This is a genomic window from Arenibacter catalasegens (assembly GCF_002909235.1).
GTDB lineage: Bacteria > Bacteroidota > Bacteroidia > Flavobacteriales > Flavobacteriaceae > Arenibacter > Arenibacter catalasegens.
The window spans coordinates 115,343-230,685 of the sequence record NZ_PHQQ01000003.1 but is presented as its reverse complement, the minus strand read 5'-3'; the positions used below and the strand labels follow the sequence as shown (position 1 = coordinate 230,685).

Genomic DNA, 115,343 nt, shown 5'->3' with positions numbered 1-115,343 from the left:
GATCTTTAGTGATTATATCCCCTGCATTCAGAGTGTTGCCAGTTCCGTTGGTTTCTGTATTGTATTGGTTTCCAGAGGGAAGATCCGGGAGTCTGTAATCTTTACATACCACAATATCCCTTTGGGGGTATAAATATAGCCAACATTCTTCCTTGGTGTTAAATGAATATTTTGGACAGCCACTGGCAATTTCCATGTCATTAAATGGGGTTATGGTCACGTAAATAGCCGTATTGGTCGGAAAATCTATTTCCTCAGTATAATTGACCATATAAATAGTTTTACTTAGTATGTCATCGGAGGTTGGGGAAGTGCCCAAGGTTAAAAGGTAACCTGATGCCGCTGGGGTTTCTGTCCATGAGATATTGGTAGTGGAAGGTATGTTTACGGAACCGTTTGGCGGACTTACAAGAGTTGGACATTCCAACTGGGCATAAGAGACCAAGCCAAATAAGGCTACGGGTAGGTAAAATAACATTTTTCGCATTCCACATTGATCAATGTTAGACAATATACTGGAAATACCTCATTTTGAATACGATAAAGCTTGTTAATTTAAGGAAATACTTGCCTGTGGTCTTAATCTGGATAAATTCAAATTCTTTGTGAATGGAGGTGTCACCTCTTTAAAATATATTAAAAGATTATGGTCTTTTCTTAGAGATGTATCCATTAATTGGATGTTTTATATTCATAAATACTTTAAGTTGGGCTTTGTTACCTTACCTATTTAACAAAGAAAATTTGCAAATGGTTTGGGTCACTTGCAACTAAAGGATTTAGGTTTTGGCAAATATTTCTCTTAGGGTAAACTGTTGAAATTTGAACTGGATCAATAATTGGTTAATTTTGCTTTTAATAAAGCTCTTGGTTAGAATGATTTTAAAATTTCAAGTTATACTATGTAGTCTATTCTTTTTTTTGAGCCTTCCGCAGTTGAAGGCTCAAACACAAGCACTTGATACCATTAGCACGTGGGAAATGTTGGGCTATGACGGGGCAAGTGCCTTTGGAGGATTAAAACATGCCTACTCAAGACCGTTTCATTGGGAAAAAAACGATTTTTTCACTGCAGGGGCCATTATTTTGGGAACTGGGGCTTTGTATGCTTTTGATGAGGACAGCTCCGAGTGGTTTCGAAATCAGGAAGAGGGCGTTCCAGGGACATTTAAGGAGACCGGTTATTATCTTGGAAAACCACTTTATAACTACTCCATCAACGGAGGGGTGTATTTAATCGGGCTTTTTACGAAGAATGAAAAATGGAGAAAAACAGGGGTGCTTTTAATTTCATCGGCCACTACCGTAGGATTGATTCAATCCGTAAGTAAAACTTTCGTTGGGAGGGCTAGACCTATCGCCGATGTGGGAAAGGGAAGTTTTAAACCATTTAGTAATGAGGCCGCCTATCACAGTTTTCCCTCAGGGCACACAATATTGGCATTTACCACATTCTATGCCATAGGCAAACAGTTTAAGAATCCATGGGCCAAAGGAGGGTTTTACGCTTTGGGACTCCTTTCCCCGGTTACCAGACTTTGGAGTGGCGCCCACTGGCTTACGGATGTGGCCTTGAGTGTGGCCGTAAGTGTGGTGATTGTGGATTCCATTGATAAATATCTTAATAAGGAGCGGTATCCTGGGATTTTGTCAAAGGACAAAATTAGCTGGAGACTTCAGGTTGGGCCTGGGAGCATAGGCCTAAGAGGGACTTTTTAGTTCTTTTAAAAGGTTTTTTCGAATTAAAATATAGTGCTTGTTCGTTTTGTATATTACCAATTATTTCAGCATCAACTTAATCTGCCAAGTAAATAATATGAAGTTTATAAAACAATTTTTTTATGGTCTATCCATAGTAGGGATGTTAATTCTAAGCGTAATGTGTAAAGACGAAAAGAAAAAGGAAGTAACCCAAAAGATTAAAAAAGTGAGCCTTGAAAAAAACGAATTTGGGACTACGCCTGATGGGGGAAAGGTAGACCGCTATACCCTTAAAAATAGTTCAGGGATGACCGTGGATATAATAACCTATGGTGGAATTATTACTTCCATCAAAGTTCCAAACAAGGAAGGTGTTTTAGAAGATGTGGTTTTAGGGTATGATAACCTAGATCAATACTTAGAGAGTAGCCCGTATTTTGGTGCAATTATTGGCAGATATGGAAACAGGATAGCCAAAGGAAAATTTTCCTTAGACGGTACTAATTATAGTTTGGCCATTAACAATGGAGAAAACCATTTGCATGGAGGTATTAAAGGTTTTGATAAAGTGGTTTGGAAGGCATCCGAGGAAACAGGCGAAAATTTTGCAGCCTTAAAATTGGTTTATGTGAGCAAGGATATGGAGGAAGGCTATCCTGGGAGCTTGAATACCACGGTTACCTACACGCTTAAGGAGGACAATTCTTTGGATATGGCCTATGAGGCAACCACAGATAAAAAAACAATAGTAAACCTTACCAATCACAGTTATTTTAATCTTTCAGGGGATTTTTCCAAAACTGTTCTTGATCAGGTCCTTAGTTTGAATGCCGATAAATATCTTCCGGTAGATAATACCCTAATCCCCACTGGGGAAATTGCTGATGTGGAAAACACTCCGTTCGATTTTAGAAAACCAACATCTATAGGAAGCAGGATAGAGGCGGACGATGATCAATTAAAGAAAGGCGGCGGTTATGATCACTGCTGGATTTTAAACGGTCAAGACAAAGGACATCGATTGGTTGGAACGGCTTATGATCCAGCAAGTGGCCGGGTTTTGGAAGTGTTCACCACTGAACCGGGCGTACAGTTTTATTCTGGTAATTTTCTGGACGGTACGCTTCCCGCCAAGCTAGGAGGAACCTATAAAAAAAGAAGTGGATTTTGTCTGGAGACACAGCACTATCCGGATTCACCAAATCAATTCGATTTTCCATCGGTCATACTAAATCCTGGGGAAACGTATAGCTCAAAAACTACCTTTAAATTTTCTGCTAAATAAGGGAAGCACAATCTTTTAAAAAGTTGGTGTCTCTTTTTTTGTGTTGTCTTGGCTTTGTTTTAAGCCAGTTCAAAAACAGTAGGGAAAACCAATAATGGTCAATTAAGGGAGAAAAAGGTTAATGTATCAACATGGCAGACTAGCGTCATTTTTAGTTATTCCATTAAAAAATATAGGGATGGTTTTTTAAGCCCATCCCTAGTAATATTGATTAAACCCTTCTACTTTTAACTAATTTGTAGGTAACTAATGCTAAGGCTATTAGCAAACAAAACACAATAGAGACAAATGGGTTATTTTCTATGAGCTTTACAATGGGGGACACTATTTCCATAATTTGTAATGATTTTAGATTGTCTAAAAATTAGATCAACTATAAACGATTTTTTTACTTAGATATTTTATCGGTACAAAGGTTGCTCCAAAACTTCTTAAATAAATTGCAAAATACTCCCAAACTTTGTTAAAACTGACTATTACAGGGGTTTTGACATAGTTTGGGAGTGGTGGGAGGGGATAGGCGCTAAGTCAAGCGAAAATGCGACCATTGCTATAATAGCCCGACTATAGGATAACAGAAATAATTGGTGATTTTTGATTGGTCCGCTCAGTTCAGCAACCAATTTCTTTTGTCGTTCTTCGTGACTTTGGTAACCAATTTAAATAGGCGCGATTTTAAGTTCCCTGTTGTGAGCCGATTATCTGGTCATTTCAGAATTCAATTTCCAAATGGTTTTACCTCTTCATCTGATCTACAACATTCAGCATTATTTTCAATTGGTTTTGATTGGATCAGACCTTTGTATTCCTTTAGCAGTAATAAGATGATTTTAATTATCTAAAAATCAACAACTTAGATGTGGTGTTAAACGGTATTAACAAATTCTTACCGTTTCAAATTTCATGGAAATCGGTAAGTATTTCTAATTTTGACGTACAAATGATAATAAATCCCAATAATATGAAAATCTTAAAATTGACTACGGTACTATTTGCATTGTTAATTTCGGTTTCGTTAACCTCGCAGACTAGGAAGGATAAAAAAATAATGAATGATGCCACTAAGGCAAAAAAAACTTTGCTAAAAGCACAATCCGGATTACAAAGTTTATTTGATGACTCTGCAGGATATGTAATTTTCCCTAACGTAGGTAAGGGCGGATTTGTAGTAGGAGGGGCTTCTGGGAATGGTGCTGTGTACGAAAATGGGGAGGTCATTGGAGTAGCAGGGTTAAAAAAATTGAATATTGGTCTTCAGGCTGGTGGGCAGGCAATAATAGAGGTTATATTCTTTGAGGACGATACCGCTTTAAGCGAATTTAAACAGGGAAATTTTAGCTTTGCGGCCGAAGTATCGGCAGTGGCACTAAAGTCGGGAATTGGCCTCAATGCTAAATACAGGGATGGGGTGGCAGTTTTCGTGCTGCCCAAAGCGGGTCTTATGGCCGATGCTTCTGTGGGAGGACAAAAATTTAGTTTTCAGTCCTTTTAAAACACTTTAACCATGGTGTTTTATAATTGTATGTCATTATTTGGAATACTTAAATCAAAACAGGATGAAATACCTTTCAAGATTTAAATTTCTCCCCTTTTATGCTATTTCCTTACTTCCGATGTGGGCTCTTTATATAGTCTCGGATTTTATGTATTTTTTGGTATATCATGTAGTGGGATACCGAAAAAAGGTAGTATTCAATAATTTAAGGAATTCTTTTCCCTCTAAGAGTGATGATAAAATAAAACAAATAGGCAAAGATTTTTACAGGCATTTCTGCGATATTGCTTTGGAATCCTTTAAAAGGTTGACGATAGGAGAGAAGGCCATAAAAAAACGTTTGCTCATTAAGAACCCAGAGCTGATCCAGCAATATATTAATGACGATAGAAGTATTCTCATGTATACAGGTCATCAAGGCAATTGGGAATGGTTGGTTTTTTTGCCCTTGATGTTTCCCTATACTTCAAATACGTTTTACAAGCCTATCAAAAACAAGTATTTTGAGGAGTTGTTCAAAAATATGCGGGAAAGGTTTGGTGTAAATTGTGTGGAATCGGACAAGGGATTTAGGACCATTTTAGACAATCATCAAAGGAAGGAACTTTCCTTAAATTGTATGATCGGTGATCAAAGTCCAACAAAAAATAGTTCCAAATACTGGTATAATTTTTTAAATCAGGATACTGCCTTTTTTGTTGGTGCCGATAAGATTGCCAAAAAAACAGATCAGGTGGTGCTATTTCCTTTCTTCAAAAAATTGAAAAGAGGTTATTACGAATTGGAATTTCGGATTATAGACGACCAGCCACAATTAAGAAGCAATTTTGAAATTTTGGAGAAATACGCACAACAATTGGAACAGGCTATTGTTAGTGCTCCCGAGCTGTGGTTGTGGAGCCATAGACGGTGGAAGTTAAAGAGGGAAAATGATGGCGCTTTACTGGAATTGGAACATGTTTCTAACTAGGGGGTACTCTTGGTTTATGATGTTCTTTATCGTTTCTATTTTGGCCCTTATTAAATTAGATAATGACTGGGGCATTGGTTTAGTTAGAAACTCTGTTTTTTGGGGTCCATATGTTTTTTGTCCTTAAATATCAAGCTAAATACATAACCAAAAACAAAACAGGATACCAATCCAAAAAAGGCGTACATTAAAAAGTTTATAGTGGTGTAGTTGCTTATATAGTAGATTAAAAACCCACTTATAACAAATCCGATGAGTGTGCCTTTGGCATTGGCTTTTTTCGTCAGCATGCCCAAAAGGAACATGCCTCCTAGTCCTCCCGTAAACAGACCAAGGTATCTGTAGAATTCATCCCATAAGGATTTAATGTTAGAGCTGGCCATCCATAAGGCAAACAGCACACCTAATATACCTGTGGTTATGGTCGCCACCCTAGCAATACGCAGTAGGCGCAAATCGGCTATTTCAGGACGAAAATGCTTGTAAAAGTCGCTACAGAAAGCAGTAGAAACCGAGTTTAGGCTACTACTGATGCTTGACATGGCCGCCGAAAAAATTCCTGCAACTAGAAGACCTGACACTCCTGTTGGAAGTTCTTTAACAATATACCAAGGAAAAATGGAGTCGTTGTTGGTTATGGATGGGGATAACCGATCTGGCATCTGTGAATAAAATATAAACAACAAGGTTCCAATACCAAAAAATATTATGGTAGCCGGCAAGGTCAAAATGGCGTTGGTGTAGACTGTTTTCTGAGAATCCCTTATATTACTGCTTGTCAGATAACGCTGAACAATGGTTTGGTCTGTACCTTGAGTTACTAAGGCCGATGCCAATCCTCCAATAAAAACGACCCAGAAAGTGGAATCTGTAAAATTGAGTTTCATGTTCATAATGTTGAACTTATTGGAGTCCGAGGCATAATCTATCATTTCACCCAAGTTTGCTTCTGTATGGAGCATAATCCAAATAACAGCTAAAACACTGCCCCCCATTAGTACTACTACCTGTAAAACATCGGTCCAGATTACCGCTTCAATACCCCCGAAAGCGGTGTATATAATGCATAGTATCCCCATTATTAATATGCAGGCCTCAACCGGTATACCCGTAACTATGGATACTGCCAAGGAAGGAAGCAATAGTACAATCCCTATCCGTCCCAATTGAAACAAAATGAACGACAGACTTCCTAAAGCCCTGGCCGTATAATTAAACCGATTCTCCAAAAATTCGTAAGCTGTTGTGATTCGGAGTTTGGCAAAATATGGGATAAATATATATGCAATAACAGGGGTGATCAAAATGGCTGCCATATTGAGCATAAAATAGGACCAATCTGTAATAAAGGCTTTTGCAGGTATGGCCATAAACGTAATGGCGCTTAGCAGTGTTCCAAATACACTTAGCCCAGACGCCCACCAAGGTATGCGTCCACCGCCAGTAAAGTAATCCTCCGTAGAGCGTTGTTTTCTGGAAAAATAAAGCCCTATAAGTACAGATATACATAAATAGGCCGCCAGTATACTGTAATTTAGAACTCCAAAAGGATGTGCGGCATCCGCAATATTGAAGCTTTGTACTTTTGGAGTGCGTATTCCAGGCGATATCTCACCAGAAACGATTACAAAATCCTCCTGATTCTTGAAGGATAATGCGGTAACCGGGATTTGAGTCGCTAGACTATCATGGATAAACCACTTTTTGGTAATGGTATTGTAGGCTAGTATGTTTTTACTGAAACCAGAATGGTTATTTAGTATTTTATTTCGAGATTGAATTAAATTCTGCCGTATGGAATCATTGGTCTCTTCGGGTATTTTTAAGCCATAATTTTCCAGTTGATTGAATAATAGCTCATCAGAACCCCCATAAATCATAATGTGCATAGATCCTATGGCTTCGGCTGAAGCACCCATCAAGACCCTTGGTTTTTGATCTATAAGAATTTCCCCTTCTTCTTCCCAGCTGTTGCTTTTGATATTATAGGACAAATAGCTGCTGTGTGCTTTAGAAATCTTGCCCTTCACTTCATTCCTTCCACCAATGACATATATTTTTTTTGCTTCAGAGGCCTCCTGAACTACTGCCATATGTAGGGCTCTAGGGGCGCCTGGAAAATCAGGGAGTCGTTCCCAGGAAGTTTTGTTTTTTAAATCGAGACGATAAAAGGAGTTGGTGCTTTGGCCATTTTTGAGACCTCCAATGACATAGATATAGTCTCCGTTGGTTACGGCTGCCGTATTGGACAAAGGTTCTGGCAGATCCGGGTAATTATTAATGGATATCTCGGATGTTTTCTTATTGTAACTCAACAGAAAAACGGAAGCACTGGTTTTCTCACTGTTATTCCCGCCAATACATAGAATTCCTCGAGGAAGGCTTATGGATGCTCCGTAGGCTAAGGCAAACGGCAAAGATGTGTTGGATAGTTGCCATGCATTGTCTTTTAGAATATAGATAGAATTACTCCATTTTTTTTGTCCACCTTCCCATGGCAGTGCCTCTGGGAAGTTGGCTCCACCTGCAGCTATGATGACGCCATCATGTACTCCGCCCATCATGCCTGCATAACCTAACGCCTGTTCTTGCCCAGGTTCAGCTGGGAGATTAGATAAATTGCCGATTGAAAGTTTTAGGCTGTCTTGGCTATAAACGGTTATTGTGCTTAATAGTGCTAAAGTAAAAATAGAAATCTTACGAAATATGCCCATGAAAGGTAAAATTAACTTGATTGGCAATATACTCTAAATATTAGTATTATGTATAACATATGGTTTGGAATTTCTAATTTAACAGATTTGTACGCATGCAGTGGGGGCAAATAGATAGATACTGTTATTCGTACATATCATCAACATCTACCTCATGGAGTTCCTTTAAGAATTCCGCAATACCGTCTGTCACCGCCATAAAGAAGTTGGCCCCATTTTCGGGTGTGGCCATTTCTGGGTTTCCAACACCTGTATCCTTAGTTACCTGTGTCCATTTACGTTGAGCGGAAACCCATCCTTCCTTTAATCCTCTTATTTTGAACGTTTTGGATTTTCCCTCACCTGCCTCGTCCAAGGGTAGTACCAAGTTTGGATTTAAGTGCATTACTACTGCTGTTTCCAATTCCCCCGCGTGATCTCCGGGCTCAGTAAAAAATTGGGACCCATCTTTTACCTGCCACCAGTTTAAGGAGCAAACAAAGATGCTGGGGTGTATAATGCTTAGTTCTCTTATGATCTGTTTAAAATTGTTGCCGCCATGTCCGTTTATGATTACTAGTTTCCTGATCTTATTGGCTTCCAACACTTGAACCACGTCTTTTAAAAGTGCCAATTGTGTGCTTGGATTCATGTTTATACACAGATCAACATCCATTTGTCCCGTATTGACTCCAAATGGAATATTGGGCAAGACTATAACCTTAGCTTTTTTGGACCAGGCCTTTTTAGCTGCTGCAATGGCAGCATTTTCTGCCAATATATTATCGGTTCCGTAAGGTAAATGGTAATTGTGTGCCTCTGTGGCACCCCAGGGCAATATTGCAACCGTATACTTTTGCTCCCTTACGGTCTTCCAGTTGGTTTCTGCTAAAACGTAGGGTCTTGGACTTGTATTCATCTGTTTGTATTTATCGTTTCTAATTGCTGAGGCCAATTTAGGTAGCCAAAGACGTGTTTTTGTCACAGTACTTGCGTTGTGAAATGTACTTTATATTTTAGACAATATGTAATACATAAAACAATTTGTATGTAATTAACTTAAAATAGTCGTAATATTGTCATAAATTACATAAAATTGGGCAACCTGGGAAGTGAATTACGACAGGTTACAATATAACTCTAATGGTAGTGAAGCATGAGTACATTTAAGAAGATCGAACCTTTGGAAAACCTGTCTTTGGTAGATAAGGCCGAAATTAGAATCTTGAAATTTTTTAAGGAGAACAATTTAAAGCCTGGAGATGCCATTCCAAAGGAATTGGAATTTTCCGAAGCATTTGGAGTAAGCAGGACGGTGGTGAGGGAGGCCTTATTGCGACTAAGGACATTGGGGATGGTAGATTCCAAGAAACATAGGGGAATGATTCTTACCCAGCCCGATATTATAAACAACTTTGAACGTATTCTGGATCCCACTCTTTTAGGGGAAGACATAATTCGAAATTTATTTGAACTACGACTTATTCTGGAAATGGGTATCGCGGATTTCCTTTTTGAACATAAAACGCAAAAAGATTTGGATGAATTGGAGCAAATTGTGACTTTGGAGGAGGAAACCAGTTATGAGAAAAATCGATTTTCACTCGACCGGGAAATTGCTTTTCACGGTAAGTTATATCAAATGTCCAATAACCCTACCGTTCAAAGATTTCAAAGCTTATTATTGCCGGTTTTTGAATATGAGTACTTACAGGCATCTAGGAAGAACAATACCGAATATCAGTATTCCTCTGGACAATTTGTGACCCATAGAATGCTAATGGATAACTTAAGGGTGGGTACCCCTGAGACCTACAGAAGTGCCATGCGCCGACATCTGGAACCACATTTTGACCATGTACTAAAGAATGGTAAGAAGAAAACCGATTCGTAGGCTAGTCCAGCTTTGAATAAAGTAAGGGGAAGAACTTTCCTTCCATTTTTTTGCCTTTGGGAACACTTGGAACCCCAGCCAAAAGTTCATCGTCTGTATTGCTTATCGTACCATCGGCAAATACATTGAGGACAAATGCCCTTCTGCTTCTTTCTGATTTGTTTTCGTAAGAGCCATGTACCATTAAGGGGTGATGAAAGGTTGCATACCCTTTTTTTAATTCAATTGGAGTTGGCTTAAATTCCTTTTTTTGATCCTCGTTAAGATATGGCATAAGGCCATTCATGTCCCCAGCAAGTGACGGTGCATCCAAAAGGCCCCATTTATGGCTTTTTGGGATATAATGTAGACAACCATTTTCTGTGCTGGCATCATCTAATCCGGTCCAGCAAGTAAGGTGTTGCATGGCTATGGTTCTTGTCCAATAAGAGTAATCCTGATGCCAAGCTACTACCCCTCCATGCTGGGCTGGTTTACAAAATAATTGGTCGTGCCAAAACCTAACGGATTTGTTATCCAATAATTGATGCGCAGCCATTATAAAAGCTGGGTTCCAAAGAACATCATGTAAGCCAGGGGCAATGCGCCAATGACCTAGGGAATGGAACAAAACCGAATTTGGGTCTTGGGATTCGTTACTGTGAAATTCGTAGAACAAATGATGGCCAGGATGATTCGGATCCATTATTTCCGCCAATTCCTGATTTAACAAATCTACCTGCCATTCTTCCAAAAGCTTTATGCCCGATACATATCCATATTCCTTAAAGTGGACCAACTGTTCATCGGATAATTTGTATTGTTCCCATTCCGCTGCCGATTTTGGGAGTTGGAACATGTCCGAAACAGGATAGTCATAATCGGCTAAGTCTTTTATATTGGACATAGTACAGTTTGTTATTTTTATTTGCAACCAATAAATAGGAACAATTCTTATTTGGTGGGTAAACTGTTATAAATATATCCAATATTTTTCGATAAGTCAATTTATTAGGCCACTATGAATTGTTTATTTCTTTTTATTTTTCGGTTTTCTGTATCTGTCCTTTCCATCTGTCAGCCATTTAAGCGAGAAGCTTACAAATGGATTTTTTTGGTAATCATCCTGTTCAAAAAACAAACCTATATCTCCGTTGTCCATTATGGTCATGGATGAGTAGGCCGATTCTCCCTTATAGATTGTTTTTCCTTCGGACCAGGTTTCGCCTTCGTCATAACTTATTCTAACCGTCATGTTAACACGGCCATTTTCACTTTTGGCATTGGAGAACAATAACCTGTTTTTCTTGTAGCCATCCATAATGGAGGTGTAGCGAACAATACTGGCATTACAGCCCGGATCGATCAAGGTGGGTTCGGGTCGAGTTGCCCAACTTTTTCCCTCATCACTGGAAATATGTACGTACCTCTTTCCTTCTTTATTGGCCCTGGCATTGATCATCCAATCTCCATTGGCCAACTCTATAATTTTGGATTCGTCTGCAGGGCTCACAGGAGTGTCAGTAAAAAACCAGGATTTTCCGTGGTCCTTACTGCCAAAAACATGTAAACCGTTATTTATGTTTACCATACAGTGGAGTAGTGCGCCGGATCGAGTCTGTATACCTCGGCCAGAGGTTATAAATTTAAAATCGTTATGCCATTCTTGCTTTGCAATCTGAGGGGTAATATCTTCCGGTTGGCTCCACGTCTTTCCGTTATCAGAACTTTTTGTGACATGTAAATAGTAAACGTCCTTTTCTTTATCCAAATCCATATAGTTGTAAAAAAGAAAAATTTCATTGGTAATGGCATCTACGATCATAGAGGGATCTGAAGCAGATTTGCCTAGCGGAAAATCCACAATTTTTTCTATTGCTGACCAAGTTTTTCCATTATCGCTACTACGTCTTATTACTATGTTAATGTCCCGGCTCCCTTTTAAATCGGCACAAGAAGGTACCCTTTCGTCTATTGCCGCAATCAAGTCGTTGTTTGGAGCCGTAGCCAAGGCGGGAATACGATAGCAGGAAACGTCCGGATTCATGGAGGTATTGAACAAATCCTGATGACTTATTACCCCATCGGCAATCTTGAAAGTTTCCTGTTGGGCCTTACAGCCGAAGGCGACGAATAAAAGTAGTATCAATGTATTTTTCATATCTTTTGGATTTATGATAATTTCTATTTTATTATTCCATTCTTCTCCATTCTCTCAAAGGTTTTCCAGCATTGGAGCATAGCTCTTGGCACATGGAAACATCCTTTCCATTTGCCTCCTTTGAGGTTTAACAATACTTCCCCTCTTCGATTTAAATACCCAAACCACTCCCCGTGTTCGGTGTCTGAAAAATGCTGCCAACTAAAGTCGTGTACCTTTGCGTACCATTGGGAAATTTCCGGGTTTTGAGTGTGTTCATAGGCCTTCGAAAGGGCCACTAATGTCTCCAAATGCACCCACCATAATTTTTGGTCCCATTCCAACTGTTGAGGTGGATGCCCCTTGGAATCCAGAAAATAAAGTATTCCGCCAAATTCTTGGTCCCAGCTGTATTCCAAAATTTTAATAATGGTCTCTGCAGCCTTTTTTATTAAGCCTTGGTCATTTCTTCTTACGGCAATATCGATCATAAACCACATGGCTTCTATGCCATGACCGGGATTTAGCAAACGGCCGTTAAAGCTGTCTTCAAAGCTGCCGTCGGGCTTAACGAATTCATAAATTATACCAGATTTTTTATCCAAAAAGACGTCCATAACCTCTTGAATCGAAAAATCTATGGTTTGCTCCACTTCGGCGGGTTCCAATATGTCTTCCAGTTCTAAAGCCAAATTGGACAAGATCATGGGCAGGGCAAAACTTTTTAACGGTCTGGCGGAGGTTCCTTTTTCGTATATGCCCTTAGGGTTATCCTTTTTCTTAAGAATATTCAGATATGTTTTTTTGGCAAGTTCTTTGTATTCCTGATCTTGTGCCGCTATACCATATTGGGCAAAAGCCATAGCCGCAAAACAATCGGAAAAAATGTTATAAGGTTGTACCAGTGGTTGTCCGTCTGCGGTTAAGGAAAAATACACATTGCCTTGGGTATCCATTCCCTTGTCCCTAATAAAATCTACACCACTTTTAGCAATTTTTAACCAATTTTCCCTCTGTTCCACTTGGTTGTACAAGGTAGAGAACATCCAAGCTTGTCTGCCTTGCAGCCACATAAACTTATCGGTGTCGTAAACCTTGCCTTCTCTGTCCAAGCACGTAAAATAGCCGCCATTTTCAAGGTCCAAGGAATGCTTCTCCCAAAAGGGGATTATATTGTTCAATAAATTGTCCTTGTATAGTTTGCTTTGTGGTTTCATAAAATTCTATTTAATAGACTTTTTTTTAAATTTTTGCCCATTTTCCAATACTTGTGTCTATCCATGCTGGCCTAATTTGTTGGGCGTTAAATACTGTGGTGTACAAAAAGAGAAGTAAACCTATTTTATCAAGCATAGCGTTGTTGAGCTATTAGTGCAATTTATAGCAATCCGATCAATGGCTGGCATGGGCCATAATCCCTAAGGCTTCCAATGCTACCCTAGCCTCTTCCAATTCTTTTGGTGAAAGGGTTACATGAGGGAATCTACTTGGACCGCAATCTACTCCCAGTACTTTCATAAAGGATTTGGCCGCCCCATTAAAGCCTCCTTTTGAATTTAGAATATCTACGAACTTCATAGATTTTTCCTGTAGAGATGCTGCCAATTTATGATCGTTGTTGTGAAACGCCTCTATGATTGATAAATATAGCGGCGCTAAGTGATTGTAAGTGCTACCTACCCAGCCTTCTGCGCCCAATGGAAGGCTCGCTAGTAAGATTTCATCAAAACCAAACAATATATTATAGGCACCATGATTAAAATCCTTACAATATTTATAGTCTATTAAGTTATTGTTCGTAAACTTTATACCAGCAAAGTTTGGTATTTCCTTGGAGGCTAATTCCAGAAATTCGTGCATTAGGAAATTGGCACCCGTCAATACAGGAATGTGGTAGTAATAGAAAGGAGTGTCCGGTGCACAGCCGGCAATTTCCTTACAGTATTCAAGCAAACTTTTTAACGAGATAAGCCTAAAGTAAAAGGGAGCCAAGGCCGCAATGGCATCCACCTTATCCGCAGAATGTGTTGCTAGGTCTTTGGCGACCTTTAAACTGTTATGTCCAACGTGGTTTACCAGAAAAAAATCGTTTGGTTTGTTTATTGACCATTCAGTGATAATTTCTTTTCTTTCTTCGGTCGTCAAGGAGACAAAATCTCCAGTAGATCCATTCACAAAGGCGCCCTTAACCTTATTGTTTTTTAAAAATTGGCCGTATTCGGAGATTATACCCAAATTTATTGAGGTATCATTATGCATTGGGGCATAAGTTGCGGCGATCAGTCCGTTCATATATTTACTTTTATTATGTATTACAAGATACAATTACGTGTAAAGATTTCATTCACCCAAAATAATTTAATCAGATTACAATAATTCGTAAAAAGAATGTGGGTTGTCGTGATTTGATTATCCCGGTTTTGTTTATGAAATTCAGACCTAATTTCCAATAGCCGATTGCATTGGGTAAATTCAGACCAGAACAAACATGGTTTTATAAGAATTCATTGTGATAGATCCGCGGTGTTGTACCATAATTCTCATCTCCACAACTTTTTTTGCGGGTTTTACAACAAAAATGTGGTCTGCTTCATGGAAGATTCTAGATTTATACCAACCAATAAAAACCAACATTGATGAAAAAAGTAATAGTAACCTTCGCATTTGCCTTATTAGGAATGGGATTGTATGCCCAACAAGGCATGAAACTGGGGATCCATGGCGGTCTGCCATTGGATGAATTCCAGGATGAACTTAGCCTAGTTGCGGGAGTGGATTTAGGATATCGTTGGGGTCTAAGTGAAATTGTGGACCTTGGGGTAATGGTAGGTTTCGTAAACGGATTTCCTGAAAAGTATGATAGGGAGCTTTTTTCTGAAGACTTACCTAACATTCAATTTATGCCCCTCGCCGCTTCTGTTAGATTTTGGACCTCCAATTCGTTATCCATCGGAGCCGATGTTGGTCAGGCCATAGGCATAAACGATGGTAATGACGGCGGACTTTATTATAGGCCAACCATAGGTTACCTAATGGGGGCACAAACGGAAGTGAATCTTTCCTATACCGGTATTAAATTGGATAATGTTACTTGGACAACCCTTACCCTGGGCATTGTCTATACTTTTGATTTATAGGCTGATATTTTCTTTAGTTTAAGGAACGGTATTTATTCTTTGGTAGTTATTTTGTGCAGGAAGGAATTGTGAAATTTCAGGCTGTTGCCATTACTGTTGTAGAATAAAAAACAGTGCCAGAAATATAAACAAGGCCCTTTGCATGTTAGGCAATTGATAATGTATCATTTAATAGAAGGCTGCCAATTCGTATTTTATAGAAAGCGTATTGGTTGCTATTTTTGTAAAGTGTATGTGTTATGTAGCAAACAGTTAGTGGTCCCGATTCATGAATTATTCAATCCACCCAAGAGTAACTTCTTCTAAAAGTATACTTATTAATATAGCTGTTACAAATTTCAATACATCAGAATAGGTATTGTGTTATTAAATAGTAAACCCAAGGTAAAATCATCAAATCCGGCCATTTTCGTACTTCCAATTATATAGCTTTGCCGTGAATAACCAATTATAAAAATTATTAGGTAATGTATTTTTGACCCTTTGGAATTATACTATGGTAATTTTTCCCCTAAGATAAAAGCGATCAGGATTGTAATCACTACAATGATTATTAAGCATACTTAAGGATGGCATTGGAAGCCTTAATTAGGCAAACTTACAGGAGGGGAAATAGTATTTGGGACTATGGTGTTTAGATACGTAAGAAATTTCTTCCCAACTAGCGGTGTGCAAACCTTTGCATTGTTTTTTAAGACCCAAAAATTTCGACATCCTTAAAATTGTGTTAATTTGGTTATGACAAAACTAATTAAAACAACTAAATATGAAGAAACTGAAATTTTTGATGTTTGCCTTAATTATAGGCATATCAACAGCATCATGGGCACAGACCTCGGTTACCGGTACGGTATTCGATGAACAGAATGTTCCCCTGCCTGGTGCAACCGTTATCGAAAAGGGAACTAAGAATGGGACAACAACTGATTTTGATGGTAATTTCACCATCCAAGTATCAGATGCAAACGCAACTCTCGCCGTGTCTTTTTTAGGTTATGCTACAAAAGACATATCGCTCAATGGTCAAAGCACCGTGAGCCTTACACTTCAAGAAGACTCATCACTTTTGGACGAAGTAGTTGTAGTAGGTTATGGAACCCAAAAAATTAAAGACGTAACTGGTGCGGTGAAAAGAGTTACCAGTGAAGACTTTAACAAAGGTGTTGTAAATAACGCGGGACAACTTATACAGGGTAAGGCTGCGGGTGTAAATGTTACTTCCTCAAGCGGGGAACCAGGTAGCGGGCAGCGTATTGTTATTCGTGGACAGGGAACTATTCGCTCAGGGTCAGGGCCACTCTTTGTTTTGGACGGTTTTCCATTGGGCTTGGCAGGTACAGGTTCAGGAGAAAGTCCTTTGAATTTTATAAATCCAGATGACATTGAATCTATTGATGTATTAAAAGATGCTTCGGCAACTGCAATATATGGTTCAAGAGGAGCCAATGGCGTTATCATTATTACAACTAAAAGCGGAAAGGCCGGTGTTTCTAAAATATCCCTTTCTACTAATGTAGGTGTTTCTACACTGGCGCGTAAACTGGATGTATTCAGTGCCGAGGAATTCCGTACGCAAGTGGCGGCAATTCCTGGGAGTGAACTGATAGATGGAGGAGGTTCTACCGATTGGCAAGATGAATTGACTAGGGCTGCGATTACGCAAAACTATAATTTAGTGTTGTCAGGTGGTACCGATAAATTAAATTATTATGCTTCTTTAGGCCTTCAAGATCAGGAAGGGATTGTATATAATTCCGACTTAAAAAGAACAAGTGCCAGGATCAACGTAACCCAAAAATTATTGGATAATCGATTAAGAATTGATTATAATTTAAATACCACGCTTACCGATCAATCCAGAAATAATAATTTGGGGTATACCACCAACCCTACATTTAACGCGTATACTGCTGATGGGGAAATTAACAACCCTCTTAATTGGAACAATCCTTTATTGTCCAATAAGTATAATGGGAACTTTTCTGAATCTCGAAGGATAATGATAAACATAGCACCTTCTTTCGAAATTTTGGATGGTCTGGTATACAAACTTAATTATGGCTATGAAAATAGATCATCAGATAGTGATCAACAAACTATCGCCAATAGCGATAGAAATGATTTAGGCTTTTTAAGACAGTCCTTTGGAAAATATGAAAATAACCTAATTGAAAACTATCTGACGTATACTTTTGACGTAGGAGAGCACAATCTAAGTATTTTAGGGGGTCACTCCTATCAAAAAACGTTTTCAAGAAATAGTAGTTGGTCCATTGACGAATTTCCGTCTGATACTGGTATAGATCCCCGTGATAACCCTGGATTGGGAGGGGATACCAATATAACTGATCATAGACCTACTGGAAGCACCTTTGAAAACGAATTACAATCGTATTTCGGTAGGGCCAATTGGAGCTTTATGGATAGATATCTTTTTACTGCAACTGTAAGAGCTGATGGTTCCTCAAAATTTGGTAAAAACAACAAATACGGGGTGTTCTCGTCCTTTGCAGGATCTTGGAGAATTATTGAAGAAGATTTTATGGAGGGTTCCATCTTTAGTGATTTAAAATTAAGGGCAGGATGGGGACAAACAGGAAACCAGGAAATTCCAGGGAAAATTACAAAAGCTTCCTTTAGGGTTAGTAACTCAAGTAATGTAAGTTATCCAATAGATCAGAATGGTGCTTATCCAGTGGGATCTGAGTATACTCGTTTCGCCAACCCTGACATTCAATGGGAGGTTTCAACCCAATCTAACGTGGGTGTTGATTTTGGATTGTTTGATGGTAGTTTAACAGGTACTGTGGATTATTTCCATAAAGTGTCCGATAATATCTTATTGGAAGTGGTACCGGTAGATCCTATTGTGCCAGCTCCAACGTATTGGACCAATGTTCCTGACATGACCATTACCAACAAAGGACTTGAAGTTGCACTTGATTATTCAAAACGTAATCCTGATGGTTTGTCTTACGGATTTGGAGGAAATGCCACTTTTATTGATAATTTAGTGGAGGAATCTCCCTTTACCATTGTAACTACGGGATCTGCATCTGGACAAGGTCTTACGGATGCCACTATCAACGGGTTTGTTAGCGGGGAAGCCATTGGTGCTTTTTATATGCAGACATTCACGGGAATTGACGCCGATGGTTTGTCACAATTTGCGGACAATGACGGAGATGGTGAGATTACGGAGAAAGATAGAACAATTGTTGGAAGTGCTTTGCCAGACTTGACCTATAATTTTTATGCAAATTTCAAGTATAAAGGATTTGATTTTAATATGAATTTTAATGGAGTATCAGGGAACGAAATTTATGACCATACGGCTATGGGAAGTTTCTATAAAACCTTATTGAGCAAATCAAACAATACTACCCCAATAGCCATACAATATCCCGAAGAAAGTATTATTAATTCAGCTGCCGTTTCCACACGTTATTTAAAGGACGGTTCTTATTTAAGATTGAATAATATGACCTTTGGATATTCGTTCGATACCAAATCCATGGCATGGGCTTCAAACTGGCTTCAAGAATTTAGACTAAGCTTTACGGGCCAAAATTTATTCGTAATTACAGATTATGATGGATATGATCCCGAAGTGAATACGGACAGTTCAACAAATGGAATTCAATCCTTTGGTATAGATAAATTCGCCTATCCAAAAGCAAGAACATTTGTTTTTGGTGTGAATGTATCCTTTTAATATAAAATAAAAATAGATATGAAAAACTATATAAAATTAGCATTGTTGTTTTGCAGCATGTTATTGAATTGGAATTGTACGGATCTTGAAGAGAATGTTTTGGACGAATCTTTGAATCCTAGTACCGAAGGTATTGATGAAGCTATAGCAGCTATAGCTCCTGTGTATGCAAATGCAAATAATGACATTTATAGGCACACCATATATTTTGCCATGCAGGAAATCTCTACGGATGAAGCCATTTTGCCCTATAGAGGTGGTACGGATTGGGGAGATGGCGGAAAATTTTCGGATTTATACCGTCATGCCATGACGCCTGGGAATGCCATTATGAAAGACGTTTGGAACGGGGTTACCAAGCATATAGCCAGATCTGTAAGTGCAATTAATGCCTTGGAGCCGTTGACCGAAACAAATCCTCAAGCGGTGGTTTATTTGGCAGAGGCCAAGGCAATGAGAGCCTGGTTCAACCATATTTTATTGGACGCATTTGGGTTGGTATTCGTTAAGGATAATATTGATGATCAATCCGTAATCCTTAGAGGTAGTGAGGCGGTTGATTATTTAATAAGTGAATTGAAGGCCGTTGAACCTGATTTGTCTACCACAACAGCCGTAGGGCCGGGTAGGATGACAAAGACAGGAGTTCAAGCCTTGTTGGCCAGAATTTATTTAAATGCTGCCGTATATAGAGATCCTTATGGAACACCTAATTTCAGTCCTGCAGATATGGATGCAGTAATCCAATATACCAACCAGGTAATTAATTCTGGTGAGCATGCACTTTCTGCAGAATATTTTGAAATCTTTGACGATGAAAACCATACCAACAAAGAATTGATTTTTGCTTTAGATCAACGTCCAGATCTGGATGGTCACAATAGGATGGCTTATTTCTCTATGTCCGGTGACTTCTACCCACTTCCAGAATTCCCCAGTGCCAATGGAACAGATGCGGCTGGTATTACTTCGGACTTTTATCAAACTTGGGTAGATGCTTATGGTGACGTGGATCCAGCCGATGCCGATCCCAGATTCCACAAAGATAATTTGATAAATGAACCAGGATGTGTTAGTGCTGAAGATTTTGAAGTTGATAGAGGTATTTATAGGGGTTTATTGTACGGATTGCAACATGATCAGGGAGGTGATCCTTATGAAAGATGCGAAGGAGATAAATACGTGGTGGACTTGGTTATAAATCGCAGATCTGAGGTAGGAGATCCCGTTTTTCATTCTTTGGAGATCGATTTTACTACTAACAGTTCACACAGTAATGGATATAGGGTGCTGAAGTACGAGTTTAGTAAAACTTCCGATTCTGGTAGAAACAAAGGACAGGCCGATCTTGTAGTATTGCGCTTGGCCGATATGTACCTGATGCGTGCTGAAGCAATGCTAAGAAAGGGCGATGCCGGTGCGGCACTGGCCGATGTTAATTTCGTTAGAGCTTCTAGAACCGCTAGGCATATTGCTCCTGCACTGGATGCCATGGATCTAAACATTTTGTATCGCGAGCGTGGATTTGAATTTTATTGGGAATTTCAAAGGCGGACCGATATGATCCGATTTGGAAAATATGAGACCTCTTATACGGAAAAAACAAATTCCGATCCCCAAAAGCGTCTTATGCCTATTCCTCAAAGTGCTGTTGACGGCGCCTCAATTCTTGATGGCTATTTGGTTCAGAATGCAGGGTATTAGAATATAGACAACTATTAATTATTGATAAGGGCGGGCAAATTTTTGCCCGCCCTTATTGCCTTTGGGGCTATATAGAATATGAAAATAATTCTGAAGACCTTTCATTTAAAGACGCTTCAATCTATCTTGATGTATTATTTTTCATGGGTTCAACTTTGAAAGTTCATTTAGAAATTTTGTTGTAATTTGGTTACAATGTTCAATTCCCTAATTTGGGGCTATAATTGGTTAGATTGCAATTTTCGGTTTCATAGGGTTGACATCTTGTAATAAATATGAATTTGAAAAGGGAAGTAAGCATTGGAAATAATAATTTATTATGAAGAAAGGCCGAGTTACTATTAAAGACATTGCGCGAGAGCTTAACATAGCTCCATCAACAGTGTCTAGGGCCTTAAATGATCATCCGGCTTTAAAAAAAGAAACTAAAGATGCTGTAAGGGCACTAGCAGAAGAATTGGATTATCAGCCCAATCTTTTAGCTTTAAACCTGTTGCAAAAGAAATCCAACACCATTGGAGTTATAGTGCCAGAAATTACCGGACATTTTTTTTCGGCGATAATCACAGGTATACAGGACGTGATAGTTAATTCCGATTACAATATCATGATTTGCTTGTCCAACGAATCCTACGAAGAGGAGATGACTATCGTAAAGAAGCTATCGAAGATTCAGATAGATGGAGTCTTGGTATCGCCATCATCGGAGACCAAGAATTTTGATCATTTTCGCAGGCTTCAAAAAAGCGGTATCCCTGTGGTGGTTTTTGATAGGGACTGTCCAGGATTGGATGCCGATAAGGTATTGGTCGATGATTATTTTGGGGCTTTACAGGCGGTGGAATATTTAATTGGAACCGGGTGTAAGAATATTGCTCATTTAGGAGGTCCTTTAAACTTAAGTACTACAGAACACAGGCTTCAAGGTTATTTGGATGCTCTAGAAAAAAACAACATACCTGTAAATAAGGAATACATTGTTCATGTTCCAGGGTTTTCACATAAGGATGGTGCAAAATCGACAAAAAAATTATTGGAAAATAAAGAACGTCCGGACGCCATTTTCGCATACAACGATAATATTGCCATTTCTGCCATGCACATTGCTAAAAAACTCGGTTTTAAAATACCAGAGGAGGTCTCTATTTTAGGATTTGATGATGAACCGCATTCCGCTTTTATTACGCCCTCATTATCTACTGTTTGGCAACCAGTTTATAGTATGGGAATGCTCTCTGCCAGAATTTTATTAAGTCATTTAAACAACAAGAATACGATGCTGGAGTTTCGAAGGGAAGTTTTTAAACCAGAATTGGTTATAAGGGGTTCTTCACAACGGGAATTAAGTACTTCCCCTAGGTTGGAATAATTCTATTATTATGCAAACCTTTGCATAGACTTTTGATCTAGATTTCTTCGGAACATCAATAATTTATTGTTATTTGTATCAGTTGTTTTAGACTTTGGATAATTGTAACAAAATTTGGCATGCACGTATCACCCAGGATATTTTTTGAACACTGTTATGGCCAATATGCCATTCCAGCCGTCAATGTTTTTACCATGGAACAGGTCCTCGGGCTTTTTAGTTCAGGGGAAAAAGCCAATGCTCCGTTTATGGTTCAAATTACACCGGCAGCAAGGAACTATGCGCATCCTGAAATGCTTGTGGCTATGATCAACGCGGCTTCCAAAATATACCCCAAAGCGGTGTACTCGGTTCATATGGATCATGGAAATGAGGAACATGCCTTTAATGCTATACAGTCCAACGATTATACCTCCATTATGATCGATGCCTCCCATGATAGTTTTAATGGGAACGTAATAAGGACTAAAGCAGTGGTGGAGGAGGCACATAAAAAAAATATTGTTGTTGAGGCGGAACTAGGGGTACTGAGTGGTGTGGAAGATGATTTATCAATAGATGAAAAATACGCCAAATACACTCAGCCGTCGGAGGTACAGGACTTTGTGGAATTAACAAGATGCGATAGTTTGGCAGTAGCCGTAGGCACTAGTCATGGAGCCTATAAATTTTCTGGGGGTGATGGTATTCAGTTTAAAATATTGGAAGAGATTCAGCAGAGATTGCCCAAATTCCCTATAGTGTTGCATGGTGGCTCTGCCGTTAATTTCGAAGAAATAGATCGCATCAACAAGGCAGGAGGGCAGTTAAATGAAGGTGCATCAGGAGTTTCGCCGGAAGAGATTGTGAAATCTATTGCCTATGGAGTGTGCAAAATCAATATTGCAACAGATACTAGATTATTGTGGACCCGAGTGCATAGGGAATTCTTTAGGGATACTCCCGAGCTTTTCGACCCTGTAATTCCAGGGAAGACCTATATGAAGGAGTACGAAAAATTTATGTTGGAAAAGTTTGATCTCTTGGGCGCAACAGGGAAAGTAAGCGACTTGAAATTTTAAAATAAAAAATTATGGAACATAATTCACATTTGCAGCTAAAACCAAAATCCAAAACAGGTGTTTATCATCAAATTACACCGGAATCGGCCAACTGGAAATATCTGAATTTTGAAGCGAGGTTAATGTCCAAAGGTGAAACTTGGCAACACGATACCGAGGATAATGAAATGGTGATAGTGCTATTGAGCGGTAATTTTAAAGTGGAAAGCAATAAGGGTAACTGGGAAACAAAAAATGGCAGAAAGGATGTGTTTAGTGGGGTGGCCCATACCCTATATCTGTCACGAAACAGCAAATTTACATTAACGGCTATGAGCGATACTTTGGATATTGGTTGTGGTTGGTGCAAGGTTGAGGAGGATTTTCCCGCAAAATTCGTGACCCCAGAGGATACACCCGTGGTTATTTTCGGAGGGGACAATGCTACCAGGCAATTCAATGATCTGGTGCCACCGGGTTTTGGTTGTAGTAATATAGTAGTACGTGAGGTATACACTCCCTCTGGTAACTGGAGTTCTTTCCCTGCCCACAAACATGATGAACGAATTGTTGATGCGGAGGGCAATGTGTTGGAGCCAATACAGGAGGAAACGTATTTCTATAAGTTTCAAAAGCCGGAAGCATATGCCATACAGCAGGTGTATACCAAGGATAGGTCTTTGGACGAGATCGTGAGGCCTAGGCACAATGACGTAGTGATGATACCCAAAGGGTTTCATCCTGTGGTAGCGGAGCATGGTTTTCACTGCTACTACTTAAATTTCTTGGCAGGTACAGACCAATGTTTGGCCAATACCACAGACCCTGACCATGAGTGGATCTATGATTCATGGACATCAAAAGATAAACGATTGCCATTGGTAACGGCGGAAATGAATAAACAATAATTGGAAATGAGCGATAAAAAGTTTGATGTAATCACGTTTGGAAGATCTAGTATTGATCTTTATTCACAAAATATTGGTTCGCCATTTAATGATATTAAGGGGTTTGATGCCTTTGTGGGAGGATCTCCCCTAAATATTGCCGTAGGGTGTGCGAGATTGGGTGTCAATGCCAGTCTCTTGACCGCGGTAGGTAATGACAAGGTTGGTGAGTTTATCTTAAATTTCTTGAATGGGGAGGGTGTCAACACCCATTGTATTCCTGTAAAAAATGGTACTAGGAGTAGTGCGGTTGTCCTGGGAATTGAACCTCCGGATAAATTCCCGTTGGTCTATTACAGGGATAATGCGGCTGATAGCCAAGTGGATATTGATGATGTGGACAAATCCAATATTCCAGACTATAAAATTTTATTGATCAATGGTACTGCCTTAAATGTAGAACCTACGCGGAGTGCTACCTTTTATGCTACTGAAATAGCCAACAGGAACGATGTGGAGGTAGTGCTCGATTTGGATTTTAGAGCAGACCAATGGCACGATTACAGGGCGTTTGGATTAACCGTTAGGGCTATTCTGCCCAGAGTAAAAATGGCCATTGGTACGGAAGAGGAGATTCTTGCCGCCACCCTGATCGATTCTTCTCAAGTCACGATTAAGGAACAACAGATTTCCGCACCGGAAATAAAAGGGGATATAGATGTTTCTATAAAACAATTGCTTTCTTCCGGTATAGAGACGCTGATCGTAAAGCGGGGAGAGAAGGGTGCCAGTATATACCAAAAAGATGGTTCCCGAGAGGATGTTCCTGGATTTCCAGTGGAGGTTTTAAATGTATTGGGAGCCGGTGATGCATTTGCCAGTGGTTTTTTATATGGAATACTACAAGGTTGGGATTTAAAAAAGGCGTGCAGAATGGGCAATGCTAGTGGCGCTCAAGTTGTCACCAAAAAAGGTTGTGCCAACTTTATGCCCACCTTGGAAGAATCCATGGACTTTATAAAGCAGAAAGGCGGATTTTAATTTATAAAACGATGAAAACAAAAAGACTTACGGTGGCCCAAGCCACAATAGAATATCTAAAGAACCAATATGTGGAACGCGATGGGGTTCAGAACCAATTTTTTGCCGGTTGTTTCGGAATTTTAGGGCATGGGAACGTAGCGGGAATAGGACAGGCATTGCATCAAAACCTGGATTTTCCATATTATGTGGCTAGGAACGAGCAGGGAATGGTACATGCTGCGGCAGCCTTTGCCAAAGTAAAAAATAGATTGCAAACCTTTGTCTGTACTTCTTCTATAGGGCCCGGAGCTACCAATATGCTCACTGGTGCTGCGGCAGCCACTATTAATAGGATTCCTATCCTCTTGATTCCAGGAGATATATTTGCTACTAGACAGGTTGCTCCGGTATTACAACAATTGGAATCCAATGTTACTCAGGATATTTCTGTCAATGATTGCTTTAAGCCTGTTTCCAAATATTGGGACCGGATCAATAGGCCGGAACAACTAATAACCTCCTTGCCAGAAGTAATGAGGGTATTGACTTCACAGGCCGAAACGGGAACTGTTACCTTGTGCATTCCACAGGATGTGCAGGCGGAGGCTCATGATTTTCCTGTAGAAATGTTCCAGAAGCGGGTTTGGCATATTGGGAGGACCATGCCAGATCAAACCCTATTGACAAGGGCAATTGAACAGATCAAAGAAAGCAAAAGGCCTATGATTATTGCTGGTGGTGGTGCTATTTATAGTGATGCTACGGCAATATTAAAAAAATTGGTCAATAGAACGGGGATTCCAGTGGCCGAAACCTTTGCAGGCAAGGGCTCCTTGGATTATAACGAGCCACAGAATTTAGGAGCTGCCGGGGTAACAGGAACGCCCGGAGCCATAGAAATTGCAAAAGAAGCCGACCTAGTGATTGGGGTAGGTACAAGATATAGCGATTTTACTACTATCTCCAAATCCGCATTTCAGGATCCCAAGGTCCGTTTTATCAATATAAATATTACGGAATTCGATTCTTTTAAGCACGGAGCACTTCCTTTGGTAGGGGATGCCAAGGCTATATTAGAAACAATGGACAGGGAACTGTCCAATTACAAAGTTAGTGGGGATTACCGTGAAAAAGTGGAGAAATTCAACAAGAGCTGGGATCAATTTGTAGCGAATATCTATGCTGAAAAGAATGAGGTACCTGCATTCCAAGGGGAAGTGATCGGAGCTGTAAATTCATTTTCCAACCCTGAAGATATAGTACTTTGTGCAGCAGGGAGTTTACCAGGTGACCTTCATAAGTTATGGAGGACTAGAAACCCCAAAGGCTTTCATCTAGAATACGGTTATTCCTGTATGGGTTATGAGATTGCTGGTGGTTTAGGTGCAAAAATGGCGCGTCCGGAAAGCGAGATATATGTGATGGTGGGCGATGGCAGTTACCTAATGATGTCTCAGGAGATAGTAACATCAATCCAAGAAAAACAGAAACTGACTATTGTTTTATTGAACAATGATGGCTATTCCAGTATAGGAAGCCTGTCCAGTTCTCTGGGAAGTGAAGGTTTTGGCACCTACTACAGGTATCGCAACGAGGAGACCGATCAATTGGACGGAGGATTGTTGCCCATAGACTATGCGGCCAATGCGGCGAGTATGGGAGCCCATGTCATTAAAGTGAAAAATGTAAAGGAATTAAATGCAGCCCTTAAAAAGGCAAAAACCATAGACAAGACCACAGTAATCTATATTGAGGTGGATCGTAAAAAAGCTGTCCCAGGATTTGCTTGGTGGGATGTAGCGGTAGCCGAGGTATCAGAGAAAAGTGAAGTCAAAAAATCTTTGGAAACCTATAGGGAAAATAAGAAAACCCAAAAATATTATTTATAGACCATAACCAACCAGCCTTATGAATTCCGAACTCATTATTATTTTAACTACATTCCTTATTTTTACTGGAGGAGTTGCTTTTTTTACCTGGTACAGCCTTAGAAAGACAAATTTAACATCGTCCGATGGTTATTTCTTGGGAGGTAGAAGTTTAACAGGAATCGTAATTGCGGGTTCCATGTTGCTGACCAATATTTCCTCGGAACATCTTATTGGGATGAACGGTAATTCATACGTCAATGGATTTATTGTAATTGCCTGGGAGGTTACCTCTTCTATAGCCCTAGTAATTGCAGCCATTTTTTTTGTTCCCAAGTATCTAAAAATGGGATTGACCACCATACCGCAATTTTTGGAAAGTAGATTTGATGGGTTAACAAGGACTATGGTAGCCGCCATTCTGATCTTTTCTTTTGTGGTTACCTTACTTCCCATTGTTTTGTACTCAGGAGCAATAGGTATTGAAAGTCTGTTTGGTGTTTCGGAGGCACTAGGGGTCAGTAAATCCGAAGGGCTCTGGATTACAGTAGTCATTATTGGTGTTATAGGGTCTATATACGCCATATTTGGAGGTTTAAAGGCCGTAGCCTATTCCGATACCATTAATGGATTTGGACTTTTATTGGGAGGTCTTTTAATACCAATATTGGCCTTGATGGCCATTGGAGATAATAACATCTGGGACGGATTGGTAAAGGTTTATAATTATGCACCGGAGAAATTCAACGTAGTGGGGGCAAGGGACTCTGTATTGCCTTTCGAAGTTTTGTTTACGGGCTTGATTATTAATCAGCTTTATTTTTGGGGGATGAACCAAACTATAATCCAAAGGGCCTTGGGAGCTAAAAACTTGAAGGAAGCCCAAAAAGGTCTTTTAATAACAGGTCTTTTTAAGATATTGATACCCCTGATAATTGTGTTGCCCGGAGTTATTTGCTACTATTATTTTCAGGACACTTACTTTGACCAGCAGGACTCCGTTTACCCTCAATTGGTTAAGAAGGTCTTACCTGTTTGGTTAATTGGTTTTTTTGCGGCCGTAATAATGGGAGCAGTACTGAGTACCTTTAATTCTGTATTGAATTCTGTGGCTACCTTGTTCAGTATAGACATTTATAAGAAACATATTGCGAAAAATGTCAGCGATAACAAATTGGTAAAGATTGGAAAGGTGACCTCTGCAATTTTAGCCGTTGTGGCCATATTTGCTGCCCCGATGGTGGCCAATGCTTCCGATGGTTTATATCAATTGCTACAAGAGCTCAACGGAATATTCTTTATTCCTATAGCTTCTATTTTATTGGCGGGTTTCTTTATGAAAAAAGTCTCGGCAATGGGTGCTAAAGTGGCCCTGCTTTTCGGACTAACTTTTTATATTTTTATGACTTGGGGATATACCTCTCACGGCATACATTTTGTACATTTATGGGGGATAGAATTCTTGTTGAACGTAGCCATTATGTATTCTGTATCCTACTTCTATCCCAATAATAACAAGTATGAAATTACGGATGTCGGAGCAGTAAATCTGACCACCTGGAAATATACCATACCCATGTCCATTGGGTTATGCGCGGTAACTATTCTAATCTATGTTTTGCTCTGGAACAATCAATAGGAGCACTATAATCAAAAATATTAAACATTAAAAAAATGGAAATTCTAAAAAATTATATCGATGGTGTTTGGACCCCAAGCACCTCCAAAGAAACAATAGACATTATAAACCCTGCAACACAAGAGGTTTTGGCAAAGGTACCTTACGGACCTGGTACACAAAAGGATGTAGATTTGGCAGTATCGTCCGCATCCAAGGCCTATAAGGAATGGAGTAAGGTTCCCGTAATAAAAAGGGTTCAGGTACTATATCGCTTAAAAACCCTAATGGAGGAAAATACCGAAGACCTTGCGGAGATTATTACCAAGGAATCTGGCAAAACATACGGGGAATCTGTTGGGGAAATTCAGAGAGCTATAGAGAATATTGAAGTAGCTTGTGGTACTCCAATGTTAATGGCGGGTGATGTTATTGAAGATATAGCTACAGGTGTAGACGAAATGATGATTAGGCAACCCTTGGGTGTTGCAGCTTGTATAACCCCATTCAACTTTCCAAGTATGATCGTTTTCTGGTTCTTACCCTATGCAATTGCAACGGGTAACGCCTTTGTAGTAAAACCTTCCGAGAAGGTACCCTTGACCATGATGAAGATATTTGAGTTTATCGATCAATTGGATATGCCAAAGGGTCTTGTGAGCCTAGTACACGGTGGTAAGGATTCAGTAGATGCAATTTTGGAACACCCCGCCATTAAAGCAGTGAGTTTTGTTGGAAGTACTCCAGTAGCCAGATATATTTATTCCAAGGGTACGGCCAATGGTAAGCGAGTACAGGCTCAAGGTGGAGCTAAAAATCCAGTGGTGGTACTGCCTGATGCAGATATAGAAATGTCTGCCAAGATAATAGCGGATTCCGTTTATGGATGTGCAGGCCAGAGGTGTTTGGCGGCGTCGACCATTATTACAGTTGATGATCATAAAAGACAAATAAAGGATGCGCTATATGAAACTGTCAAAGCCCGAACAACGGGTTATGGCCTAGATAGGGAGATAAATATGGGACCTGTAATTACTCCCGAAAGTAAGACAAGGATAACAGGATTAATTCAAAAAGGAATCGATGAGGGCGCCAAAGTGCTTTTGGACGGGCGAAATGCGTCCATTTCAGGCTATGAGAAGGGTAATTTCCTGAATCCTACCATTTTGGAGGACGTGGCCTTGGATAAGGAACTTATTGGAACTGAAATTTTTGGTCCAGTAATGAGTTTGATATCCATGAAGAATATAGATGATGCCCTGAAATTTGTAAATAGCGGGAATTATGGCAACATGGCTTGTTTATTTACCGGTAGTGGTGCCAATGCCAGAAGGTTTAGAAATGAGGCGGATGCTGGGAATATTGGAATAAATATAGGAGTTGCGGCTCCAATGGCCCAATTCCCATTTAGTGGTTGGAAGGATAGCTTTTTTGGAGATCTGCACGGGCAGGGTAAGCATGCCATAGAATTCTTTACCCAGACCAAGGTTATAATAGAAAGATGGCCGAACATTTGGTCTAGAAAATTTTAATAGGATTATAAAATGATGAAAATCGCTAATGCTCCTTGCTCATGGGGCGCCTTGGAATTTGACCTAGAAGAAAAATCCGAAGAGATTGGTTTTGAACAGGTATTGGATGAAATTAAGGAAACAGGTTATATAGGTACCGAATTGGGGGATTGGGGATATATGCCCACCACTCCTGACCGGTTAAAGGCTGAATTGGATAAAAGGCATTTGGATTTATTGGGCGCTTTTGTTCCAGTAGCTTTGGTCAAGGAGGACAATCATGACAAAGGTGTAGTTGCTGCACTAAAAGTGGCCGAGCTCATGTTCAATGCCGGTTATAAAAATTCTTTTATTGTATTGGCCGATGATAACGGATCTGTTCCGGAACGCACCAATAATGCGGGTAGAATTACCTCCCAAATGAGCCTCTCAGAGGTTCAATGGAGGGTTTATGCTGCAGGAGCAGAAAAGATTGCAAAGGCAGTGAAGGATGCTTTTGGTATTAGAACAGTGTTCCACCATCATTGTGCTGGATATGTTGAAACCCCGGAGGAAATAGATAGGCTTATGACTTTGACGGATCCACAATTATTGGGATTGTGTTTGGATATGGGTCATTACGCTTTTGGCGGTGGAGATCCGGTAGCTGCCCTAAAAAAATATGGTAAAAGAATATGGCATGTTCATTTCAAGGATTATAGTCCTCTAGCGTCCCAGGCTTCGCGAGCGGTAAATGGGGACTACTTCGATGCTATTAAAAGAGGAGTGTTTTGCGAACTGGGAAAGGGGTCCGTGGATTTTCAATCCATAGTAAAATTGTTGGAAGAATTGAAATACAACGATTGGATCGTGGTTGAGCAGGATATTTTGCCAGGCATGGGAAACCCAAAAATATGCGCACAGGCCAATAGGGATTATATTAAATCCTTGGGGCTTTAGTCAATTAAACATTCATGAAACTATCATTTATAAATATAAATTTATGACAAAAGTTAAATTCGCTGTAGCAGGTTTGGGAAGGATAGGAAAGATCCATTTGGAGAACTTGCTTCTGATGGAAGATGTAGAAGTGGTTGCCGTTATGGACCCAATGGCTGAATGTAGGGAATATGCAAAAGAAAAGAACATACCTCATATTACAGCTACTTATGAGGATTTGTTGGTTGTTGCTCCTTTCGATTCCGTTGTGATCTGTTCTCCTACGGATACCCATGCCGATTATGTTGAAATGGCTGCGAAAGCAGGTGTCCATGTTTTTTGTGAAAAACCTTTGGACCTATCTATGCAAAGGGTGGTTGAGGTCTTGAAAGTGGTAAAGGAAGCCAATATTAAGTTGATGTTAGGTTTTAACCGTAGGTTCGATAAAGAGTTTAGTAAGGTTCATGAATCAGTAATGGAGGGCGCCGTAGGGGAGCCCCACTTGGTAAAAATTACGAGTCGAGATCCAGGTGCGCCACCGGTGAGTTATATTGAAAAATCAGGAGGTCTCTTTTTGGACATGACCATTCACGATTTTGACATGGCGCGTTTTGTGGTTGGCAAGGAAATAGAGGAGGTATATGCTAAAGGAGCTGTTTTAGTGGATCCAGCCATTGGTAAGGCTGGGGATATAGACACGGCGGTAGTTACCTTGACCTATACGGATGGCACTATGGCGGTTATAGACAACAGTAGGGAGGCTGCCTATGGTTACGATCAAAGAATAGAGGTGTTTGGGTCTAAGGGAATGGTACAGGCGGATAATAATTATGAAGACTCACATCGGCTTTATACAAACAAGGGTGTACTAGGGGCACTTCCCCTGCATTTTTTTTTGGAGAGATATGCTGAAGCATATAAATCGGAAATGGCCAGCTATGTGAAGAGTTTAAAAAATGGTGAAGCCGTGCCAGTGAATGGTAATGATGGGTTGTTGTCCCTTCAGATCGGACTGGCAGCCATTAAATCATTAAAGGAAAAAAGACCTGTGAAAATTGCCGAAATAGGTAATTAATCACCCTAAATTTAGGAAGGCTCAAAATCAATATCGATTTAGGATATTAGGAAATACAATCTTTGGTTAAATTGTAATTATTTGTTAAATTGGGGTGATATTAATAAATCCCCCGACTTAATTACTGTGCTATAAGAGCAGCGGGTTGGAAGTTTTTATGGTGTTTTACTTAAATTTAATGATAGGCGGAGTAGATTGGCGATGAGGTAAAATAAGTTAAATCTGTAGTACATACCATTGCAAAAAAATGCGCTTACCATGGTAGGTGTAATGCTTGAACCTAAGATTTAAATCCATTGATAAGTTGAAAAAAGGCCAACCTAATGTCAACAATGAATATTTTATTTCCCTTTTGGAAAAGGGGGAGAAATGTGCATTTGAGACCTTGTTTAGGCTTTACTACTCCAAACTTGTACACATTGCAAAAGGATATTTGGTGTACCACCAAGAGGCGGAAAGCATCGTTCAGAATGTATTTTTGAAAATTTGGGAAAATAGGGGTGGACTAAAGGAAGTGACTAATATTAATAGTTACTTATATAGTGTGACCAAGAATTCCTGTCTGGATCAATTAAAGCATGAAAAGGTTAAAAGGAATTACTTAGATCAACGTTTTTTAATTAAGTCTGAAATTCAACGTCAGTTCATTCAGGATGATGCAGCCTCACTTTTGCTTGAAAATGAATTGGAAAGCAAAATTATGCGCAGCATAGAATTGTTACCTGAAAAATGTAAAAATGTTTTCAAAAAAAGCAGATTCGAGGGCTTGAAACATGGTGAAATAGCAGCGCAAATGGGGATTTCACATAAGACTGTAGACAACCACATTGCAAGTGCCCTGAAACATATGAAGCTCCATTTAAGGGAGTATATAACGATTTCCCAATAATTTTTTTAGTTAGTACTAGGTGTAAATCCTTTTTGAGTCGTCTTATTAGTATACTTGGGACGATGACAGATAAAAAAATTTCCAAATACCTTAATGGGGCAACTACTTCGGCAGAAGAAAAGGAGGTTGAAGTTTGGATTACTTCGTCGGATCAAAATGCCAAAAAATTCTATTCCATCAAAGCTAAATATGTAGCTTCCTCATTTGATGAATCTGTATCTGATATAGATCAGGTTTATAATAGTATTATAGATGACAAGCAGGCTACTAAAAAAAATAAGAGCCGATTTTTATTAACTACCTTAAAATACGCTGCAGTTTTAGTTTTGCTAATAGGAGGCGCCTATTTATTTAAAGATTATTTTATTGTGCCTAGCCAAGTGCCCATGACTTCTGAAGATGCCATTACATTGCAGTTGAATGACGGCACATTGGAAATAATTTCTGAAAACGGGACGGCAAGGGTAGTGGATTCGGAAGGAAATGTGTTAGGAGCACAAAAGGGAAGACAATTGGTTTATAAAAACACTGGAAGTGCCAAAGAAGAATTGATTTATAATACGCTTACGGTTCCTTATGGGAAAAGGTTTGATATTGTATTGTCCGATGGAACCCAAGTAATTCTTAACTCAGGAACATCCCTTAAGTATCCAGTACAATTTATAAAAGGTGATAATAGACGAGTTTTTCTGAATGGAGAAGCTTTCTTCACGGTGGCGAAAGACAAGTTGCATCCATTTATTGTAAATGCGGATGAACTTAACGTAAGAGTATTGGGTACCAAATTTAATCTGTCGTCTTATCCCGAAGATCAATTTGTAAATACAACATTAGTCGAGGGCTCCGTTTCGGTTTATGAAAGTAATGCGAATTATGATTCTTCCAATTCTTCTTTGTTAAAGCCTGGATATAAGGCGGAATGGAATAAGCACAATAAGCAAATATCTATTGCAGAGGCCGATATAGCAATGCATACCGATTGGTTGAATGGGAAAATTATATTGAGACATGTGCCGTTTAAGAACATTGTTAAAAAATTGGAGCGCCATTATAATGTAGATATTACCAACAATAACAAAGGTTTGGACAATGAAATGTTTACAGCAAGTTTTGATATTGAAACCATTGATCAAGTATTTAGAACGTTCAATGAGTCCTACGAAATAGATTATAAAATCAACAACAGACAAATAATTATTAACTAATTAACCAACCGCCAATGAATTAAAATCTTCTTTATTTATACAAATCACAGAGTATTGGCTTAAACGCTTAAATTAATATTGTAATGACAGCAAAGGGGCAAAAAAAAAATCGGAAAGTGCGCCAACACCTCCCGATAGAATGTGATTAAATTAATTAACCACTAACACACTACAAAAATATGAAAAACTTAATTAAGCCGGGGGGGGAATCCCGTTTTCGGCTACAATATGATTTGAAAATGAAACTTACTACATTATTAGTCTTGATTGTTTCGTTTTTTCAAATTCATGCCAACGAAACTTATGGTCAAAAGACCAAAATTACAATGAATCTCGAAAATGTAAGTCTCGAAAATGTATTGAACAAAATTGAGTCACTTACAGAATTCAAATTCATGTACAACGACAAGGAGGTAGATTATAGGAAAATTGTCTCTGTAAGTGCAAATAAAGAATTGGTAACCTCTATTTTGGAAAGGCTTTTTTCCAAAATGGATATTACTTACGAGGTATTGGATAAACAGATTGTTCTTAAGCCTGAAAATGATATTCCTTCCCAAACCAAGATTGATGTAAAAAAGGTTAAGGTCTATCAGCAGTTTGTGGTAAATGGGACCATTGTTGACAGCGAAGGAAGTCTGTTGCCAGGGGCTAACGTTCTGGAAAAAGGAACGGCAAACGGCACCCAATCCGATTTTGATGGTAATTTTACTATTAATGTAAATAGTCAAAATGCTGTTCTTGTTATTTCCTATATAGGGTACACCACCAAGGAAGTTTCCGTAAATGGACAAGAAAATGTCTCCATTACTTTAGAAGAGAGTGCCACAGGCTTAAGAGAGGTCGTAGTAACTGCTTTAGGTATTAAGAGGGAAAAAAAATCCTTGGGATACGCATCCCAGGAGTTGGATGCCGATCAGATTTCCTCTTCAAAGGAACCTAATCTATTAAATGGTATCTCTGGGAAAGTTGCTGGATTGCAGATTACCAACAGTCCTTCTGGATTGGGTGGGTCTGCCAGAGTATCTATACGAGGTGATGCCTCATTGAACATTAATGGAAACTCCCCATTGTTTATTGTGGATGGAACTCCTATAAGTAATTCAATTGTTGGATCTAGCGGTTCTGGGACGCAGGATGTGGATTACGGCAATGGTGCTTCAGAAATAAATCCTGAGAATATAGAATCCATTAACGTGCTTAAAGGACCTGCTGCTGCGGCATTATATGGAGCTAGAGCTGCAAACGGTGCAATTATCATAACTACAAAGAAAGGTAATAGTAAAAAAGGACAATTAGGCATTTCCATTAATTCCGGTATTACCATGGAAAGTGTATTGCTCTTACCAGATTGGCAAAATGAATATGGTCAAGGTAACAACCAGCAGTTTGCTTTTGTTGATGGTAGTGGAAGCGGTATTGCCGACGGTGTAGATGAAAGTTGGGGGCCTAGATTGGATACAGGACTAATGATACCGCAATTTGATTCACCTAGAGCCGATGGAACAAGAGGGGGAGACTACTTGGTGAGCAATTCACCAATAACTCCTACACCATGGGTTTCCATGCCAGATAATACCATGGATTTCTTCAATACAGGTTATACGAAGACCAATAGCATTGCCATTTCTAAATCAGGGGACTTGGGGAATATTAGGTTTTCCTACCAAAATTTGGATCAAGAAGGTATTGTTCCAAATACCGATCTTACGAGAAATACTTTTAACTTAAGTGCAGGGCTTAACCTAACCGATAAATTAACAATTAACACCAACGTTAATTATATTAAGGCGGATAGTGGTAACAGGCCATCCTTGAGTTACGGTACAGAAAGCATTATGTACCTCTTTATTTGGTATGGTAGACAGTTAAATACCAATAGTATGCGCGATTATTGGATGCCTGGAAGGGAAGATTTACAGCAGTTTAACTATAACTATAATTATCATGACAACCCTTTCTTTAATGTCTATGAGAATACAAATTCACAAAATAAGGATAGGGTATATGGAAATGTCAGTGCTAATTATGCTATAAACGACAATTGGAATTTAATGGTTAGGACAGGTAGGGATTTCTACCGTGATTTAAGGACCAAGAAAAGAGCGTTTAGTACCCAACGTTTCCCATTAGGATATTATAGGGAGGATAATGTGTTTTTTGAGGAGTCCAATACAGACTTCCTTTTGTCTTATGATAAAACCTTCAACGAAAAATGGAACATTAATATATCAGGTGGTGGAAACCAATTTCGTCAAAGACAGGATTATACCCAAACGGTAGCCCCTCAATTGATTAATCCTGGGATATATTCCTTTAATAATACAAGAAAGCCATTGGAGGTTAACACAAACAATCAACAGAAGAGAATTAATAGTCTCTACGGTTTTGCCAGGTTTGCTTATGATAATTTACTTTTCTTGGATATAACAGGGAGAAACGATTGGTCCAGTACTTTGCCTACGGATAACAATTCCTATTTTTATCCTTCTGCAACCTTGAGTGCCATAGCAAGTGATATGTTTGAAATGCCCGAATTCGTGTCCTTTGCAAAATTAAGGGCCGCTTATGCGGAGGTTGGAAATGATACGGATCCTTATAAACTGTCTAGCTTTTTCACCAATGAAACACCTTTTGGCGATAATCCAATTTTAACTGAATCTTCATTAATTCCCAATGCTGTTTTGAAACCGGAGATTACATCGTCTTACGAAATTGGAGCCGATATTCGTCTGTTTCAAAGTCGGCTTAATTTGGATGCCACCTATTATGACGGTAGAACCAAAAACCAAATTATACCTATAAGCACGGATATATCCAGCGGATATACCAGTAAATTGATCAATGCCGGGGAAGTAAGAAATTATGGTTTTGAGGCAATATTGAATGTTATTCCGGTAAGGACGGAGGATTTTAGTTGGAACACCATGTTCAATTATTCTCGAAATAGAAGTGAGGTTACAGATTTGGGAGGTATAGATTATACCCTTACAGAAAGGAACAGTGTCTTCATTCAGGCTAGGGAAGGCGGTTCTATTAGTGCTATTTACGGTAGAGGGTTTCAACGTGTGGAAGATGCCAATAGCGAGTATTTTGGTCAAAAAATAGTTAATTCAAATGGTATCCCTATTAGAACGGACGGTTTAGTATACCAGGGTGATTATGCTCCGGATTATACACTAGGAATCCTGAATAGTTTTAAATATAGGTCTTTGGATTTCGGTTTTATGTTCGATATTAGGCAAGGAGGAATAGTAGTGTCCAGAACCAAAACAATAGGCTCTACTGCTGGGCAATTAAAAGAGACTTTAGTAGGCAGGGAAACCGGGATTGTGGCCGAAGGTGTAGTGGAAACTTCTCCTGGAGTATATTCGCCCAACACCACCAACGTGGATGTAAGAACATATAACAACCGTTATTATGAAAGAGATAACGTGGAGGCTGCTAAGTACGATGCTTCCTATACCAAATTGCGTGAAGTTTCTATGGGTTACACCCTACCGGCACGAATTATAGACAAACTGCCAATCAGCAAGGCAAGATTATCACTTACTGGTAGAAATTTAGTGCTTTGGACGGATAACCCTCATTTTGATCCGGAAACGGTCGCTGTTGCAGGTGGTACTTTACAACCGGGTATAGAAAATATGTCTTATCCCAGCACTAAAACATACACGCTAAATTTACAAATCGATTTTTAATTGCATAAAAGATGAAAAACATACATATTTCAAAACAGGGTTTCTTCATGATGCTTCTTTTGGCGACTTTTATGGGTTGTACTGAAGACTTTGAAGAAATAAATAAAAACCCAAATTTTCCTGAGCAAGCTTCTTCGGAATTGCTTTTACCAGGGGTTTTAAGGCAAATGGCCTACAATTGGGGGAATCAAGGATGGGAAGAAGGCTTTACGGTTGTACAATATGGGGCTCGACTTCAATTTACTTCTGGTGATAGATACAATTGGTCGCCTACAAGCGACCCTTACAATTCCAGCTACGACGGTTTAAGGGATATTGAGAATATTATTCGCGATAACCAAGAAAATCCTGATCGTCAAAATTATTATGGTGTTGGATTGATCGTAAAATCGTGGATTTATTCCTATTTAACAGATGCTTATGGAGATGTGCCATATACAGACGCGGTAAAAGGGATTATTGATGATAACATTACACCCGAATTTACGACACAACAGGAAATATACGATGGTATTTTGGCCGACTTAAAAATAGCCAACGCAGCCTTGACCGGTGCAGGCAATATATCGGGTGATATATTATACGGGGGCGATGTACTTAAATGGAGGAAATTTGCCAATTCCCTCCGACTTCGTTTGTTGATGAGGATCAGTGATGTGGATAACGCAAAGGCTGTTGCTGGAATGTCGGAGATTATGGGAGATTTAACCACTTATCCCATATTTAACAGTAATGGGGATGCGGCATTGTTACAATGGAATCCGGATAATCCCCAACCCAAATATGATACCCGCTCAGGGAGTTTTGATGAGGTTAGATTAAGTCTTACACTGGAAACTAGACTTAAGGAGCTAAACGACAGAAGACTTATCGTATTTGCCCAACCCACTTCCAATTCTGGAAAAGGGATATATTCCGATAATTTGGACGATTATGTGGGCATGCCCAATGGCTTGGACGATGAGGCAGCTTTAAGTTATAGTCCATCTGGAAACCCCGATGAAGTAGGGTCCAATTTTATTTCCAGGATCGGTATCCTTCTTGGTTGTAGGGCGTGTAATGTAGAACTGGCTTCGGCAACGGCATCCCAGACGATAATAATGGATTATTCTGAGCTTCAATTTATCTTGGCAGAAGCTAGGGAAAGAAATTTCATTACCATCGGCGATGCCGCAACGTATTATGAGAATGGCATTAGAGCCTCGTTTTCATATTATTTGGAAAGAATAAATGCTGGCGGTTGGAACGAGATTGCTGCTGATTTACAAAGCTTCGATCTAGATGGTTATATAGCCCAGCTTGCAGTAGCTTATTCCGGAACAGCAGATGAAAAGCTGGAAAAAGTGGCCTTACAAAAATGGATATCGTTGTTTTATACCGGTTTTGAAGCTTGGTCGGATTGGAGGCGTACCGGAATGCCTGAAATTATTCCCGGTATAGATGCAGGTAATGATAAATTGGTCCCTGTAAGGTTTCAATTTCCTAACGAGGTTAAATCAACAAATAATGCAAATTACCAACAGGCAGTCACCAGAATGGGAGGAGATGACTTAAATACCAGACTTTGGTGGGATGTTGCCAGTAATAATTAAATGGACAATTAAGTAAAGTTTATTATGAATCTTATAGACCATAGGGATTCCTTCCCTATGGTTTTTTTCTTAAAAAAATAAATCCTTTTTCTAGTTTATGGAGAGATATTTTTTCTATTTCATAGTATATTAGTTTCCAGTTTAAAATATATAATTCAATCAAAAACCAAGATAAATAGATATGGGCAAAGGAGTGAAGTATAAAAAAATGGACAAATCCTATTTTGAATCCAGGGAACTTAAACGCCATGCGGGTGTTTGGTCCTTATGGGCCTTGGGTGTAGGAGCGGTGATATCTGGACATTTTTCTGGATGGAACTTAGGTCTGGCTTCAGGAGGATGGGGTGGTATGTTCGTTGCTACCTGTATTGTGGCCATAATGTATGTTGGGCTTACCCAGAGCGTTGCAGAAATGTCTCCTGCCCTGCCACATACTGGAGGAGCATATTCTTTTGCCAGATCGGCCATGGGACCCTGGGGTGGATTCTTTACTGGCCTTGTAGAAAACCTGGAATTTATACTTACACCTGCTGTAATTGTTTTTTTCCTCAGTAATTATATGCAGGGCATTTTTGAAACTGCACCGGAAATGTTGCCTTTTTGGTGGTTCGGATTTTATACCATCTTCACCCTGCTGAATATAATAGGAGTAGAACTTTCTTTCAAATTCACCGTCACGCTCACCTTATTAGCTTTGGGTTGTTTGGGCATTTTTTGGGTATCATCCATCGGAAGTGCCGATTTTACCACTTATGCCTTGGATATTAAAGCTGGTGCCGATGGCAGTGCTGAGCATTTGCCAGGTGGAGGAGGTTCATTATTCCCGTTGGGCTGGGAAGGAGCCCTCAAAGCCATGCCCTTTGCGGTTTGGTTGTTTTTGGCCATTGAACAATTGCCATTGGCGGCCGAGGAGTCGATAGATCCGAAACGGGATATGCCCAAAGGATTGACCTATGGGATTATTACGCTGATTATTTCGGCCTTTTTAATCCTTTGGCTTAATGCTTCAATACCATTGGGGTCTTTTGCGCTTTCTCAATCCGGGGAGCCTTTATTGGACGGATTCAAAGTACTGTTCGGTGACAACATAGCCAAACTTTTGGCATTGGTTGCTTCCATTGGTCTCCTGGCATCCTTCCATACCATAATTTTTGCTTTCGGGCGGCAGATTTATTCCTTGTCCAGGGCAGGCTATTTCCCTGTAATATTGTCCCTTACCCATAGCAAAAGAAAAACACCTTATACCGCCTTGATATTGGGATCGGTGATTGGTTTTGTGGTTTTGATGATTACCAAATTTTTGGCCGGAAATGAAAGTGAGGTCTTTATAGGAGGTGCATTGCTTAATATAGCTGTTTTCAGCGCTATGTTGTCCTATATTCTACAATGCGGTTCCTTTTTGTTGTTGAGAAAAAACAAACCTGAACTGGAAAGGCCCTATGTTAGTCCTTTTGGGAAATTTGGTGCCTGGACCACTATTTTATTGGCAAGTGTTATTATATATTTTCAGCTACAGGATCAATCCTATAGAACAGCGGTTTTTATTTCCATGGGCTATTTAATAATTGGATTGATATACTTTGGACTTAAAGGAAGGCATCGATTAATACTCTCTCCGGAGGAAGAATTTGCCTTGGAGCACGAAGCGAAAAAAGCACTTGTAAAAAACTAAATTTTATTCCGCCAGCTGGGCATAAAGCAATATTTTTATGGAAGATATTCTTGGTACCGTACGGCTGGTAAAAACATAGATATACAACCACTCCCATAAGGCAAATACACTGGGGTTTTTAAACTATGTTATTACAATAATAATCGAATAATCAACCAAAAAGTAGTCAATTGCACCTTAACTATCAATAGATTAGAAGCAAAGGACCAATAGAGAACAATAAAAATTTTTAAACCTATGAAGAAGGAAGAGCCAAAAATGACCATCAAATCGGTTAAAGATTATATTAGTGAACATCAAATTGAAAATATAAAATTGGCGGTAGTTGATGTTGATGGCGTACTACGAGGGAAATACGTAAATTCTAAAAAGTTCCTTTCTGCTTTGGATAAGGGATTGGGATTTTGCAGTGTTATCTTTGGTTGGGACTCCAATGATGTTTTATATAAGAACGATTCCTTTACGGGTTGGGCAGATGGCTTTACGGATGCAAATGCTACCATAGATGCGGCCAGTATGAGAATATTGCCAACGGAAGATTATAAATCGGTTATATTTTTAGTTGATTTTTCAGAGAGTAAAGCTGCCAGTGTTTGCCCAAGGTCTATACTGCGTAAAACATTGGATAGACTTGGGGATATAGGATTTACGGCAAGCTCATCCTTTGAGTTCGAATTTTTCTTATTCAATGAGACTCCAAAATCCATTCGCGATAAAAATTACCATAATTTGGAACCTATGACACCTGGTAATTTTGGATATTCCATATTGCGAAGTTCTACCCACGCGGACTTTTACCACGAAATAATGGGCCTTTCCCAAGAGATGGGTATGCCTTTGGAGGGCTTACACACGGAAACGGGTGCGGGAGTACTAGAAGGTGCACTTGAATATTCTGAGGCGCTTAGGGCAGCCGATAATGGGGCCTTGTTTAAAAACTTTATAAAAGTGTGGGCACAACAGCGTGGTTTAATGGCCTCTTTTATGGCTAAATGGTCTTCAAGTTATCCAGGGCAATCGGGACATATCCATATTTCTTTACAAAAGAAGGATGGCTCCTCTGCCTTTTATGATAAAAGCAAGGAACATGGAATGTCAGACGTGATGCGGTGGTTTATTGGGGGGCAACAAAAATTGATGCCTGAATTATTAGCCATGGTAGCCTCTACATGTAATAGTTATACCCGACTCATTCCTGGCTTTTGGGCGCCTACGGCCGCCTCTTGGGGTATGGATAATAGGACCTGTGCGCTTAGGGCTATTCCGGGGTCGGAAAAATCCCAAAGAGTGGAATATAGAGTGTCTGCAGCAGATATTAATCCATATTTGGCGTTAGCAGCAGCCATAGGTTCAGGGATATGGGGCATAGAGAATAAAATTGAACCAACTAAAGCCGTGGATGGGAACGCCTACGATGTGGATTTTCCTCAGGAACTACAGTTGCCTAGGACCTTATCACATGCTGCCGAGAAATTTAAGAATTCAAAAATTGCACGAGACTTGTTTGGTGATATATTTGTAGATCATTTTGCGTATACCCGACTTTGGGAAGATCAACAACAACTTGGAGCCATAACGGATTGGCAATTAAAACGTTATTTTGAAATAATTTAAAAAAATGATAAATACCATATCACCTATAGACGGCACTATTTACTATACTGCCGAAGAACATGGCCCAAAAGATATTGAGCAGGCATTAATTTTAGCTAAAAGTGCTTTACCACTATGGACCAATCTATCCATTGCTGAGCGCGCAAAGTATATAACCGCTTTTGTGGCGGCTATTGTTCAGGATAAGAATGATATTGCCCTCGAAATTACCTGGCAAATGGGTAGACCCCTAGGTCAATCCCCGGGAGAGATTAAGGGCTTTGCGGATCGTGCACATTATATGATTGAAGCCGCGGAAGAGGCTTTAAACGACTATAAAGTTGTAGATGACCAGAATCCGGATGATAGATGGGTAGAGCGTGTGCCTATTGGTGTTGTTAGTGTGTTGAGTCCCTGGAATTATCCATTCCTTACCTCTGTAAATGCAATAGTTCCAGCTTTAATGGCAGGAAATGTGGTTGTTCTTAAGCATTCTTTTCAGACACCTTTGGTGGCGGAACGATATGCCAAAGCAGCTGAGAAGGCCGGATTACCTAAGGGAGTTTTTCAAATATTGCACCTTAACCATAAAAATACGGCTCAATTAATTGCCGATGCTAGAATAGACGGTGTATACTTTACAGGCTCCGTACAGGGGGGAATAGCCGTTCAAAATTCGTTACGGGACAAGTTTATTCCTTGTGGTTTGGAATTAGGAGGTAAAGATCCCGCATATGTAATGGCCGATGCCAATTTGGAGAATAGTGTAGAAAATTTGGTGGACGGGGCATTCTTTAATAGTGGTCAATCCTGCTGCGGTATAGAAAGGATTTATGTCCACGAATCCCTTTACGACAAGTTTGTTGATGGATTTGTGGCCATTACAAAACAATATAAATTGGGAAATCCTTTGGATGCGGGGATTAATCTGGGGCCAATGGTGAAGACAGATGCAGCTAATTACGTAAGAAAACAAATTGAACAGGCTTTGGGTAAAGGGGCAAAATCCTTGGTGGACGAATCCTTGTTCGCGGCTTCCAAAAAAGATACTCCGTATTTATCTCCGCATGTTTTAGTGAATGTGGATCATAGTATGGATGTAATGAGCGAGGAGAGTTTTGGACCTGTAGTTGGAATAATGAAAGTAAAGAAGGATGAGGAAGCACTGAGGCTAATGAACGATTCCCAGTACGGACTTACCGCTTCCATTTGGGGCAATGACATGGATAGGGCTATTAATTTGGGAAGGAGAATTGAAACCGGAACAGTGTATATGAACCGCTGTGATTATTTGGACCCTGCCTTGGCCTGGACGGGAGTTAAAAATTCGGGCAAGGGAGTTACTTTATCAAAAATTGGGTACGACCATGTTACGCGTGTGAAGTCGTTTAATTTTCGAAAAGGCTAATAAAATTTATAAATCAATTTATTGAATTAAAAAATAGGAATTAATGCAATTAGGAAATACAAATTGGAATTATCCTACCACCATCTGGTTTGGAAATGGAAGAATAAACGAGATATCACAGGCATGCAAAAATTTGGGAATAAAGAACCCTTTATTTGTTACCGACGAGGGCTTGGTAAAGTTGGATATAGTTGAAAATACCATAAACATCTTAAAAAAAGACGGGTTAAATTTTACGGTTTATAGTGCTGTTCAAGGAAATCCTACCGAAAAGAATGTTGTCGACGGAGTGGCTCATTATGTAAAAAATAAACATGATGGAGTTATTGCCTTTGGCGGTGGTTCTGCAATAGATGCAGCCAAAACAATCGCATTTATGTCCGGACAGACCAGATCATTATGGGATTTTGAAGATGTGGGCGACAATTGGAGTTATGCCGATTTAGCTGGAATAGCACCCATTATAGCCGTCCCAACAACTGCCGGAACTGGGTCTGAGGTGGGTAGGGCATCGGTTATTTTGGATGAGAAATTACATTCCAAAAAGATTATATTTCACCCCAAAATGTTACCGGCCATAGTGATATCCGATCCTGAATTAACTTTGGGACTACCACCACATATCACTGCTTGGACAGGGGTAGATGCCATGGTGCATGCTATTGAGGCATATGGCGCTCCGGGATTTCATCCAATGGCCGAAGGTATTGCTATCGAAGCCATCCGCATTATTGCCAAATATCTGCCGATAGCAGTGAAAGACGGAAAAAATTTGGAGGCTCGTGGACAAATGTTGGTTGCTGCCTCTATGGGAGCAACGGCCTTTCAAAAAGGACTGGGCTCCGTGCATTCCGTTGCCCATCAATTGGGAGCCTTATACAATAAACAACACGGTTTGCTCAATGCCATAATATTACCATATGCTTTAAAACAGAACAAAGCAGCTATTGAAGATAGAATGGTGCATTTAAGCAAGGTACTTGGATTGGACAGTCCAGGTACGGATGCTATTATCGATTATATAATTGATCTGAGGAAGGAATTAAATATTCCGCATACATTAAAAGAAATAGATATTAATGTGGATAATGCCGAGGAAATTGGAGAAATGGCCTATAAAGATCCATCAACCCCTTCCAATGCTAAACCTGTTAACGCCAAGGATTTGGAGCAACTTTTTAGGGCTGCTGTGTCTGGAGATATAAATGGACTGTAAGCGTGAAATTATTAATAGTAGAAGGTAATAACGAACAAACACGCCTGCAAAGGGGAGACTTTGGCATTAGGCCCTATCATTTGATCTTTCAGGAAATGTTGAAAGGTTTGGTCCCAAAGGCTCAAACAGATTTTGCCTTCCCAGCAGATGGTGCAAGTGAATTGCCCACCATCTCACAGTTGAAAAATTATGATGGTGTGCTTTGGACGGGAAGTTCGCTTAGCGTACTCGATGAAATTCCGGATGTTCAACGGCAATTGAATTTTGCCAATGATATTTTTAAGAGTGGAACTCCAATTTATGGAAGTTGTTGGGGAATGCAAGTAGCCACTGTAGTTGCTGGGGGAAAGGTGGCGTTGAGTAATAACGGTTTGGAGTTTGGAATATCCAAACCTATCGAAATTACCGCCTTGGGAAAGAAAAACCCTTTAACATCCCATCGTAAATCCACATATTCCGCGCTCTGTATTCATTATGATGAAGTGTCCATGGTGCCTGAAAATGCCCTTGTTTTGGCCAGTAATTCCCATTCCAAGGTACAGGCAATGACCTTCGACTATAAAAAAGGTTCGTTTTTTGGAGTTCAATACCATCCTGAATTTAATACATCGGACATGGTATTGATCGGTTTATTTTTGGCTGAAAAATTGGTCAAAGGTGGTGCTTTTAATTCTTTGGAAGAAGTTCAGGAATTTGCCTTAACATTGAAGGAACAGAATGAAATTCCTCCCGAGATTAGCGATTACCAACTCCATACCCAAGAAATAATGGCTTGGTTAAAGTTGATAGCCGGAAAATAATAGTAACGACATTCATATAATTAATAAACGGATGGGTTTTCATTTTTAATCCATCCGTTTATTCTGTTTTAGTATCAAAGGAAAGACTCCGAGTTAACAATACTCCCCTCTTTAGTCGTTTTTGAAGGCATTAGGATTGGGACTTTTTCCCATTTCAAATTCAAGAACATTGCCATTCATTATTTGGGTATAAGTGATAAAGGGTTCATCCATTACCTTCCCATCCAATTTTAGGGATTGAATGTACATATTCTCTGCGGATAGGTTATTGGCTTTTATTTTAAAGGATCTTGGTGCACCATTCTTGACTAACTTTAGCGTGAATTCTGGAAATTGCGGAGCCCCAATGGCAAATATTTCTGTTCCTGGAGTAACCGGATAAAATCCCATAACTCCAAAAACATACCAAGCAGACATTTGTCCGCAATCGTCATTTCCGTTGATTCCCAAAGGATGATTTCTGTAATTGATGGTTGAGGTGTGATTACGGATAAGTTCTTGGGTTTTCCAAGGCTGCCCTGCATAGTTGAATAGATAAGCATAATGATGCCCTGGTTCATTGTCATGACGGTAATGTTGCCCATCAAAATTTTCATTTAATTTAGCGGCGTACTTTTCCTTTCCTCCGAAGAGTTCAATGCTTCCCTGAATATCGTGCATGGCACCAAATAAATAGGTCCATCGTCCTCCTTCGGTAAAACCTTCCTGTACATTTTTGTCCCAATCGCCGTTAAATAATCGAGCGTTTAAAAACCCGGTCTCCTTGTTGTAAAGGTTTTTGTAATTTTTACTCCAACCCATTAATCGTTCGTAATCTACCATTTTGCCCATGTCCAGAGCCATTTGGGCAATGCTGTAATCATCGATTCCGAACTCAATGGTCCGTGTTACGGATTCCCGTGTCTTGTCTGCAGCTACATATCCCAAGGAATGATAATAGGTTAGTCCGCCCCTTGCTTCGTACAAAGTACCTTCGTCCCGATCTCCCCAAGGCTTTTCCGTGTCCCTATACGGTGGGTGCATGGCATTTTTTCTCACGGCTTCATAGGCCAGGTCCAGGTCGTAATCCCTAAAACCCTTTACATAGGCATCTGCAATTACGGCATCGGCATGGGTCCCGGTCATGATGTTGGTATAGGTGGGATTGGGCCATTTTGGTAGCCACCCTCCCTCTTGGTACATCTGTAACAAGGATTGTATCATGGGGCTTACCCGTTCGGGATGTGTAAAATGTAATAGGGGGTGCAAAGCCCTAAAAGTATCCCAAAGGGAGTAATCGTTGTATGAAACTCCTTCATGGACCTTGTCATCGAACGGACTGTAATAACGACCGTATTCGGAAAACTCCCTAGGAAATAACATGGTGTGGAACAAGGCGGTATAGAAAATACTTTTTTGATCTTCCGTAGCTCCATTTACCTTAATTCTGGATAGATTTTCCTGCCAAATATCCCGTGTACTTTCCACTACTTTATTAAAATCCCAATCCGGTATTTCCTTTGATAGGTTTTCACGGGCTTGTTCCAGGCTTATAAAGGAAGTAGCAATTTTTACTTTTACCTTTTCATTTTTTTCGGTTTTGAAACTTATATATCCGCCCATTCTGGCACCGGTCTGCTCTCTACCCATGTCATTGATGTCGGGCTCTGTCCTAAAGGAATTCCAAGTTCCAAATCGCTCAAAGGATTTATCAAATTGAATTATAAAATAACCTTTAAAGTTTTTGAGTTCTGGTCCTAAATGGGAAGACATCCTTTCAGGGTTGTAGCCCGTAATTTCCTTTTTATTTTCATCTATTTTTAGATACCCGTGAAACGCTTTTTTGTTTTCAGTAATATTAATACCCTGAATAATGATATGGGATTCATCGGATTTTGGGAAAGTGAATTGAAAGATGCCACAGCGTGAGGCAGCAGCTATTTCCCCTTTTATTTTTTGTCCCTTATCACCCATGGAAACACTGTAATAGTTGGGTTTCGAAATCTCCTCCTTATGGGTGAAGGGCAAGGCCCGGTCCTTGGGAAGAAGTTTTAATTCCCCAACTTGAGGCATTACGGATACATAGCCATAATCGCCCATCCAGACAGTAGGTTGGTGCGTTGCCAGAAACCCTTGAACAGTATTGTCCTCGTAGAAATAGGGCATTTCACTAATCTTATTTTCTCGTGTCTGGGCCACAAAATTGGTCATAGCAAAAGGGGTTCCCACACATGGCATGGTACCACCACCGTCCCTGCCCTCCATAAAGCCGGATGATGGGGTTCCGATCAAAGGGTTCACATAGTCAACTTCTATTTTGCTTTGGGCGGACAGCACTGTCATTCCAAATAAAAATATTAATGAAGTGTATTGGAATTGTTTATTCGTTTTCATGTGTTGGTTTTTTTAAGGAAATAATACTTCCTGTGTTAAGGTCTAGTTGAAAATGGTCGGAAGGTGCCCCGTTAAGAAATTTGTTGAAAATGCTCATCAGTAGCAATATTCTCCTTTTTGTATTATCAGTATTACCTTTTAAAGTGGGATTATTTAAAAAGGAATCAATTATGAATTGATATTGATTAGATCGGTTGACCCCTATGTCGTCCAATGCCAAGTCGTCGGCGCTTCTTAGCCTATAAAGATCTAATAAAAAGTCATACCCCGACCAATCATCCAAGCCATCGAAATTAATTTGTTGCTTTAATGTTTTGCCTTTAGCGAGATTTAGGTCGGCCATTACCTTCTCTGGATTTTCCCTATAGTTTTGCAAAACCTTTTTTAAGGTTATGGAAGTATCCGTTTGGGACAAGAGAAACAGCTCTTTGCCGGAAAGGCCTACAACAAAATCCTTGAATTCAAGAGGCCATTCATTGGGCAAGAATCGCAGACGCACGAGTTCTTTAAGGTGCCAATCCATGAATTCTACATAGTTTTTTGAGGATAAGACATCCTTATTCCAGATACCTGCATCTCCAATGTCTTCCAAAAATCCATATTCTTGACGGTAAAGCTCAAAGAATTCAATATACCTTGGAACACTATCAATGACAACCGTTTCCACCTCGGCGAATCCCCCATCTTTAAGGGTGAGTATTTTATAGGCTGGTTTATAGGCCGCTAGGGAAGGGGTTTGAATATTGAACAAGGTGTTGCCTTCATCAGAAACTGCCACCCCAGTATCATTTATGTGCATATGGCCTCCCAAATGAAGCTTTAGGCCGGCTTCGGCGAATAATTCGGCGACCTTTGGATTGGGAACCCTTTTTATTTGCATCTTGCTGCCAACTAGTAATTCTTCCATGTCCGAGGTGGCGCCATCATTGAATTCAACCATGGGATAATGACTAAAGGCTATGAGCGTCTTTTTCTGTTTTTTAGCATTATCCGCCACCTTACGCACCCAGTCCAAAAGATATTTTTTATCCGTTAGTAGGTTGTTCAGTCCTAATCCAGTATTTGGATATTCCAGTTGGGCGCTGTCACTATTTATTATTTTTTCTTGAATATAGGTATTGGCATCCAGCGCCAATAGCCATAGACCTTCTACAGGTTCTACCAAATAGCTGATATCTGGAATTGGCACATCATTGGTTGGAATTTGGAAACTTCTATTTACTAAATCGGCAGTTTTCCTGGCCTTATTAAAGTTGTAATTGTCATAGCTATATTTTGAAAAAGGGGTTTCCCAGTAGATATACTCCTTCTTCGGAAAGAAACCATAATCACCCAAAAATCTTGTAATCTCCTCATATCCCATATTTTGAAGATCAGAAGATATTATAACAGGATGTTCCCTTTCAGGATTGGATGTATACATGCCGGGTTGAGACATTATAGGCTGTGACTTTCCGCCATTACCTAAAAAATCGGTCTTGCCATCCTTATGATTAAAAGGTTGAACTACATCATGGTTCCCTGTAATCAGGAAAAATTGTAATCCATAAGTCGAACTGTAGTGATCAAGAATATTTTTCAGACCCTTAATATGAATAGGCTGACCGTCATCGGAAAAATCACCTGGTAAAAGAACGTATTTTATTTCTCTATTGACTACATCATCTAGGGCAGACAAAAAGGCAAAATAATTTTCATTAAAGATTCTGGTAGAATGCAATTGCGATTGCATGGTCCTAATAACGGCATATTCCCCATTTGGATTTAACTTGAGGCCCTTGTAATCACTGTCCTGTAACTGTCCATAAACATCGCTCAAATGAACATCAGCTAAGACGGCCAATTTTACGCTATCCGAATGTTTAGTTTTTATTGTTGCACATGAGGACCCAATTATGAAGCTGGTCATAACTAGTAAAATGCAAAAATGCCGTTGAAAAATCATAAACAAAAATTGGAGAAGGAACTTATCAAAAAAACAATAAAATATTGATAATGGGAAAGATAGAGAAATATTTATTGTGCAAAGGTTTGCATTATGTTAGAAACTAATGCCAATCCTTTTTGATGGCTTTATTAATGAAAGGGGTTGGTTAATAATATAAGGGAGAACTATACAATTGATTCTTCTTTTATAATTTTCATATAACTGTATTGTGCTTTTGTTATATAACTGAATTTAGCTGTGGAAAAAAAGCTTCAAAGTAGGGATTCATTAAAAAATGTAGGAAAGAACTCTAAAATTCATGAATTTTAGAGTTCTTTTTTCTTTATTCAGCAACTTTCCATTTTTCTTAAGATACATTTAACAATTGTATGGTTTTGGCTTTTAACTCGGCCTGTCATGCAATTAAAAACAATTAACTAACTAAAAATCATTTATTTATGAAGATCACACTATTTAAATGCCTATGGCTAGTAGGAACATTTTTATGTTTCGGGCTAGCAGAGGCACAAACGGTGACGGGGAGTGTTTCGGATCAATCCGGACCCTTGCCTGGGGCGAACGTATTGGTAAAAGGTACCACCAATGGAACGCAAACAGATTTTGACGGTAACTACGCATTGGAAAATGTTAGTAGTAATGCCACATTAGTTTTCAGTTATATAGGTTTCAAAACTATGGAAATCTCTGTAAGTGGAAAATCGATAATTAATGCTGTTATGGAAGAAGATGCCAGCGAATTGGATGAGGTGGTATTGATCGGATACGGTAGTCAAAGAAAATCGGATCTTACGGGTTCTGTTGGACAGGTTGATGCCGAACAGCTGCAAGAGCGTCCTGCTACATCCCTTAACCAGGCATTGTCAGGTAAGATTGCCGGTGTGCAGGTAAACACCAACTCGGGTCGTCCAGGTGGTAAGTCGAATATAAGGGTGAGAGGGTTTAGTTCAATAAACTCTTCTAACAACCCGCTATACGTTATAGATGGGGTGCAGTTACCTCAAGGTAATCAAGCTAACTTTAGTTCAGCGATAGATTACTTAAACCCTAATGATGTAGTATCTATTGAGGTGTTGAAGGATGCTTCCTCAACTGCTATATATGGTGCACGTGGTGCTAATGGTGTTATCCTAGTAACTACAAAAAGAGGTCGCGCAGGTCAGGGTAGGGTTACTTACGATGTTGATTATAGCGTAAACCAATATGGTCCTAATAGGGCTAAGGCATTAAATTCCGAACAGTATGCCATGATAGAGCAACTTTCTTGGGAAAACACACAAAAATTTGATCCTGCTGGCTGGGCTGCAGGGAACTATGCCCAATACGAGCCTAGGCTTAAAAGAGCCAATCCGAATGTGGCTTATTTGTTTGATAGTGATGGTAAGGCAATCTATGATACCGACTGGTCCAAAGAGGTGGTACAACATAAATTATCACAAAACCATCAGTTGGGTTTCTCAGGGGGCAATGAAAGAACAACATATGCCATCTCACTTGGAATTAGGGATGATCAAGGTCTTTTCAAAAATACTTACCTCAAGCGTTATTCAGGACGGTTTTCAATTGATGATCAAATCAAAACATGGTTAAAGATTGGTGGCTCTTTGAGCTATAATAACCAAACTGAGAATTTGGCCGATACCAATGACCAAGTGCCACGTAGAATGGTTGAAGATTATCCTTTTTACCCTGCTCCTTTTCATACGGGCGGTCCATTGGAAGGTCTATATGCCAATAACAGGGATTATCCCTTTGCGGAGGGTACCCGAAATTCAGTGAACTGGCTTGACAATAATGAGTATATTTTAAATACTCAAACAACGGCAGGAAGTTTTTATACCAATCTTAACTTTACCAAGGAATTGGAAATGAGAACGGTTATTGGGACAAATGTACTTACCCAGGAGAACAATGAATTCCGAAATAGTGTTCTGGATAATAATGCGGTGGCCAGGGCACAATCTAGCAACGAAAAGCAGACATTTTGGTCAATTGAAAACTACTTGACCTATAATAAGAAAATCAATGAAAACAATTCATTGACGGCCTTATTGGGTTTATCTTGGCAACAGTCCAATCAATTCTTTGTCAACGCTGATTCTAGAAACTTTCCAACGGATTTCTTTAAATTCAACAACTTAGGTGCTGGATCTGATAATATAGCGGTACAATCTTTTGCAGACAGGGAAGCACTAAACTCCTATTTTGGTAGATTGAACTATAACTTAATGGGCAAATATTTGTTTACGGTTACCGGTAGGGCCGATGGTTCGTCGAAATTTGGTGATAACAATAAGTTTTCCTTTTTCCCCTCAGCAGCGGTTGCCTGGAGGATTTCGGACGAAGATTTTCTTGTAGATAACGCCCTAATTTCGAACTTAAAACTTAGAACAAGTTATGGGGTTACAGGTAACTCCGAAATACCACCTTATTCTTCCTTATCTCTATTAAGCTCCAATTATGCCGCAATATGGAACGATAGTCGTATTGGCGGAACTGGTTTGAATAGGTTGGCGAATCCGGATTTGAAATGGGAAAAGACCGCACAGTACGATGTTGGTTTGGAATTAGGCCTATTTGATAATAGAATTAGCTTGGAAGCGGATTATTACTACAGAAAAACCACCGATATGCTATTGGATGCCCCCGTGCCACAATCTAGTGGGTATGCCACCATAAGAAGAAATGTGGGTTCCATGGAGAACAAGGGTCTTGAACTTGGGTTATCTACCAAGAACATAGTCACCGCTGATTTAACCTGGACTTCCTCATTCAATATTTCAATGAACAGGAACAAAGTACTTTCCTTGGCCACACCGTCCGATATCTTTGGTGTAGGTGGACCTGGAATTACCAACGAAACCAGCATAATAAGGGTCGGTGAACCCGTAGGTGCCTTCTGGGGTCTAACCAGATTGGGTGTTTGGGGAACTGACGAAGCCGCTGAAGCGGCTAGTTTCGTAAGCTACCGAAACGGTCTTACTATTCTTCCTGGTGATATCAAATACAAGGATTTTAACGGCGACAAAATTATAAATGATGAGGATAGGTCCATAATAGGTAATGGTTACCCAACAGCTTGGGGGTCGTTTACAAATTACGTGTCCTATAAAAATATTGATTTCACCTTGGAACTTCAATATTCTTGGGGTAACGATGTAATGGATATGAACTTGCACTCAAGCGAGGACAGACAAGCGCTAGCCAATAGTTATACTACAGTACTGGATGCTTGGACCCCTGATAATCAAGATACAATGATTGCCCAAGTAAGGGATACGCGTGCCGGTTATGTAACCAATGTGGATTCTCATTGGGTAAAGGATGGCTCCTTTATGCGTGGTAAGAATATTATGCTAGGGTATACTTTTGATCAAAATTTGGTTGAACGTATGCATTTGAATAAATTGAGATTGTACGCTTCGGCACAAAATTTCTTTTTGTTGGTGAATGATGAACTACTTGGTGATCCCGAGGTAACTCCTATTCGTGGTGGTGAGGGTAACAATGTCTTCTCACAAGGAATGAAGTGGCATGAATATCCAAAATCGACAACATTCGTAATTGGTCTGCAAGTCGGTCTGTAATTAATAAAATTTAAAATAAGATATTATGAAATTTGATATAACAAAACACATTGGAAAGTTTTACCTCTGTACGCTAATGTTGCTTACAACAGTGGGTTGTTCCGATTTTTTGGATGAATCCGATCCATCAAATCTAACACCGGAGAGTTTTTATACTACTGCCAAACATGCCGAATCGGCCATTGCTGCCGTTTATGCGGATGCTAGGTTTGTAGGTAATGGTGCTGGTATCTTTTCTTCCAACTGGCAATTATTGGAAGCAGTTACAGGAACTTCCACAACCCAAACGGCACAGAATTCGGATTTGAACAACTTGTATTCCTTATCCTACGATGCAAATACATTGCATATTAGAAATTGGTGGCGCGGGGCATATAAAGTTATAGCCAACGCTAACCTAGTGCTTGAAAACGTACCTGGTATAGAAATGAACGAGGCGCAAAAAAACAAAGTATTGGGAGAAGCTAGGTTTTTTAGGGCATGGGCTTACTTTTACGTTGTTAGACTATGGGGTGATGTTCCTTTAATTACACTTCCACAAAGTGCCAATTCCGAAGATTTTAATCCTACCCGCAGTCCTCAGCAAGCGGTTTACGATCAGATTGTAGCCGATTTGGTGGCGGCTGAAGGTGCAGGCTTGTCATGGACAGATACTAGTGGAAGGGTGTCCCAAGCTGCTGTTAAGTCCTTGTTGGCCAAGGTTTATCTTACCATGGCCGGAAATCCGCTTAATGAAACAGCTCGTTATGCCGATGCCGCCAGTAAGGCCAAAGAAGTAATCGACAATGCTGGCCCAATAGATCTTTTTGATACCTATGCTGAGATTCATGATGAAAGTCTGGGCAATATGGTAGAGCATGTTTTTAGCCTACAATACAATGATGAGGTTGCAGGAAACCCTATGGGGAACATGTTTCCTAATTTCCAACCCGTAACTTACCGCGGACCATCTGGAACAGGAAGTTCAGTGCCCGAGATCGAATTTTATAACTCCTATGAGGCAGGGGATCTTAGGGCCGTGGACCGTGAGGGTTGGTTTTATACCAGCTATTATACCAATGGAAATGGTGTCCTTTTCGATTTGGGCGCGCCTTATATATTCAAGCACTTCAATGTTACGGCCAATGGCACCTCTGGTGTTCCTGGAACGGCTAAGGATAACCTTAATATGCCTATTATACGCTTTGCAGAGGTATTGCTTATTTATGCCGAGGCCTCCAACGAGGCAACAGGCCCTAATCAAGATGCAGTAGATGCCTTAACAAGGATTAGAGATCGAGCACAGTTGATTACTCCGGCACTTGGCGCATTTACACAAGCATCTTTAAGAGAGGCTGTTTGGAAAGAGAGATGGCATGAGCTAGCCTACGAACAAATTACTTGGTTCGACATGGTACGCCTTAGAAGAGTACTGAACAGTGAAACAGGTGCCTTTGATAATTTTGTTGGGCACGTAAACCTGAGTTCTGATCAGGCGCTTCAGGAGAAACATTTGTTGTTTCCACTTCCAGAGCAGGAAATGATCAACAATCCAAATTTAACACCTCAAAACCCAGGGTATAATTAATAAAAATCCTTTAAAATAAAGAAATTTTAAAGGTTAAAATTGAGTTTGAGTTAATTTGAAAGGGCAGTATCCGTAAGGGTGCTGCCTTTTTTATGTGATATGGATTTTGAGACATAAAATGTTGCCGCCTGATTAGTCTAATTTATTACAGACTTAACCAAATCCTTGAGCATTTGATAGCGTTCCTCGAAACCCAAAGAGTGGGTCCTAGAAAAGGACATAATCTAAGAATATGGCCCTTTAAGGAATCTAAAATGGAAGCAATGAATTCTTAACCTATCTTTTTTAACGTATAGGAAGCTACCTTTGATTTATTCTTAATTTCAAAGGAATTGTTAAGCTCGTTTATAAAATTGGATGGAAGAATGCCTAACCTCTTTTTAAAAGCTGCATTAAATGTATTTAAGTTGTTATATCCCAATGAAATAGCGATATAACTTAATTTGCTGTTCCTAAATTCGATATCCTTGAGCAACTTGGGAAGTAGATAATTTATTCTTAATTCGTTGATGTAATTGTTGAAATTGGATTTTTTTTCCTGATTAATTACTTGGGACAAGTATTTGGGATTAGTTTTTAATTGCTCGGAAAGCTGATGCAAATTACATTGTGGGTCCAGGTAAAATTTTTCCTTTTCCAGTTTCTCCAGTTTGGTCAAAATAATATTCTTTATATCATTATCAATTCTGGGTTGTGTCTTAGGGGTATATTCAGTCTTTCTTTCAATGGACCATTGGTTTTCCATGTATTGGATTCCGCTGAGTTTATCACTCATACGTAGCTGTATTTCTGCAAGATCGATGGTTCTTAGTAGTAATAATTTATTTTTCTTTTTTACTTTCAGGTAGGAAAAAATAGAAATACTGCTAATAAGCAGAAGTAAAACAAGAATAATGATGATACCTTTAAATTTTGCTCTTTGAGCAGTATTTTCCAATTCTAGGATTTTTTTCTTTTGCAGAACCTCTTTAATTTTTCTTTTTGTTTCCAGAATAACAATTTTTTGCTCCTTTTCATTGGTAAACATGGAGTCGTTGATGGCTTGGTATAAGATTTTATAATCATTGGACTTGGAAAGTTGGTTTGTACTTTCGTATAGTTCACCTAAAATAAAGCTGTTCCGTTTTACAACATCGAAAGCATCTATGTTTTCTGCTGCTTCAATACTCTTTTCATAATTTAAAATTGCCTGGGCAGTGTCCTTGATCTGTAAATACAATTCTGCTTGTACCGTAAGCGCCCTTGGGATTCTAAAACGATAATTATTTTCGAAGTTTATTTCCAGTGCCCTAGAAATATGGGTCAAGGCCATCTCATTTTCACCTATGGTCATGTATATATTGGCCATATTGCTGTGTACTGAAGCCGATATATAACTACCTGCCGGAGGTAGATTTTTTTCTATTTCCAAAAAAAACGCATATACCTTTAAGGCTCCCTTGGGGTCGTTAAGTTTTGCCGTCATTCTGGCAATTTCATCTATTTTCGGGTAGAAGTATTCCGTTTTCTTAAGTTTAAGGATGTAGTTGAACCCATTAAGGCAATAGCTCAGGGATTTTGAATAATTTTCTATTCGGAGATAATAATGGGAGAGGGCAGAATTGGCCTTCATTAGAATATACTCATTTTTAGTCTTTTCACCAGTGTCCAATAATCTAAGACCCGTTTCAAGCGCCTTGTCATATTCCCCACGTTCCGTGAAAATATATGATTTTAAGGTAGAGGCGTCTGCATAGACATGTGGATAGGTCTTAGGGCCTACTATATATTGTAATTCCACTAGCATGCCCATTGAACTTTCAAAATTACCTTTTACAAACTGGAGATAGGCTCTGTTGTATTTTGCTATAAGTGTGCCTTCCTGAAATCCAATTTCCTGGGATAATTCCAAGGCCTGGTCATTATATGCGTTCGCCGACTCGTCCGATTTGAAAATATAGGCCGTGTATAATTTTAATAGGGTGCGGACCTTATCCTTACCTTGTGCCTGCTCTTTTTTGGCAAGCAAGAATTCAATATCCAAAAATTCTTCTTTGAAGCTGTCTTTGTTAATAATTAGCTTATGTACAGCATTTAAATAAAAGTCTACTGAGTCTTTTTGCCTTTCATTTGCACTTAAATGATTAAACAATAAAAAAACGGTCAATAAAAAGATGGTTTTGGTTAAGTTACTCATGGTTTATTTTTTAATACTTATTGCGTTTGGGGGTTTTGGATTTAAGCGACCTTGATAGGCAATTTTGACTGTGATTATATAAACTGTTTAAAAAAAAGGATTATACAAAAGCTAAAATAGCATTAGATGCTTAATCAAAAGGATAATATAATATTAATAAATATAAACATTGAAATATAAATATAAGATAAATGTAAGGATAGGATAATAATAATTGTGCAAAGGTTTGCATAAAAGCTAATTTCCAATACTTCAGAAAACATTTATTATTGAGAGGAAAAACTTATGGATATTTTATGCCTAGGGCATTTAATAGGATAGACTGTAATTAGGTAGAAACTAAAAAGAGCCTTGTCAGTATGACAAAGCTCTTTTACGAGAACACTATATGAAAATGAAAAAATTACTTTTTTATTATAACAAGGTAAATGTAGCTAGTTGTCGTCTTTTTGGGAAATTATTGTTGTGAAGTCAATTGATTTTGAGGTGTCTCCATTATTTTTTGATGTTTGAAGTATAATTTCTGCTTCAAAACTAAAAATATGCCGATATTTATTTTTTGAAATTCGTGTTCCTATTTTAAGTGGGAATGGATTATGTAGAATGTAATTAAAGATGTGTATGTTTCAATCAGAGAGATTAGACGAGTTTAAAAAATCGGTTCAAAACAAGTTCAATATTTATAACAGTTTGTTCCTTAATTTGCCGTACCAAAATATTGAAAATGTGGGGATGCTTATCCCTTTATTGGTAGATCAGGCAGAAAAGGGGTTGAAATCAGGCAAAAACCCTCAAGAAATTTTAGATGCTTTTTTTCAGAATTATGCAAATATTGATTCGGAGAAAGACAGGATAGATTTTATGTTCCGCATTATTCAGTACGTTGAAAGACAAGTGGTATTGTATGACAGTGTGGAGGATGCTGCCTTTCCCAAGCTACAAAAACATAGCAGCTCTCTAACTATTGGAGATTATTTTCAGCTAGTGGACAAAAATAAAAGTTGGGACCAGATATCGGAAAAACTATCTACTTTTAGTGCGCGTATCGTGTTAACGGCACATCCTACCCAATTCTATACTCCTGCTGTTCTGGATATCATCGGTAATTTAAGGAGTCTGATTTTGGAAAATAAAATCAACGACATTGATCTTGTACTCCAGCAACTAGGTTTGACCTCCTTGATCAATGCCAAAAAGCCTACTCCCTTGGATGAAGCCAAAAATATAATATACATTTTAAGAAATGTTTATTACGATGCTGTAGGAGATCTTTATGCCTATATCAAGGATAATATCGGCGATATGGATTTTAACAATCACAACATCATGAAATTGGGGTTTTGGCCTGGAGGGGATAGAGACGGAAACCCTTTTGTAACTTCTAATATCACCAAAGATGTTGCAGACGAATTGCGTATAACCTTAATGAAATGTTATTATCACGATGTAAAAAATTTACAGCAAAAGCTTACGTTTAGGGAGCTTCAGGATGTAATGGCAAATTTAAGGGGGCGACTCTACAATACTATGTTCGACGCCAGTAAGGTGTTGCGCTACGATGAAATCATTGAACCTCTTCTTGAAATGAGGTCTATTTTGATCAATAAGTATCACAAGCTTTACCTTAAGGATTTAGACCATCTAATAGACAAGGTAAAGATATTCAAAACTCATTTTGCTACCCTGGATATTAGGCAAGATCATAGCGTCCACAGACAAGTAGTTGAGGCTATTCTTAAGGAGAATGGATATATTTCTGAGAACATTGACGAACTGGATAAGCAAGAATTAATAGATATCCTGCTTAATAAGGAAATCAACCTTCAAAAGCAGAAATATGAGGAAGATATAGTTAGCGAAACCATTCAGAATATCCTGCAGTTAAGAGGAATTCAGGAAAAAAATGGAGAGGAGGGCTGTAACCGCTATGTGATAAGTAATTCCGAGAATATTTTTTCAGTTCTTTTTGTTTACGGACTTTTTAGATGGTGTGGTTGGGAATCCGATAAAATCACCTTCGATATTATTCCTTTGTTTGAGACCATGAAAGGAATGGAAAGTTCTGAAACTACAATGAATGAATTATTTGACCTTCCTGAGTATAAAAGGCATCTAGATCAACGCAGTAAAAAACAGACCATAATGCTTGGGTTTTCAGACGGCACAAAGGATGGAGGCTATGTAAAAGCAAATTGGGAAATTTTTAAGACAAAAGAAAAATTGTCCGCCGTATGTGGTCAAAATAATATTAAGGCTATATTTTTTGATGGGCGTGGAGGACCACCGGCCCGTGGGGGAGGAAAAACGCATAGATTTTACGCGGCACAAACCAAGGATATTGCCAATAATGAAATACAATTAACCATACAAGGGCAGACCATAACGAGTACCTATGGCACTAAGGAACAGTTTGTTCATAACTGTGAGCAATTATTGACAGCTGGACTTTCCAATAATTTGTTCGGCAAAGAAAATATTATTTCCAAGGAATCTAGGCAATTGTTGGAAGCGCTGTCCGACCTAAGTTTTGAAAAATATGATGCTTTAAAGAATCATGATAAGTTTATCCCGTATTTGGAAAACAAGAGTACCTTAAAGTACTATCAAAAAGCAAATATAGGCAGTAGGCCGGGCAAAAGAGGGCATAAGAAAAAACTGGAACTCACAGATTTGAGGGCCATTTCATTTGTAGGTTCTTGGAGTCAACTTAAGCAGAATGTTCCTGGTTACTTTGGTATTGGAACGGCAATCAAAGTATTAAAAGATCAAGGAAAATTGAGCGATTTAAAAAAGTTATTCAAGGAGGTTCCTTTGTTTAAGGCACTAATGCTCAACAGTATGATGTCCTTGGCAAAATGTTATTTTGAACTGACTAGCTATATGAAGGACGATAAGGAATATGGCGATTTCTGGCAAATACTATATGATGAATATTTACTTTCCAAGGAAATGTTATTACTTATTTCAGATTCCAAGATTTTGATGGAAAAAGAGTCCGTTTCTAGGGAGTCGGTTAAAATCAGGGAAAATATTGTGTTGCCGTTATTGGTCATCCAGCAATTCGCTCTTCAGCAAATGAGTAAGGATAGCGAGTATAAGGATTTATATGAAAAAATAGTAATTAGGTCCTTATACGGAAATATAAATGCAAGCAGAAATTCTGCTTAATTCTAAGATTTATAATCTACAGTGGTACTTAAAAGGCTTGAAAAAGGATATGTAATCTGAAGATATTTTCAGATTGCATATCCTTTAATAGGTCTTTTCAGTTTTATCTAAGCATATAGATTTAATTCCAAATTTTCAGTTGTGGGCGATATCTTGGGTGATATAAAATATAACACAAAAATATTTGTATATTTTAAAATCGTTCGATTGTTAATAGTTTCTTTGCTTATATTTGACTATACAGTGGTTATTCCAATTAATATTGGGCTTAAAACAATAGTAAAAAATGTTATGACTACATGGTACTCCCCCCTCTACATTTGTGTAGCGCTTTAATGTTGAACGCATAGGCCTGTATAAGGCCGTTTAATATAACCGTCGTTGAAGACCAAATTAATGTATTAATTTTCACGTTATAAATTTAAATAGATTTATAGGGTGTAAAGCAGGTACGGTAAAATGTATATTTTTTAAATAAGGAGGATTTTATGCCAAAAAATAATAGGACTTTATTGCAAACAGAATTTGGCGATCTATTAGATAAAGAAGTTGATTTTTTAAAGTTTACCAACGAAAGTTTTACGGATGGCTTGTGGTGTTGGAATATAAAAAATCCGGAAAAGAGTGGTATTAGTCATAAACTCTCACAATTACTTGGTTATTCTTCAGAGCCAAAGGATGTTATCCAGCTAAATTTTTTGTACTTGATCAACAAGGTGGATTTAGGACGTATTCAGGTCGCCTGCGAAAGGCATATAGACAATAGTACAGAACACCCATTTAATATAGATATAAGACTAACCCATTTTAAGGGCCATACCTTATGGTTCAGCCTTAGGGGTGAAGTTGTGCTCAATGAATCCGGAGAAGCCCAAGCACTTTTTGGTGCAGCCTTCAACATTGAAAAATACAAGGAGGATGAAAGACAGTTAACGGTTTGGAAAGAACATTATAAAAATGTTGTAAAGGGGGCTAATATAGGGATATGGGAAGGTAATCTAAAAATGGAAAATATAGTTTGTAATGAAAGATGGGCAAATATGTTCGGATATACCTTGGCCGAGCTGGAACCATTAACCTACGGCACTTTTTTAAAGCTGGTTCACCCTGAGGATATTGAGGCGATAGATATTTCCTTGGAAAATCATGTTAAAGAAAATGGTATTTACGAAGTAGAATTTAGAATGCAACATAAAAAGGGGCATTGGGTATGGGTCTTGAGCCGTGGAGAAATTACCAAATTCGGTGAAGATGGCCTTCCTGAAATCGTGTCAGGCATTCATTATGATATAAGTAGTCGTAAAACCAATGAAATCTTGTTGGAAAAGTATAAGAATCTTTTTGAACGGTCCAGTGAAGCTGCAAAAATTGGTTATTGGGAAGTTGATCAACAGGAAAGTAATATTTTCTGGAGTAAAGTCAATAAGCAAATACACGAGGTGTCGGAAGATTATACGCCAACATTGGAAGCAGGCTTGGATTTTTATTTGGAAGGTGAAAATCGTGAACGGATAAAGAAGGTTGTCTCGCAATCCCTTCTAAAACCTATGGAGTTTGATGAGCAATTGCAGATAAAAACGCAGAACGGAAATTTGAAATGGGTAAGGGTAATAGGTGCTTCCGAACACAGTGAAAATAAGTGCGTAAGATTGTACGGACTTATTCAGGACATTGATGAAATTAAAAAGGTACAGTTGGAAATCAGGTTTAGGGAGGAGCAATTTAGGCAAACCTTTAATCATTCTTCCATGGGAATGGCTTTGATAGATGGTCAAAATAAATTGATAAAAGCCAACAAAAGATTTTGCCATATATTCGGTTATACCGAGGCTGAGTTGCAGCAGATAGATCTGGAGCGTATTGCATATCCGGATGACTTAATAATAAACCGAACTTTTATAGAAGAATTGTTTCATGGCAAGCATAAATATATAAAGTTAGAGCATAGGTTTATACACAAAGATGGATCTGTTATTTGGGCTAATATATCTATGTCCGCAATACATAATGATCAGGGAGACATTATACATTTTGTGTCCCAAGTACAGGATATAACAAAACGTAAACAGAATGAACTTCTATTGGCTCATAACACAGACATAATGAAGCGCATCAATGAAGCGGCGAAAATTGGTATTTGGGAGTTGGATTTTGTAACCAATACTGTTTATTGGAGCCCTACAATTAAAAAAATGGTTAAAGTGTCTGAAGATTATGTCCCTACCTTAGAAGAAGTATATCCCTTTTTTCAGGAAGGGGAGCACAGGGCAGCCCTAATAGAGGCTATAAAAACAGCCACTGAAAAGGGAGAAGGTTTTGACCTTGAATTACAGGTAGTTACAACTGACCAAACGGTATTTTGGTCCAGAACCATTGGAATTGCGGAAATGTTGGATGGAGTCTGTACAAGGTTATATGGTTTTTTTCAGGATATAGATGAAAAGACAACGGCAACAAAAGAATTGGCAGTCAAGGAAGAAGAGTTTAGGAGGTCTTTTAAACATGCCGCAATAGGCATGCTGGTTATAGATTTGCAGGGAAAACTGACTAAGGCCAATCCTAGATTATGTGAAATATTGGGATATAGTGAGACCGAAGTTCTGGAAAAAACAATATTTGATTTGGCACATCAGGAGGATATGGGTAGACTTGAGGGTATGTTGGCAGAAATTCATAGTGGGGGACAAGGGTCGTTTAAGTTGGAGAAGCGTTGTGTGCATAAAAATGGGGGCTATGTTTGGGTAAATGCCGCTATAGCGGCCGTTAAAAATGACACCGGCAAGGTTACTCATTTAGTGGCTCAGATTCAGGATATTTCGGACAAAAAGCTATTGACGGAAAACCTTACGGAGCACAATAACCGCCTGATCAATTTTGCCCATATCGTTTCGCATAATTTAAGATCACATACCAGCAATATATCTATGTTGTTGGATTTGGCATTTCAAGAGGATCCCAACGTCATTAAAAATGAATACTATCGAAATATTAAGGTCGTTTCGGATAATATGAACGAGACCATTTACCAGCTTAATGAGATTGTGGAAATAAATTCTAAAGTAAGCTCAACTTTAACCTCGCAAAATTTATTGGAAAATGTTCAGAAAGCTTTAAGAACGGTTGATTCCCTAGTTAAGAAAAACAATGCACAAATAGACTTGGAGGTTGATTGCGAAATTAATGTACTCGCCGTGCATGCCTATTTGGAGAGTATTATTCTTAATCTAATTACCAACGCTATAAAATACAAATCTCCAGATCGGCCGGCAGTACTAAAAATTAACAGTGGAAGGGCTGGGGATTATGCTTTTTTAAGTATTGCCGATAACGGACTTGGGATCGATATGGATAGGTATGGAACAAAGCTCTTTGGCATGTACAAAACATTTCATAGTCATCCAGAAGCCCGTGGTATCGGACTTTTTATTAGTAAAAATCAGATCGATGCTATGGGGGGTAGAATTGAAGTAGAAAGTGAAATAAACATAGGCACAAAATTCACTACATATTTTAGGATTATTTGATGTGGATAGGGCCTATTTATAAATGTCGATGTGTTTCCGGTACTATTTTTAGTTTGATGCCGTTAATGTAAAAACAATTTGTAATAAGTGTTCCTTGTCTATAGGGGGATTTTAATTTATTATGTGAGTCTATTAATTCTATATGATAAATAGATTAAATTTTTTCAATTGTACAACTAAAGAACGGAATAATATAAAAGTGAATGAGAATCAATACTACTTGCATCATCGATGATGACCCTATTTTTATTTTTGGCTCTAAAATTCTATTGAGAAATAATAGTTTTGGGGCAAATATTATTGTCTTTCAAAATGGGAAGGAAGCTTTAGATAATATTGTCCAAATGCTAGAATCTGACCAAGGGTTGCCAGAGGTTATATTTTTAGATATTAACATGCCCATAATGGACGGTTGGGAATTCTTGGAAATATTCAGTAAAATTTCGAAGGTACAGCACATAAGGGTGTATATATTAAGTTCCTCAATAGATTCTAGGGATATTGAGAGGGCTAAACAATATGAAATTGTAAGTGATTTTATAGCTAAACCCTTAACTGATAGTAAAATTAGTGCGTTGATCAAAAATATCGAAGGTTAAAACGGCAACTTTGTCGCATCGTATGACGTTATCCACGTCCAGTGGATGTGAACGTTGGTCAAAGGAAAATGTGGTAATAAGCCAATGTAGCTTTCTGTTTATCCATATTTTGCCAAATAAATATTAATCCATTAGTATTTTAATTGCCCCTGCATTATTTTAGTGGTCTTTGCATATTTACAAATACAGAATACAAACTACCTCAGTTGATGAAATCATTATTTTGCTTTTACATTTCACTTTTATTTACCGTTTTATCTTGTAAACCATCCTTTGATGAGCCTCGAATTTCGCTGGAGGATTATAATGTGGAAAAAGGTTTTGAGTTGGAGATGGTGGCTTCCGAACCTCTTTTAACGGCACCGGTCGCCATAGATTTTGATTCTAAGGGCCGTATTTGGGTAGCTGAAATGACTGGGTTTATGGTCAATTTGGAAGGCGATGATGAAGATTTGCCAAGTGGATCTATTAAGATTCTCGAGGACCTTGACAGGGACGGGATCATGGACCATGCCAAGACCTTTTTAGATAGTTTGGTGATGCCAAGGGCTTTGGCCTTGGTATACGGAGGGTTATTATACGCCGAATCACCCAACCTGTGGTTTGTTGAAATTGAGAATGATAAACCTGTGAACCGGGTGTTGGTGGATTCGCTTTATGCTACAGTTGGTAATCCGGAACATCAACCAAATGGCTTAATGATGAATTTGGATAACTGGATATACAATGCCAAATCTAATTTCAGATATCAACTTAAGGATGGGGTGTGGAACAAAGAACCTACCACGCAAAGAGGACAATGGGGTATGACCCATGATAATTTTGGAAGGCTTTTTTACAATAACAATTCCCGTCAATTAATGGGGGATTTTATACTGCCCAATAGGTTGGTTAGGAATAAATATTTTGTTCCTAAAGAAGGAGTAGATGTAACTCTAACAACTGATCAACGTGTTTATCCCCTACACAGTGCATCTGTTAATAGAGGGTATGAGGAAGGGGTTTTAAACAAGGACAGTGTTTTGGTAGATGTTACCGCGGCTTGTGGACCATTGGTATACCGGGGAGGTATGTTTACCAGTGATTATGATCAAAATGTCTTTGTTTGCGTTCCAGAGGCCAATTTGATAAAAAGGAACATTCTTACCTTTTATGGGGATCGGGTTGTAGCCGAGCAGGCGTGGCAAGGAAAGGAGTTTTTGGCGTCTACTGATGAGGGGTTCCGCCCAGTAAATCTGGCCACCGGGCCTGATGGAAATATGTATGTGGTGGATATGCACCGGGGTGTAATTCAACATTATGCGTTTTTAAGTCCCTATTTGAAAAAAATATCGGCTCAGAAAAAATTGGATACCATATTGGATTTTGGAAGGATTTTAAGGGTTCGAAACACATCCATTCCGGCTAGGAAAATTCCCGATTTACAATCTTTTTCTGGAGCCAAGTTGGTTGCATCATTGAAGGATACAAATGGATGGGTCCGAGATCGTGCCCAACAATATTTGATACAGAAAAATAATAAGGAAGTTTTGCCGAAACTTAAAAAAATGGCTTTGGATAATAATTATCCCTTGTCTCAATTGCATGCGCTTTATGCTTTAAAAGGACTTGATGCCCTTTCCTTCGATTTCTTATTTGACCTGGTCCAGGAAAGCGGTCCGGAAATGGCATCACATGCTATTGTCCTGCTGGAGGATTTCGCTTCTGAGATTAATGTGAACAGTGCAAAGGATTTATTTGAAGAGGTCGTGAATAAAAATGACCCTATGTTGGATTTATATCTTTCTTCTACACTGGGTATTTGGGCTAAATATGATCAAGAAGTATTTTTCCCAATGATTTACGATTTGTCGAATAAATACAGCGATAAGAAAATATATCAGGAAGCCATTGTTAGTGGGGCGGAAGATGTTTTACTGGCTCTGGACTCCGAGCTAGGGCAAATTGAAAACCTTAAGGATACGGACCTCGCCAGTCTAACAACTGAAAGCGTGGAACGCAAGGGAAATAACAAACCCAATTATATTTATTCAACTAAGATTGCGAGAGCGGATTCTAGAACCAATGGAGCTATCCTATTTCGTCAAATATGTGCCTCCTGTCATTCCTCCAGTGGTGAGGGAATCCACGGATTAGCACCATCACTGGTGGGGTCTAAGTATATTTCTACTCATTTGGAACAATTGGGGCTGATTATTCTTCACGGCCTAAAAGGGCCTTTGCAGATTAATGGGGAGTTGTATGATAACGGGCATCAAATGCCGGGCCTCAAGTATAATAAGAATCTTTCCGATAAGGACATATCAGATATAATATCCTATGTTACCAATGCATTTTCGGTTAATTCAAAAAGCTTAAAACCCGCAAAAATTAAAGAATTGCGAGATAAGGAGTCAAAGGACGGAATGGAATATACCGAAGAGGAATTGTATGAGCTCATTGGAAAATAATATTAAATAGCATTTAGGACACCAAGTGGGTATATAAGAACTAAAATTAAATCAGGTCAAAAGATGAAGACTTTTATAAATGACGATTTTCTATTACAAAGCGACTTTGCCAAGACGTTATATCACGATTATGCAAAAGGGTTGCCGATAATTGACTATCACAACCACCTACCACCACAGGAAATTAACAATAACCGTGTTTTTGAAAATATAAGTCAGGCTTGGTTGGCGGGAGATCATTATAAATGGCGTGCCATGCGTGCTTTTGGGATAGATGAGCGCTATATAACAGGAAATGCCACGGACAAGGAAAAGTTTCTTAAATGGGCGGAAACAGTGCCTTATACGGTAAGAAATCCGTTATACCATTGGACGCATCTTGAATTACAGCGTTATTTTGGGATTCAAGAGTTGTTGGGGCCCGAGAATGCGGAAGAAATTTATGAGCGAACCTCGGCCATGTTACAGCAAACATCACATCATACCTTAGGATTGTTGCAGCAGCAAAAAGTGGAGTCCTTATGTACCACGGATGAAGCCATAGACTCCTTGCAATTTCATAAAAGTATACTGCAAAAGGGAATTTCGCCTAAAGTATTTCCAACCTTCCGTCCTGATAAAACATTTGCCATAGAACAGGGTGGGGCATACGTTGCCTATTTGGAGAAATTGGGAGAAGCTTCCAATATCAATATTAAATCTTTTAATGATTTGTTGGCCGCTTTGGAAAACCGGATCAGCTATTTCCATGAACAGGGTGGTAGGCTAGCGGATCATGGTCTGGAGCAATTGTACTATTTCAAGGAGGGTACTTACGATGCCGAAAGTCTGTTTAAAAAAGTATTGGACGGTGTATCATTATCTGTTGAAGAGGTAAACTATTTTAAGGCACAGGTTTTATTATTTTTGGGAAGGAGTTATCATAAAAAAGGATGGGTACAACAATTCCATATAGGAGCCATCCGGGACAATAATAAAAGGCTGTTGTCCAAATTGGGTCCAGATACCGGGTTTGATTCCATTGGAGATTTTTCACAGGCCCGTGCATTGAGCGGTTTCTTAAATGAATTGGACGGAACAGATCAATTGCCGAAAACCATAATCTACAATCTTAATCCCTCCGATAATGAAGTTATCGCTACCATGGTAGGTAATTTTAATGATGGTAGCGTAAGGGGAAAAGTGCAGTTTGGCTCTGGTTGGTGGTTTTTGGATCAGAAGGATGGCATGGAAAAACAAATGAATGTGCTTTCCAATATGGGACTTTTAAGTTGTTTTGTAGGAATGTTGACCGATTCCAGGAGCTTTTTGTCTTTTCCTAGGCACGAATATTTTAGAAGGATTTTATGTAATCTAATAGGGAAGGATGTAGTAAATGGGGAGCTTCCTGCAGATGAAAAATTATTGGGCAAGATTGTGGCCGATATTTCTTATTATAACGCCAAAAACTTTTTCGATTTTAATAAATAAGACTATTTAGGAGTGGTCATATAAGACGACTACTTAAGGAATTAAATAAAAAATGCGCATCTTTTTAGGGTGCGCATTTTTTGTGGAATATACATTATTGATTTATGAATGAATCACGGTTTTCCTATAGGGCTATCATCACACTTAAGGTCGCCCACCACGTATTGCATACCATCTAAAAAGAACTGCAGCAATTCCGGATTGTCCATGCTTTGCGCATTGTGGGATGGTGAGCTGTAAAAAACCCTTCCTTTTCCATGCCGTTTTATCCAGGACACGTAGATAGTGTTGTCCGTGACTTCCTTTTTAACACCTTCCAGTTTATCTGCATCAATGTACAATAAAGGTCTAAAATTATAATCGGAATATGCATTGTTAAAGAAATAGGGTTCGTCTACATGTGTAAATCCTTGTCCATTAAATGCTTGTACCAAAGGATGGCCAGGGCTTACTTCTTTTAAGTGCATTTCCTGTTGCTTGGGATGATAGTCAAAGCTACCTCCTACCATCTTACTGAATTCCTTGGAGTTGTTCTGAACCGTGATCGCCCCATGCATGATCATTAGACCTCCGCCTTTGGCCACATAATCCATAAGATTTTTTTCATATTGTGCTGACAATTCTATGATCGATTTGTCATCAAGGTTAGAATTTTTCTTTAAAAGATCCCAAAATAGGTCTCTTTTAGGGCCTGCTGGATTGGAGTTATTTAAGATTATGGCATCATATTGCTTTAGATTTTTTTTATCGAAACTGTCTATGTCGTGGGCAATGGTGACCTCATAGGCACCTGATTTTCTTGCCAAGATTTTCAGCATTTCGTCGTTATGCGGAATGGTCCAATGGTAAAATCCGGTATGCTGTGAAAATACCAGAATCTTTTTGGTATCGGCCTTAACTCTAGGTGCAGAAGGAGCAAGGGATTCTATTTTGGCTAGCCATTGTTTGGTTATTGGAAATTCTTCGAGACCTTGGGCGAAAATTGTTCCAACAAAAAGAAATGTCATTAGGGTGTAAACTGTTTTGTTCATCGTAAGTAATTATTTAAGTGTAGATTCTCTTTTTATTAAGTTATGTCTTAGGGTGATTGCATTGGTTGGTTGTAAATTTATGCCACCATTTAAATGACTAATGACACTTTGACCCGCCAAAACACCCATTTCGTAACCAGGATAATTTATGGTGGTTAAAGTGGGGGTAATTAATTCGGAAATCGGGTCATTGTTAAAACCGACTATTTTTATGTCTTGGGGAATTTTATAATTCTCTTTTTTTAGTGCTTTCATGATATGGGCCGCAAAGTTATCACTGGCAACGAAAAGTCCATCAATTGGATTTTTTATATTCGCAATGTGCCGTGTCACAGATTCCACATCATCGGGATTAAGATCGGTTTCCAAGAAATGGGTTTTGTCAAAATCCAATCGATGCTTCTCTAAAGAATCTTTAAATCCCTGTAACCTCTCCGCGTATACATTACGTTTTAAGTTTCCTCCTATATATAGAAGGTTTTTACAACCCTGAGCTATTAAATGTTCGGTAGCTTCAAAACCGGCCAATCTGTTATCGATTATTATATTAGAACAATTGGGTAAATCTTGCACCCTATCTATAAAGATAAGCGGTATTTTGTTTCTAATGTAATTTGCAAAATGATCAAAGTTGGAAGTGTCATATGCCAATGATACCAATAGGGCATCTACCCCGCTATCGTATAGGGTTTTGGCATTTATTATTTCCTTTTCCATAGACTCTAAGGATTGACTTATAATCAAATTGTAACCGGCCTCATTGGCTATTTTTTCGATTCCGGCCAGAACGGTGGACATAAAAATGGAATTAAGCTTGGGAACAATAACTCCAATAGTATTGGATTTTTGTTGACTGAGGTTTACCGCAAATTTATTGGTTTTATAACCCAGTTCATTGGCTTTGGAAATTACCCTGTCTTTGGTTTTTTGACTTATGGACGGGTGGTCGTTAAGACTCCTACTTACGGTTCCGGCCGAAACACCTAACTTTTTTGCCAAATCGTAAATAGTTATTCTCTTGTCCATATTATAAATTGTTGCGCAAACTCTGCAACAATAATACGAATAATATATAATTATTTAATTCAAATCATGAATTAACCTTAATTAATACATATTTACGCGTATTTATTGGCGAAAATTACAAAAAGTCTATTTTTTTGATGAAAAAATACTGAAATATTAATGCAATCGGTTGCGTAATAAGTTGCAATTATTTAGATTTGTCAGGAATGTGCTCATGATTTGGATTTCAAGTCATGTCTAAAATTCAATAACTAACCAACTTTAAACATTTATGTATGAAAAATTTAATTAAAAAAGTTAGGTGCAGGGCGTTATTACTTCTAACGTTTCTCTGTACATTATTGTCAATGTCCGCTTATGGGCAAGATGGTTTTGCCGTTTCAGGTACTGTTGTGGACGAATTTGGTGTTCCTCTGCCGGGAGCATCAATTATTGAAAAAGGAACAACCAATGGGGTTGTTTCTGATTTTGACGGAAATTTTAGTTTTGAGGTGGCCAGCCAAAATGCCACACTAACTATTGGTTATATTGGTTTTGAAGAGCAGCAAATACCAATAAAGGGTATCGCCCAAATTAATGTTACTATGCAATCTACTGCGTCAACCTTAGATGAGGTTGTTTTAGTTGGTTATGGTGCAGTTAAGAAAAAGGATCTAACGGGGGCTATTTCCCAAGTTGATGCAGCCGCACTTTCTGATCAATCCACCAATTCTGTAACCGACGTGTTGAGAGGGAATGTGGCTGGTCTGAGTATCGGGCTTTCCGCCTCTCCCAAGGGTACTAGTCAAATTCGTATCCGGGGTAATAATAGTCTTACTGCCGGTTCAAGTCCATTAATAGTAGTCGATGGGATGATTTATAATGGGGACCTATCCGATATTGCTCCTTCTGATATCGATAAACTGGATGTAATGAAAGATGCCAGTTCTGCTGCCGTTTACGGGGCTAGGGGGGCAAGTGGTGTTATTTTGGTCACCACAAAAAGAGGAACCAGTGATAAGCCTACCATTAATATCAATACTAGTGTGGGAATGGCTTCTGATGCGTATGAGGAGCGGCCATACGACGCACAAGGTTATGTGAATTGGAGAACTGAAGTATTTAAAAGTATCAATCCACAGAACACTATAGATAATCCGGGAAGATATAATGACCCCAATAACTTGCCATCTGGTGTAACCTTGGATCAATGGTTGGCCTATGATGGATCTGCTGGTGACCCGACTAGGGCATGGTTGAACAGAATAGGGTTTCAGGATGTAGAAATAGAAAATTATTTAGCAGGGAATAGTATCAATTGGTACGATAGGATAATGCAAAAAGGTTTTCGTAACGATATCAATACCAGTATCTCCGGTCGAAACGGTGGATTAAATTATTATTGGTCGATTGGCCGAACCTCTAATGAGGGTATTATTAACGGTGAAAAATTTGAGGCCTTGAGGTCACGATTAAATTTGGATGCTAAGATTACGGATTGGCTGACCATTGGGATGAATACACAATTTGCCAAACGTAACGAAGGTTTTATAGCAGCAGACCGTGGTCAAATTGAAAGATCTTCTCCATGGGGTTCTGAATTCGATGACGAAGGTAACATACGTTTAAGTCCTCAGGACGATAATGGTGCGGGTGCCGTTAATGCATTTTTGGCTCAGAAGTTCAACGATAGAATAGACTTGGATCATACCTTTAATTCTAGGGTTTATGCCAAATTAAAATTGCCATTGGGTTTCTCTTATGAAGTAGGGTATACCAATCGTTTGGAATTTCGAGAATATTACAACCATGCATCTGCAGCAAGCCCACAAAATGTAGTAGGGTCTGCTGAAAGACAGGTGACCAAGATTAATGAATGGCAGTTGGATAACATTTTACGCTGGGACAAGACTATAGATAAGCACTCCTTTAATTTAATGTTTTTAGTTTATGGAGAGAAATATCAAAGCTATTTAACACGTGCTAGGGCCAATACTTTTGAGCCTAGTGATGCCCTTGGTTATAGTGCATTGGAATTGGGTACAGTGCAAACAGTAGACAGCGAGGATGAAACAAGTACGGGTGACGCAGTTATGACTCGATTGAATTATAATTATGACTCGCGCTATCTTTTAACTATGACCATGCGTAGAGATGGTTACTCTGCCTTTGGAACCAACAATAAACGAGCATATTTTCCGTCCATAGCAGGTGCTTGGACCATTTCCAATGAATCTTTTTTTAATTCGGAATTTGTTAATTTCCTTAAACTTAGATTGTCTTATGGGGAAAACGGGAATAGGGATATTGGAAGGTTTACTGCACTATCAAGACTTGGTGCCAACAAATATTTAAACGTGGATGCTGGTGGTAATATTATTACAGTTCCTACATTCGACAATGGAACCCAGGAAAATACGGAGCTGAGATGGGAGCGAACCAAAGCTACCAATTTAGGTTTGGATTTTAGTTTGGCCAACGGAGTGGTTGAAGGTTCTATTGAAGCCTACCAAAATATTACCAACGATCTTATTGTTACCAGAGAGTTGCCTAATATTATCGGTTTCAACAACGTAACTACCAATTTGGGGGAAATAGAGAACAAAGGTTTGGAATTCACCTTGGCCACCCAAAATTATAACAGGGAAAATTTTCAATGGAATACCAGTTTTAATTTCTCTTTGAATCGAAATGAGATTAGGAAATTATATGGAGATCTTGATGAAAATGGAAAGGAATTGGATGACATAACTAATCAACGTTTTATAGGGCAGGCCACTGACGTTATTTGGGGACAGGAAGCAATTGGCATCTGGCAGACTAATGAAGCTACTCAAGCTGCGGAATTCGGTGTTTTTCCTGGTGACTGGAAAATTAATGATGTGGATAATAGTGGAGATTTTACCGTGGACGATAATGTTTTCCAGGGACATAGATCACCACGGTTTAGTTGGGCGATGTCCAATAGATTTTCTTTGTTGAAGAATTTTGATTTCTCCTTTGAGGTATATTCCAATTGGGGTCAAAAAAGAGTATTTAATGAAGCAAAAAATAGAAACGGTTTTATAGATAGGACCAATTCCATTCAAACACCGTTCTGGACTCCGGATAATCCAATTAACGACTATGCAAGATTGTTTTCAAGTGATGGTAGTTCCAATTTTGCCATTTGGAGAGATGCTTCATTTATCCGTTTAAGTAATATTACCATTGCTTATAGATTTCCAAAACCCCTTCTTGAAAAATTGTCTTTACAGAGTCTTAGGTTATATGCCAACGCTAGAAATGTTGCGGTTTATGCACCTCATTGGGACTTTTACGATCCAGAGCCAACCAATATAGACGGAAGAAATTCCAACGGAAGTACTGATCCAAGTTTGCCAACACCTAGGTTTTTCACCTTTGGAATTGATTTAAGTCTTTAATAAAAAAACAATAACAATGAGAAATATTATATACAACTATAGAAAAGCCTTTTTAAGCTTTACCCTAATTGTGGCCTTAGCTTTCACGGGCTGTGAGGAAGAATTCTTGGATGCAGATCCACAATCGTTCTTTACTCCTAGTAATGCCCTGAATACGCCAGAAGGATTAAATAGCCTTTTGTCACAGGCTATGAGGAATTTAAGGGCAGAATTTTATGGAGATGGTGCACCTATGATTACAGAGAATATCTTTTCTGAGGTTTCAGTAGAAGGTACTACGGATAAATCAGGTCCTGCCCAGGATTTAAATCTATTGATTTTACCCGATGCCAACCTGAATAGTGCCAACTTTAACCGAATAGGATGGTTTTGGGAGGAGTTTTATAAAGGCATTAAGTATTCCAACACCGTTATAGGAAGATTGGATGATGCAGAGTTTGAAAGTGACGCGCAAAAAAATGATATTTTGGGACGTGCCTTGTTTCATAGAGCTTATAGGTATTATAGATTGACCCAGCAGTTTGGAGATGTCCCTTTAATATTGGAAGAGATTACCTCAGCACGCTTGGATTTTGTTACTACAGCTAGAGAAACCATCCTTAGAAAAATGCAGGAGGACCTCAATTTAGCGGTTCCTATGGTGAATGTAGTTGCCAATAATGGTAATATAAATAAAGATGCGGTTTTACATCTACTGACAAAAGTTAATCTTGCCCTTGGTGATTTTGATGCAGCGTTAACTTCTTCTACCCAAATAATTACAGGAAGTACTCATACACTGACAACGGATAGGTTTGGGATTGATGCAGGTAACGCAACAAAGGATGTCACTTGGGATTTACACCGGGTAGAAAACAAGAGTATCCCCGGTAACTCAGAGGGAATATTGGTTGTTATAGATAGGTTGGGTTATGAGGATAATGGTGACTATGCTGGTGGTACCAGTATTCAAAGACAAGCAGTTCCACTCTGGTGGCGCTTTATCAATACTCCGGATGGTCAGAATGGTATGTCGGATGCCCCGGGGATAGATATAGATCAAGTTACGTCAATAGGTAGGGGTATTGGTAGAAATAGGGGTACACATTATAGTACCAAGGCCATTTGGAAAGATGCAAATAATGACCAACGTCATAAGTTGGGCAATTGGTATGACATGGAAGATTTAGTCTACAATGCTCCTAGTTTGCAAGATGCTGGAAATACTTATTACGGAAAAAATTTGGAACTTTATTTGCCCAATGGAACTCCACTTTGTTCAGATACTATAAGGAATTGGTATGGCTTTCCACATTATAAATTTTTTGTTCCAGACCCACTTAATGTTAAACCCCAGGGAGGTCATGGAGATTGGTATGTGTATAGAGTTGCTGAAACTTATTTGTTAAGGGCTGAGGCTTACTTCTGGAAAGGGAATTTAGGTGCTGCGGCAGATGATATTAATGTTGTTAGAAGAAGGGCAGAGGCAGATGAAATTACTGCTACCGATGTGGATATTGCTTATATCTTGGATGAGCGTGCAAGGGAATTGTATTATGAGGAAGGAAGGAAAACTGAGTTGACACGTATTGCCTATATTTTTGCTAAGACGGGTAAAGCAGCATACAATGGTAAGACCTATAATTTGGATAACTTTTCTACCGATAATTTTTGGTATGACCGAATAATGGAGGTTACCGACTTTTATAATAAAGGTGTGAAAACAATTCACGGCGATGAATACACCATGAGTCCTTATCATGTGTTATGGCCAATTCCTGCTTCGGCAATTAATGCCAATACGCAGGGGATAATAAATCAAAATGAAGGATATCCAGGGGCTGAAAATAATATTCCACCCTTGACAACTATCCCAGAATCTTTATAGTGAAGTTGAGTTAATTAGTTTTTTGTAAATTCCATCATTCGAATCTGTTTAAATGAAACATATTTTATTTTTTATTCTAGTTGTTATGCTGTTATCATGTAATAACAAGATAAAGTATAGTTTTAAAATAGTGGAGGATGATGGACTTTCACAAGCTTCCCCAATTTCTTTAAAAGTTGATACTTTAGGGTTGGGAGGTCTGGACGACCAAGGTAATTTGGTATTGATGAATAAGGGTAAACAAATTCCTTTTCAAATAGATCATGAGCAAAATACGCTATGGTTTGTTCATACCTCTAAAAGTGACAGTTCCTATGAAATAGCTAAGGCAGAAGCCAAGACCGATAGCAGGGAAGGGATTAAAATGGATAAAAGCAATGGAAACCTTCAATTGTCAAAAGGTTCCATTCCATTGCTAACCTATAGATATGGAATGACCTATCCTCCAGAAGGTGTGGATTCCATCTTTCAAAAATCCGGATACCTCCATCCTATGCTTTCTCCCTCGGGAGATACCCTTAGTCGAATTCAACCTCCAGACCATTACCATCATTATGGCATATGGGGCCCATGGACACATACCCAGATTGAAGGGGAACGGGTCGACTTCTGGAATTTGGTGGAGCGACAAGGGACGGTGCTTTTTAAGGATTTTAAAGACACCTGTTCTGGAGCCGTATATGGAGGTTTCAGTGCCCGTCAAGAACATATTAACCTAAAAGCATCAGAGGAAAATCGCGTTGCCTTGAACGAAGACTTGGATGTTAAGGTGTGGGACCTGGGTCGCCCAGATCGGTATATGATAGATTATACATCCAATTTTAACTCTCCTTTGGATAATGGTATTCTTTTTGAAGCCTATCGCTATGGAGGAGGTTTGGGGATGAGGTTTACCGAGCGCTGGCATAAGGATAATTGTTCTGTGCTTACTTCGGAAGGCAACGATCGCCTCACGGCAGATGGAACCAACGCCCGCTGGTGCATGGTAACTGGGGAATCCTCAGACGGCAAGGGGACCAATGGAGTTTTGTTTTTAAGTTATCCTGAAAATAGGTCCCATCCTGAACCAATGCGTATATGGCCCATTGATGGAAATGGAGGTAGGGGGGATATGTTTTTCGAATTCTGTCCTATACGTCATGAAGAATGGAAAATTGAACCCAATAAAGACTATCGTTTAAAATATAGAATGGTGGTTTTTGATGGCAAACTTACAGCCGAGGAAGCGGAATCGTATTGGAAAAGTTTTGCTGCCCTGCCTAAAATAATTAAAGAGTAATGGATAGAGCGGGGCGATAGCCTAAGCTTTCCACTGAATAGTTAATTAATAAAAAAGTAAAAAAATGCAAAGAAGAAAGTTTATTAATAACTCCTTATTGACCACTGCTGCCGTGGTTGGATTTCCAACCATAGTGCCTGCCAGTGTATTTGGGAAAAACGCACCCAGTAATAAAATAAATATAGGACAAATTGGATGTGGACGAATTGCTCGTGATCACGATATTCACGATACCATAAGATTTGATCAGGCCCGTTACGTTGCAGTATGTGATCTGGATTCCAATAGGGCTGCCGATGCCAAGGTTTTGGTTGATGGCTTCTATAAGCAGAAAACTGGGAAGGATAAATACATGGACACTAAGATTTATGATGATTATCGCGAAATGTTACTTAATAAGGATATAGATGCCGTGGTAATAAGTACTCCGGATCACTGGCATTCACAACCTGCGATGGAGGCAGCTTTGGCAGGTAAGGATATTTATGTGCAAAAGCCTACCTCCCTTACAGTAAGGGAAGGTCAGCAGTTGCGTGATGCCGTTCAAAAAACAGGCGTTATTCTTCAAGTCGGGACCCAACAAAGGGCTATGCCCCAATTTAGAGTCGCGGCCGAATTGGTGAGAAATGGTCGTATAGGTAAAATACATACGGTTAAGATCGGACTTCCCGGAGATCCCGCAGGACCGGATGCACCTGCAATGCCGGTACCTAGTAATTTAAATTTTGATATGTGGTTAGGTTCAACCCCTGAAGTGCCATATACAGAGATCGGGGTGCATCCTCAACAGGGTTACGGCAGACCAGGCTGGTTGCGTTCAAGGAATTATGGAGCTGGAATGATTACCGGTTGGGGACAGCATCATTACGATTCTGCCGCTTGGGGTATGAATACCGAGCTTTCAGGTCCCATTTCCGTGGAGGCATTGGCTGAATTTCCAAAATCCGGACTGTGGAACGTACATGGCGATTTTTTTGTGAAACATGAATATGACAACGGAATTACGGTCTATACAAGTGGTGGTTATACCAATGGAATACGTTATGAAGGTACCGATGGTTGGATCTTTGTATCCCGTGGTTCCTATCAGGCCTCTGCCTCCGATCCAGTTGATCAGGAAAAGAGTAGTCTAGCACTTAATGCTTCTGATCCCAAGATATTGGAATCGGTAATTGGGGAGAACGAGACCCATTTGTATAAAATTGATGATCAGCACGGTAACTGGTTAGATTGTATTAAAACTAGAAAAGCGCCAATATCGCCTATTGAAAAGGGACATAAAGCCTGTACTGTATGCTTGATAAGCGACATCGCAATGCAATTTGACAGAAAATTGGAATGGGATAACGAGAAGGAGATGTTTATTAATGATAATGAGGCCAACGCCATGTTACATAGGGAGCAGAGAAAGCCTTACGGTACAGACCATGTAAAAGTTTAATAAACATGTTGTATATTGAATGATGTAAAAACAACCCCTCCTTTGGTCTAAATAGTTTGACCCGAGGAGGGTTTGTCATTATCCATAAAAAAATCCAATAAATGAAGTATTGTGTATCGACCCTCCTTTTAGTCCTATGTCTTAGTTGTGGTCAAAAAAAAGTAGAAGTGAAAGTAACTGCCGATAGTGCACCGGATATGGTAAAATTAATGACCTTGGATCCAGGGCATTTTCATGCCGCCTTGGTCCAAAAAACAATGTATAAGGGGGTAGATTCTACGATTTATGTTTTTGCACCCGAAGGACCAGAGGTAAGCGATTTTTTAAGTAAAATTGAATCTTACAATTCAAGGTCCGAAACCCCCACCCATTGGAAGGTCAATAATTATTTTGGGGATGATTATTTAGAAAAAATGATTGCCCAAAAACCAGGTAACGTCATGGTGGTGGCAGGGAAAAACTCCAAAAAGATAGATTATATTTTAGCAGCCGTAAAGGCAGGATTAAACGTTTATGCGGACAAGCCATTGGTAATTAACCCAGAGGGTTTTCAGAAATTGGAAGAGGCTTTCAAAATTGCTAAAGATAAAGGAGTAATGATTTATGATATAATGACAGAGCGTTTTGAGGTTACAACCGGAATGCAAAGGCAGTTTTCCATGTTGCCAGAGGTATTTGGTCAGGTGTTGGAAGGAAGTCCTGAGGAACCGGCTATAATTAAGGAAAGTGTACACCATTTTTTTAAGTATGTTTCTGGCCAGCCATTGGTAAGGCCTGCATGGTTTTTTGACGTGAATGAAGAGGGTGAGGGAATAGTGGATGTAACCACTCATTTGGTGGATTTGGTGCAATGGGAACTTTTTCCAGACCAAATTATTGATCGTACGGATATAGAAATGGTTAAAGCTAGACGCTGGCCTACGGTGTTGACTCTGGAAGAATTTAAAAGAGTGACAGGACTGGATAGTTTTCCTGATTATCTTAAAAAGGATATCGATGGCGATAAACTTAAGGTGTATTGCAATGGGGAAATGCTTTATAAAATTAAGGGGAAGTATGCCAAGGTATCGGTGATATGGAATTATGAAGCCCCTGAGGGCACCGGGGATACTCATTATAGCATAATGAGGGGGACAAAAAGTGATCTTATTATCAAACAGGGTAAGGAGGAAAATTATAAGCCTACCTTATATATAAAATCCAAAGGCGGGGAGAATTTTGATAATCTAATTTCCAATGCACTTGAGCAGACTATAAGTGCTAAATTTCCAGGAACGAAAGCTGAAAAAGTGTCAGAAAATATGTGGAAAATTAGTATTCCCGATGAATTTAAGATTGGTCATGAGGCACATTTTGGCCAAGTAACCCAAAATTATTTGCGGTATCTGGAAGAAGGTAAATTGCCCAACTGGGAGATACCTAATATGATTACCAAATATTATACGACTATTGAAGGCTATAAAATGGCCAAAAAATAGGGAAGTATGTTAGTCTTCATTTTATAGTTAGACTTAAAGAGGTTTTTTAAACTATGCAAACCTTTGCGATTATTACTTTGGGGTAAATCTTATATATTAATGCCCATTATTATTTCCTTGTGTTATATTTGGGTTTCATTGAACTAGAATAATAAAATTAAAATTGATGAGTGAACTTTTTTCGATTGAAAATAAAATATATGCCTTATCCGGTGCCACTGGCACTTTAGGAGGGTCAATTGCCAAATATCTTGTGGAAAACGGAGCCAAGGTATTGCTCTTGGGGAGATCCTTGGATAAGCTAGAGGAAAAATGCAAAGAATTAAATGCGATTGGACCTAATAGTGCTTATTTATTCGTTCTTGATGTAATGGACGAAAAGCAATTATCCGAATTGAAGAACACTATAATCACTAAGTTTAAAAAGTTGGACGGACTGGTGAATTTGGCTGGTGGCAATATTCCAGGAGCTACTTTGAAACCTGATCAGACCATTTTTGATATTGAACTTGGTGATACCCAAAAAGTAGTGGATATAAATTTGTTTGGTACCGTAATTCCTACAATAGTATTAAGTGAAATTATGGCAAAGCAAGGCTTTGGGTCCATAGTAAATATCTCTTCCATGGCGGCTAAACAGACCATCTCAAGAGTCTTGGGGTACTCGTTGGCCAAGGCAGGAGTAGATATTTTCACCAAGTGGATGGCCCATGAACTAGCCTCTAAATTCAGTGACAAGATTAGAGTAAATGCCATTGCTCCTGGGTTTTTCATCGGCAATCAGAATAGAAGACTTTTAACCAATGAAGACGGTTCCTTTACCGATAGGGGAGAAAAAATTATTACCAATACCCCAATGGCACGCTTTGGGGATGCCTCTGAACTTAACGGAATGGTGCACTATCTACTCAGTGATGCTTCTTCATTTGTTACAGGAAGTATCTATGAGATCGACGGTGGATTTAGTTCTTTTTCGGGAGTATAATCCATGCAATATTTAAAGAAAACACTGCGTTGGTTCGGACCTAGTTTTGGGGTGTCCCTAAAGGATATCAAGGAGCTTGGTGTTGCCGGGGTTGTGACTGCTTGCCATCAAGTGCCCATCGGAGAGGTTTGGTCATCCAAAATAATAAGGGAACTTAAAGGAGAAATAGAGTCTAACGGCCTGGAATGGTCCGTTGTGGAAAGTGTTAATATCCATAAGGCCATCAAGTACGGTTTGCCCGAAAGGGATATCTACATTCGGAATTATATTGAAACTCTTAAGAATTTGGCAGAAAACGATATTAAAGTGGTCTGTTATAATTTTATGCAACTGATCGATTGGACCCGTACCAATTTATATTATGAGCTTCCAACCGGGGCCATAAGTTTATTGTATGATCCCGTTGCCATTGCCGCTTTTGATTTGTTCATTCTTAAAAGGGATAGGGCGGAAGAAGTTTACGGTGTGCCTATGGTTCAAAAGGCTGAACATTATTATAATGCCCTAGATAAGCAGGAACTTGAACGGCTTAAAAGTGCTATCTTGGCCGGAATGCCAGGTTCTAAAGAGGCCATTGCCCTTACTGATTTTAGGTCGACCCTAGAGGAAGTAAGCAAAATTGAAAAACCGGATTTAAGGGAAAATCTGGCTTATTTTCTGAAAGCCGTTATTCCAGAAGCTGAGAAGTTGGGAGTGAAAATGGCATTGCATCCGGATGACCCGCCATTTCCAGTATTCGGTATTCCTCGAATTGCCTCTACCTATGACGATTTAAAATTTATTTTAGATTGTGTACCCTCTTCCAGCAATGGATTAACCTTTTGCTCAGGATCTTTGGGGGCAGTTAGTACCAATGACCTTGTTAAGATTATTCATGATTTTGGGTCACAAATTCATTTTTTGCATCTAAGAAATGTATCCAGGGAGCAAGATGGTAGATTTTACGAAGCCGCCCATTTGGATGGGTCCTTACCTATGGCCAAGATAATGGTAGCGATTGTTGAGGAACAACGGAAAAGGCACATGAGTGGGGAAGGGGATGTTGGGATTCCAATTAGACCAGATCATGGCCATGTTTTGTTGGACGATAAAAAAAGGAAGGACGAGTTTTACTCGGGATATTCTCTAATTGGGAGGGCTATTGGTATGGCAGAGCTCTATGGCCTGGAAAAAGGTATAAGGGAAATGCTCATAACAGGCACATAATTTAATTTTAAATTGGAGGGTCGATAATTGAAGAAATCACAATTATTTGGCTAGAATTGTAAGGAATTGTTGTTAAACTTTAAAAAAAGAGTATTTTTAAAGTTTTCTGGAAATAGAATATAAAGGTTAATAACGTTAACGTTAACGCTCAAGTAAATAAATGTATATGCAGGATTATAAAGCCCTAGGAAAAAAATTAATTGTTGCCATTGGGATTTTGGCGTGTTTAGGTTTGTACTCTTGTTCTGATATAACAAATCACAAAACTTTATTCTTTGCCCATTCCCTGCCGATAACCCATCCTGTCCATAAAGGAATATTGGCCATGCAAGAGGCACTTAATGAAAAATCGGGAGGAAAGTTACAGATCAAAATATTTCCCGATGGACAATTGGGAACAGAGCGGGAGGTATTGGAATTGCTGCAGATCGGTAGTGTGGCCATGACCAAGGTAAGTGCCGCTTCCATGTCTAGCTTTTCACCAGAATATAGGGTGTTGGGAGTGCCTTATTTGTTTAGGGATACCGAACATATGTTCAGTGTATTGGAAGGGGAAATAGGAAAAGAACTGTTGGAGGGCGGAAGTGAATATTTGCTTCGGGGCCTTTGTTTTTATGATGCTGGTAGTAGAAGCTTCTATACTTTGGACGGTTTTATAAAGACGCCAAGTGATCTAAAGGGTAAAAAGATTAGGGTTATGAACGATCAAATGGCCGTTAATATGGTCAACGACCTCGGGGGCTCTGCTACGCCAATGGCCTATGGAGAGCTTTATACTGCTTTACAACAACGTGTGGTGGATGGTGCGGAAAACAATATCCCCTCCTTTGTAACCTCCAACCATTACGAAGTTTGTAAATTCTATACGGTAGACGAGCATAGTATGGTACCGGATGTTGTTGTAGTGGGAACCAAGTTTTGGGATACGTTGAACGATATCGAAAAAGAGTGGTTGCAGGCAGCAGCGGATGAAAGTGTCAAAAAACAAAAAGTATACTGGCAAGAGACTGTAAAAGAGGGTATGGAAATCATTGAAAAAGCCAATGTTAAAATCTATAATCCTGATAAAAGCCCTTTTGTAGAAAAGACCAAACCTATTTTGGAAGAATTAATGAAGGATACTAAGATGAAAAGAATAATCGAAGAAATTAACAATCAATAATGCAAAAGACGTATAAAATATTGAATAGGGCCATTGAAGGTTTGTTAGTACTTATTTTTAGTTTGTTGGTACTGGATGTGGTATGGCAAGTAGTTTCGAGGTATGTAGTTGGGCAATCCAGTTCTTTTACCGAGGAATTTGCTAGATTTTCTTTGATCTGGTTAACGGTATTGGGTGCCGCCTACATTAATGGGCAAAAAGAAGGCCATCTGTCAATGGACTTTTTATTGGCGAAGCTTCCGATGGACAAACAAAAAAGAAGGCAAAGGATAATTCAGGTATTAATGGCAATTTTCGCTTTGGTCATTATGGTAATTGGTGGAGGTAATTTGGTGTATACCACTCTCAAATTGGGACAATTATCACCAGCCTTGTTGTTGCCGTTGGGATATGTATATGCCATAGTGCCAATTTGCGGCCTTATCATTATTTTCTTTTCCTTTTATCACATTAAAATAACCTTTAACGCCAACCATAATGAGTATTGAAACCATTAGTATCCTAGTATTGTTTATTAGCTTTATGGGATTGCTGGCCTATGGGGTGCCCGTTGCTTATGCTATTGGAATTTCTACCACGATCACATTATTGATCAATATAGCCTATATTCCAGCGACCACTACGGTTAGTCAAAGAATGACAACTGGCATAGATAATTTTGCTTTATTGGCCATCCCCTTCTTTATATTGGCTGGGGAAATAATGAACCGGGGAGGTATTGCCAATCGTTTAATAAATTTTGCAAAATCACTGATTGGGAGTTTGCCTGGAGGCATGGCGTATGTAAATGTTATATCGGCTATGTTATTTGGTGCTATATCCGGTTCGGCCATTGCCGCTGCATCTGCCATAGGGAGCACCTTGACAGAGAAAATGGCAAAGGATGGTTATCCCAGAGAGTTTAGTGCTGCTGTAAATATAAGTTCATCAACGACAGGACTTTTGATTCCCCCTAGCAATGTTTTAATAATTTTCGCCTTGGCCAGTGGGGGTACCGCCTCTGTTGCGGCCCTGTTCATTGCCGGATATATTCCTGGAATATTGGTGGGCTTGGCTATTATGCTTATGGTCTATTTATATGGTCGAAAAAGGGGATTGCCTAAGGAAGAAAGGGTAGGTTTTAAAAAGTTATTCCTCGATTTTAAGAATGCCATTTTAAGCCTAACCCTTTTGGTAATTGTGGTAGGCGGTATTGTGGCGGGGATTTTCACGGCTACGGAAGCAGCCGCCATCGCTGTTGTATATGCAGTTTTGCTCGGTTTTATTAATAGGGAACTTAAGTTTGCCGATTTTAGGCCTATCCTACTACGTAGTGCCAAGACCACCGCTATAGTTATGTTCTTGATTTCAACTTCCATGGCCATGTCCTGGTTGTTCTCTTTCGAATCTATTCCTCAGTCGTTCACAGGCTTCCTTTTGGAATCTGTAAAGAATCCTTTATTGGTACTGCTTTTTATTAATATTACCTTATTGGTGGTTGGTACCTTTATGGATATGACCCCAGCAGTACTCATTTTTACGCCTATATTTTTGCCTGTAGTTATGGCATTAGGGATGCATCCGGTTCAATTTGGAATGGTAATAGTTCTCAATTTATGTATTGGGGTATGTACCCCGCCTGTAGGAACGCTGCTGTTTGTGGGTAGTGGCGTCGCCAAAGTACCCGTCACAAAAGTGATTAAGCCGTTATTGCCCTTTTTGGCAGCAATGACAACTGTGCTCTTACTTCTCACTTATGTTCCCGAACTGTCTTTGTGGTTACCAAGAGTATTTGGGCTGATCGATTAAGAATCTAAATTATCTAATTTATACTAAGTCCCTGTCGCTCTTTTGTGATGGGGATTTTTTTTGGTAATTGCTCTGCTCAACTTCTTTAAGCCTATCCTATTTAACGTGAGTTCGATATAAGGATTACCCAATTCTTTGTAGGTTGTCAATATTGATGTTGGGTTTTGTTGGATAAAAGGCATAGGCAATAAGGCCCGAGATCATGTTGGTGATAAAATTCCCAAAGCTTCTGTACCTGGTGTGCTCTATTTGGCACTGGTTCTTTAAGATGTCGTTGACACTTTCCACAACGGCCCTTTTTCTGAGCAATATTTTGTCATATAGGTGCATCAAGGTATTCTTCATGTTCTTTTTTATTTTGGTCACCAGATGTATCCCATCCACGAACAGCTCTTCGAACAGGTCCTTTCCGATGTAGCCCCTATCGGCGAATATCTTCCCGAAGACCTTGTTGTGGAAAGTCTTGTCCTTGAGCGGCTGGCGGTCGTCCACATTGCCCTTTGTAATGAGGAAATCGATGATCTGCCCCCTTTCGTTGATAATGATATGGAGCTTGAAACCAAAGAACCACCCCATGCTGCCCCTGCCTTTTTCGGCTATTCCCTTGAATACCCTGTTCTGTTTTTCCCTTTTGCTATGGCATACCTTTATCAAGGTGGAATCCATAAAGGATATTCCCGAACATTGGCCCGAACAGCATATTTGCAGGAACAGTACCATAGGGACAACGGCCTTTTGCTGCAGCTCCACAAAACGATTGTAGGATACCGTACGGGGAAAGTCCTCCCGCATATGTTTACAGACATGGTCGAGGTAAAAGTGCTTTAGGCAGCGGTATCCTTTTTGGTGGAACAGTACCATAATGGTAATCACTTCGCTCTGGGACATTTTCGAGGCCCTGTTGCGTCTTTTTCTTCCGGAGCCATCATCGATCCCTTTCTTGTCAAGAACTTGGTCCAATTCTATGCAAAAATCGTCGATAAGACAAAAAATTTCCGTAATTTTATTGCTAGAAATCATAAGCAGATAATTGGTTAAATATTTGAATGTTAGATACTTAAATATACCAATTTTCTGCTTTTCCTGCAATATAAAATACTCATTTCTTAAGTCGAACTCACGTTATTTAATGGTTACTAAACTTTTTCTTGCCTTGTCTAAATAACTCAATTTCATCCAGATATAGTGACTCCTTGTGATGACTTTTTATTAAGTAATTTCCTTAACCTAAATTTAATAATTACATATTAATAAATTTAACTATTAGTAAACATTTTAGGTTTTTTTTGTAAAAAAAGATTACAAATAGGAAATATTTTTATAAATTGACCCTAAAATTTTCATATAAGTAAAATTATTTTAAGATTTTTTTAACTAAATAAACCACGATGAACAAAAGAAAAACTAAATTATTAGGGCTGTTATTTTCCCTTGGAATAGTCCAGATTTTATTTGCAAATATGTTGAGTCCCAACATTGAAGGCAATAGGAAACCGTCAATATTGATAGGGACCAACGTTCAACAACAAATTACAGGTACGGTGACCGATGAAGATGGAGTGCCTTTATCAGGTGCCTCTGTTATGGTAAAAGGAACTACCAATGGAGTGGTGGCCGATTTTGATGGAAATTTTACTATTGACGTTGACTCGGGAAGTATTTTGGTGGTTTCCTATGTGGGTTTTGAAACCAAGGAGATTACAATTGGCCTTCAGAACAAGTTGAACATTGTTTTGATAGCTGGAAATGCTTTGGAGGAAGTTGTAGTAACTGCCTTGGGGATAAGGAAAGAAAAAAGGAGGGTGGGTTACGCTACCCAAGAGGTAAATGGTGAGTCGCTGCAAAAGGCAATAGCCCCGAATGTGGTAGAATCATTAACAGGTAAAATTTCCGGCGTTACGGTTACCAGTAATGGCTCAGATTTCTTCTCTGATCCCCAGATTTATTTGAGAGGTGAAAAACCCTTAATTGTTGTTGACGGCGTACCGCAGCCAAATAGTGATTTTTGGAATCTTGCTTCAGATGATATTGAAAACATCACTGTTTTAAAAGGTGCAGCAGCTTCCGCTCTTTACGGTTCTTTGGGCGCCAATGGAGCAATCCAAATCACCATGAAATCAGGTAAAGGCGTTGACGGTACAGTAATTTCTTTTAATTCTTCCACTACTTTTCAAGGAGGCTTTCTCCGAATACCGCACGGTCAAACTCAATATGGTCCTGGAAATACAGGAAGATATGAGTTTGGAACCGGAGCTGCAGGTGGCGGTGGTGTTAACGATTTTGATTACTCGGTTTGGGGGCCCAAATTTGACGGCAGGCTTGTTAAGCAATTCGATTCACCAATCGATCCAGTAACAGGTGAGCGTATACCTACCCCATGGATTTCTAGAGGTGAGGACAATTTGAAGAATTTTATGGAAGTAGGTATGGTGACCTCAAATAACGTAACCGTACAGTCTAGTTCTGATAAAGGCAGTTTTGTAATTTCCAATACCTATAAATATGCAAAGGCCTCCACTCCTGGACAGCGATTGGATATAAATACCTTTAGATTAAGAGGGAACCTAATTCTTTCTGACGCCGTTGACATAGATGGGTCATTACAGTATAACTATCAATATTCGGACAATAGGATTAGGGGGACCTATGGACCAACTTCGCCTATTTATCTTTTAAGTATTTGGGGAGGTGCCAACTTTGATGTCCGTAATTTTGATGGAGACAATATTTGGCTACCTGGTAAAGAAGGGATTAAACAAAATTTCGTAGAGAATTGGAGATATAATAATCCTTATATCCTATCTCATTATTGGAAAAAACCATGGACAAAAAACGACATTTTAACCTATCTTAAGGCAAACTTTAAGCTTTCGGATAAGGTAAGCGCATCAGTTAGGTCTACCTTAAATTCCTATTCCTTGACCGATAATGAGGAAATTTCAAAGGACATCTATAATTATGATATTCCGGATAGAGGCGGGCGATTTAGATATAATGCTACTCGTTATTTTGAAAATAATACGGATTTTTTACTTTCTTATAATGAGAGCTTTTTCAATGATGAAATTCAATTGAACGGCACTTTGGGTGCCAACCAACGGTATGTTAGACTAGAAAGGGAAAATGCGAGCACTACACAGTTGATCATTCCTGAAATTTTCACCTTGAATAATTCGGTGGATCAGGTGACACCTAGTAGCTCCAAGAGATATAAGGGTGTTTACAGTGCTTATTCCGCTTTGGACTTTTCTTATAAAAACCAGCTATTCTTTGGTATGACGGGAAGAGTGGATAAATCTTCATCCCTTCCGGAAGCTAACGATACCTTTTTCTATCCGTCTATTTATCTAAGTGCCGTTGTTAGTGATATGATTAACTTGCCAGAGCCAATCAGTTATTTAAAATTAAGAACTGCCTACGCAAACGTTGGTGGTGATCAGATTGGGAATTCAAGCGATCCGCTGGATGACACCTATAATGCCGTATCTTCTTATGACACTGGTAGAAACAGGAATTTTCCAACGGCAAGTTTTCCTGGAACACTCGACAACCCTAATATAAGGCCATCATTCACTAATTCTTTTGAATATGGGTTTGAGATGAAATTATTTAAAGGTCGTTTTGGTATTGATTTTTCTTACTATGAAAATGAATTTGGACCACAAATTTTTACGCAACCTTTTTCTTCAGCCTCTGGATATGATGGTATCCGATTAAACGGTAGGACTACCGAGCGAAGGGGAATGGATTTTAGTATCAACGCTACACCAGTAAGGACCGACAATTTTAACTGGTCCATGATCGTTAATTTTGATAAAAACAAGGAGTACTTAATTTCTTTACCTCCATTACCTGATGGAACGCCGCAGGAGAATGAAGGAAGAACAAAAGTTGGTGCGCTTATTGGTGATTACTGGTATTCTGAATGGGAAAGGTCACCGGACGGGCAATTGATTATTCAATCTAGCGGAACACCAAAGGTTACAGATTTTCCTGTAAACCAAGGAAACACCCAGGCAGATTTTACAGCTAGTGTAAACAATTCACTTACCTACAAAAATCTATCATTAAATTTTTTAATTGATGGTCGTTTCGGTGGAACCACTTACGATAGATATGAAAGGGATTTATGGCGAGCGGGTGGCCACCCTGATGCGATTCACCCGGAAAGGGAACTTTCAAATATCGCCTATGTAAATGGTGGGGATGCCAAGACCATGCAAATAGCTGGTGTAGCCATTGTCTCTGGAGAGGCCACCTACGATCCTGACGGGAATATAGTAACGGACACAAGGGTCTTTGAGCCAAGTAACTACAAAGTGGACTACCAAACCTGGGCCGGGGGTTATAAGGCGGCGTGGCAGAATGTTTTAATAGAAAAGACTTTTGCCAAACTAAGAGAAGTGTCATTGACTTATATGCTCCCTTCCAAGTTATTGGACAAAACATTTGTCGATTCCGCTTCTATCTCCTTGATAGGAAGAAATCTTTTGTATTGGACTAAGGACGACACCTTTGGGGATTTGGATACCTATACCGTAAGTACGGGAGATACCCAGTTGCAATTGCCTTCACAAAGATCTTATGGATTTAACTTAAACTTTCAATTCTAAAAATATTTAAGATGAAAAATATGTTAAGGAATACAATGTTATTAGTGCTGCTATCTTTAGCAGCTAATAGCTGCTTAAAATACGATGAATTAAGGGAAAATCCCATTCAGCCCAATTCGGTTCCGCCGAGTTTAATATTCACGCAAATAACTCCCGGTGTGGAATCTTCTTTTAGGGATACTTATGAGCGAATGCAATATCACTTATGGATTGCAACAGATAATGTTTCTTCGCCAAATTTCAGTGGTGGATTTGGTGGGTCATTCACTTATGGCGATTTAAGGAATATAGATAAAATGATGGAAGAGGGGGAAAATGTAGGTGCAAGTGAATATGCCATCTTAGGTAAATTTTTTAAAGCTTATATCTACCTTGAAATGACTAGAAGGATGGGAGATATTCCTTTGAGTGAAGCGGCGCAGGGGGTTGATAATCCTACCCCAAAATACGACTCACAAAAATCGGTTTACATTCAAAGTTTAAATTGGTTGGATGAAGCTAACCAAGAGTTGGGCGAGTTTATCACTAACAATCCAGGAGCCATATTGGAAGGGGACCTTTACTTTAAGGGGGATTTAAAACAATGGCAAAGGTTAATCAATGCCTATACCATTAGGATGTTGATTTCATTAAGTAAAAGGGAAGGTGATTCTGAAGTAAATGTTAAAGGGCGTTTTGCCAATATCGTTAATAATCCAGAGACTTATCCACTATTAACCGGTTTGCAAGATAATGCGCAGTTGACCTATACCAACGAGGAAGGGTTTCGACAGACCTATAATCCAGATCAAGCTGTTTATAGGGATGCGGTGGTCTATGCAAGTACGTACATAGATATGCTTAAAACCTTTGAAGACCCAAGATTAATGCAAGTGGCCGATCCAACTAAAGATGCCTTGGATGTCAACCCAGATGAGGCGGCGGTGCGGGCAGACTTTGATTCTTATGAAGGTGCTGATATTTCTGCAAATGGTACTGTGAATTCTTCTAAAAAATTGGACGGTGATTTCTCCTTCCCACATTTTGATAAATATTGGAATTATGTGGGCCAGCCGGGAATTTTCATGAGCTATTGGGAACAAGAATTGCATATTGCAGAAGCGGCACATAGAGGATGGGCGTCTATAGATGCCAAAACGCATTATGATAATGGAATAACTGCTTCTATGGAATTCTATAGTGTGGATGCAGCTGAAATTTCGAACTATTTGACGGCTAAACAACCTTATATTACAGGGGCGGCCGGATTAAAAAGAATTTTGGAGCAAAAGTATTTATCTTTTGCAGAAAATTCTAACCAGGAATCATTTTTCACCACAAGAAGAACAGGAGTGCCGACCTATATATTTTCGGATGAAAATAGCATTACGAAGTATCCAATACGTTGGACCTATCCAAGTTCGGAGGATACGGAAAATAGGGATAATTATCGGGCTGCCCTTAGAGCGCAATTTGGTGCAGAGGTAGATGATAGGGATCAAGTAATCTGGCTACTAAAAGATTAATACACTTAAAATTCAGTATAATGAAAAATATAGAAAATATAAAGAACTTCAAGGTTGTAGCCTTTGCGCTACTGTTTCCAATATTCATTTTATTTATTGGTTGTACGGTAGATAGAGGAGAAGGATGGGCAGATGAAAGGTATTTGGAAAACTTCGAATTTTATGTATATCACACCAACCCGAATACGGGGTTGGACTATACAGAGGAGGAATTAGCCGAATTGACTTATAATCCGTTGCTCAAAGAATCATACGCCGAGGGTCAGTCTATAGACTTAGCTATAGTTACTTCAAAATTACCTTCTGAAATAAAGGTGCTCCTGGGTACAGACTTATCTGTCTTGGAAACCTTAACAGATTTTCCAACTTTTGGCGATAAATTTAAGTCCAAAAGTTTTGTATCTAGTTTAGAGGAACTTAATCTATTGGAAATAGGGGATAAAACTACCCTTAAATTTGATATTTTATATACGGATGGCTCCATAGGGGCCGTGAATTTTGAAATTAAGAAAGCGAAGTTTTTTGATCCAAATGCAATCATAGATACTTTTGTTTATTTAAAGAAGAGTACGGGAGAAACTATTCCTTTGGCTATTGATGAAAAGGTGACTTCAAGAGTAAAGGATGCTGCCTATGGTTCAATAGTAGAGTTTAATGGTGCGGATAACCAAGTAGAGATATTGGATGTTCCTGAATTGAGTTTTAGGCATGACAGTGATTATTCTATAGGGTTTTGGGTAAATACTACTTCTACCGATAGTGATCCGGTAATGATAGGAGATCAGGACTGGGGCAACTCTTCCAATCCAGGATTGACGATAGCTTTCCGTGGCGACAATTGGCGTGTTGCAACATCGGATGGTGTAACGAAAGCCGATACCAATTATGATGGCAGCTTTAATGATGGGGATTGGCATTATATTGTAACGACTTTTGATCGGGATGGCAGCATGACCCTGTATCAGGATGGTACTTCAGTTGCATCTGCGAGTATGGCGGGAATCGGCAATACAGCCAGTGGAAACCCACTTCGCGTAGGGCAGGATGGTACTGGCGCCTATGGTCAATTCTTTGAAGGTAACATTGGAGAGATTTCTATCTATGATTACGCCTTGACTGCTCAACAGGTCGCCGACGCTTCCACTTCCTTAACTGGAGTACAGTTAAAGAAACAGGATGGCTCTGTTAAGAATATAGCTGTGGCTAATGCTGGGGCTACAATTAGTAGTGAGAATGATATGTCTGCTTTCACCTTTGATGGTGTAAATCAGTTCGCAACAATTAGCGATGCGGATTTGGATTTTAGGCATGATAGTGATTATTCTATCTCCTTTTGGGTGAATACTACATCATCTGATAGTGATCCGGTTATGATTGGTGATCAAGACTGGGGCAGCTCCTCCAATAAAGGGTTAACCATAGCATTCCGAGGTAGCAACTGGCGTGTTGCTACATCTGATGGGACAACAAAAGCAGATACAGATTTTAATGGCGGTTTTAATGATGGCCAATGGCATTTATTGACCGTGGTTTTTGATAGGGATGCCAATATGACCATGTTTCAAGATGGTAAGGAAGTTGCCAGTGCAAGTATGGCCGCTGTTGGCAATACAGAAAGTGGTAACCCATTGCGATTGGCGCAGGATGGTACAAGTAATTATGGACAATTTTTTGAAGGCAAGATAGCAGGAACGGTTATTTATGATTATGCTCTTTCGGTTCAAGAAGTTGCAGCATTATTTGATTAAATGTAATACAAATCTTTTGAGTTAGTATAATTGAGTTAGTTAGTTTTTTGTAATAAGGGAGGAGCATTGGACGCTCCTCCCTTTATTATTTGTGGCCTTAATTTTAAATAATATAATTCTTGTGAAATGGGAAAATCAAAAATAAAATTAGTGATTGGAATATTGACAATATCCATGATGTCTTGTGCACAAAAAGATTCGTCAGAAATAGAACATGATATTAAAAAGGAGGCGAGTGCTAAAAAAGTGTTGATCATTGGAATAGATGGCTGCAGGCCAGATGGTATAACAGCAGCTAATACCCCTAATTTGGATGCACTTATGGCTAATGGAACCTATTCTTTGGATGCCAGAAATACGGGAATTACATCCAGTGGTCCTGGATGGTCGTCAATGTTTACAGGAGTTTGGCAGGACAAACATAAGGTAGTGGATAACTCTTTCTCAGGATCCGATTTTACAAGATACCCTCATTTTTTTAAATATATAAAAGAAACTTATCCTGAAGGTAGGACCGTTTCTGTGTCCCAATGGCATCCTATAAATGATCAAATTTCCCAGGGTTCTGTGGATATAACCAGAAATACTGAAGATTCAAGTGTAGATGTCAAAAACAAAGCTGTAGCCGAACTAGGGGTTGAGGATCTTACAGCACTGTTTGTTCATTTTGACGATGTGGATCATGCCGGTCATGGTACGGGTTTTAGCATTGGGAACCCTAATTACATTCAGGCAATAGAAACAGTGGATGTTTCTATTGGTGCCCTGATGGAAGCTTTAAGGAGTCGTGAAAATTACAACAATGAGGAATGGGCTATTTTGGTGAGCACAGACCACGGAGGTATTGGGACAAGCCATGGTGGAGATTCCGATGAGGAGCGTACTATTTTTGTGATTGTTAGTGGAGATAAAATCCCCAAAGGGATTATTTCCAAAACAACCACAGAGGTGATTGTGCCTCCTGCCGACAACTGTTTGGAAAGTGATACTGAGCTTTATTTTAATTCGGAGACCATAGTGGAGATACCGGACAATGCTGCATACAATTTTGGGGCCTCTCAAGATTTTTCTATTGAATGCCGTATTCGTGGGAAAGTACCTGCTGACGTTGGAATTATAGCAAAGAAGAATTGGGACAGTGGTCTTTTGCCCGGATATGTTTTTTCATTTAAACCCGGCACCAAAAATTTTAAAGTAAATGTGGGGGATGGTAGCAATAGGGTAGATGTTGAGGCAGGACAAATTATGGATAATCAATGGCATACAGTAAGTGCCACTTTTGATAGGGACGGTCTGTTAAAAGTATATGTCGATGGTGTTTTAAAGAATAGCGCAGATATGTCGTCTATTGGAAATATAGATAATACATTCCCTTTTACCATTGGGGCAGATGGTAATGGTGCTTATAGGTTTAATGGATACATTTCCGAAGTGAGGATATTTAACGGTTTGTTGGATACGGAAACTATAGATGAGTGGCAATGTAAAGTTTTAGAAGGAACACATCCAATGGTTGCCAATTTAAAGGGGCATTGGAAATTAACAGAAGGTACAGGTATGCTCATATCTGATTCCAGCCCAGCAGCGGCACACGGAACTTTATCTGGAGGGGTATGGAGAGATGCAACGGTTGCTGCCATTGAAGCGGTTGACAATTTTGGGGATACACCGCGTACCGTTGATGTTGTAATAACATCCCTGACCCATTTGTGTATTCCAATTCAGGACAGTTGGAGTTTGGATGGGACATCGCTAATTGACGGATCATGTAATAAATAACAATTATTAAACATCAATAATTTTCCTATATGTAAAATTTTTGTACTTTAGTGCAAAATAATTATTCAACGCAAAGTATTTTTAAACATGAACATTAACGACAGAAATTATCCAAAGCAAAAGCAGACTATTATTGGGATATGTATGGATGGAACCTCTTATCCGTATTATGAAGGCGCCAAGGACGTAATGCCAAATTTGCAGCGATTTATAAAGGAAGGATCTATGGGAATGGTGAAAAGTGTAATTCCGTCTTTTACCAACCCAAATAATATGGCTATTGTAACTGGGGTTACACCTAAAATAAACGGAATTTGTGGCAATTTTTATTGGGACACCGACTTACAGGAGGAGGTTATGATGAACGACCCAAAGTATCTAAAGGTGCCGACCATACTTTCCGAACTAAGTAAGAATGGTAGAAAAGTGGCTGTAGTTACGGCTAAGGATAAGTTGCGAAAAATGTTGGCCCATAATCTGGATGGAATCTGCTTTTCTGCAGAATTCGCCAATCAGGCCACCTTGGAAGAGAACGGAATTGAAAATGTAGAGGAAGGATTAATGGGCAAGGAAAGGCCAGGTATTTACGATCCCTATATTTCTGTGTATTGCATAGAGGCCGGAGCTAAATTGTTGAAGAGGGAGCATTTTGATGTAATGTATCTGACAACAACAGATTTTGTACAACATAAATATGCTCCTGGAAGCGCTGATGCGAACGACTTTTTATCGAAAATTGATCTATGGTTGGGTGAGTTGGATAAATTGGGAGCTATTATCGGTGTTACCGCAGATCATGGAATGCAGGCCAAGACCAATCCGGATGGCAGTCCAAAAGTGCAATTTATAGAACAACTTTTGGATGCCCAAAATATTAAAACGAGGGTAATTTTACCTATTACAGATCCTTATGTAGTACATCACGGGGCCTTAGGTGGATATGGAACACTGTATCTTGAAGATAAATCACAATTAAATGCGGCTAAGGACTATTTATTGTCTCTGGACGGAATTGAAAAGGTGTTGACCAATGAGGAAGCAGTGGAAGAATTCGAATTACCTGGTGATAGAATAGGCGACTTGGTGGTCTTGGCAGATGCAGCTACCACTATTGGTAGAACCCCTGATTGGCATGAGCTGGATAAGGTTAAGGAGGGCTTGCGATCACACGGTGGGGAACATTGTCAAGTCGTACCTATGATATTCAATAAGAAATTGAATGCTGAATACAGTGATAAACTGGCATCCGGTACCAGCAGGAACTTTGATTTATTCCACTTTTTGAGTAACGGATTTTCTAACTAGAACGATTTAAAACATTACTATGATCGAATTTGGAAGTATAATTAATGGAAAGCAAGTAGTAAGCGGGGAATGGATCGATATTTATAATCCATATACCAAGAAGCAGGTGGGAAGGGTAGCCTCTATAGATACAAAAACCTTGGATAAGGTTTTAACCGATACCAAAAACACCAAAATGACCCTTACGCGCTATGAGCGCTATGATATACTTAACAAAATTGCCAATGCCCTTGAAGAGCGGGTAGATGAGGTTAGTAGAATGATTACAGATGAAACGGGACTTTGTTTAAAGGATACCCGTTATGAAGCCAGTAGGGTTTCCGATGTGTTGCGTTTTTCAGCTATGAAGACATTGGACGATGACTCCCAGGTGTTTCCTTGTGATGTTTCAAAAAATGGTAAACCTAGAAGAATTTATACGACTCGTGTACCCTTGGGACTGATTAGCTGTATAACTCCATTTAATCACCCCATGAACCAAGTAGTGCACAAAATAGCTCCGGCAATAGCTACGAACAATACAGTGGTCTTGAAGCCTTCGGAGAAAACACCTTTGTCCGCCTACTATTTTGCTCAATTAGCTTTGGATTGTGGGTTGCCTCCCAATATGTTGAATGTGATTAATGGAGCAGATGTACAGGCGACCGCGGAAATGATGACCATACATCCTGAAATTACAATGGTTTCCTTTACAGGGGGCAGTAAGGTGGGAAAAATTATAGCCTCTAAAGCTGGTTACAAAAAATTGGTTTTGGAACTAGGGGGAAGTTCAGCGTTGTTGGTCCTTGAGGATGCAGATATTGATGAGGCTGTTGAGGTCACCATGTCTGGAACATTTAAGAATTCCGCTCAGCGTTGTACGGCCATTAGAAGGATTTTGGTTCACGAAAGTATTGCCGATACTTATGCAGCCAAATTGGCAACACGTGTAAAAGCTTTGAAATATGGAGATCCTTATAATGCCGATAACGACATGGGTACGGTTATTACTGAAGAATCTGCTAAAGAAATGGAAGCACGTGTTCAAAACGCTATAGATAATGGTGCAGTGCTTTTGGCAGGACATAAGAGGGATGGTGCCCTTTATGCCCCTACGGTATTAGATCATGTGCAAAATGCCCACGAAGTGGTGGCCAAAGAGACATTTGGTCCCGTTGCTCCGATAATTCGCTTTAAAACTTTGGACGAGGCTATAGAAATCGCAAATGATACGCCTTATGGCTTATCCGGAGGTGTGGTAAGTAACCACTGGCCATCCATACAAAGGGTAATTACGGAATTGGATACGGGTACCGTAAATGTAAACGAAGCACCGAGTTACCGCTTGGAATGGACGCCTTTTGGTGGTGTAAAGGATTCCGGTTTGGGGTACAAGGAAGGGGTAATAGAGACGATGAAAGGGTATACCTATGTTAAAACCTATTCCTTGCCTTGGGATATTGCCTAGGGTTAAATTTATAATTTTCAATCATTATTTAAGTAAGTCTAAATCTTAATCGAAAAAAATATTAAATGCAAATAAAAAGAAATGTGTTGTTAAACCCTGGTCCTGCAACAACCACTGACTCCGTAAAATTAGCTCAGGTGGTTACAGATATTTGCCCTAGGGAAAAAGAGTTTGGTGATTTAATGGAATATTGTGCTACTGAGATTACCAAATTTGTGGGTGACCCTAAGGAGTATTCCACAGTTATGTTCGGGGGTTCGGGAACTGCAACAGTAGAAGCTATATTGAGTTCCGTAGTGCCTGAAAATGGTCGTATCCTTATTATAGACAATGGCGCTTATGGTAAGCGTATGTGCCAGATCACCAAAATCTATAAACTAGATACTGTAATCTTCGAGTCTTCGTCCATAGTGCCAATAGATTTAAAGGCACTGGAGGAAGTAATAAAACAAGAAAAGGGATTGACGCATTTGGCTATGATTCATCATGAAACTACTACAGGTCTGTTGAATGATATTACGGCTGTAGGGAAAATGTGTTCTACCTATAAAATAAGTTTTATAGTGGACTCTATGAGTGGTTTTGCGGCAATACCGGTAGATATGAAAACTATGAATATTGATTATTTGGCTGCAAGCTCCAATAAGAATATTCAAGGAATGGCTGGGATAGGTTTTGCTATTTGCAATAAAAAGGCTTTGTTGGCAACGGAATCCATTCCTATGCGGAATCTATATTTAAACCTGTATGCGCAGTATGCCTACTTTGAGAAAACACATCAAACAAGATTTACTCCTCCGGTGCAAACGTTTTATGCCTTAAAACAGGCGATAATTGAAACCAAGGAAGAAACCGTTGAAAAACGTTATGCCAGATATACTAAATCCTGGGAAACTTTATTGAGCGGTATAACGCTCATGAAATTGGAATATTTAATAGATAAGGAACATCATTCTAAAATTATCACTTCTATTATAGAGCCTAAGAATGATAAATATGATTTTGAGGAAATGCACGATTTTTTCTTCGAAAGAGGTTTTACCATATATCCCGGTAAAGTGAATAACTATGACACCTTCAGGATATCCAATATAGGCCAGATAGATTATATCGATATTCAAAACTTTCTAAAGGTTTTACGGGAATATCTTGTGCAAATAGAGTACATAAAGGCCTGATTTTCGTTTAGTGGAGTTGCCTTTGGCTTGCATACGGTCATAGATTGATTGTGGTTTTTAATTAGGTAAAAAAGCCTTTTGGGATATTCCGTAGTCCAGGATGCTGACATCCTGGGCATAGTGTTCCGGGATGTTTGTGTCCTGGAATGGATGTTTTATAAATTCGTCTCCATATATTAGGTCAAATAAAATAATAAAGTCCAACCATGAGTTTAACCGCAGATCAGAAGTATTGGAGGAAAAGAATATTTGTTCTCACTTGGCTCGCTTATGCGGGATTTTATTTCGGCAGGAAAAATTTATCGGTCACCTGGAGTTCCATGGAGACAGATTTGGGCCTGGATAACTCTGATTACGCTTCTATTATTTTTGTGTATAGTTTGATATATACCATTGGCCAATTTGTAAATGGGTACCTATCGGATACCTTTGGACCTAGAAAGGTGGTCACTTTTGGACTGTTTTTAGCTGCAATTGGAAATTTATTTTTGGGAATGACCTTTTCTGCCGGGGTGATTGTATTCTTGATAGGAGTTAATGGTTATGGGCAATCCACTGGTTGGAGTGGATTAATAAAGAATATGACCCCTTGGTTCAGAAGAACAGAACGGGGGATAGTTATGTCCTGGTGGTCTACTTGTTATGTTACTGGAGGCTTTCTTGCTACCATTTTTGCCACTTATGTATCTTTCGATATGGACTTTCTTTCGGAGTTGGGGTGGAAAAGGGGGTTTATTTTCCCTTCATTGATTCTATTTATTATTGCCATCCTTTACCTATTATTTACTAGAAACAATCCAGAAGATGTTGGCCTACCCAAAATAGTTGAAAATAAGTATGAATTTGAAGGCGGCGCAAAGGCAGAGAAACTCAAGATATTGGGGTTGTTGCTGAGGAACAGTTCCCTTTGGGTCTATTCTAGCTGTTATATGATCCTTAAAATGACCAGATATGCATTTCTTTTCTGGTTGCCCGTGTATTTGGAGAAAGCATTGCATTATGATGTCAGTGAAGCTGGTTATATGTCTTCGGTTTATGAACTGATAGGCTTTTTTGGGGTAATTCTAGCAGGTTACAGCTCTGATAAGATCTTTAAATCAAATCGATTTAGTACAGTAGCCATAATGATGATAGGATTAGGCCTTGCCTGTCTAGCTCATCCCTATATGGTGCCTTACGGAAAAATAGCAACAATAATAAGTATCGCCCTTATAGGGATTGCCACCTACGGACCGGATTCACTTATCTGCACTGCAGGTTCCATGGATGTGGGCGGTACCAAAGGAGCGGCTATGGCTGCAGGGATCATTAATGGTATGGGGTCCGTGGGGCAGATGTTCTCAGGTTTTATAGTAGTGGCAATTAACGAGTATTACGGTTGGGACAATCTATTTTACTTTTTTGTGATTATGTCGTTTATTGGGGGGGGATTGGCAGCATTAAAGTGGAACCAGCAAAGCACGGATTAGTATTTGGGTTAATTAGTTGCATGTTTATTAGGATAAATGTGTTAATCTAAAAATTAAATGATTTAATATTTTAGATACCATATTAATAATATTGGTTAGGTGGTTTGTTGTAAGCTATTTGCTTCATTATCAGTCCTTAACTGAGTAATATTGAAACTCTATTTTTATTTGTCGACAAATTTTATGTATATCATAATTGGTCAAAATGGATCAATCGTCCCTTTGTAAATGAAATTAGCTTTATGTTAAAAAATATCCCTTTAAAGGCGCAATTTCAAGTTTTTCAGGATTCTGGCAAGCCATTTAATCTGGAGAAGAAGGAATTTGAATTCAGTTTGAATCCAGGTGAAGTATTGGTCAGGATTAATTTATCCACTATTTGTGGTTCCGACATACATACGATCGAAGGTAAGAGAAAAGAAGATGTCCCTTGTATTCTTGGTCACGAGGCGGTTGGGGAAATCATAGACCTAAACGACCGCCATGATTTTAAAAAAGGAGATCGAGTAACTTGGACTATTGCCGATAGTTGTGGTAAATGTCCTGCCTGTTTGGATTATGGACTTCCTGAAAAATGTAATGAACTTTTTAAATATGGCCACGCCTCCATATACAAGGGTAGTGGTCTTAACGGATGTTATTCTACCATCATCCACATAAGGAAAGGCACTCATTTGGTAAAGGTTCCTGAAGTAGTGTCTAATAGTATGGCTGCTCCCGCCAATTGTGCACTAGCCACCATGGTAAACGCTGTGTCCCAAACTAAACGAGTGCCTAAAAAGGTTGTCGTTCAGGGAGGTGGTCTTTTAGGTGTTTATGCTTGCGCTCTTTTAAAAGAAATGGGGGTTTCCCAGATATATTGTTTGGAAGTAAATCTGGGGCGTTTCGAAATAATCAGAAAGTTTGGAGCTATTCCTGTGGATGCCGGTGACACACTAAAAGCAACTGAATTTATCCAAGACAAGATAGGAGACGGGGCCGATGTGATTTTTGAGGTAGCCGGAGTCAAGGAATTAATACCACAAGGGATTACATTGTTACGGCCGGGGGGTGAATATATCTTAGTCGGATTGGTACATCCCGATTCGGAATTGAGTATAACTGCAGAACAAATTATTAGAAAGTGTATCAGTATAAAAGGCGTACATAACTATGCGCCATGGCATTTGGATACTGCTGTTGCTTTTTTAGAGCGAAATTACATGAACTTTCCATTTGAGGAACTTGTTAGCCCACCCTATAGGTTGGAGGATATCAGTGAGGCAATAGTAGAGGCAAAAAAACAAAATTGGTTTAGAGTCTCCTTAAATCCACAGTTATAAATGGATTATTTTGGGCATAAAAATGAAAATTTTCGAAAACACCAATGGAAAATGCTCTTCGCTGTCATGTTCTGCTACCTGTTCTACTATACCGGTAGACAGAATTTTGGTTGGGCCATTCAAGGCATATCACTAGAGTTTAACGTTACAAAGCAATACATTGGATGGGCTGGTGCTGCCATGCTCTGGGCCTATGGAATAGGACAATTTATTAATGGCAATTTGGCCGATAAGTTTGGAGCGCGTCGGATGATGGTTATCGGCGGTATTCTTTCTGTTATTATGAACTGGGCAACAAGTTTTGCTACCGCCTATTGGATGATCATAGTTTTTTGGGCATTAAATGGATTTTGTCAATCGTTGGGTTGGGCTCCAGGTAGTCGTTTAGTAGCAAATTGGTGGGGAGGTAAGGAAAGGGGTAAAGCTTTTGGGTTTTATGTGTTTGCAGCAGGTTGCTCATCAATCCTCATCTATTTTTTGGCCATTATAATGTTGGATATTTACGAATTGGATTGGAGATGGCTTTTTAGATTACCCGTACTATTACTTTTTTTGGGATGTGCCGTTTTTTATTTTGTGGTCAGGAACAAACCAGAAGACCTTGGTTTTCCTGCTGTTCAGGAAGATTCCAAATTAATCGGCATAAAAGAAGATGAAACCTCGATTGAACGCTATAAAGTGGTTTTGTTGAACAAAAAATTTATTTTGGCATGCGTCTCTATAGGTTTTCAGAATATGGCAAGGTACGGTCTCTTGGTCTGGGTGCCTCTTTATTATTTGGGAACCAAGTTAAATGAATCTACTAATTTATGGATTGCTTTGGCACTTCCTATTGGCATGGCTTTAGGAACAATTTTCTTTGGCCAATTATCGGATCGCGTCTTTAAATCCAATAGGTCAAAACCAATAGCCCTATCCATGGGTCTGGCAGGTTTGGTTATCTTATTGGTTTACCTTGTTCCAAAGGAAAACTTACTTGGTGGATTAATGTTAATGTTTGCGGCAGGGTTTTTAGTATACGGCCCTCAATCCTGTTATTGGCCGTTGAGTCCTGATTTGTTGGGTGTTAAGAGGTCTGGTACCGGTGTTGGGGTGATGAATACATTTGCTTATGGGTTTGCGGGAGCCGGGGAGCCATTTATTGGATATTTGGTGGATGTAGGAGGGGAGCAGAATATTGTTTTTGTAGCTACAGCAGTGATGTGTTTTCTAAGTGCAATAATAATTTTGTTCGTTAGACGCTAGTTTGGTAATCATGTTTTATAGTAGTGGTGTTAATATATTAATTTAAAAGAATAGCAACAATGAAAAAAAAGTATTTATTCATTTTATCAACTTTAGTAGCGGTAATGGCGGGCTGTAAAGTCGAAGATAAAACTTTAGAAATGAAAGTGTTGACGAAGCGTGTTGTTGTCATTGGGTTAGATGGTATTAGCGTTGACGGTTATAATACAGCGAAACATCCCAATTTGGACGCACTAATGGCAGATGGTGTACTGTCCTTGACCACTAGAAATGTTATGCCGTCCGTAACCTTGCCTAACTGGACTTCCCATCTTACCGCAAGTGGCCCTGAACAACACGGGGTTTTAGGTAATGGCTGGGAATTGGATAAGGTAACCTTGCCTGCAGTAGAGACCGATGAGGAGGGTTATTATCCTTCTATTTTTAAAGTTTTGAAGGAGGGCGTACCAAATGTAAAAACAGCTTTCTATTACAATTGGGCAGAACTGATCAATTCTTTTAATCCACGGTACTTGGATGTTGTAAGTTTTGAAGAAAATGATGAATATCAAAAAAATTATGGAAAGGCCTTAGACTTTATCGCAAGGAACAAGTCCAACCCTACTATGGTATTCCTTTATTCTGTGCATACAGATCACGCTGGTCATAATCATGGTTGGATGTCCCCAGAATATATTACATCTATTGAAGAAGTGGATGTCCATATTGGCGAATTTATAAATAAGCTTAAGGAGGAAGGACTTTATGAGGATACGCATTTTATGTTTTTTACGGATCACGGTGGAGTGCCGGAGAGTGGCCACGGCGGAGTAACGCCTCAAGAATTGGAAGTGCCCTGGGCCATAACAGGTCCCGGCATACGAAAGGGACAAAGATTGGAGGAACCAAATAATTCGGTGAATACAGGGATGACCATTTCATATCTTTTCGGCTGTAATAATGTTCCACTTTCTTGGACAGGGGAAGTGCCAATGTCCATTTTTGAATCCAATGAAAAGTAAATAACAATTATAGTATATAGTCCAATTGGAGCATTGTGAATCTTCAGTAGGTTACTTTAAAAAATTAAAACTAGTGTGCAATGAAAGGTGAGTCGATTCAGAAGACCGATTTAGTTATAATTGGCGGGGGTATATTTGGTTGTGCCATTGCTTATTATTACAGTAAAAATAATCCTGGGAAGGAAGTAGTGCTGTTGGAGCGCAACGAGCTTAACAATGCGGCTACCAGTAGAGCTGCTGCCCTAATGACCATGGTCCGTTCCAAACGATCCTATATTCCATTAACCATTGAGACCTTTCGAGTGGCTAGGGAAATGGAAGAAGAACTTGGGGAAACGCTGGATTTTAAGGTGGTTGGTATGATGCATGTGGCTGCTAGTGAGGCCAAGGTCAAAGATCTGGAGGATCTTATGGTAATTGCCAAGGAATATGAACAAGAGGCCTACTATATTACAAAAGAGGAGGCACTGAAAAAAGCCCCTTGGCTAAAGGTGGACGAGGCCTTGAAAATAGGCTTTGTGCCCAATGAAGCCTATTGTGACCCTTATATGTTGGGGACATTCTTTGCTAGATGTGCTAGAAAACATGGAGCAAAAATTCGTCAAGGAGTTGAAGTCTTGGGCTTGATACAGGAGGGCAAAAAAGTTAAAGGTGTAAAGACTACTGAAGGGGAAATATATGCGGACACGGTGGTAGATGCCGCTGGGGTTTGGGCTCCCATACTTGCAAAGGAAATAGGGTCAGGACTGCCTATGGCGCCAGTGAGGAGTCAATATTGGATTACAGAACGAGCCGATATTTTTCCAACCGATTCTCCTATGGTGCTTTTGCCCGATGCCCAGGCTTATGCACGCCCGGAAGGAGGAAGTTTACTTTTTGGGATTCGAGAAAAAAGCTCACTTGTTGCTTCACCTAAAAAGGTTCCAAGTGATATTACCGATTTCGTTTTTAGTGTGGATGAAGGAATCAATGATCTATTTGAAAATGGGGAACGACTGGCCCGTTTTTTCCCGGCCTTCTATGATATCGGGATTAAACATTATGTAGCCGGATTTTCCGGCTACACCCCGGATTCACAATTAATATTGGGAGCTGTCACTGGAACAACAGGATTCTTGGTAGCTTCAGGATGTTGTGGGGCGGGTATTTCCGTTGCGGGAGGTGTTGGCCTTGGCATTTCGGAAATGGCATCTGGGAGGTCCAATCCCTTAGATTTTTCCGAATTTGAAATTTCTAGGTTTGGGGAAATAGATCCTTTTGGAGAGGCTTGGCTTAATAAATGCGCTGCTGCCAGATCTAACAAGGTAAGTGGTTAAATAGCTAATAATAAATATTATGCAAAATCAAAATAAAGGACGTCGCAAATTTATATTAAAAATAGGTTTGGGATCTGTGGCCTTGGGATTAGGTTCGGGTGGGGCTTATGCTTTTCCACCAAGAAAGGAAACTTGTAAAAATAAGGCGCTTAATATTGGTTTTATCACCGATATCCACCATGGGTTTTGTGCCGATGCTTTAGATCGTTTAGGGGTTTTTATTAAAGATGCCTCCTCCCGTGAATTGGATTTTATCATCCAAGGAGGTGATTTTTGTCACCCTACGCCCGAGGCAAAAGAATGTATGGATCTTTGGAACACTTATAAAGGAGAGAAATACCATGTTTTGGGAAATCATGACATGGATAAGGGAAGTAAACAGGATGCGATGGATTTCTTTGGAATGAAGGATAATTATTATTCCTTCGATAAAGGTGACTTTCATTTCGTAATAATGGATGGAAACTATATTTTGAAGGAAGGAAAATATGAAGACTACGGGCATGCCAATTTTTATATCGATCAAGCCAATAGAAGTTTGGTAAGTCCAGAACAGATTGAGTGGCTGAAACAAGATTTGGAAAAAACGGAGAAGCAAACCATAATTATTTCCCATCAGGCCTTTGATGAAATTTGGGATGGATGGTCTTCTCCAAGTAGGTTTGCAGTTAGAAAAGTAATAGATGATGCCAATAATAGAACGGATTACCAAAAAGTAATTGCATGCTTTTGCGGACATCATCATGTGGACGACCACAGTTATATTAACAATGTACATTATTTTCAAATGAACAGTGCTTCCTATTTTTATGTTGGCGAAGGATTTGGTTCCGATGGGAGTAGGGCAATGTATGAAGATTCTATTTTCGCTTTTTTAACCATAGATCCTTCTGGCCAGATTTCAATTGAAGGAAAGGAAAGCAAATTTGTGCACCCGACCCCTACTGAAAAAAAACACCCCGATGCTGCACGACTCTCAGCCTCCATTAGTAATAGAAATGTAAACTTTAAAAGGAAGTAAAAATGGTTGATATGATCGAGAATAGTAAATGTCCACAATTGGGTTCTAAAAATAATTCCTTTGCAATAAAATGGATGAAATTAATCACAATTAGCTGGATTTTGTTTTGTCGATTTATAGGTGGATTCCGTTTTCATTTAAAAGTTGCTCTAGCACTAACTTCTTTTTTGATTATGGATATTGCCCAAGCACAAGAGCCAACTTTATACATGAACTTCGACGATTTCGGGTTCGCGGAACAAATTGTCTCCAAAAATGATGCGATATATATGGTAGACCTTCAACAATCGCAGTTTGCGGAAGGGTTAGCGGGTAAGGCATTAGATCTTTCGGCAACTGCTGCCCTAAGAAGACCAATTAAAATTGATAGAGTACAATTGTTGGATTTTGATGAAAAATCATCCTTTTCAGTTCAAATATGGGTCAAAACATTACCGAAGGCACAGATGGGAACTCCAATTATTGGAAACAAGATTGCAGAGGATCTGCCAAGCGCAGGATGGCAAATCTATACCAAGGAAAATGGGGCTTGGGCATTAGTCCTAAATGATGGCAAGAATAGGTATGATTACGAACCAACAGCCGAAAGGCAAAAAATTAATGACGGATTATGGCATCAAATCCTTTTTACCGTAGATAGGGACAAGGGAGAGGTGTGGATATACTTTGACGGTAGAAATGTAGCTATTTATAACACCCCCGCCTTAAAGAATTTGGAATCGGAATATTCGACCGTTGTAGGAGGCTCGGATGAAAAATGGGAATATGGTTCCAATGCGCAATGGAATGCCTTTAACGGGTATTTGGATGAGGTAAAAGTCTGGAATACGGCTATTAATGTAGAAACTGTACATAAGTTGTATTCCCAATTCAATCCAGGAGACGAAAATAGTCAAGTCACTTTTGATTCCGATCATTTAAAAGTTCTAACATGGAATATTTGGCATGGGGGACACCGTTATGGCAAGGAAGTTGGCTTGCAACGGGTAATAGAAACTATAAAATCGACCAATGCAGACCTTATAGGACTTATAGAAACTTATGGGTCTGGTGAAGAAATAGCAGATTCCTTGGGATATTATTTTTATTTAATAAGTTCGAATTTATCTATTATGAGTCGCTATCCGATTACAGAAACGATTACGGAGTTTAAACCTTTTAATTTTGGAGGGGTAAAATTAAATATTGGTAGGTCAAAAGAATTGGTATTTTTTGATACCTGGTTACATTATTTACCGGACTACAGTAATAGTATTATAAAAGAAAATAAAACCCCCAAGGCCTTAATTGCAGATGAGGAGGGGACGCGCCACGGAGAGATAAAGGAAATTTTAAAGAATATAACCCAATATCTAAAAAATGCTGATGAAGCTCCCGTGATTATGGTGGGAGATTTTAATATGGGTTCGCACCTTGATTGGACAAAGGAAACAAAGGATATTCATTATGGAAAAATAGTGGAGTGGCCAGAGAGTAAGGCAATGTTCCAAGTCGGATTTAAGGACAGTTATCGTGAATTACACATTAACCCCTTGTTGGATCCCGGGTTTACATGGACCCCAAGGGCAGCTACTTCTTCGGATAAATATGGTCTTAGGGACAGAATTGATTATATCTATTACAAAGGTAAAGGATTGAATCCAATAGAAGCTAAAGTAATCGATTATCATCCTATAATGTTTCCTTCAGATCATGCGGCAGTTTTGACAATTTTTCAAATAAAATAAATACGTTTCAAAATGATGAAAGTTAGATTTTTATTACCCATTTTCTTGATCACCATTGGTGGTTTTGCCCAAAAGAACAAGGTTGAGAACTTAATTTTAATTTCCGTGGATGGCTTGCGGTGGCAAGAGGTATTTCAGGGAGCCGATTCATTATTGATAAAGGATAAGAAATATTGGGCACCTACCCCAGTGGAAAGACGTGAAAAATTAATGCCATTTTTTTGGGAGACAATTGCAAAGAAAGGACAGCTTTATGGAAACCGTAATTTAGAAAACAAGGTAAACCTCAGAAACGAGTATTGGTTCTCATATCCTGGGAGAAGTGAGACGCTTTGCGGTTATTTTGATCCCAAGATCAATTCCAATTCGTATCCTAATAACCCAAACGTTAATGTATTGGAATTTATCAATGCACAAAAGGGATATACAAACAAGGTAGTGACTTTCGCCTCTTGGGATGCCTTGGGTAGAATTTTAAATAGGGACCGAAATGGCATGTTGGTTAATTTGCCTGGAGAAGATGTGATGGGAGCCAATATTTCAGAAGCCCAAATCTTGAGCAATGAAATACAACATATAGTCCCTGAATATTTTGGGGAATGTAGACCGGACGTACTAACATATGCAATTGCCAAGACCTATGTACAGGCCAACCATCCAAAAGTACTGCATATAGATTTTGCAGACACTGATAATTATGGGCATTCAGGGGATTATAATAACTATTTAAACGCAGCTCACTTTATTGATAGCATGATAGCTGGTTTATGGACAATCGTTCAACAAGATCCCTTTTATAAAGATAAAACCGCCATTCTGGTGTATCCAGACCATGGGAGAGGTATTGGTGAAAAATGGACAGATCATGGAACTGGTGCTCCCCATTGCGATGAAACTTGGTTGGTGGCCATGGGGCCTGGGATAGAACCCACTGGCGAGGTGGATACAAAGGGGCAGATTTTTCAGGATCAGATAGCACAAACCGCTTCAAAATTATTGGGATTTACTTTCAAGGCCGATCATCCGGTTGGGGAAAAAATAGCTACAATTGTAAAATAACAGTTTATGGGTAATAAATACTTTGCAAGCATCTTTCCATGTTTTCAATTTGCCCGAAATAATTGTTTATTTTTGCATGGTAAACCTCATTGCGGCTGGTGCTTTGCTAGCTAATGACCAACAGGAGATAAATGGATGATATTCTTATAAATATTGGAAGGCAATTAAAATTGGCCCGTCAAAAAAGAGATTTAACCTTGCAACAAGTGGCCAAAAGAACCGGCGTTAGTGCTGGTCTTATTTCCAAAATTGAAAATTTAAGAACTACGCCATCCCTACCCGTTCTCTTAAAAATAATGCAGACACTTAGCATAGACCTGTCCGAGCTAGATTTGTCGTCCAATGTTTCAGGAGATTATATTGTAATTAAACATGGCATGGGGACCAAGGAAGAAAGGGAAGATTCTGTTAATCTAGAATATACCCACCTACTGTCCAGTACCTCTTCTGATAGTAGTATTAGAGTGTATATTGTGAATGTTGCCGCTGGCGCATATCGGAAACCTATCTCTACCAATGCCAATGAATTAATTTACGTTCTTGGGGGTAAAGTGAATTACGTGCTCAAAAAAGATAAGGTGCTCTTGGAAAAAGGTGATCTCTTGTATTTTGATGGATCAATACCTCACGGAGTTTCCAACGAATTTAATGAGGAGGCCATTATGTTGAAGATTTACTTTTTGCACTAAATACCATCCAAGGCTTTGGGGTGACCACAATATTGCTCCAAAAATTGATAAATCCTTCCATCTCTAATTATGTCGTTCGCCAGCACGGGGTTTTTCATCATGCCAATCCAGACGTTGCTTTAGTTTTCAATGGGTATTTATACTCAAGTGCACCATATTGTCAGGTCCAAAAATGGCTTAATGCCTTGCTAAGGACTAGAACTTATACTTCATCCATTTTTTTCCAGACATCAATCCCAGTTATAGCAAAGGCTAGCCTACAAGCATAAGCTTTATCTATGGTAATACCATATCAACAGTTAAACTCTATATAGATAAAAGGGTAGTCGCACGGTTATTGTACTAAATGGAGGGTAAATAAAGTATAACTTAAAAACAATACATGAAAGTATTAGTAATTGGGGCGGGGAACATGGGATTGACCTACGCGGAGTCCATGTCAAAATCAAAACTACTTAAAAAAAGAAATTTAATGATTTTGGACAATTCTCAAGAGAAGATCTTGTCCTTAAAAAAGATTTTACATTTTGAAGTACACGAAAATTTAGAGGATTGCGTGCCTAAGGCAGACCTTATCTTTATTGCCGTAAAACCTTACCACAGCGAGGATTTATTCAAGAAGATGAAAAACCTTGTCAATGAGGGACAAATTGTGATTTCAATCATGGCAGGGGTAACCATAAAATCTATGCAAGACGGTCTAGGGATTCATAAAATTGTCCGGGCAATGCCCAACCTACCAGCGCAGATAGGAAAAGGGGTAACATCATATACAGCTTCGACTGAGGTATCCAGAATAGAATTATTGACTATTGAAAATTTATTGGACACTACAGGAAAATCTATTTTTGTGAGTTCCGAAAAATTTATTGATGCCTCCACTGGAATTTCTGGAAGTGGCCCTGCATACGTTTTTTATTTTATGCAAAGTATGATGGAAGCTGCTTTAAATATGGGCTTTTCGGCCAATGATAGTAAGGTGTTGGTAAGTCAGACCTTTGAAGGAGCAGTAGATTTATTCAATCAATCCGATCTTTCTCCCAATTCCTGGATGGAAAAAGTAGCATCTAAAGGAGGGACTACAAGAGCAGCACTGGATTCTATGGAGGACAATAATGTAAAGGAACTTATTAAAGAAGCAGCCTATTCCGCTTTTAACCGCGCAGTGGAGTTGGGAAACGACAAATAAGATATGTATAAACAGAGAGTAGTTATAAAAGTAGGTACCAATGTTATGACCAATAAGGACAATAGGATAGTAAAGCCTGTTCTGGATCATTTGGTACAACAGATAGCAGAATTGTATGAACGCAATATAATGTCCGTTTTGGTTTCATCAGGATCGGTAATTGCGGGAATGGAAGTGATGGGTGAGAGCAAGATAACGGATAAGGCAACTAGACGGCAGGTTTATTCGGCTATTGGGCAGCCTCGCATGATGCGACATTACTATAATATATTTCAAGATTATGGAATGAAATGTGCCCAGGTTTTAGCCACGAAACGGGATTTTAATCCTGGAAACCATCGCGATAATATGATTAATTGTTATGAGGGTCTGTTGGCTGAGGGAGTTGTGCCAATAGCGAATGAAGATGATGCCGTTACCCTTACCAATTCTATGTTTTCGGACAACGATGAGTTGGCCAGTCTGGTTGCAGAACTTACTAAAGCTGATAAATTGATTATCTTAACAGATACGGACGGACTATATACAGGACATCCAGATGATAAGGATACAGAATTGATTAAGAATGTTAGCGTAGACCAGAATGTGGAGCAATATATAAAAACTATTGATAAGGGTGAGGCCGAAGGTAGAGGGGGAATGGGCTCCAAACTACATATCGCCAAGCAGACGGCCTCCAAGAATATCCCGACCTACATTGCCAATGGCAAAAGAAACCGGGTTATTCTGGATATTATTGAAGGGAAGAGCGTAGGTACCAAGATTACGGTATAATGTTTAGTAACAAAAGAAAAGAACGCATGAAATTATTAAATACAGAAATAAAAAATAAGGTGTTGCAATCCATGATGGGCATTTTGGAAAGCAAAAAACCTGAAATTATAGCAGCAAATAAAAAAGACCTCGATCTTTTTGATAAGGAAGACAGGGCTATGTACGATCGACTCATTGTGGACGAAAAGAAAGTGGACGAAATGATCGGTGCCATCGAGCAGGTTATGCAGCAGGAAGATCCAGTGGGTAAAATAAAATCGGTACAAAAACTTGAAAACGGTTTGAAAATTGAAAATAGGACAGCCCCATTTGGTACGATCATGATTATCTATGAGTCAAGACCGGATGTCACGATTGAAGCTGCAGTTTTGGCCTTTAAGGCCAATAATAGAATTTTGTTGAAGGGAGGAAAGGAAGCTGTCCACAGTAATGTTGTTTTAGAAAAATGCTGGCATCAGGCACTCGAGGAGAATGGATTAAACACTGATTGGATAAAACTGCTCCATATGAATAGGCAGGAAACCCAGGAATTTTTAAGGAATCCTACCGAAAAATTAGACTTAATAGTGCCCCGCGGTGGGGAAAGATTAATCGCTTTTGTAAAGGAACATGCCAAATGTGCCGTATTGGTCAGTGGCCGAGGCAATAATTTTTTATATGTTGATAAGGATGCGGATTGGGCACAAAGTTTAGAGGTAATCCTTAATGCTAAAACAGCTAAGATTTCAGCCTGCAATGCGCTCGATAAAATTTTGGTCGATGTTCATATCGAGGATTATTCTGGTAAAATTAAAGAACTTAATTCCATTCTAAGTAATAGTGGTGTTACGGTTTTGGTAGATAGTCAGGTAGCAGAGGTACTTCCTGATAGTGCTATTGTTACGGATGAAGCTATTTGGTATGAAGAATTCTTGGCAATGAAGTGCGTTGTAGGGGCTGTTGAGAATTTGGACGGCGCCGTTCAGAAGATCAATAAATATTCAGGAGGGCATTCGGCTACCATTATGACCCAAAACGATGATATGGCCAAGGAGTTTATGGATCAGGTAGACAACGCTGCTGTATACCACAATGCCTCTACCAGATTTACCGATGGCGGTCAAATGGGTGTTGGTGCGGAACTAGCTATAAGTACCGATAAATTGCACCATAGGGGCCCATTGGGCTTGGAACAATTGGTTACCAACAAATATTACATTTATGGCAATGGGCAAGTAAGAGGGTAATAGAATAGACCATCTTTAACCTCTAATGGGATTAAAACACTGCGCGGCAGTCCTAAAGCAATATATTACTTGTTTAGGGCTGTCGTTTTTGATTTGAAAGAAGGTGTTTTTAGAATTGGTGATGAAATATAATCTGTTCTAGCCTGCCAACGAGCAGGCTTGAACAGATTATGACTTCATTTTTAATGGCAGTCTTATAGCAAAGGTGTTTCTTATTTGTCGTTCGATAGTGAGAATGGAAAATCTTCTGTTTTAGTTCCCCTGGTTTTGTTAGGCATATCGGACATTTCAAAATTCAAAACCGCGCCTTGTAGCAATTCTTTGTGGCTCAGCCAGTTTTTGGAGTAGGTCTTACCGTTTATTGTCAGGGCATTTACATATTTGTTGGAAGCACTGTTGTTGGGTGCATTTATGATAATTTCCTTTCCATTTTCCAATATAAGTGTTGTTTTTTGGAATAAAGGGGTTCCCAATACATATTGATCCGTTCCAGGGCATACAGGATAGAATCCCATGGCAGAAAATACGTACCAGGCTGAGGTTTGGCCATTATCTTCATCCCCGCAATATCCATCTGGTGCCGGAGTATACATACGGTCCATAGTTTCCCTTACCCAAAATTGGGTCTTCCATGGTTGTCCCGCAAAATTATATAAATATGGCATATGCTGTATAGGTTGATTTCCATGGGCATATTGGCCCATATTGGCCACCTGCATTTCACGGATTTCATGAATTACCCCTCCGTAGTAACTTTCATCATAAACTGGTGGTAGCGAAAATACTTCATCCAATTTGGCCGCAAATGCTTCATTCCCTCCCATTAAATCTGCCAATCCTTGAATGTCGTGAAAAACGGACCAGGTGTAGTGCCAACTATTTCCTTCGGTAAAAGCATCGCCCCATTTAAATGGATTAAAAGGAGCCATAAATTCGCCGTTCTCGTTTTTACCGCGCATTAATTTTGTTTCTGGGTCGAAAAGATTTTTATAGTTAAAACTTCTTTTTTTATAAAGGTTGATTTCCTTTTTTGGTTTGTTCAAGGCTTTTGCCAGTTGATAAATTGTAAAATCGTCATAGGCATATTCCAAGGTCCTTGCTGCATTTTCGTTAATGCCTACATCATACGGTACATAGCCAATTTTGTTGTAGTAATCTACCCCGGCTCTGCCTACCGCGGTCAATGGTCCAGCATTGTTGGCTCCGTGGATCAAGGCTTCGTATAAAGTATTAATGTCATAGGTATTGGTGGAGCCATTTTTTAAGTAGGCATCTACCACTACGGAAGCTGAATTGTTTCCAACCATTACATTTCTCAGGCCTGGACTTCCCCATTCCGGTAACCACCCACCTTCTTTATAGGCATTGGCCAAACCTTCCTGTATCTGGGTATTAAGTTCTGGATACATTAAATTAAGAAAAGGAAACAACGCCCTAAAGGTGTCCCAAAATCCAGTGTCGGTAAACATATATCCTGGTAGTACTTCTCCATTGTAGGGACTATAATGTACTACCTTTCCGTTAATATCAAATTCAAAGAACTTTCGTGGAAATAATAATGATCTGTATAGACAGGAATAAAAAGTTCTAAATTGGTCTATACTACCACCTTCCACTTTTATCCTACCAAGTTCCTGGTTCCATGTAGCCCTACCTTTTTCTTTAATAGTGTCGAAATTATTGTCGCCAAGCTCCCTTAAATTTAACTCTGCCTGGTCATGACTTATAAAAGAGGAGGCTACTTTGGCAATGACCACCTCACCTTTCTTTGTTTTAAATCCAACGATGGCACCGGCGTGGTCCGTTGTTATCTCTAGCCCCTCCATTAATTGCTCCCCATTAAAGGTCTTGGTGATTTCAAAATCCTTGTCAAAAACCATTACAAAATAGTTTTTAAAATTATCTGGGACACCCCCACTATTCTTGGTAGTGTACCCTATTATTTTGCGCTGGTTTGGAATAATTTTCACATAGGAACCCTTGTCCAAAGCATCTAGAACTATTTGAGAATTTTCATTTTCAGGAAAGGTAAATCTGAACATGGCAGCTCTTTCCGTAGGCGTTATTTCGGTAGTAATATCATGATCGGCCAAATAGACACTATAG

The 115,343-nt window shown here is 39.2% G+C and carries 76 protein-coding genes (2 of these 76 running past the window's edge); 62 read left to right on the top strand and 14 right to left on the bottom strand.

Going from position 1 to position 115,343, the window contains the following annotated elements; all coding sequences use genetic code 11:
- Positions 1 to 487: the 5' portion of a T9SS type B sorting domain-containing protein gene (locus tag CWD90_RS04625; RefSeq protein ID WP_103474747.1), read on the bottom strand. The gene continues 362 nt to the left of window position 1, outside the view; the window shows 487 of its 849 coding nt (coding positions 1-487); its start codon is at positions 485 to 487; its stop codon lies off the left edge, out of view.
- Between the two features lie 389 nt (positions 488 to 876).
- Here CWD90_RS04625 and CWD90_RS04620 point away from each other — a divergent pair, with 389 nt between their 5' ends.
- The 4 genes from CWD90_RS04620 to CWD90_RS04605 all read left to right on the top strand — a co-directional run bounded on the left by CWD90_RS04620 (position 877) and on the right by CWD90_RS04605 (position 5,451).
- The gene (locus tag CWD90_RS04620; RefSeq protein ID WP_103474746.1) at positions 877 to 1,719 is read left to right on the top strand and encodes a phosphatase PAP2 family protein; all 843 of its coding nucleotides are present in this window, start codon (positions 877 to 879) and stop codon (positions 1,717 to 1,719) included.
- A gap of 97 nt (positions 1,720 to 1,816) precedes the next feature.
- Positions 1,817 to 2,986, top strand: coding sequence for an aldose epimerase family protein (locus CWD90_RS04615; protein WP_103474745.1), 1,170 nt, complete (start codon positions 1,817 to 1,819; stop codon positions 2,984 to 2,986).
- A gap of 961 nt (positions 2,987 to 3,947) precedes the next feature.
- Entirely contained in the window at positions 3,948 to 4,478 is a 531-nt protein-coding gene (locus CWD90_RS04610; RefSeq protein ID WP_103474818.1) for a lipid-binding SYLF domain-containing protein, read from the top strand.
- A 64-nt stretch (positions 4,479 to 4,542) separates the two neighbouring features.
- Positions 4,543 to 5,451, top strand: a complete 909-nt coding sequence (locus CWD90_RS04605; protein WP_103474744.1) for a lysophospholipid acyltransferase family protein — start codon at positions 4,543 to 4,545, stop codon at positions 5,449 to 5,451.
- Between the two features lie 83 nt (positions 5,452 to 5,534).
- On the opposite strand, the gene CWD90_RS04600 is transcribed toward CWD90_RS04605, so the two are convergent.
- Complete coding sequence (locus CWD90_RS04600; protein ID WP_103474743.1) at positions 5,535 to 8,165, bottom strand: sodium:solute symporter family transporter; 2,631 nt, start codon at positions 8,163 to 8,165, stop codon at positions 5,535 to 5,537.
- A gap of 124 nt (positions 8,166 to 8,289) precedes the next feature.
- Entirely contained in the window at positions 8,290 to 9,063 is a 774-nt protein-coding gene (locus tag CWD90_RS04595) for a creatininase family protein (protein ID WP_103474742.1), read from the bottom strand.
- A 237-nt stretch (positions 9,064 to 9,300) separates the two neighbouring features.
- On the opposite strand from CWD90_RS04595, the gene CWD90_RS04590 reads away from it, so the two are divergent.
- On the top strand, positions 9,301 to 10,038 hold the full coding sequence (locus CWD90_RS04590) for a FadR/GntR family transcriptional regulator (RefSeq protein ID WP_103474741.1): 738 nt from the start codon (positions 9,301 to 9,303) through the stop codon (positions 10,036 to 10,038).
- Between the two features lies 1 nt (position 10,039).
- Here the strand turns inward: CWD90_RS04590 and CWD90_RS04585 are convergent, their stop codons facing one another.
- The 4 genes from CWD90_RS04585 to CWD90_RS04570 form a co-directional block, all read right to left on the bottom strand.
- A complete protein-coding gene (locus CWD90_RS04585; protein ID WP_103474740.1) occupies positions 10,040 to 10,924 on the bottom strand; it encodes a phytanoyl-CoA dioxygenase family protein in 885 nt (294 codons plus the stop codon).
- Positions 10,925 to 11,047: 123 nt separating this feature from the next.
- On the bottom strand, positions 11,048 to 12,178 hold the full coding sequence (locus tag CWD90_RS04580) for a sialidase family protein (protein ID WP_103474739.1): 1,131 nt from the start codon (positions 12,176 to 12,178) through the stop codon (positions 11,048 to 11,050).
- A 23-nt stretch (positions 12,179 to 12,201) separates the two neighbouring features.
- Positions 12,202 to 13,374, bottom strand: coding sequence for an AGE family epimerase/isomerase (locus CWD90_RS04575; RefSeq protein ID WP_103474738.1), 1,173 nt, complete (start codon positions 13,372 to 13,374; stop codon positions 12,202 to 12,204).
- A 175-nt stretch (positions 13,375 to 13,549) separates the two neighbouring features.
- Positions 13,550 to 14,449, bottom strand: coding sequence for a dihydrodipicolinate synthase family protein (locus CWD90_RS04570; protein WP_103474737.1), 900 nt, complete (start codon positions 14,447 to 14,449; stop codon positions 13,550 to 13,552).
- Between the two features lie 344 nt (positions 14,450 to 14,793).
- Here CWD90_RS04570 and CWD90_RS04565 point away from each other — a divergent pair, with 344 nt between their 5' ends.
- The 21 genes from CWD90_RS04565 (at position 14,794) to CWD90_RS04465 (ending at position 46,098) form a co-directional block, all read left to right on the top strand.
- Entirely contained in the window at positions 14,794 to 15,294 is a 501-nt protein-coding gene (locus tag CWD90_RS04565; protein WP_103474736.1) for an outer membrane beta-barrel protein, read from the top strand.
- Positions 15,295 to 16,060: 766 nt separating this feature from the next.
- Positions 16,061 to 19,009, top strand: coding sequence for a SusC/RagA family TonB-linked outer membrane protein (locus CWD90_RS04560; RefSeq protein WP_205161200.1), 2,949 nt, complete (start codon positions 16,061 to 16,063; stop codon positions 19,007 to 19,009).
- A gap of 18 nt (positions 19,010 to 19,027) precedes the next feature.
- Complete coding sequence (locus CWD90_RS04555) at positions 19,028 to 20,713, top strand: RagB/SusD family nutrient uptake outer membrane protein (RefSeq protein WP_103474735.1); 1,686 nt, start codon at positions 19,028 to 19,030, stop codon at positions 20,711 to 20,713.
- Between the two features lie 319 nt (positions 20,714 to 21,032).
- Entirely contained in the window at positions 21,033 to 22,082 is a 1,050-nt protein-coding gene (locus CWD90_RS04550) for a LacI family DNA-binding transcriptional regulator (RefSeq protein WP_103474734.1), read from the top strand.
- Between the two features lie 119 nt (positions 22,083 to 22,201).
- Positions 22,202 to 23,143 carry a class II fructose-bisphosphate aldolase gene (locus CWD90_RS04545; protein WP_103474733.1) on the top strand — a complete coding sequence of 314 codons (942 nt, stop codon included), beginning with the start codon at positions 22,202 to 22,204 and terminating at the stop codon, positions 23,141 to 23,143.
- 11 nt (positions 23,144 to 23,154) lie between these two features.
- Positions 23,155 to 24,030 carry a 5-deoxy-glucuronate isomerase gene (gene iolB, locus CWD90_RS04540; RefSeq protein WP_103474732.1) on the top strand — a complete coding sequence of 292 codons (876 nt, stop codon included), beginning with the start codon at positions 23,155 to 23,157 and terminating at the stop codon, positions 24,028 to 24,030.
- 6 nt (positions 24,031 to 24,036) lie between these two features.
- Positions 24,037 to 25,050 carry a 5-dehydro-2-deoxygluconokinase gene (iolC, locus tag CWD90_RS04535; protein ID WP_103474731.1) on the top strand — a complete coding sequence of 338 codons (1,014 nt, stop codon included), beginning with the start codon at positions 24,037 to 24,039 and terminating at the stop codon, positions 25,048 to 25,050.
- A gap of 11 nt (positions 25,051 to 25,061) precedes the next feature.
- Positions 25,062 to 26,921, top strand: a complete 1,860-nt coding sequence (gene iolD / locus CWD90_RS04530; protein ID WP_103474730.1) for a 3D-(3,5/4)-trihydroxycyclohexane-1,2-dione acylhydrolase (decyclizing) — start codon at positions 25,062 to 25,064, stop codon at positions 26,919 to 26,921.
- Positions 26,922 to 26,940: 19 nt separating this feature from the next.
- The gene (locus tag CWD90_RS04525) at positions 26,941 to 28,539 is read left to right on the top strand and encodes a solute:sodium symporter family transporter (protein WP_239986458.1); all 1,599 of its coding nucleotides are present in this window, start codon (positions 26,941 to 26,943) and stop codon (positions 28,537 to 28,539) included.
- A 35-nt stretch (positions 28,540 to 28,574) separates the two neighbouring features.
- Positions 28,575 to 30,050, top strand: coding sequence for a CoA-acylating methylmalonate-semialdehyde dehydrogenase (locus CWD90_RS04520; RefSeq protein WP_103474729.1), 1,476 nt, complete (start codon positions 28,575 to 28,577; stop codon positions 30,048 to 30,050).
- 12 nt (positions 30,051 to 30,062) lie between these two features.
- On the top strand, positions 30,063 to 30,968 hold the full coding sequence (locus CWD90_RS04515) for a sugar phosphate isomerase/epimerase family protein (protein WP_103474728.1): 906 nt from the start codon (positions 30,063 to 30,065) through the stop codon (positions 30,966 to 30,968).
- A gap of 43 nt (positions 30,969 to 31,011) precedes the next feature.
- Positions 31,012 to 32,022 (top strand): inositol 2-dehydrogenase, encoded by a 1,011-nt coding sequence (gene iolG / locus CWD90_RS04510; protein ID WP_103474727.1) that lies wholly within the window; start codon positions 31,012 to 31,014, stop codon positions 32,020 to 32,022.
- 304 nt (positions 32,023 to 32,326) lie between these two features.
- Positions 32,327 to 32,911: an RNA polymerase sigma-70 factor gene (locus tag CWD90_RS04505; protein ID WP_239986457.1), complete on the top strand. Its 585-nt coding sequence runs from the start codon at positions 32,327 to 32,329 to the stop codon at positions 32,909 to 32,911.
- A gap of 62 nt (positions 32,912 to 32,973) precedes the next feature.
- Positions 32,974 to 34,116, top strand: a complete 1,143-nt coding sequence (locus CWD90_RS04500) for a FecR family protein (RefSeq protein WP_103474726.1) — start codon at positions 32,974 to 32,976, stop codon at positions 34,114 to 34,116.
- A gap of 239 nt (positions 34,117 to 34,355) precedes the next feature.
- Positions 34,356 to 37,817, top strand: a complete 3,462-nt coding sequence (locus tag CWD90_RS04495; RefSeq protein ID WP_239986456.1) for a SusC/RagA family TonB-linked outer membrane protein — start codon at positions 34,356 to 34,358, stop codon at positions 37,815 to 37,817.
- 11 nt (positions 37,818 to 37,828) lie between these two features.
- Positions 37,829 to 39,409: a SusD/RagB family nutrient-binding outer membrane lipoprotein gene (locus CWD90_RS04490; RefSeq protein ID WP_103474725.1), complete on the top strand. Its 1,581-nt coding sequence runs from the start codon at positions 37,829 to 37,831 to the stop codon at positions 39,407 to 39,409.
- Between the two features lie 181 nt (positions 39,410 to 39,590).
- Positions 39,591 to 41,081, top strand: a complete 1,491-nt coding sequence (locus CWD90_RS04485; RefSeq protein ID WP_103474724.1) for an amino acid permease — start codon at positions 39,591 to 39,593, stop codon at positions 41,079 to 41,081.
- Between the two features lie 237 nt (positions 41,082 to 41,318).
- Positions 41,319 to 42,695, top strand: a complete 1,377-nt coding sequence (locus CWD90_RS04480) for a glutamine synthetase family protein (RefSeq protein ID WP_103474723.1) — start codon at positions 41,319 to 41,321, stop codon at positions 42,693 to 42,695.
- 4 nt (positions 42,696 to 42,699) lie between these two features.
- Positions 42,700 to 44,082: an aldehyde dehydrogenase family protein gene (locus tag CWD90_RS04475; RefSeq protein ID WP_103474722.1), complete on the top strand. Its 1,383-nt coding sequence runs from the start codon at positions 42,700 to 42,702 to the stop codon at positions 44,080 to 44,082.
- Positions 44,083 to 44,125: 43 nt separating this feature from the next.
- On the top strand, positions 44,126 to 45,298 hold the full coding sequence (locus tag CWD90_RS04470; RefSeq protein ID WP_103474721.1) for an iron-containing alcohol dehydrogenase: 1,173 nt from the start codon (positions 44,126 to 44,128) through the stop codon (positions 45,296 to 45,298).
- 2 nt (positions 45,299 to 45,300) lie between these two features.
- Positions 45,301 to 46,098 (top strand): type 1 glutamine amidotransferase, encoded by a 798-nt coding sequence (locus CWD90_RS04465; RefSeq protein WP_103474720.1) that lies wholly within the window; start codon positions 45,301 to 45,303, stop codon positions 46,096 to 46,098.
- 111 nt (positions 46,099 to 46,209) lie between these two features.
- On the opposite strand, the gene CWD90_RS04460 is transcribed toward CWD90_RS04465, so the two are convergent.
- Together CWD90_RS04460 and CWD90_RS04455 are read right to left on the bottom strand one after the other, a co-directional pair.
- Entirely contained in the window at positions 46,210 to 48,471 is a 2,262-nt protein-coding gene (locus tag CWD90_RS04460) for a GH92 family glycosyl hydrolase (RefSeq protein WP_103474719.1), read from the bottom strand.
- Entirely contained in the window at positions 48,458 to 50,380 is a 1,923-nt protein-coding gene (locus tag CWD90_RS04455) for a metallophosphoesterase family protein (protein WP_239986455.1), read from the bottom strand. Before CWD90_RS04455 ends, CWD90_RS04460 begins: the two co-directional genes overlap by 14 nt.
- Before the next feature lie 476 nt (positions 50,381 to 50,856).
- On the opposite strand from CWD90_RS04455, the gene CWD90_RS04450 reads away from it, so the two are divergent.
- Positions 50,857 to 54,003, top strand: a complete 3,147-nt coding sequence (locus CWD90_RS04450) for a SusC/RagA family TonB-linked outer membrane protein (RefSeq protein WP_103474717.1) — start codon at positions 50,857 to 50,859, stop codon at positions 54,001 to 54,003.
- A 25-nt stretch (positions 54,004 to 54,028) separates the two neighbouring features.
- The gene (locus tag CWD90_RS04445) at positions 54,029 to 55,570 is read left to right on the top strand and encodes a RagB/SusD family nutrient uptake outer membrane protein (RefSeq protein ID WP_103474716.1); all 1,542 of its coding nucleotides are present in this window, start codon (positions 54,029 to 54,031) and stop codon (positions 55,568 to 55,570) included.
- A 271-nt stretch (positions 55,571 to 55,841) separates the two neighbouring features.
- Here the strand turns inward: CWD90_RS04445 and CWD90_RS04440 are convergent, their stop codons facing one another.
- Positions 55,842 to 57,746, bottom strand: a complete 1,905-nt coding sequence (locus CWD90_RS04440) for an AraC family transcriptional regulator (RefSeq protein WP_103474715.1) — start codon at positions 57,744 to 57,746, stop codon at positions 55,842 to 55,844.
- 621 nt (positions 57,747 to 58,367) lie between these two features.
- Between CWD90_RS04440 and CWD90_RS04435 the strand changes: the two genes are divergently transcribed.
- From CWD90_RS04435 to uxaC, 5 genes are all read left to right on the top strand, one after another.
- A complete protein-coding gene (locus tag CWD90_RS04435) occupies positions 58,368 to 60,914 on the top strand; it encodes a phosphoenolpyruvate carboxylase (RefSeq protein WP_103474714.1) in 2,547 nt (848 codons plus the stop codon).
- Positions 60,915 to 61,402: 488 nt separating this feature from the next.
- The gene (locus CWD90_RS04430) at positions 61,403 to 64,438 is read left to right on the top strand and encodes a PAS domain S-box protein (protein ID WP_103474713.1); all 3,036 of its coding nucleotides are present in this window, start codon (positions 61,403 to 61,405) and stop codon (positions 64,436 to 64,438) included.
- A gap of 203 nt (positions 64,439 to 64,641) precedes the next feature.
- Positions 64,642 to 65,037, top strand: a complete 396-nt coding sequence (locus CWD90_RS04425; RefSeq protein WP_103474712.1) for a response regulator — start codon at positions 64,642 to 64,644, stop codon at positions 65,035 to 65,037.
- 209 nt (positions 65,038 to 65,246) lie between these two features.
- Positions 65,247 to 67,487, top strand: coding sequence for a DUF7133 domain-containing protein (locus tag CWD90_RS04420; protein ID WP_103474711.1), 2,241 nt, complete (start codon positions 65,247 to 65,249; stop codon positions 67,485 to 67,487).
- Between the two features lie 63 nt (positions 67,488 to 67,550).
- Positions 67,551 to 68,957 carry a glucuronate isomerase gene (uxaC, locus tag CWD90_RS04415; protein WP_103474710.1) on the top strand — a complete coding sequence of 469 codons (1,407 nt, stop codon included), beginning with the start codon at positions 67,551 to 67,553 and terminating at the stop codon, positions 68,955 to 68,957.
- Between the two features lie 113 nt (positions 68,958 to 69,070).
- Here the strand turns inward: uxaC and CWD90_RS04410 are convergent, their stop codons facing one another.
- Both CWD90_RS04410 and CWD90_RS04405 read right to left on the bottom strand, forming a co-directional pair.
- Positions 69,071 to 69,988 carry a ThuA domain-containing protein gene (locus CWD90_RS04410; RefSeq protein WP_103474709.1) on the bottom strand — a complete coding sequence of 306 codons (918 nt, stop codon included), beginning with the start codon at positions 69,986 to 69,988 and terminating at the stop codon, positions 69,071 to 69,073.
- Between the two features lie 9 nt (positions 69,989 to 69,997).
- A complete protein-coding gene (locus CWD90_RS04405; RefSeq protein WP_103474708.1) occupies positions 69,998 to 71,014 on the bottom strand; it encodes a LacI family DNA-binding transcriptional regulator in 1,017 nt (338 codons plus the stop codon).
- A 275-nt stretch (positions 71,015 to 71,289) separates the two neighbouring features.
- Here CWD90_RS04405 and CWD90_RS04400 point away from each other — a divergent pair, with 275 nt between their 5' ends.
- The 10 genes from CWD90_RS04400 (at position 71,290) to CWD90_RS04355 (ending at position 85,624) form a co-directional block, all read left to right on the top strand.
- Complete coding sequence (locus CWD90_RS04400) at positions 71,290 to 74,418, top strand: SusC/RagA family TonB-linked outer membrane protein (RefSeq protein WP_103474707.1); 3,129 nt, start codon at positions 71,290 to 71,292, stop codon at positions 74,416 to 74,418.
- A 16-nt stretch (positions 74,419 to 74,434) separates the two neighbouring features.
- On the top strand, positions 74,435 to 76,285 hold the full coding sequence (locus CWD90_RS04395) for a RagB/SusD family nutrient uptake outer membrane protein (RefSeq protein WP_103474706.1): 1,851 nt from the start codon (positions 74,435 to 74,437) through the stop codon (positions 76,283 to 76,285).
- A gap of 52 nt (positions 76,286 to 76,337) precedes the next feature.
- Positions 76,338 to 77,564 (top strand): DUF6807 domain-containing protein, encoded by a 1,227-nt coding sequence (locus CWD90_RS04390; protein WP_103474705.1) that lies wholly within the window; start codon positions 76,338 to 76,340, stop codon positions 77,562 to 77,564.
- Between the two features lie 64 nt (positions 77,565 to 77,628).
- A complete protein-coding gene (locus CWD90_RS04385; protein ID WP_103474704.1) occupies positions 77,629 to 79,005 on the top strand; it encodes a Gfo/Idh/MocA family protein in 1,377 nt (458 codons plus the stop codon).
- Positions 79,006 to 79,106: 101 nt separating this feature from the next.
- Positions 79,107 to 80,483, top strand: coding sequence for a putative oxidoreductase C-terminal domain-containing protein (locus CWD90_RS04380; RefSeq protein WP_103474703.1), 1,377 nt, complete (start codon positions 79,107 to 79,109; stop codon positions 80,481 to 80,483).
- A gap of 166 nt (positions 80,484 to 80,649) precedes the next feature.
- Positions 80,650 to 81,468 (top strand): SDR family oxidoreductase, encoded by an 819-nt coding sequence (locus tag CWD90_RS04375; RefSeq protein ID WP_103474702.1) that lies wholly within the window; start codon positions 80,650 to 80,652, stop codon positions 81,466 to 81,468.
- 3 nt (positions 81,469 to 81,471) lie between these two features.
- On the top strand, positions 81,472 to 82,674 hold the full coding sequence (uxuA, locus tag CWD90_RS04370) for a mannonate dehydratase (RefSeq protein WP_103474701.1): 1,203 nt from the start codon (positions 81,472 to 81,474) through the stop codon (positions 82,672 to 82,674).
- Positions 82,675 to 82,840: 166 nt separating this feature from the next.
- Positions 82,841 to 83,836, top strand: coding sequence for a TRAP transporter substrate-binding protein (locus CWD90_RS04365; RefSeq protein WP_103474813.1), 996 nt, complete (start codon positions 82,841 to 82,843; stop codon positions 83,834 to 83,836).
- Entirely contained in the window at positions 83,836 to 84,324 is a 489-nt protein-coding gene (locus tag CWD90_RS04360; RefSeq protein WP_103474700.1) for a TRAP transporter small permease, read from the top strand. Before CWD90_RS04365 ends, CWD90_RS04360 begins: the two co-directional genes overlap by 1 nt.
- Positions 84,314 to 85,624 (top strand): TRAP transporter large permease, encoded by a 1,311-nt coding sequence (locus CWD90_RS04355; protein ID WP_192877986.1) that lies wholly within the window; start codon positions 84,314 to 84,316, stop codon positions 85,622 to 85,624. Before CWD90_RS04360 ends, CWD90_RS04355 begins: the two co-directional genes overlap by 11 nt.
- A 123-nt stretch (positions 85,625 to 85,747) precedes the next feature.
- Here CWD90_RS04355 and CWD90_RS04350 read toward each other — a convergent pair whose 3' ends face one another.
- A complete protein-coding gene (locus CWD90_RS04350) occupies positions 85,748 to 86,644 on the bottom strand; it encodes an IS982 family transposase (protein ID WP_192877985.1) in 897 nt (298 codons plus the stop codon).
- A gap of 368 nt (positions 86,645 to 87,012) precedes the next feature.
- Here CWD90_RS04350 and CWD90_RS04345 point away from each other — a divergent pair, with 368 nt between their 5' ends.
- The 19 genes from CWD90_RS04345 to CWD90_RS04255 all read left to right on the top strand — a co-directional run bounded on the left by CWD90_RS04345 (position 87,013) and on the right by CWD90_RS04255 (position 113,237).
- Entirely contained in the window at positions 87,013 to 90,237 is a 3,225-nt protein-coding gene (locus CWD90_RS04345) for a SusC/RagA family TonB-linked outer membrane protein (protein WP_103474699.1), read from the top strand.
- Between the two features lie 11 nt (positions 90,238 to 90,248).
- Positions 90,249 to 91,742 carry a SusD/RagB family nutrient-binding outer membrane lipoprotein gene (locus CWD90_RS04340; protein WP_103474698.1) on the top strand — a complete coding sequence of 498 codons (1,494 nt, stop codon included), beginning with the start codon at positions 90,249 to 90,251 and terminating at the stop codon, positions 91,740 to 91,742.
- A 20-nt stretch (positions 91,743 to 91,762) separates the two neighbouring features.
- Positions 91,763 to 93,490, top strand: a complete 1,728-nt coding sequence (locus CWD90_RS04335; protein WP_103474697.1) for a LamG domain-containing protein — start codon at positions 91,763 to 91,765, stop codon at positions 93,488 to 93,490.
- A 126-nt stretch (positions 93,491 to 93,616) separates the two neighbouring features.
- Positions 93,617 to 95,269, top strand: a complete 1,653-nt coding sequence (locus tag CWD90_RS04330; RefSeq protein ID WP_103474696.1) for an alkaline phosphatase family protein — start codon at positions 93,617 to 93,619, stop codon at positions 95,267 to 95,269.
- 87 nt (positions 95,270 to 95,356) lie between these two features.
- Positions 95,357 to 96,574 (top strand): phosphonoacetate hydrolase, encoded by a 1,218-nt coding sequence (phnA, locus tag CWD90_RS04325; protein WP_103474695.1) that lies wholly within the window; start codon positions 95,357 to 95,359, stop codon positions 96,572 to 96,574.
- A gap of 19 nt (positions 96,575 to 96,593) precedes the next feature.
- Positions 96,594 to 98,021: an aldehyde dehydrogenase family protein gene (locus tag CWD90_RS04320; protein ID WP_103474694.1), complete on the top strand. Its 1,428-nt coding sequence runs from the start codon at positions 96,594 to 96,596 to the stop codon at positions 98,019 to 98,021.
- A gap of 65 nt (positions 98,022 to 98,086) precedes the next feature.
- Complete coding sequence (locus CWD90_RS04315) at positions 98,087 to 99,199, top strand: 2-aminoethylphosphonate aminotransferase (RefSeq protein ID WP_103474693.1); 1,113 nt, start codon at positions 98,087 to 98,089, stop codon at positions 99,197 to 99,199.
- Positions 99,200 to 99,405: 206 nt separating this feature from the next.
- Positions 99,406 to 100,668 carry an MFS transporter gene (locus CWD90_RS04310; protein ID WP_103474692.1) on the top strand — a complete coding sequence of 421 codons (1,263 nt, stop codon included), beginning with the start codon at positions 99,406 to 99,408 and terminating at the stop codon, positions 100,666 to 100,668.
- 242 nt (positions 100,669 to 100,910) lie between these two features.
- Positions 100,911 to 101,990, top strand: a complete 1,080-nt coding sequence (locus CWD90_RS04305) for a zinc-binding dehydrogenase (protein ID WP_103474691.1) — start codon at positions 100,911 to 100,913, stop codon at positions 101,988 to 101,990.
- The gene (locus CWD90_RS04300) at positions 101,991 to 103,235 is read left to right on the top strand and encodes an MFS transporter (protein ID WP_103474690.1); all 1,245 of its coding nucleotides are present in this window, start codon (positions 101,991 to 101,993) and stop codon (positions 103,233 to 103,235) included.
- 59 nt (positions 103,236 to 103,294) lie between these two features.
- Positions 103,295 to 104,236, top strand: coding sequence for an alkaline phosphatase family protein (locus tag CWD90_RS04295; RefSeq protein WP_103474689.1), 942 nt, complete (start codon positions 103,295 to 103,297; stop codon positions 104,234 to 104,236).
- An 80-nt stretch (positions 104,237 to 104,316) separates the two neighbouring features.
- On the top strand, positions 104,317 to 105,552 hold the full coding sequence (locus CWD90_RS04290; RefSeq protein WP_103474688.1) for an NAD(P)/FAD-dependent oxidoreductase: 1,236 nt from the start codon (positions 104,317 to 104,319) through the stop codon (positions 105,550 to 105,552).
- A 19-nt stretch (positions 105,553 to 105,571) separates the two neighbouring features.
- Complete coding sequence (locus CWD90_RS04285; protein ID WP_103474687.1) at positions 105,572 to 106,573, top strand: metallophosphoesterase family protein; 1,002 nt, start codon at positions 105,572 to 105,574, stop codon at positions 106,571 to 106,573.
- An 11-nt stretch (positions 106,574 to 106,584) separates the two neighbouring features.
- Positions 106,585 to 108,300 carry an endonuclease/exonuclease/phosphatase family protein gene (locus CWD90_RS04280; protein ID WP_192877984.1) on the top strand — a complete coding sequence of 572 codons (1,716 nt, stop codon included), beginning with the start codon at positions 106,585 to 106,587 and terminating at the stop codon, positions 108,298 to 108,300.
- 12 nt (positions 108,301 to 108,312) lie between these two features.
- The gene (locus CWD90_RS04275) at positions 108,313 to 109,359 is read left to right on the top strand and encodes an alkaline phosphatase family protein (RefSeq protein ID WP_103474685.1); all 1,047 of its coding nucleotides are present in this window, start codon (positions 108,313 to 108,315) and stop codon (positions 109,357 to 109,359) included.
- 131 nt (positions 109,360 to 109,490) lie between these two features.
- A complete protein-coding gene (locus tag CWD90_RS04270; RefSeq protein ID WP_103474684.1) occupies positions 109,491 to 110,048 on the top strand; it encodes a helix-turn-helix domain-containing protein in 558 nt (185 codons plus the stop codon).
- A gap of 382 nt (positions 110,049 to 110,430) precedes the next feature.
- Entirely contained in the window at positions 110,431 to 111,237 is an 807-nt protein-coding gene (proC, locus tag CWD90_RS04265) for a pyrroline-5-carboxylate reductase (RefSeq protein WP_103474683.1), read from the top strand.
- 3 nt (positions 111,238 to 111,240) lie between these two features.
- Positions 111,241 to 112,011: a glutamate 5-kinase gene (proB, locus tag CWD90_RS04260; RefSeq protein ID WP_103474682.1), complete on the top strand. Its 771-nt coding sequence runs from the start codon at positions 111,241 to 111,243 to the stop codon at positions 112,009 to 112,011.
- A gap of 26 nt (positions 112,012 to 112,037) precedes the next feature.
- A complete protein-coding gene (locus tag CWD90_RS04255) occupies positions 112,038 to 113,237 on the top strand; it encodes a glutamate-5-semialdehyde dehydrogenase (RefSeq protein WP_103474810.1) in 1,200 nt (399 codons plus the stop codon).
- 212 nt (positions 113,238 to 113,449) lie between these two features.
- Here CWD90_RS04255 and CWD90_RS04250 read toward each other — a convergent pair whose 3' ends face one another.
- On the bottom strand, positions 113,450 to 115,343 hold the 3' portion of the coding sequence (locus CWD90_RS04250; protein ID WP_192877983.1) for a GH92 family glycosyl hydrolase. It continues 392 nt past the right edge of the window; 1,894 of the gene's 2,286 nt are visible here — the last part of the coding sequence; its start codon lies beyond the right edge, outside the window; its stop codon occupies positions 113,450 to 113,452.

Bases quoted from the DNA above. Each gene is read 5' to 3' on its own strand.
- CWD90_RS04340 (WP_103474698.1), top strand. From the start codon at position 90,249: ATGAAAAATATGTTAAGGAATACAATGTTATTAGTGCTGCTATCTTTA.
- CWD90_RS04290 (WP_103474688.1), top strand. From the start codon at position 104,317: ATGAAAGGTGAGTCGATTCAGAAGACCGATTTAGTTATAATTGGCGGG.
- CWD90_RS04360 (WP_103474700.1), top strand. From the start codon at position 83,836: ATGCAAAAGACGTATAAAATATTGAATAGGGCCATTGAAGGTTTGTTA.
- CWD90_RS04495 (WP_239986456.1), top strand. From the start codon at position 34,356: ATGAAACTTACTACATTATTAGTCTTGATTGTTTCGTTTTTTCAAATT.
- CWD90_RS04425 (WP_103474712.1), top strand. From the start codon at position 64,642: ATGAGAATCAATACTACTTGCATCATCGATGATGACCCTATTTTTATT.
- CWD90_RS04560 (WP_205161200.1), top strand. From the start codon at position 16,061: ATGAAGAAACTGAAATTTTTGATGTTTGCCTTAATTATAGGCATATCA.
- CWD90_RS04520 (WP_103474729.1), top strand. From the start codon at position 28,575: ATGGAAATTCTAAAAAATTATATCGATGGTGTTTGGACCCCAAGCACC.
- CWD90_RS04380 (WP_103474703.1), top strand. From the start codon at position 79,107: ATGAAGTATTGTGTATCGACCCTCCTTTTAGTCCTATGTCTTAGTTGT.
- CWD90_RS04480 (WP_103474723.1), top strand. From the start codon at position 41,319: ATGAAGAAGGAAGAGCCAAAAATGACCATCAAATCGGTTAAAGATTAT.
- CWD90_RS04315 (WP_103474693.1), top strand. From the start codon at position 98,087: ATGCAAATAAAAAGAAATGTGTTGTTAAACCCTGGTCCTGCAACAACC.
- CWD90_RS04470 (WP_103474721.1), top strand. From the start codon at position 44,126: ATGCAATTAGGAAATACAAATTGGAATTATCCTACCACCATCTGGTTT.
- CWD90_RS04310 (WP_103474692.1), top strand. From the start codon at position 99,406: ATGAGTTTAACCGCAGATCAGAAGTATTGGAGGAAAAGAATATTTGTT.
- CWD90_RS04300 (WP_103474690.1), top strand. From the start codon at position 101,991: ATGGATTATTTTGGGCATAAAAATGAAAATTTTCGAAAACACCAATGG.
- CWD90_RS04500 (WP_103474726.1), top strand. From the start codon at position 32,974: ATGACAGATAAAAAAATTTCCAAATACCTTAATGGGGCAACTACTTCG.
- CWD90_RS04390 (WP_103474705.1), top strand. From the start codon at position 76,338: ATGAAACATATTTTATTTTTTATTCTAGTTGTTATGCTGTTATCATGT.
- CWD90_RS04610 (WP_103474818.1), top strand. From the start codon at position 3,948: ATGAAAATCTTAAAATTGACTACGGTACTATTTGCATTGTTAATTTCG.
- CWD90_RS04580 (WP_103474739.1), bottom strand. From the start codon at position 12,178: ATGAAAAATACATTGATACTACTTTTATTCGTCGCCTTCGGCTGTAAG.
- CWD90_RS04450 (WP_103474717.1), top strand. From the start codon at position 50,857: ATGAAGATCACACTATTTAAATGCCTATGGCTAGTAGGAACATTTTTA.
- CWD90_RS04410 (WP_103474709.1), bottom strand. From the start codon at position 69,988: ATGAACAAAACAGTTTACACCCTAATGACATTTCTTTTTGTTGGAACA.
- CWD90_RS04395 (WP_103474706.1), top strand. From the start codon at position 74,435: ATGAGAAATATTATATACAACTATAGAAAAGCCTTTTTAAGCTTTACC.
- CWD90_RS04550 (WP_103474734.1), top strand. From the start codon at position 21,033: ATGAAGAAAGGCCGAGTTACTATTAAAGACATTGCGCGAGAGCTTAAC.
- CWD90_RS04575 (WP_103474738.1), bottom strand. From the start codon at position 13,374: ATGAAACCACAAAGCAAACTATACAAGGACAATTTATTGAACAATATA.
- CWD90_RS04600 (WP_103474743.1), bottom strand. From the start codon at position 8,165: ATGGGCATATTTCGTAAGATTTCTATTTTTACTTTAGCACTATTAAGC.
- CWD90_RS04400 (WP_103474707.1), top strand. From the start codon at position 71,290: ATGAAAAATTTAATTAAAAAAGTTAGGTGCAGGGCGTTATTACTTCTA.
- CWD90_RS04345 (WP_103474699.1), top strand. From the start codon at position 87,013: ATGAACAAAAGAAAAACTAAATTATTAGGGCTGTTATTTTCCCTTGGA.
- CWD90_RS04365 (WP_103474813.1), top strand. From the start codon at position 82,841: ATGCAGGATTATAAAGCCCTAGGAAAAAAATTAATTGTTGCCATTGGG.
- CWD90_RS04440 (WP_103474715.1), bottom strand. From the start codon at position 57,746: ATGAGTAACTTAACCAAAACCATCTTTTTATTGACCGTTTTTTTATTG.
- iolB (WP_103474732.1), top strand. From the start codon at position 23,155: ATGGAACATAATTCACATTTGCAGCTAAAACCAAAATCCAAAACAGGT.
- iolC (WP_103474731.1), top strand. From the start codon at position 24,037: ATGAGCGATAAAAAGTTTGATGTAATCACGTTTGGAAGATCTAGTATT.
- CWD90_RS04405 (WP_103474708.1), bottom strand. From the start codon at position 71,014: ATGGACAAGAGAATAACTATTTACGATTTGGCAAAAAAGTTAGGTGTT.
- CWD90_RS04385 (WP_103474704.1), top strand. From the start codon at position 77,629: ATGCAAAGAAGAAAGTTTATTAATAACTCCTTATTGACCACTGCTGCC.
- CWD90_RS04320 (WP_103474694.1), top strand. From the start codon at position 96,594: ATGATCGAATTTGGAAGTATAATTAATGGAAAGCAAGTAGTAAGCGGG.
- CWD90_RS04455 (WP_239986455.1), bottom strand. From the start codon at position 50,380: ATGACCAGCTTCATAATTGGGTCCTCATGTGCAACAATAAAAACTAAA.
- CWD90_RS04595 (WP_103474742.1), bottom strand. From the start codon at position 9,063: ATGAATACAAGTCCAAGACCCTACGTTTTAGCAGAAACCAACTGGAAG.
- CWD90_RS04545 (WP_103474733.1), top strand. From the start codon at position 22,202: ATGCACGTATCACCCAGGATATTTTTTGAACACTGTTATGGCCAATAT.
- CWD90_RS04570 (WP_103474737.1), bottom strand. From the start codon at position 14,449: ATGAACGGACTGATCGCCGCAACTTATGCCCCAATGCATAATGATACC.
- CWD90_RS04375 (WP_103474702.1), top strand. From the start codon at position 80,650: ATGAGTGAACTTTTTTCGATTGAAAATAAAATATATGCCTTATCCGGT.
- CWD90_RS04275 (WP_103474685.1), top strand. From the start codon at position 108,313: ATGATGAAAGTTAGATTTTTATTACCCATTTTCTTGATCACCATTGGT.
- CWD90_RS04330 (WP_103474696.1), top strand. From the start codon at position 93,617: ATGGGAAAATCAAAAATAAAATTAGTGATTGGAATATTGACAATATCC.
- CWD90_RS04460 (WP_103474719.1), bottom strand. From the start codon at position 48,471: ATGAAAACGAATAAACAATTCCAATACACTTCATTAATATTTTTATTT.
- CWD90_RS04435 (WP_103474714.1), top strand. From the start codon at position 58,368: ATGTTTCAATCAGAGAGATTAGACGAGTTTAAAAAATCGGTTCAAAAC.
- CWD90_RS04515 (WP_103474728.1), top strand. From the start codon at position 30,063: ATGATGAAAATCGCTAATGCTCCTTGCTCATGGGGCGCCTTGGAATTT.
- CWD90_RS04305 (WP_103474691.1), top strand. From the start codon at position 100,911: ATGTTAAAAAATATCCCTTTAAAGGCGCAATTTCAAGTTTTTCAGGAT.
- CWD90_RS04350 (WP_192877985.1), bottom strand. From the start codon at position 86,644: ATGATTTCTAGCAATAAAATTACGGAAATTTTTTGTCTTATCGACGAT.
- uxaC (WP_103474710.1), top strand. From the start codon at position 67,551: ATGAAGACTTTTATAAATGACGATTTTCTATTACAAAGCGACTTTGCC.
- CWD90_RS04620 (WP_103474746.1), top strand. From the start codon at position 877: ATGATTTTAAAATTTCAAGTTATACTATGTAGTCTATTCTTTTTTTTG.
- proB (WP_103474682.1), top strand. From the start codon at position 111,241: ATGTATAAACAGAGAGTAGTTATAAAAGTAGGTACCAATGTTATGACC.
- CWD90_RS04475 (WP_103474722.1), top strand. From the start codon at position 42,700: ATGATAAATACCATATCACCTATAGACGGCACTATTTACTATACTGCC.
- CWD90_RS04585 (WP_103474740.1), bottom strand. From the start codon at position 10,924: ATGTCCAATATAAAAGACTTAGCCGATTATGACTATCCTGTTTCGGAC.
- CWD90_RS04445 (WP_103474716.1), top strand. From the start codon at position 54,029: ATGAAATTTGATATAACAAAACACATTGGAAAGTTTTACCTCTGTACG.
- CWD90_RS04490 (WP_103474725.1), top strand. From the start codon at position 37,829: ATGAAAAACATACATATTTCAAAACAGGGTTTCTTCATGATGCTTCTT.
- CWD90_RS04335 (WP_103474697.1), top strand. From the start codon at position 91,763: ATGAAAAATATAGAAAATATAAAGAACTTCAAGGTTGTAGCCTTTGCG.
- CWD90_RS04605 (WP_103474744.1), top strand. From the start codon at position 4,543: ATGAAATACCTTTCAAGATTTAAATTTCTCCCCTTTTATGCTATTTCC.
- CWD90_RS04430 (WP_103474713.1), top strand. From the start codon at position 61,403: ATGCCAAAAAATAATAGGACTTTATTGCAAACAGAATTTGGCGATCTA.
- iolD (WP_103474730.1), top strand. From the start codon at position 25,062: ATGAAAACAAAAAGACTTACGGTGGCCCAAGCCACAATAGAATATCTA.
- CWD90_RS04280 (WP_192877984.1), top strand. From the start codon at position 106,585: ATGATCGAGAATAGTAAATGTCCACAATTGGGTTCTAAAAATAATTCC.
- proC (WP_103474683.1), top strand. From the start codon at position 110,431: ATGAAAGTATTAGTAATTGGGGCGGGGAACATGGGATTGACCTACGCG.
- uxuA (WP_103474701.1), top strand. From the start codon at position 81,472: ATGCAATATTTAAAGAAAACACTGCGTTGGTTCGGACCTAGTTTTGGG.
- CWD90_RS04420 (WP_103474711.1), top strand. From the start codon at position 65,247: ATGAAATCATTATTTTGCTTTTACATTTCACTTTTATTTACCGTTTTA.
- CWD90_RS04615 (WP_103474745.1), top strand. From the start codon at position 1,817: ATGAAGTTTATAAAACAATTTTTTTATGGTCTATCCATAGTAGGGATG.
- CWD90_RS04355 (WP_192877986.1), top strand. From the start codon at position 84,314: ATGAGTATTGAAACCATTAGTATCCTAGTATTGTTTATTAGCTTTATG.
- CWD90_RS04295 (WP_103474689.1), top strand. From the start codon at position 103,295: ATGAAAAAAAAGTATTTATTCATTTTATCAACTTTAGTAGCGGTAATG.
- CWD90_RS04485 (WP_103474724.1), top strand. From the start codon at position 39,591: ATGGGCAAAGGAGTGAAGTATAAAAAAATGGACAAATCCTATTTTGAA.
- CWD90_RS04565 (WP_103474736.1), top strand. From the start codon at position 14,794: ATGAAAAAAGTAATAGTAACCTTCGCATTTGCCTTATTAGGAATGGGA.
- CWD90_RS04590 (WP_103474741.1), top strand. From the start codon at position 9,301: ATGAGTACATTTAAGAAGATCGAACCTTTGGAAAACCTGTCTTTGGTA.
- CWD90_RS04285 (WP_103474687.1), top strand. From the start codon at position 105,572: ATGCAAAATCAAAATAAAGGACGTCGCAAATTTATATTAAAAATAGGT.
- phnA (WP_103474695.1), top strand. From the start codon at position 95,357: ATGAACATTAACGACAGAAATTATCCAAAGCAAAAGCAGACTATTATT.
- CWD90_RS04255 (WP_103474810.1), top strand. From the start codon at position 112,038: ATGAAATTATTAAATACAGAAATAAAAAATAAGGTGTTGCAATCCATG.
- CWD90_RS04270 (WP_103474684.1), top strand. From the start codon at position 109,491: ATGGATGATATTCTTATAAATATTGGAAGGCAATTAAAATTGGCCCGT.
- CWD90_RS04525 (WP_239986458.1), top strand. From the start codon at position 26,941: ATGAATTCCGAACTCATTATTATTTTAACTACATTCCTTATTTTTACT.
- CWD90_RS04555 (WP_103474735.1), top strand. From the start codon at position 19,028: ATGAAAAACTATATAAAATTAGCATTGTTGTTTTGCAGCATGTTATTG.
- iolG (WP_103474727.1), top strand. From the start codon at position 31,012: ATGACAAAAGTTAAATTCGCTGTAGCAGGTTTGGGAAGGATAGGAAAG.